Below are 110015 nucleotides of genomic sequence, written 5' to 3'. Positions count from 1 at the left end.
TTTTGTCTACGGTCTGCAGCATTCATGCTTTTTCTTAACTTCTATCTTTCACCTTTTAGCATATCGTATTTGTAAGGTACTCTTTTGAGGAGGATGACTAGCGTTGAATCGTTTAAAATTACTTATAGGAATTCCATTTATTATAATTAGTTTCTATTTCTTATTGCTTTCGATTATGAAAGTATTTCCGATATGGATTTCAGCTCCCCTCCTATTTATATCTATTGTATTAACTCTTTCACCATTATCAAGCCAAAAGCGCTTTAAAGGCTTTTAAATTTAACGCTTTCCGCAGGCGGGCGTGGAACTAACCGGCTATGCCTGTGGATTCGCAGTGGCCTTTAAGTAATGCGCGTAGCCGTTGCCCGATTTTGAAAGCCTTGAAATGAGTGAGTTTCTCATAGGAAGGCGCGCAACGAGCGGAGCCATTAATAAAGTTGGAAGATAAGCGAATGCAACTGGAAATGGTACAGTGTCATCTCCAGAAATTCACTATACAACTACAAAAACACCTTTGAGAAATGATTCTCAAAGGTGTTTTGTCTACAGTATAAGCCAGCGATCCTGACGATCGCTGGCTTATTACACTAACGAGCCTAACCTTCTGATAATAGCTGCTCCATTTCCGTTAATGTCTCCTCAAACACATCAAGTGCTTGATCAATCGGCTGAGAAGATGTCATATCAACTCCTGCATTTTTCAAAACTTCTATCGGATAATCGGAACTACCAGCCTTCAAAAATTCAATATACCTCTTAACAGCTGGCTCACCTTCCTCTAAAATTTGCTTTGATAAAGCCGCTGCTGCACTATAGCCTGTTGCGTACTGATACACATAGAAATTATAATAAAAGTGTGGAATACGAGCCCATTCAAGGGCAATTTCCTTGTCAATGGTAAGTTCGTCACCGAAATACTTCTTATTTAAACCATAATATAAATCAGACAAAAGCTCAGGTGTGAGTGCTTCTCCTTGAGCAGACTTTTCATGAATGAGTTGCTCGAACTCAGCGAACATCGTTTGACGGAAAACGGTTCCTCTAAAGCCTTCTAGAAAATGATTTAATAAATATAACTTTTTCTTTCGGTCATCTGTCTCTTTTACTAAATAATCATTCAACAAAGCCTCATTGACAGTTGAGGCCACTTCTGCAACAAAGATTGTATAATCCCCATATACATACGGTTGATTTTCTCGTGTGTAGTAACTATGCATACTATGACCAAATTCATGGGCAAGCGTAAACAAATTATTCACGTTATCCTGCCAATTCATTAAAATGTATGGCATCGTTCCATATGCACCAGAAGAATAGGCTCCACTTCGCTTCCCGACATTTTCTTCTACATCAACCCAGCGCTTTTCAAACCCTTCCTTTAAAATCGATACATACTCTTCACCAAGTGGCTCAGCCCCTTTAGCAACGAGTTCTTTTGCCTCTTCATATGAAATTTCCATCTCGACATCCGAAACGAGCGGTGTATATAAGTCATACATATGTAGCTCCTCGACACCTAACACCTTTTTCCGAAGTCGTACATAGCGATGCAGTAAATCTAATCTTTTATTAACTGACTCTACTAACTGGTCATAAACGACCTCTGGAATGTGGTTTTTGCTTAGTGCCGCTTGACGAGCGGAATCATACTTACGAACCTTCGCATAGAAGCGATTCCTTTTCACCTGACCAGATAATGTCGAAGCAAACGTATTTTTAAATTTACCATACGTTTCATAAACCGCCTTAAACGCTTCTTCACGCACACGACGATTACTGCTTTCTAGAAACGTTAAATAACGACCATGAGTGACTTCAACCTTATCTCCATTGTCATCTGTAATTTCCGGAAATTTCATATCAGCGTTATTAAGCATGCCAAATGTTTGACTTGAGCTATTAATCGCTTCACTAGCTTGTGCTAAAATGGATTCCTCCGATTCAGATAAAACATGCTCTCTCTCTTCGTTCAATTCAGCAAACATTTGCTTATATAGTTGTAAACGTTCTTCTTGTTCTAAAAAGGCATAAATCGTTTCTTCCTCAAGAGATAACAATTCAGGTACTATATATGAAGCCGTTTGTGACACCTCTGCAGCTAAGGCCATCGCTCGATCATTTAACCCTTGGTATATTGAGTTGGTCGTATCCTGATCATATCGCATGTGAGCATACGTATATAATTTACCTAATTCTTCTGTTATCTCATTACTCTTCTGAAGAACAGCTAATAATGAAGCCGGTGAATCTCCTAATGTCCCTTTTCCTTTTTGCAGTTCTGGAAGCTTTGACTTAATTGATTGAAAGGATGCTTCCCATTCTTCGCTTGACGCATAAATTGCTTCTAAATCCCACGTTTTTTCAACTGGTATCTCTTCACGCTTCTTAACGGCTTTACTCATTTCACAGCACCTCCATTTAGATTCCCTTCATCCTATTCGACTTTCTTAGTTTAATTCCTCTTTCATTTTAGAATTCAAGTATAATGGATTTTGTTCGATAACGCGAAGCATACACTTATGATCTAATTGAATAGCTTGTGAGGAGGTTTTCGGATTGATTGAATCTCGTATACGTATATATTGATCACTTGTAGAATCTAGCCTTTGTAAATAACGAACCTTAACTAACCAATCTAGATAACCATCTATACTGAAAGTCCACGGCTTAGTATCTAAAAGATTACGTTGTGAAAAAAGTCTATTTCGAATAAGCCCATGCATACATTGAATGACGATATTCTTGTTAAAGGGTTGGTTTAATGGTTGATATTGAAAGCATTCAAGTAGGAGAAAAGTTTGCCAAATGTAGGTCGGTGTTTCAAGAAGCTCACAATTTGATGTAGGCCATCCTGCTTCAATTGGAAACAGACTTGGGGATAAACGATGCTTATAAATGAGCTGACGGAAATACCGTTCGATTAGTTGAGGATAAGGGTGCGGAATTTGGTAGCGCCAATGCTTCTTAATGGTTAACCATTGTTGCAACAATTGGGATGATTTAAAATGTGGGTGCAGTGCCGTTTCAATTTTGGTGTCAATTAGAGGACCTTCATTATAGGTGGCTAATACTTTCGTTGTTGAGTATGGAGTAATATGGTGTAAATGACTAACTGCTTTTGTTTCAGGACAATAATATACGATCACTCGCTTGGACGTAAGTTGTTCAATAGAAGCGAACCACTCAAATGCTTGTAACGTAAAATGATACTGCCCTCTCCTTTTCAACCTGTTTCCCCCAAGTATCCAGACTGGTATAATCCCTTGCTGTAAGTATCCTTCCGTTCGCTTCTCAATAAGATCCAGCGGAATCGTTGAGCATTGATACTCTAAAGCATACAGCTTGTTTTGTAGACGAAATAATAAATCTGGTCGTTGCTTAATGATCGGGAGATAATATTCCATTTTAACCGGAACATTTTGCTTTTTTAACCAATTATACAAATCTCGTTTCCCTGTTAAATGATAGTTTGTTTCATGTTCTGGTAAATAGGAGCAGCCTTGCTTAGAGTGATGGGCAAAATGAGAGTGGTTTTTTCGTCCTAGCTTTAAGACGACGGGTTTTTCACAAACGGGGCAATAAAACTGATCTTTTTTACGGAGTTCTTTCAATTCTTGTAATGGCCAATCATCGACAAGCGAGATGATCGTTCCATTTGATAATGCAGCAGTAAACATTTCCCACCTCCATTCGAGTATAAAGAAATTATTTCGACGTACCTCTATGTTTCTCCTTCTTTTTTCACAAAATTACCTGCCTCTTTTCAAAATTAATGAAAAAGAGGCAGTATTTCAAGAGCAGTTTATTTGCATGGCTGTGTAAATTGTTCGGATTCTCATTTATTAAATCACTTTTGTCGAGCCTTATCATTACAACAACGGCGACAGCAGTCGAGATGTCGATTCAATCATTTTGTAAAAAATGGAACGTTGCTTGAAAGAGTGTTGATCTAACCTTGTAGAATGCTCGAAATCATAAATAAAATCGCTCACTAGCTTATTCACACTTTTTGTTCGGTATAAAAAGGCATTCACTTCAAAATTCAAATGGAAGCTTCTCATATCCATGTTAGACGTACCAATTGAGGCAATTTCATGATCAACGATGAGAATTTTACTATGTAAAAAGCCTCGTTTGTACTCATAAATATCAACTCCTGCTTCAAGTAACTCTGGAAAATACGAGCGTGAAGCATGAAAAACGATTCGCTTATCTGGACGATTGGGAACGAGAATTCTAACATCGATACCACTTAAAGCGGCAATTTTAACCGCACTTAAAATATCATCATCTGGTATAAAATAAGGACTCGCAATCCAAATGGACTTCTTCGCTGATGTAATCATTGAGAAAAAGAGTTTTTTATTAATTTCCCATCTCGAATCTGGTCCACTTGCGATCATTTGCACGCCCCCATCACCTTTTTGATAAGGTGAAATAGGAGGTAAGTAAGTAGGATTCACAATCGCTTGATTCGTGACATAATACCAATCTTGAAGGAAAATAAGCTGTAATGTTCTAACTGACTCCCCTTTTACATAAAGGTGGGTATCTCTCCACAAGCCAAAATATGAGTGTCTTCCTAAATACTCATCACCTATATTCAAACCACCAACAAAACCAATTACCCCATCAATGACAATAATTTTCCGATGATTACGGTAATTAATCTTATGGTTTAACACAGGAAATCGAACTGGTGAAAATGCCTCAACTTCAACACCACCAGCACGTAATTCTTCTATATAAGCACGTGAAAGCGCCCAACTTCCAACAGCATCATAAAGAAAACGAACCTCTACTCCTTCCTTTGCCTTTTCAATTAAAATTTCTTTAATCTCTTGACCAATTTTATCGTGTCTAACGATATAATACTCTAAATGAATATGATGCTCCGCAAGCTTTAACGATTGCAAAATATGAGTAAAAGTTTCCTTACCATCAGTCAATACCTTTGTTTCACTCGCAAACGAAACTGGGTTTTTCCCAAGTTTGTGAGCTAATTGAAACAAAAGCTGTTGGTGCTCCCCCATTTTGTCCATCTGTTCTTTATTTAATGTTCGTTCTCCCTCAATCGTTTGAAATACTTCCTCGTCCTTTACAGCCTTTCTAAAAAAGGTTCGGTTTTTTCGATGATTTTGACCAAATAATAAATAGAAGAAGAAACCAAAAATTGGAAATGCCGCTAAAACAAGAAGCCAAGTTAGTGTTTTTGTCGGATGTCGATTTTCAAAGAAGATCACCACTGCAATGAAAACAACAGATAATGTAAAAGCAACACTAATAACACCAACAATCCAACCTTCCCAATACGACCTAGTTATATATAAAGCTGATATAATAATGATAAAAAAATAAATACATTTAATCGAGTTTTCATCATACTCTCCTAAAATGGATATTTAAACTATCCTCACTTATCTTTTAAGAAAACGTTAGCATCTTTTCTTAATTGCGTCGTACTAAACTTCTACAAAGCGTGTAACGAACGAAGCCGATGTCCTTCTCTAAATCAGCTTACACCCTCATTGATCAAGCTTCTAAATTTTATTCATGCTTATCCTTTAAAATGGGATGCACTTATCCATTCTGATTCTTTTAAAAAAAGCCCCAAAAGGTCTTAGTAAACCTTTGGGACTGGGATTCTTACTTGTCAAATGATGCGCGCATCGTTAATAAAGCATCTGGTGCAGCAATCTCTTTACCGTATTCTTTAATACGATAAATAGAAACGTCAGATTCATAACCATACTCTAGCATTTGACTTAAAATATCATCCTGTTGATCTTCGTTGTAACGTTCATCATTAAAGAGTACATAAACGTAATAAGTCCCTTCAAAATAATGAAGCTCGGTGTTTAAATCTTCAACGATCACACCGTGGCTTAGAGCAATCACATCTTCAAAATCAAGGAACCCAATGACAATCTCTAATTGCTCTAGTTCATCCTCCTGTTGCTCCTCCTCTGCGAGCAAATCAAGAACGGTTTGCTCATCTGAATCCTTGTCTTGTGAAACAGGAATCTCAAGCTTCACATTTCCATCCGTCACTTGACCTCGTGTTACAACGATTTCTAGCCCTTTATCTAAAGCATGAACTTGAATCCATAACGGACCATCTAGTTCAAATTCATCGCGATCACTTGCTTCGTTCATCATTTCAAAGAAGAGCTCTTCGCCACGCTCACGATTGTACCAGATCTCATCTCGATCAAAGCCTCGAGCCTCAATATCATTATACGTAATAAAAAAACTTTATCGTCGTTTCATTCACGCGTTCAATATCCATAATTCGCTCTCCCCCCTAAAGTCGAGTAGTTCCTTACCAATAGAGTTTGCTCGTTCCTCTATCATATCAAGGATTTGAAAAGGATCAAAGGATTAAATATCGAACCCCTTCTAACTCTATTCTATGATAAATCGAGCAAAAATGGAAATCCTATCACCTATTTTTACGATAGATGGAGTTTAACCATGATTATAGCTTATAAATCCTTTCTCTTAGTTTAACAGACATAAAATTAAATATCGAGCCATACATTTAGAAAAGACAAGCTTTTAAAAAATAAACTCTTCAAACGTATATGTATCAACATTAAAATTTATGAACTGCTAAAAGGGTGAAGGATATATGGATAGTGAATTTTTGATTTCGTTATTAACCATTATTGGTATTGATATTATTCTCGGTGGTGATAATGCGATAGTAGTCGCTTTAGCGTGCCGACATTTACCACCTGCCATACGTAATCGAGCCATTATATTAGGCATCTTATTTGCCTTATTAACAAGAATGTCATTAACCGTTGTTGCTGTTCAATTATTAGAGGTGCCATTTTTACTTGCAATCGGTGGCGCTTTACTCATCTATATCGCATATAGCCTACTTACAGAGCAGGAACGAGATCATAAGATTGAAGGGGGAGCAAATCTCTGGGAGGCTATTCGTGCCATTATTATTGCCGATCTAGTTATGGGCTTTGACAACGTCATTGCCGTTGCAGGTGCAGCTCATGGCGATCACCTATTAGTGATGATTGGATTAATTATATCTGTACCAATTATCATTTGGGGAAGTAAGCTTATTTTACTTGCTTTTGATCGCTTCCCGATAATTACGTATATAGGGGCAGGAATATTAGCCTTTACCGCCTCTAGAATGATTACTCATGAGCCAATGCTTATGCCTTTATTTATCGGTCATCCTGTTTTTACAATTATGATACAGTGCTTTATCATTATCGCGGTAATTGGGATCGGTGCTTATAAAGTACACAAACAAAAAGAAAGTAGCTCACTCACGTATAAGTGAGGCTACTTTCATTTAGACATTAATTAACGAGACGTTGTGCCTCTTGTAATTGAAATGTGCGAACCTTCCGAGGCAAGAAGCGACGAATTTCAGCATCATTGTACCCAACTTGCAGACGCTTCTCATCAAAAATAATCGGTCGACGCAATAAACCTGGATGGTCACTAATAATTTGAAACAACGTTTGTAGAGGCAGCGTTTCTAAATCTACATTCAGTTCTTGAAACACTTTTGAACGTGTTGAGATTATTTCATCCGTTCCATCCTCTGTCATGCGAACGATATTTTTCACTTCCTCAACCGATAACGGTGATGTGAAAATATTTCTTTCTTCGAAGGGAATATCATGTTCTTCTAACCAAGCCTTTGCTTTTCGACATGATGTACAACTAGGTGATGTCAATAACGTAACCATCAAACGACCTCTCCTTATCTAATTTAAATTTGAGATCTACGAAGAGCTACTTTAATTCAATAGTCTCATCCTAAACCATACTTTACAACATAGCTATCTCACGAGTATTTACCCTGATGCGTGAGCTCCTAAACCTATTATAACTGATTTTCCTTTCTAAACAAATATGTTTATAAAGTTTTTGAGAATTTTTTTCATTTTAGTTAGAATGATTATTTTCATCATTTTGTCATGGGCTTTATTATTCCTTCACTTTTTCCTTTTCTTCTTCGTAAGTAAGTACTTCTTCAACAGTCTGATAAGACTCACCATACAATTCCTTATCCTTATACGTATGAATATTCTCATACGTATGTCTCATTTTCTCATAAATACTCCTCTCAGACTCATTCGTCGGAGACCAATAAAGAATTTCTAATTCATTGATTTCATTCGTTGCTAACGATCTACGTCTATATCCGATAGACTGAGCATGCTTAAAGCCTTCTCGATTATAAAACCGTTGCCTTTTCTTTGAATCAGTATCTTCGTAATCAATGGGTTCAACTTCAAGGATAATGGGCTTATTTTTCTCTTTTAATGATTGAAGTAATTGCTTACCTAACCCTTGGCCTCTTGCTTCCTTTGATACAAATAAGTAATCCACAAAAACAAAATCATCCGTTTCAACATACATCAACACATGATGGGGTCCCTCATCTTTATAATAAATGTCAGCCTTTTCCTTTAATAATAATTCCATATGTTCTTTTGATTTCATCTCTTCTATTGGAAAGTATTGATTTAATTTCTTATACCAGTTCATCGCTATGACCCCCAAAAAGCATTTATACTAGTATATTCCTCTTTCACATCATTTTTAAACAAAATTAGCCAAAAAAACTCCACTTATTCGCTCTATATAAAAGGAGCTCTAAAAGACTTCCTTTAGAGCTCCAAACAATGGTTTCTTCCTAATAGCATATGTTTATTCATTAATTTTCGTTCATGACGGGTTTAGATAATCGACACCTTCTGTATATCGATTCGAGGCATTCCAAAGCAAAAATTCGTTAATGTCTTCTTCATACAATGCACGTATTTGAGCCTCGACTTCCTCTTTTCCATACTGAATGTAATTTCCCGACCCTAACCAGCTCGCAGTAAAATCTTGAATCCATGGACGGGATACTGGTGGATCATCCAACTGGGCTAGTACTTCATTTTCCACCTCCGCATATGCCTTCGTTAACTCATATGGATATAAGTCTGGCTTATCTATCCCGAAATACGGAGTCCAGTGACTAGGATAAATCATCGATGAGATGACATCAACATTATCAGAAATTTTTGCGAAATTTTGTCCAATTCCCGGCGCTTCACTAATGGTCGCCGCATAACCGAAAATATCTACAGATACATCTACATCATATTTAGAAAGTCTTTCTCTCGCATAAGCAACAAAATCCGTTACTGCTGTTACACGCTTTTGCACATTGTCATCCTCACCATCATATTCTCCAACCTCATACTCTAAATCCTCATCTCTTCTTTCAAAGCCTTCTGGAAAACGAACATAGTCAAATTGAATTTCCTTAAAACCGAGCTGTGCTGCTTTTTCAGCAATCTCGACATTATAATCCCACACCTCTTGCAAAAATGGGTTAACAAAAGATTCACTGCGTCGGTTTTCCCAAACTTGCCCATCCTCTAAAAACGACCATTCGGGCTTCTCTTTTGCCAAAACAGAATCTTTAAAAACAACGATACGGGCAATAGGATACACGTTGTTCTCTTCTAATGTTGTCATCAAACCTTCAATATCACCAATGAAATTCTGAGAAATATCATAGTACGGAGAATCCTCATCAGGTCTAAAAGTTAAATATCCATGATCATCTTTAATATCAATCACCATTGAATTCAAATCCGTGCTATTTAAGAGTTCAAGCAACGTCTCAAATCGTTGTCCACCAGCTGAATTACCAGTCACATAAATGCCTCTCACTCCATCGTCTGGATAAGGGAAATCGTAGCCAGAATCAAGGGGAAATCGCGGCAACATTTCAGGTAATAGCAAGCTCTCTTTTCCTATTTGCTTCAATGAATGATTTTTTGCTTGTTCGTTTGTCTCTTGCTCAGCCTGTACAAAAATTGGATTTACAAAGCTCATTATCAATATTAAGAGCACAAAAACCAATTTCTTCCCCATATGTCTCACTCATTTCTTTCTGGTTTTGTGGTCATACTTTAGCTTATGTACTAATCCTCATCTTTAGCATCCCAATCATCGGGAAGTGATTCATGCTCTGTTAAAAGCTGCTTTTTTAATTGATCAAGCTGTTCTTTATGACGTTGAAAGTAATCTTGATTAACAAGCCAATTTTCCCCGTCAAAATGAGCCTTCACATTCCCTTCTTGGATTTGCTGCTCTAAATAAGCTACAGGCAAATCCAAATAATTAGCAAGCTCCTTTAATGTCACAAACATGCTTCTTCCCCCTCTATATCGTTAACCCTATGATAGTGGAAGCACATGGAACAAAATCATAAAAAAATGAAGGATTGAACCAGCAAGAACAAATAAGTGCCAAATTGCATGATGAAATTTAAAACCTCTCCAAACGTAAAAGATCGTCCCAAATGTGTAGCAAACACCACCTGCAACTAACAGGATCATACCCGTTGTTGATAAGGTCGATACAATCGTACTCATCGGGATAATCGCAAGCCATCCCATCGCAATATAAAATAATGTAGATAAAAATAAGAAACGTTTTACGAAGAATACTTTAAAAATGACACCTATTGTCGCTACTCCCCAAATAACACCAAATAGTGTCCAACCTAGCGCACCTTGAACGACAATAAATAAAACAGGAGTATACGTACCTGCTATAAACAAATAAATAGAAGCATGATCAAAAATTTCAAATAAATCCTTCACTTTCCCAGGAGGAAAAGCGTGCACTAATGTGGATGATAAATATAACAAAAGCATTGTTACACCATAAATCGTAAAACTTACAATGTGTAAGGCTGAACCATATATCGATGAAAATACAATTAATAAAACAAGCCCAGCAACACTTAACAGTGCTCCTAAACCATGTGTAATTGCATTAGCGATTTCCTCTTGTTTCGTAAACGTATGTGTGGAGGCCATTTTTGTTTCACTCCTTTCATTACTATATTAACTATAACATAAAATGTGACGGAAAGCTGCGTAACAGTCTTTTCTTAAATGACTTACGCGTAGTCTACAATGGTATTATCTTTATCTAAAAGTGGAGTGTATTTTTTCAAACAAACGTGTAACGTAAGAAAACGACGTGCTTCATAAATCCACTTTCATCCACCGAAAATGTAAAAATTTCATTTGTCAAAAAGAATGTAAATCTATATAATAGAAAAAATACACTTTTTTAATAAAACGTAAGGAGGGATATGATGAGACATGTTACGTTAATGGATGTATATGAACATCCAATTACGCAAAAATATGTAAAGCGTTCTGGCATGGCTCATGCTATCGCTTGTGCCTACCATGCGTTTAAACTTTCCCATCAATATAATGTTGACGCGGACACCGCAACAAAAGCTGCATTTTTACATGATATCGGTCATTATACGTGGTATCGTAATGGCCAATGGGATTATGAGCTATACAAAGAAAATGATATTCATGCTATCAAAGGGGCAGAGCGGGCTCATAAATTACTTATACGTCTAGGAGAGCATCCGAAAAAGGCAAAGGAGATTGCTTTAGCCATTCTTTTTCATACAGATTCCTATTTACCTGGAGGTCGCTTGCAATTAAACCCTCTCCAACACGTTGTCGCATTAGCAGATGAAGCCGACGAAGAGCCAGGCGGAAATCATCATTACCGGAAAATTAGCGATGAACAAGCGAGAAAACAGCTCCAACACTTAGATCAGCAAATTGACCAGCTGCAAGGTGTCGCCCAAGGTTACTGAAAAGATCCCTTTTCAATGGGCACTTAAAAAGTTGTTTAAACTTTTCGGTGCCCTTTTCCATGTTAACAATGTCACTGCTTAAAAATGACAGAGTTAATCATCTCTTCTGACAACATCCCATTAATCCTTTCCAAAATGATTCCGTCTTCATCTATAACAAGGGTCGTTGGTATCCCTATCACTTCATATAGTTCCATTACATCTCCCTTTTCATCCATCAACGGATCAAAGGAAGCTCGAAAATAATCAAGGAACGGCTTCACCTCAGACTTACTTTGTTCCTGGCTTGTCAAATTAACAACTACTAATTCTCTACCTGCTTTCTTCAAGCGCTCGTCTAAAGTGACAATTAAAGGCATTTCCTCTTGACAAGGTGCACACCAAGTAGCAAAAAAATGTAAGACTATTCCTTTTCCTCTATAATCGTTAAGCGATACTTTCTTACCGGATAACGTATGTAGAGAAAATTCCTTCGCTTGTTGTCCAATTTGAACACCTGGTTTGACCATGTTTGCTACAGATTCCTCTAACTGCTGAAATGTTGATTGTGATTGGCTATACATAAAACCGACCACACATAATAATACGATGAGTGTAGCACGATAAAATATCTGTTTACTTTGATAGGTCATTCTCTCACCCCTCACTTGTTTGAGCTGTTATAATGAAACGTATGTCCCAATTTTTGAAATCATGCAAATAAGTAAAGGAGATTTTGAAATGGCATTGTTACAGCTTATCCAAATGTGTGCAACCCTTCTGCTAGCTAGCTATATCATCTTTCTTTCCCTTTATTCCTTATCAGTAGACGTAATCTTCTTCGCGTTAATAAGTTTAAATTTGCTGTTATGGATTTTACGCCTTAGAGATAAGCATAAACAACAATGAAACAACCTATACAAAAGTAAGCTCTCTCTAGGCATTTGCACTCTGTTTTGGTATGATTTGTTTATGGAATTATAGAAAGGATGGACAAAATGAAAACAGTATTTTCTGGAATACAGCCGAGCGGAACATTAACATTAGGAAATTATTTAGGTGCGATGAAGCACTTTGTCGATATGCAGGAAGATTATAACTGTTATTTCTGTATCGTGGACCAACATGCGATTACCGTTCCACAAGATCGCCTACAGCTAAGAAAGAATATTAAAAGCCTAGCAGCATTATATTTAGCAGTTGGAATTGATCATCACAAATCGACTTTATTTATCCAATCTGAAGTACCTGCACACGCTCAATTAGGTTGGATTATGCAATGTGTTTCATACATAGGTGAGCTTGAACGAATGACACAATTTAAAGATAAATCTGAAGGAAAAGAAGCTGTATCTTCAGCCTTGCTAACATATCCTCCATTAATGGCCGCTGATATTTTGCTATACCAAACTGATATCGTTCCTGTTGGAGAAGACCAAAAGCAACATCTTGAGTTGACTCGTGATTTAGCTGAACGTTTTAACAAAAAGCACAATGACATTTTCACCATTCCTGAAGTGAAGATCCCTAAGGTTGGTGCCCGAATTATGTCATTAAACGACCCATACAAGAAAATGAGTAAATCAAACCCTAATCCAAAAAGCTACATCTCTATGCTAGATGACGAAGCAACGATTACGAAAAAAATAAAAAGTGCCGTAACAGATACAGAAGGCACCATACGCTTTGACAGAGAAACAAAACCAGCTGTCTCGAATTTATTAACCATTTATTCATTATGTACAGGTATCGAAATCAGCGAACTAGAAGCAACGTATCACGGAAAAGGATACGGAGAATTTAAATCCGATTTAGCTGCAGCTGTTGTTCAAGCGTTAAAGCCGATCCAAGACCGATATTATGAACTAGTTCATTCTGATGAATTAGACGATATTCTTGATCACGGAGCGGAAAAGGCGAACAAAGTTGCCACTAAAATGGTGAAAAAAGCGGAAAGAGCAATGGGGCTAGGAAGATAACTAGCATACATTCGAACAAGGCCAATGAAAAAAGTTTGCTTTTTAACTTTTTGGTGCCTTTTAAATAATAAGCGAAACCGTTGCCTGTTTTGCTCGCTTGATACGAGTGAAGCCATTACTTATCAAATGGAAGGTACTGAAAAAGTCGATTTATACTTTTTCAGTGGCCTCCATTCAAACGAAAAGGGGTACCAAAAGGCTTTTTAACCTTTGGTACCCCTTTATTAACAATTTGTTTATGATTAGTAACCTGCATTACGCTTCATTATTTTCCCTACGAAAAATGATAAACCTAATGTTCCCACTAAGATTACAACCGTTAAAATTTGCATGACTGCATAAGCAAATCCATCCATATCATAAGCTCTCCCTTCACCGATCGTCCTTCTTATTATTATAGGAGAGTTCATAAATCATGTAAATATTTTATGTCCAATAAATTTGAACGATTTCCAAACACTATTTAACCCTTTCATTCTGCTCCAATTCCCATAATTTCTCAAAAAAAGCTTGTCCCTTTACCATTGCTTCACATAATGACTCATGTTGTTTGCTCCAGCCGTCCTTAATCTCTGCATACAATTGAGTCCAAGCATCTTCTCGATTCAACATTTGAATCCTAACATAATCCTGAGGGCACCATTCTGTGTACCAATAACGTACCTCTGCATCCGTACCTGTAGAATATAATTGATCTAACGTCATATACAAAAGCTGTTTTAACTGGCGCTCTTTACGCGTTAGCCCTTTTAATTCATGAGGATGCGGTGAAAGAATATGATACTCCTTTTCTACTGCCTCTTCTAATGAAAATCGTTTGATGCTCTCCTGTTTTAATTTCTCATAAACTGCCTGCTCTTGTCTTGGTGTTAAGCGACTTTTACGAATTGGTGTTTTATAGCCCATAGTATCAATTACGATTATTCGTACACCATCAGTCGCAATAAAACAGTAATCAAGCTGGATTCGTGACATATTTTTGCGTAAGTAACTTTGATGATGGACATACGCCAACAAGTCTTCAGGTAACTCCAGTAATTGATTTTCAATGTAATCAAACAAATTACGATTTATCCATACTAATATGGCTTGATCTAATACTTCTATTCGGTCATCACTACGCCATTCATGAAACTCACACACATTATAGCCATTCTCCTCACCTTCAAACCAATTAACCCATACATCACGGATATGGACCATCATAGCCATAGCCCTCCTTACTGTAAACTTTTGTATCCACAGTATAGGCAGAGCTCAACCAGTTTATTCCACTGGATTCATAATTTCATCTCTTACCTTCGCTTCTTAACTCTTTTTCTCCATGAAATTTCATACGTAATGCTCAATAAAATGAGAATAAGTCCAATTAAAAAAACATATAACTCGACCCGACGAATGATAAATGATACGTACATTGAAAATTCGTAGCCAGTCGTTAATAAATTTAAATAGGCAACTAACGAAATTCCACCGATCACAGCGAAGACAAAACCTAAAATGAGAAAAAACAATCGAATCATTTTTTCACCTACTTTTTAATTTTTATCCGAATCCATCACCTCTCCTTTAATGACAACACCTTCATCGTACTGTTATAAAATAAAAGGAACACTTATATAAAGAAATAGCATCAACTGTTAGCATATTTTTCGTTGTTGTATATTTGCTTGCTGCAGACTCAATTAATTTAAATCCTACATAATAGCCTAACCAAAGTGGAACACCTTTGTTTGGATCACCATACAGTAAAGTGTGATATGATTTTCTTCCTTCCTTATAAAGGGACGGTTTTAAAAAATGATCAAACCACCCAATTGAAGAAGCTTCATCATAGTATCGTGTCCACACAGCACATTCCTGTTTTCCTAGCTCTTCTTTAACAGCCCATTCTGCAAGTCCCTCCATACAGATTGACTCTAATAATGTCATTTTCTCTTCATTTTCCTTTGTATATGCTAGCCGACACACATGGTGATATTCATGAATGGTTAACGCTCGTAACTGTTCTTTTGTTATTGTTGGCTTTATTAATAAAACGATGGCATGTGATAATGTGATACCTGTTTTTTCACCCAATTGCTTTAGTAATGGTGGTGGTTCATTGATAAGAGGTAATAAATATATTTTACAAGCGGGTCCATCCCATTTTTTCCGTAACCGTTCATACTCTTGTTTCACAATTGACCAAGGGTGTAGTTGTAACCACGTACTGAGATCCTCCTCACTTACCGGTTGATCTGGAGTAAACAACCCTAATTGCCATAAATAAGTTTGAAGACTATCAACATCATCGGTTTGGAACAATGAACATAACGGTTCAATGAACCACTTTTGTTGTCGATTCATCGTATCTCCAGAGCTTTTCACGTATGCTTGTAACCATTTATCCGTACGTATGACTCCCATGCAACACCCTCCCTAGTTCTACTATATGAGACAACACTTTAAATTGAACCATTAGTTAGACGAATTCTTCTTAAATGTATTGGAATATTCATAATTAATGAACGAAAAACTTCAATTGCGAATAAACTAAAGAAAGACGTTTGCTAGAAGTAGGTGAAAACATGGAAGATAACGTACAAAGAATGATCCTATTAGTCGTAATCCTATTCATTATCTTTAGTTTTTTAACAGGATTTGATGTTACAAACGATACGGAAGTTGACAACGGTGCCTTAGATCCAGCAAGCCCATTACTACTTTATGATCAACCTTAACGAACCACTGAGGAGGGGGTTTATATGTATCAGAATGGTCCACCTCATTACAACCCCTATAATGCTAATCAACAGTATTACTACAATCAGCAATCACAATCGACGCCACCGCCATTTCAACCTCAGCAGGCTTCAAATCAAAACAACAAAAAAAAGCCACAACTATCGCCGAACACGCTCGCAGTTGTAACTGCTCTGTTAACAAATGCATTAACCGTTCAATCAGTATTAATCGATAAAGATAAAACGATCCAAGTTTTATTAGAAGGCTCATTACATGCTCCAAAAAAATCAGAACTCGACATTCTCATTGATCAAGTACGTGATGTACCAGTAGGAGACTTTATTAACTCACTGCTAAATCAAGAAAAATAGAAGCTATGCGTGTTTTGTCTATTCACACGCATAGCTTTGAGTATTTAATCTTGATTACCGATTTCTTTTTTGTTCAAATGCCATCGTCCATTCATAACGCCCTTCTTCATTCTTCCACTCATATTTCAAAATCGCTGTAAACAAATTTCCTTTTTTACTTTTTAAGCCCTTCACCTTCACTTCTCCATGTTTCAAGATTGATTTAACCATCGTTTTTGTCGGCTTCTTTTTTAAAGCAGCTAAGTAACGATCGTTTTTCCAAATGACAAAGGTACAGCCGTTTTTCCAATTGCTGCATCCAAACCCCTTTTTCCCTTCAACAACTTGGTGGTTGCACCTCGGACATGCACCTAAAGTTTCATTTGCCTTCAATGTAGAAGCTTGCTTTCTAATAACCACACCCTCAGATTGCTTCATTCGATCAACCATTTGTCCAGTTAGCTTTGTAATAAACGTTAAAAAAACATCTTTATGTAAACGATTTTTCTCAATTTCCGATAATGCTTTCTCAAGTCTACCGGTAAAATGTAAATCAAATAATTCTTTAATTGGCAACGTTTCAACTAGTTTTCCACCTAACTCCGTGCACGTTATATTCTTCCCTTTAAACGTAATATAGCCGACTTTTTTTAATTTTTTGATCGTATCGGCTCTTGTTGCAGGAGTCCCGATGCTGTAACCACTTAATATGGAATCAAGCCATTCATTCTCCTCTCGGCCTTCCTCAGAACTCTCTACATGTTTCCCACATGTTTCCATTAACTTCAATAACGTCTTTTCCGTATGTGGCTTTGGTGCTTTCGTTTGTTTCTTTTCGACAACTACTTTCTGTAGGAGGACGTCTTCGTTTTCGTGAATCATCGGTAGCATGACATCCTTTGATTCATAGTCCTCGACCTCCTTCCAACCTTTTTCTAATTGAACCTTTCCTTTTGCTCGAAAATAACCATCAATCTGTTCATAAGGTTCTAGCTTAATCAACGTTTCTTCATAAATAGCTACTGGCATAAATTGCATAAGGAATCGATTTCTTATTGATTCATAAACGACCTTTTCCTCTTGTGTGAACGATTTAGGGATGACATATGTTGGAATAATTGCACTGTGACTTTCTACTTTCGCATTGTTAAAAATTCGTTTCGACTGATGAAAGTTCAATTTATATTCATAAGGCAATCCTGCTTTCAACGTTTGCAAAACTTTCGCCGTCTTTTGTTTTAAACTCTCATCCAATGCAACACTAGCAGTCCTCGGATACGTAATCCACTTCTTCTCATATAGTTGTTGGGCAACTTTTAACACTTTATCAGACGTCCACCCGCGATATTTACTCGTTATGTAACCTTGCAAATGAGTTAAATTAAATAAAGGAGGAGCGTATTCCCTTTTTTGCTTGACATCCTTCTTCACAACCTTTGCCCTTTGCCCTTGAAGCAACGCAGCTAATTGATCTAACTGTCTCCGCTCCTTAAACGTATTTGACTTCATATAATAATCCGCTTCAAAATGATCGTTGCTTGCCGTTTGACAATATGCTTTCAACTTATAATAATCTTCTGGCTGAAAATACGCTATTTCTTGATCTCGATCATAAATGATCTTTAGTGTCGGCATAAGCACGCGACCGACATTGAGAGCCCCCTTTCCCGCTCCTTTCTGATAACATAACGTTGCAACGGACGTTAAATTAATACCTAACAACCAATCTGCCCATTGTCGACTTAACCCTGCATCACGCAAAGGACTTAACTCACTGTTATCTTTTAACTTTAATAACCCTGCTCGAACTTCTTCCACTGTCCATTCATTTAATAACAGACGATACACCTTTTTTCTAATTCCTATTTTCATAAGGATTGTATCTGCAATTAATTGACCTTCTCGATCATAGTCACACGCAGAGATGACCTCTACTACATCTGTTCGGGAGAGTAAGCGTTTAATGAGCATAAATTGCTTATAAGAGCCCTGCCTTCGATCTCTTTTTACTTTATATTGAAATGTTGGTGGTATAAATGGAAAGTATTCTAACTTCCAAGATGCCTTTTCTTCGTCATAATCTTTCACATCATAGAGCTCGAGTAAATGTCCGTAGGCCCATGTAATAATATATCCATTCCCTTCATAATAACCGTCTTTACGTCCCTTTATGTGAAGCGCATCTGCTATATTTCTCGCGACAGAAGGCTTTTCTGCAATAATGACCTTCATCTTATCGCACCCTTTCAATAATCTTTCCACAGAGTCTATGTTAGAACACTTCTTTTTGAAATTCTACTTTTATTCAAAATAAACATGTGAAGCCACTGAAACAGGTAAAACCAAACTATTTCATTGCCTTTATAAAACGAATTAGTTACATTTTCACTGAAAGAAATGGTAGTATTAAATCAATTAATCATACCTACTAACATGACTAAAGGAGATTTGTATGTCAACTCTACATCAAAAAGCCCCATTGTCTACATATACCACCTTTAAAAGACAAGAATGGGCAAATTTATCAGAAGCAACGAAGGAAATCTTATCAGACGATGAAAGAACAAAAATCGGAAGTATCGATCAAACAATATCTGCTGATGAAGTGGCGGATGTTTATTTACCACTTTCCCAGCTTCTTTATTTGAATATGGAGCAAGCGTTATCATTACATAGTAAGACGAATCGTTTCCTTCAGAAGCAAACAAAAAAAACACCATATATTATTGGCATTGCTGGAAGTGTATCAGTTGGAAAAAGTACGACTGCTAGACTATTACAGGCGCTCATTAAACGGTGGCCATCAAAGCCTTCGGTTGAACTTATTACAACGGATGGATTTCTTTATCCGAATGCCATTTTGCAAGAGAAGAATTTAATGAAAAGAAAAGGATTTCCCGAAAGCTATGATATAGAGCGACTCATTCACTTTTTATATGATTTGAAATCTGGCACGTCTTGCATCAAAGCACCTTTATACTCTCATTTGACGTATGACGTATTGCCAGATACTCATCAAACGATTGAAAGCCCTGACGTCGTCATCATTGAAGGAATTAACGTGCTCCAAGTGAATAAGAAAAATCAGCATATTCCTCATGTCTTCGTGTCTGATTTCTTCGACTTTTCTATTTATGTCGATGCTGATGAGCGCGATATCCAAGCTTGGTATATTGAACGCTTCAAACTTTTACGAAATACCGCGTTTCAAAAATCCGAATCTTATTTTCATCAATATCGCGATCTAAGTGATCAAGAAGCGGAAGAAATTTCAAGAGGAATCTGGCAATCGATCAATGCCATAAATCTTGAAGAGAACATTAGACCTACCCGACACCGTGCCGATATGATTTTAAAAAAAGGCGCAGGTCACAAAGTAAAAGAAGTCCGACTGAAAAATTTATAGTGAGGTTGGGACAAAAGTGTTTTCATAAATAAGAATCCGCATAAATACATGGCAGTGAAAATAAGCCGCTCTTAAATTATACTTCGCTTTCCGCGGGAAGCTGGTGAGCCTCCTCGTGTAGCAAGATGCCACTGAAAACGTACAAATCGACTTTTACAGTACCTTTCATTTGAACAGCAATGGCCACACTCGTATCAAGCTACCCAAAATAGGTAGCGGTTTCGCTCATTGCTTAAGGGGCACCAAAAAAGTTAAAAAACTAACTTTTTTGGTGCCCTCTTCACTCTCTCTACACAGCAAATCTATATGACGATTAAGAGACCCATCCAAAATAAGATAAAATTCGATAGAAGAAGGAATTCGAATCTTCTTCACTTTCCTCTCCTTCTTCTATTATAACGTCTTCATCGCTCTTTTTTGTCTCGACTAATTCTAATATAGAAGACATTAACCGGTTATTATTCTCATCAACCACACGTAATAACCCTGAATCGTTTACATATACGTTGGACTTCTCGCCCTTTTTTTGGACGTAATGAACATCATCGTTTAATTGAAAAATCTTTTTCGTATCCGTTTTGAATTTTTCGCCGGCCTCTAACGTATGCAATTCATAAGAATCAAAACCATAATCTAATAACATAGCTGTATCCTCATATGCATGTGAAGCAGATGGAGAGTTTAACGTAACGGCTATTAATTCCATGCCATCTCGCTCAGCAGAAGTTACTAATGTATAACCAGATTTTCGAACAAATCCATTTTTTACTCCTGTTGCCCCCTCATAATCCCACAGCATTCGATGATGGTTATAGATTGTCGTTTCCCATCCTTCTCCTTTCCATTCCATTTCCTTCATAGCTACAATTTCACGAAAAAGTTCATTCTCCAACGCATATTGCGTAATCTTCGCCATATCGTATGCTGTTGTGATATGATTCTCATCAAATAACCCATGTGGGTTTGTAAAATTCGTTTGACTTACCCCAATTTCATCATGAATAAAACGATTCATTTCCAGCGCAAAGGCTTCCTCACTACCTGATATATGATGAGCAATGGCTGTTCCCGCATCATTACCTGAGTTAATAAGTAACCCTTGAATTAACGTTAATAAAGAAACCTCTTCATCTTCTACTAAATATACTCTAGTTCCAATCACTTCTGTTGCTTCTTTCGGTACCACAACTATATCATCTACATTTCCTTTTTCAATGGCTACGATCGCCGTTACGATCTTTGTAATACTAGCCGGATACATCTTCTGTTGACTATCCTGGTCATACAAAATATTACCGCTTGTCGCATCAATTAAAACAGCTGTCTCACTATGTAATGAAGCTAGTTCTTCACCATAGATAGGTAAAGGTATAAACAAATAATACATAGTTAGAAAACAAATAAACAACTTACTAAATCTCATACTTTCCTCCTATTCATCATAATCCTATTCAATATTATAAAGGATTAATGTTACAATTCGATATCATTCTAGTTACGAATAAGGGAAAATAGGTATATATAACTACTTTTATGATATTTCGAAAGTATTTCATCATTCGTTACACAAATGTAAGATATTAAGCTCAGCTTTACAGCTACTAGTAATCTAGCAACTCAAACTATGCAAATGGAAAATAACTCCTAAAGAAAAGCTACTATTTTTTTGTTAGGTTAGTAGACGAACAACTTTTAGGAGGTATTACACAATGAAAAAAATGCTTATGACAGTATGTACAACAGCCATGATCTTTATTGGCACACAAGGAGTACAAGCACAAACAACACATGAGGTCGTATCAGGAGATACTCTTTATCTATTAGGTCAAAAATATGGTGTTTCTGTTCATGATATAAAAAAAGCTAATAGTAAACAGTCTGATATCATTTATATTGGAGAACACTTACACATTCCTGATAGTATATCATCGGCCGAGAGAGACTTATTAGCGCGACTTGTTCACGCAGAAGCACAAGGGGAGCCTTATGCTGGTAAGGTCGCCGTTGCAACAGTTGTTTTAAATCGTGTGGATCATGATGATTTCCCAAATTCGATATACAATGTCATCCATGAAGTCGCGCCATCTGGACACTATGCCTTCTCTCCAGTACAAAATGGACACATTAATCGTTCTGCTGATGATGAGGCAAAACGTGCAGTCGATGAAGCTCTAGCATTTAGAGGGCAAGGGGCTGGATCACTATTTTTCTATAATCCAGATATCGCAACTAATCATTGGATTGCAACACAGACCGAAACAACTAGAATTGGAAATCACGTATTTGCAAAATAACTTTTAGTACTCAGAAATTCTTTCATGAAGGTCACTGAGAAAGTCCATTTCTTTTTCAGTGATCTTCTTCTTTTTTTGATAGTTTTCCATAAATCGGTCATCTTCATGAAAATTAAAGCCTTTCCATTGATTTTCTTCATTATTTTGTCATAATAATAGTGTAGAAAAAGTAAAGCTGAGGGGATTAGCTATGGATACAGATAAAATCGATATGAATCAATTAAAAAAGTTCAAACATGAAGTGACAAGATTTATGATGGCGTATAAGTTTGCTCTTGATAAAATGGATACAAAAATCGATATTTTAAAGCAAGAATTTGAATATATTCATGAATACAATCCAATCGAACATGTTAGCTCTCGTTTAAAATCACCAGAAAGTCTGTTAACAAAAATCCAACGCAAAAAAATTCCTCTTTCCTTAAACGGTATTAAAGAACAAGTACATGACATTGCTGGCATACGAATTACTTGTTCATTTCTATCAGATATTTATACGATCAGTGATATGATACAACGTCAAAAGGACCTTCAAGTTATAGAGATGAAAGATTATATTGCAAGTCCAAAACCAAATGGATATCGTAGCCTTCACCTCATTGTTGAAGTACCTGTATTCATGTCTGATCGGGAAATTCATGTTTACGTAGAAGTGCAAATACGTACAATCGCAATGGACTTTTGGGCTAGTTTAGAGCATAAGATTTTTTATAAATACAACAAAACGATCCCAACCCGACTAGTTAATGAATTAAAAGAAGCAGCTGAATCAGCATCAGCATTAGATTATAAAATGGAAACGATTCATAAGGAAGTAACGAATATTAAAGCAGCTCAAGATGAAGAAGAATCGTTAAGGTCTCTAAACTGGAATAATGAAACGTTTAAACTACCTTCTGGATTATTGCAATCCATTCTAGGTGGAGAGAAACCTTCATCGTAATCCAGAACATTTCTGATGTGACTTGCAAAATGAGTCGATAGTGTCACGTTACAGAATACGAAAAACTACAAGCTTGGCAGTTAAATCAATCGTTACAGTACCTTCTTCAAATGACTCCTTGCAATTTTATAGTAATCATATATCTCCTTTACATTACCTTTACATTCCTTTGATACAATCAACCTATTGTATCAAAGGGGGTATTTAGAAATGAGTAAAAAGAATCACAAAAAAGAACACTTCTTTCATTCTTTCTGGAAAAAAGTGAATTTACGTTTACGATTGCTTATTCTCTTATTTTCATTATTAACCATTTCAGTCACTTCAGTAGGTCTTGTTTCTTACATTCTCGCTGAACGAACAACTTTAGCTTCGATGGAAAATCGACTAGAAAGAGAGACTGAGCTAATTGGACATATTGCAGAAAACCTACATTTTTTGTATGTAAGTGATCAGGACTATTTTATGCAGCTTCTTAATATTAATATTAGAGAGCAGCATGAAACCTTTTTAAAGGAAGGAATCGAGGCCGACTTTCTTTATGTGTCTGAGAATAACGTGTTTCCATTTAACGTGAGTGAAACTACACTGCCGTCTATCACTCAAGATATCATTTCTAGAATAAGCGATTCGCCTAACGGACTCATCCATACCGAGTTAGATGGAATAGACTATACGATTACGTTTCGTGAGATGAGTGAAGTTAATGGTACTTATGCGATTATCATTCCAAGACATTCATATATGGCACCTGTTCATCGCATGTCTCAGCTATCTACCATTGTAGGCGTTACGATTATTATCATTGCGACACTACTAATGTTACTATTTGTACGGACGATTACTAGACCTTTAACTATTTTGCAACAGACAATGAGAACAGTAAGAGATGGGGATTTGCAACAAACACCCTTCATAAAAACAACGATTCCAGAAATCTTATCTTTACATAAAAGTTATATCGCCATGATTCAGCATATGCGTTCGATCGTAACAGACTTAAAAAGAACTACGCATGACTTAGAGTTAACAGGAACACAACTAAGCACCTCTTCGGAAAATTCCCTTACATCAAGTCAGCAATTAGTTGAATCTATTCATATAGTCAAAGAAGGCGCTGAACAAACTGCCATTAGCTCTGAGAGCAATTTAACTAATCTTAAACAAATGAAACAAAAGGTTGAAAAAATGCTCCTTAAAATGGAACAATTAGCGAATCAATCTAATGAAGTTGGAGATTCAGCTAAAAACGGAGAAAAAACCGTCGCTAGCCTCATCCAAACGTTTCATACTTTTCTAGGTGATTTCACTCAATTAACGCAAACGATTAAAGATGTGAAGCAACATTCCTCTTCGATTATGAATGTCGTTGATTTAATAAATGAAATGGCCGAACAAACGAAATTACTAGCATTAAATGCGACGATCGAAGCAGCTCGAGCTGGGGATGCTGGCAAAGGATTTGCAGTCGTAGCAACAGAAGTTCGCAAGCTTGCTGAACAATCTTCTAAGGCAACTGAACAGATTTCAGACTCCATCTCCAATATGGAAGCAAAAACACTCGAAGCGAATAATGAGTTTAATCAAATGCTAGAAAAAACAAAATCGAACTTAAAGATGGCCAACAGTTCCAAACAGTCATTAGACTCTCTTATGCAAGAGATCTCATCAGTGGGTAACAACCTTGAACAAATGAAACAGGAAGTAGAACAATTTAATCATTTACTACCAGCTTTAGAACAAACATCGCATAGTTTAACATCAATCTCGCAAGAAACATCTGCCAGTTCAGAAGAAATGATGGCTACGAGTGATGAACAAATCCAACAAGTACAGGCTACTCATCAAATTGGTTTAACATTAACAGAGTTATCGTCATCGCTTTCTAAACTAACAAAACAATTTAAAGTGAGTGATTGATAAATCTAAACTTCCGAGAAATAAACCGATACTCAAACTAAGTTTATTGAGAAAGTTTACCTTTTCAAGTGACTAGTTTTATTCCATATATCCTTCATCCCCCTTTTGTACGATAACGTATTAAGAGGGGGAATTTTTCCATGCACTGTAAAAGATTACACCCAAACTTTTACCATGATCTTTCTTTATGAAGGGGTTTATTTTAGATTTCGGGATTGCGTCTTACTTATCATCATTTTATCATTTCGGCAAATGCCTATTGACTTTTTAGTTAGTCGCCATTATGGTTAATTACATAAGTAACTAACCAATGAACGAAGGTGAGAACATGTCAAACAGCTTCGAGGACGACAAGCCCCTGTTTCAGCAAATTGCGCAAAGGATCGAGGAAAGTATTCTAGATGGGTCAATAGCAGAAGGAGAGCGTATTCCTTCTACAAATGAATTGGCGAAGTATTATCAAATTAATCCAGCAACTGCTGGAAAAGGCATTAATCAATTAGTCGATCAGTCGATTATTTTTAAAAAGCGAGGGATTGGGATGTTCGTTACAGATGGTGCACGATCGATAATTTTGCAGAAACGGAAGGATGAATTTTACGATGAGTACATTGTTCCATTAAAAGCCGAAGCGAAGAGAATTGGCATTTCTATCGAAGCTTTACTTACACTTATTGAGGAGGATGAAGAAGCATGATTACCTTTAAAAACGTATCAAAATCATATGATAACAAGGTTGCTCTTAACGAAATTCACCTTGAACTTGAGAGAAACAAAATATACGGATTGCTCGGTCGAAACGGCGCTGGGAAAACAACGATGCTCCAGCTTTTATCTGGTCATACTTTACCAGATAAAGGAACGATTTTAATTAATGGCGAAGAGCCTTTCAATAATAAGAAAGCATTAGATCAAATTTGTTTCGTTAGTGAGAGTGGGAATTTTAAACAACGCCTCAAAATTAAACATGCGCTTAAAATTGCTTCCTACTACTATCCAAAATGGTCAAATGATGTCGCGATTCGATTACTTGACGTATTTGAGCTCAACCAAAATTTAAATGTTAAAGGGTTGTCAAAAGGAATGGAATCAGCTTTAGGTATTATAATCGGTCTTGCTAGTCGATCTCCACTTACGATCTTTGATGAGCCTTACATTGGACTAGATGCTTCCTTACGCTACACATTTTATGACATCTTACTCGAAGAATATGAACTTGAGCCAAGAACGATCATTTTATCTACCCATTTAATTGATGAAGTAAGTGACTTATTCGAAGAGATTATTTTAGTAAAAGATCAGCAAATTTTATTACACGAGACGGCAGAGCAATTAAAAGCAAAAAGCTTGAAGGTTAGTGGTCCTAAAACGTTGATTCAGGCTTTTTGTAAGAATAAACATGTTTTGTACCAATCCGAAATGATGGGCAAACAGACAGCCATTTTATATGGGGATGCAACGATAACCGATGCTAAAAAAGCCGGTATTGAAGCTGAGCATTGTCACATTCAAGAATTAATGGTTCATTTGACGACAAAAAAGGAGAGAAAGCCTTATGTATCGTGATATTCGAGCAAATATTTATTTCCTTTATAATGATTTTCGTTTTTCATTCATTGTATTTTGGTCTATCTTTACAGCTAGTGTATTACTATTATTTACTTTGTCGCTTTCGTTCTCGCTTGAAACAACGATCATTATTTCACCAAGTATAGCCATTTTTTTCTTCTGCGGCTTCTCTGGTTACTTAACGGTAAAAGACAGCTTCCCATTTATGATCAAAATGGGATCAACGCGTTCTGGTTTTGTTGTTAGCGTCATGTTGTTTAATCTCATTTTGTCACTATTCATGGCAACCGTTTCGCTTATTATGACTGAATTGATATCCTTATTCAATCGTATAACGCTCAACGATCACTTCCAGCTATATACAACGATTCAATTAACAACGTTAAACGACACATGGATTTACACATTACTTCTTGACTTCTTTGTGTGCTTTTTCTTACTAACAGCTTTTCTACTAATAGGTTCTCTCTTCTATCGGTTCGGCTTAATTGGCGGTGGAAGTGTGTTAGCAATTGTTCTTATTATTAACCTAATAGCGAACGTTAGACACTGGTTAATGGGCTTCTTTCTAGAGTTTCAGGAGTACATGATCACTATTAACTTTGTGAACAGCATTCTCTTTCTAGTTATTGTCATGATCACAACCTGGCTTATCCTCCAAAAAGCTCCAACTACTTCAAAACTTATACGTTAAAGCAGATTGGTAATACGTGATATTTTTTATATGAGCATGTTCAAAAAGTACATGTTTAGAATATGAACAAGATGGGAACGAACAAATTATATGTAACCATATGGGAGGTAATAAAGATGGAACTAACTGTATATTTAGCTGGCCAAATTCATGATCATTGGCGTGAAGAGGTCATTCAAAAAGCAAAGGAACAAAATCTACCCTTAACATTTGTTGCACCGCAAACGAACCATGAGCGCTCTGACCGTGTCGGTGAGGACATATTAGGAGAGCAACCTGGGAATGTTTACCGTGATGACGCAGCATCTGATATAAATAATTTCCGAACCGAGGTCCTTATGCAAAAATCTGATATCGTCATTGCATTATTCGGAGAAACGTACAAACAATGGAATACAGCAATGGATGCTACAACAGCGATTAACATGAACAAACCAACGATCATTATTAGACCTAAATCACTAGTTCACCCCTTGAAGGAACTAGCTAACAAAGCAAATGTAACAGTAGAGACTATTGATCAAGCATTAGAAACGATCAGTTATATTTTTGAATAAAAAAAATCACGGTTGCAGTCTCATACCGTAGACAAAACGCTTCTGAGAAATGATTCTCAAAGGCATTTTTACGCAACTTCGTTTATTTTCTGTTAGTGACACTAGAGAGTGAATGTTCCTCCAGTGTCAATTGGCTAGCCTTCATTACTATTTTTTACTAATCAAAGCGGACGGGATAGGTGGGACAACTCCTGCAGGAGGAAGGGCAAGTGGAAATCCACCGGCGCAGCCGATTAATTCCACACCCTCCTGCGGAAAGCGTGCCCCCCATCCCGGTAGCGGGTTAGAAGCGATAAATTGTGGTAAATCTCTAAAAATCAAAAGCACTGAAAAAGTTAATTTGCTACTTTTTCAGTGTCCTCATATTTTTCACCTATTTTAGATAATATAACGTAAATCAGGAAACAATATGCTTGATAAAATACAAATGAAGGTGAGGTTTGTTAACATGAGTAAACATTCAAAATCGAAACGTAACATGATTGAAAGCAAGGATGCTGTTCAGCCTGCAAATAGAAAAGAACGTACAACGATCTCTAAAATGACGAGAGGAAATACTACTGCTGATAAGGAATAGAAAATGTTCCTAAGAAGGTGTCTGTTCCCTAACACGGTCAGGCACCACTTCTTTTTCACTTTGCTCCACGATACTGTCCTGTCCGCAGTTCTAACGTGTATTCTTCTAATTCAGGCATACTCATTTCTTTTGCTCGCTGAATCGCCAATTCTACATCGTATGGAACACGCATAAATTGAATGGAAAATACCCCTTCTTCTAATTGATCAGGTATTCCCTCTACGATCACATATGATGCTTGCACTTGATCAAGGGGGTTTCCGACACTCCCTACATTCATAATCGTCTGACGTTTATGATGCTCAATGTATGCATTATGAATATCTCCATAAATAATGATGTTCGGTTCTGTTTCCCCCGCAATATTTGCTGTTAATTCACTATTTCGAAACAAACTCATGCGATCATCAATCGCGTCCCAAGGTTGAATTCTCTCATAGACACTTCTTGGAGAAGCATGAAACAAACGAATCAGTTGACCACTTAACCAAAACTCATATGAATGAGGGAGGCTACGTAAATATTGAAAGTCCTCATCTGTTAATTGTTCCTGATGCCACTTAATCACTTCATAATCAGTTGGTTTAGTGATAAAGTCATCCCAGTTCCCCATGACTACATAGTCACAATGCTGTTTAATTAAGTCAACTGACTTTTTTGATTCGGGACCTTTCCCAACCAAATCACCAAGACAGATGATCTCATCTATTGATCGTATTCCTATGTCCTCTAATACAGCCTCAAGTGCTGGGATGTTTCCATGAATATCAGACACAATCGCTAAACGCTTCATTTGGACCTCCTCACTTAAACTTCTTTGTTGTATGATTAATGACTATGAATATACACTTTTCGTTATCTAACGTCAAAGTCCTGCTTTTCCTAACTATTTTTCCTCAAATAAAGGTTTCATTTCATGATATAGGGAATATATGTAGTAGAAAACCAATTCATCCAAGGAGGGATGGAAATGAGTTATAACCGTACACGTATTGAGCGCATTCGTACCAACTATGTCAATCGCCTTACCTCCTCAACAGGAGTCCAAGCTGTTGAAGAGATTGAAGCGACACGACCAATGGAAAATGGAACCAAGCACCCCGCCGATAACTTTATCCTTTCCTACGAACGTTATTACCGGGCTTTACAAGATTTAAAAGACGAATTTAAACAATTTTACCACCATGAACAAGAGCTCAAAAAAGCCATAGAACAGCTAAATGCGAATGATACCTTTATTTTTCAAACAGAGCAGCTTATTCATAAATTTAACAAAGCTATTACGGCTCTTTCTCAATATGATCGTGTTGCAGGGACTTGTCATACTGAGGCAATCCATAACATTTTACAGCAATATGATGAGCCTTTTTCAGAAATAGGGCTGCACATTAACGAAGACAATCATTTAACGCTAAACCCTATGAAGCTATTACATTATTTAACAAAATCAAAAAATACAGCGACTGATCTCATTAGCAAATTTAAATCACTCATTTTAAAAGAATACTATTCATTCCTAAAAGTGAAGCCTGCTCGAACTAAAATGGAGCATGCTTATGATCCCCCTAAACTGCAAACAAAAGGATTGATGATCGAGGAGCAACGTTGACCAACCGTTTATGAATCGCTATGCTTGTTAAAGAAAACCAATTAAGATTATATTGATGAAAGAGGTACGATTCATGGAAGTGATTGTTTCACATGTAAATTTAGATTTTGACGGACTTGCCTGTATGTTAGCCGCTAAGAAGCTTCATCCAAATGCGATCGTCGCTCTAACGGATAAGCAGCAAGCCTCCGTCAAATCATTTCTAGCTATATATCGGGATAAGCTGTCCTTTTCTGCCTATGAGCACGTTCAATGGGACGAGGTCACCACCTTTATCCTCGTCGATGTGTCATCACTTAGCAGAACAGGGGTACCAATTAATCAGCTACAAAATTACAGAACGATTATTTATGATCATCACCATCCAAAGCAAGCTGATGATACAAATGGGCATCAAATCATTAAGCCATATGGAGCTGCCATTACGATTTTTATTGAACTGATGATGAAACAACATATCCAATTATCCCCGTTCGAAGCAACTTTATTCGGACTCGGATTGTATACTGATACGGGAAACTTCACATACCCACAAACGAGAACGGAAGATTTACAAGCTGCGGTGTTTTTAATGAAAAATGGCATGGAGTTAACCTTAATTGAGAGATTTTCTGAAGCTGATCTATCACCTAAAGATAAACAATTACTTCAAACATTACTCCTATCAGGAAGCGAGATTGAAAAGGATGGATTAAGCCTTTTTATGACTAAGCACGAGCAAAGCGAGTATCAAGGAGGGTTAGCGACATTAACAAGAAAATTATTAGAAATGACTCATAGTGATGGAGTGATTGTTACTGTCAAAATGAACAAACATGTCTATATCGTTGTTCGAAGTAGTTCTGAACGAATTGATTTTCAACCTTTGCTTCATAGCTTAGGTGGCGGAGGTCACGCTCAGGCTGGATCTGCAACGATCAAAAGAAGCTCGCTGTCAGATGCGGTGAAACAAGTTCAATCTTCGTTAAACAGTATCTTTCAAGTGCCATTAACAGCAGCTGATATGATGACATCACCTGTTAAATATGTCCATCCAGATGTAACAATTCAGTCAACATTCGAGCAAATGTTTCAATACGGACATACAGGCTTTCCCGTGTTAAATGAAAAAAAACAATTAGTTGGTGTCATCTCTCGTCGTGATGTCGACAAAGCGATTCATCATGGCCTTGGTCATGCTCCCGTCAAAGGATATATGTCTACCAACATCATAACATTACCAAAGGAAGCTTCCATTGAAACGATTCAGGCGACGCTGATGAAACACAATATAGGAAGAATACCTATTACAGAAGGAGGGAAAATAGTCGGAATCATTTCAAGAACTGATTTAATTGAGCAACTACATCAATCACTCCCTAATGAAAAAGACCAGCAACTAATTAGTCAAAAATCAATGATACAAAAAATGAATCGTCAATTACCTTCTTCCATCGTGGAACTGCTAAAAGCAATTGGTCAGATGGCCGATGAAAGGCAGCATCCCATCTATTTAGTCGGTGGAATTGTTCGTGATTTATTACTTGAAAAGCGAAACGAAGATATTGATATTGTCATCGAAGGGGATGCGATTGTATTTGCTGAACGACTTGTCCAATCATTAGGGGGTACGTATAAAGCTCATAGCGACTTTGGTACAGCGACATGGATAACCGAAACAAATTACAAAATTGACTTAGTTACATGCCGTACGGAATACTATGACGCACCTGGAACTCTTCCAAGTGTGAAAGCGTCTAATATACGTGAAGATTTAAGTCGAAGAGACTTTACTATTAATGCACTTGCTCTCCAATTAAATGAAGCTAAGTTTGGAACATTACTTGATTATTTTCAAGGACAACATGACTTGCAAAATAAACAAATTCGTGTCTTACATTCATTAAGCTTTGTTGAAGATCCAACAAGGATTTTCCGGGCGATTCGCTTTGCTCTTCGACTCAACTATGATTTAGCTGAACAAACGACACAATTAGCTCTCGATGCAGCTCATATGGTTAAGCTTATTAGTCCGCATCGATTGATGAGAGAATTGAAATTATTAGCATTTGAAGATCATCTTTGTCGTGGAATCGAACAACTGGATCAACTATCCATATGGGAAGAGCTATTTAATGCCCCCTTAACAGTAAAACGAACCAAAATGCTCAACTCTTTAAAGGAGCACCGTATTCAAGATGTTTACCTGTATCTCCTCGTATTCTTAACAGACCGAAACGGAGAAATATTGCGTCAATATGCTTTATCATCTGAACACCAACGCTTACTCGATGAACTTCATGAACTAGAAGGTCAACAGGAACCATTCTATTCATTTGGCTCTGCCCATAAACAGCTACACAATATCCAGGATAAGAGTCTACTCTTTTACAGTATTCGCGAAGATGATGAATGGATATATACTTATACGTTAAGGAGAAGCCAGCTCATCCCTCTCCTTACTGGTAATGATTTAATCGAAAATGGTTTAACACCAGGTCCTTTATTTAAATTAATCCTTTTTCAACTTGCATGTATGCAACTAGATGGAGAGATTGACACGAAAGAAGAAGCAATTGAATGGTTAAATAAGCAATTGAGTGAGAAGTAATGTTTCTCATGTACATGGATCGTTCCTAAATGTTCAGATTCGCAGCTAAGCTCTTTTGCTATGTCCCTAGCCTCTTTTCTTCCCTAACTTCCTTCTGCGACATTTTTAAATTTTAATTATACTAAAAGAAGAGGTGTCACACGTGTGACACCTCTTCTTCAAAATAAAACAATATGATTAACGATTCAAAGAAAAGCGAATTACCCTTCGTATTGTTTAAATACTAACGTCGCATTATGACCACCAAATCCTAATGAGTTGCTCATAACAGCACGTACTTTTTGCTGACGCGCTTCATTTGGAACGTAGTCTAAATCACACTCTGGATCAGGTGTTTCATAATTAATCGTCGGAGGTAAGATGCCATCTTGAATGGATTTAACACATAGAATTGCCTCTACTGCTCCAGCAGCACCTAGTAAATGCCCCGTCATCGACTTAGTCGAGCTAATCGCCAATTTGTAAGCATGTTCACCAAACACCGTCTTTGCTGCTATTGTTTCAAATTTATCATTATACGGTGTACTTGTACCATGTGCATTTAAATAATCAATATCTGAAGGCTTTAATCCTGCATCTTCAATCGCTTGTTTCATTGCACGAGATCCTCCCTCGCCTTCTGGAGCCGGCGCTGTCACGTGATAAGCATCGCCCGTTGCACCATACCCTGAAATTTCTGCATAAATGCGCGCACCACGTTTTTTCGCAGACTCTAAGCTTTCCAAAATCACGATACCAGCGCCCTCACCCATAACGAAGCCGTCACGGTTCTGATCAAAAGGACGCGAAGCCGTTGCAGGATCCTCATTTGTTGAAACGGCCTTTGCTGCACAAAAGCCGGCAACAGCCATATTCGTAATTGGAGCCTCAGAACCTCCTGTAATCATAATATCGGCATCACCACGTTGAATCACTTTGAAAGCATCTCCTATTGAATTCGTTCCAGATGCACATGCTGTAACCGTACATGAATTAATGCCTTTTGCCCCTGTCATTATTGACACTTGCCCTGAAGCCATATCTGGAATCATCATCGGTACGAAGAACGGACTGACACGACGATAGCCTTTATCGAGAAATTGGTGGAAATTCTTTTCATATGTTTCCATACCACCGATTCCGGAGCCAATCCAAACCCCTACTCGAGGTGCTATGTCTTCTGTAATCGTCAAATCTGCATCCTTTAACGCCATTAACGATGATGCGACTGCAAATTGTGTAAAACGGTCCATCTTACGTGCTTCTTTCTTATCCATAAATACACTAGGGTCGAAATCATGTACTTCAGCCGACACATGAATCGGGAATTGATCTACATCCACACGGGATAGAGCCCCAATCCCAGATTTACCTGCTATTGCATGTTCCCACGTTTCATCAACATTTAATCCTAATGGGTTAACCGTTCCCATTCCTGTTATGACGACTCGATGTTTGTCCATAATTATTATCTCTCCTTTACCCTTTTACTATTTATTTTGCTACTTTCCCCACCTTAATGCTACAGCGCCCCATGTCAATCCAGCACCAAAACCTACTAATACAATAACATCTCCATCTTTAATCTTTCCAGCCTTCCATTCATCTACTAACGCCATCGGAATAGAGGCTGATGAAGTGTTCCCATATTTTTGAACCGTTAGAGCCATTTTTTCCTTATCTAAGCCTAACCGTTCACGGGCAGCTTCCATGATACGAATATTCGCTTGGTGTGGAATTAAGAAATCACAATCCTCTTTTGTCAAACCAGCTTTTTCAAGCACATGTACTGATGACTCTCCCATTTGTCGAACGGCAAATTTAAACACTTCACGGCCATTCATTTCTAAATATTTGTCTTTTTGATGAATGTGCATCGCACCTCCACCGTCTGCTCCTAATTCAAACGACAGTATCCCCTTATCCTTTGATACAGGTCCCATGACAGCTGCCCCGCTCCATCGCCAAACAAGACAGCTGTATTACGATCATTGAAATCAGTAATTTTAGAAAGCTTCTCTACACCAACAACTAGAATATGTTTAAATGCGCCTGTTTCAATAAACTGCTGTGCTGTCACTATTCCGTATATAAATCCGGCACATGCGGCACTTACGTCCATCGCAGCTGCTTTCTTTGCACCTAGTTCATGTTGGATTAACGTAGATACAGTTGGAAACGGCATATCAGGAGTAACAGTCGCCACTAATATTAAGTCTAGATCTTCTGCAGCGATTTCAGCATGCTCTAATGCTTCCTTAGCAGATGCTAATGCCATATGTGAACTATCGATCCCTTCTGTTGCAAACCGACGCTCTTGAATACCCGTTCTCGTTCGAATCCATTCATCATTCGTATCTATTTTCTTCTCTAAATCTAAATTGGTTACAACATATTCAGGAATGTAGCTTCCAATTCCGATAATGCCTGCTTTCGTCATGATTAATCCCCCTTCAACGGAGCTCCCTCTTTAGGGTTCCTATTAGTACCTGATACTAATTTTAACGCAACTATTTCTATCTGTCTAGGTTTCAAACGACATTTAGGCTATCGTCCGTAACACAAGAAGCCTATCCTACCATAAACTAACTTATAAGAACACATGATACATTTCATAATAACTAGGTATTTCATTAAGCGTTATGTCCTTTCATAAAAACTAGGTATTTCATTAAGCGTTATGTCCTTTCATAAAAACGTAACGTGAGCCACTACTCTACCTAAAAGAGTTACTTTTCTTTAACATTTATCCTTAAAAAAGGAGGTATTCCAATGGCAGATCAACAGCCACCTGAACGTGACTTCTTTTCTGATTTAATGTTCGGACGACCTCAACAACAAACAACTGATGAAGAACGAGTTGAACCCGATGAGTCAGAAAATATAGACAAACAAGAAACACAACAACAGACGAATTATCAATCATCACCTAACCAATTAGATGCCATTTTTACACTTGCTCAATCACTTGCACCATTATTTTCGTTTGTACAAGATTGGTTATCAAAAAGAAATAATGGAGATAAGAATGAGACAAAAAAAGAGAAATAACTTTTTTCGATCATCTAAGGATGCTTCAGCCAAAAAAATGGCTCTAAGTCAAATGTTGGGGTAGGCAGTTTCCGCCTGCCCCTTAACCTATATGTGCCGGTATGTGTTTCCATTGATGATGCAATAGAATTCGCATTCGGAAACGATCATATCGTTTAAAACCAAATGCATTACGTTTAAATACTTTCGTTTGGTTGTTCAATCCCTCTATAAAGCCGTTTGTATAACCAAAAGCAAAACTGTTAAAAATCTCAGGTTGCCAATTACGGAATGTCTGGATCGCTGATTTAAATGCGTCGATGTTAGATGCTTCTACCTTACGATAAAACTCGTAAAGTGTTTCTTTTACATAGCTTATGTTAGAGGAGCCTATCTCCTTTGCTTTTTCCAACCACTCACAAAATAACTCCTTCAAATCATAAGCTTCACAAAGTTCATCCGACATGGACAGGTACCTGTCCAGATACCAGCGCTGCACCTCGGAAAGATTCTCTTTCTTTTTATAAAACACATGTTTCATCCGCTTACACTTTTTACGATTGTAGTCATCAAATTCATTCTGAACACTTCGTCTGACACGTTCAAGAGCCCAGTAAATATAACGGCAGTAGTGAAAACGATCGGCAACAATGACAGGCTTCCCTAGTGCCTTTGTAACAGCGGATTTAAAGCTGTTACTCATATCCATCACAACGACTTCTACTTTGCCACCTTTTTTGTGAAGGTAATTTTTCACCGTCTCCATCTTTCGGTTTGGCAGGATATCAAGAGGTTGTCGATTAACCGGATCAGCGATGATGACCTGGAATTTCCCTTCACTCGTGTCTCCTTTATATTCATCAATGGCAATAACTGGAGGCAACTCCCTTACTTCCTTCAACTGAGGAGCGGCCATGGTATCAAACCGACGCATGATGGTAGACGAAGAAGTTCCAAAGATTTCAGCAGTCTCTTTAAACGTTTTTCCCTTAACAACCCGAAGCGCTACAGCTTGGTTCCATTCAACGGAGTGACGTTGATAACGCTCAATAAATGATGTTTTCTCAGAGAAGCGTTTCCCACATTTACATGAATAACGCCTACGACGGTAATACATAATCGTCATTCTTTCAAACACTTTAAGGTGTTTGATCTTCTGAATCCTGTAATCATGAACACGGTTGGTTCTATTACCACAACAAGGACATTTCTGACGACACTTTGGAACCTCTACAGAAAGCTTCCAGATGCCCTCAACAACTTCTGAATTTGTAATAATAACACCTTCTAATCCTGGGATAATCGTGTTATGATGCATATGCACGCAGCTCCTATCCTTTTTCTTGTTTCGGCAAATTCAAGTATAAAGGACATAAGGCACTGCGTGTTTTTTTTGCACAAAATTTTCTCCATACCCCAACATTTATAATAGAACCAAAAAAATGGACTCATAAGTAGTTAAAGGGCACCGAAAAAGTTAAAATCAAACTTTTTCGATGCCCTTGTATAATACTTTGAGTTCATACTTCATCTATATTTACAATTATCACCATACGTAATGAGGTTTTTGCTGATAACCATACGGCGAACCAAGATACGGCCCAAAGTTTGGTCCGTATGACGGACCATATTGTGGTCCTAGATTAGGGCCGAACTGTGGGCCGAAATTAGGACCGTAGCTCGGTGCATAAACATTAGGTCGCCCAAAACCCCCAAACAAAACAGGGCCTACTGCTAATCCTGCTAGAAAAGGCAAAAATGGGAATCGTTGATCTTGGCCTTGATAATACCCCGGTTGATTGCGAAACCCTTGCAAATGAGCGTGACGATACATGTGAAGCAACTCCTTCCCATAGGTTAGTATCATTCTATGAGAATATTTTAAAATTGAGCTTATCCATTATGGATGATCTTGTTCTTTCTCTAACTCGCTCATTAATGTTTCAAACAATTGGTCTAAATTACTTTTTAATCGTTCTTCTTCGTCATTCTTGGTTTTCATCTCTTTAACAGCCCCGTATGTTTCAAGAAATCCTTCCATATCTCCTGTTCGAAATTGAGCGATTCCATATGAAACAAATAAACGTATATGAGGAGCACCACCCTGCCTCATCAACTCAATAAATGGTTTAAGAGCTCTTAACGCTTCTTCATATTGACCTTCTTGTAACAAGTCAAAGCCCTTTTTCATTTCCATCGCAAATGCTTGTAGCTTCGTTGATTCCTGTGTCAACACTCCCACTCCTCACACAATTAAATCTATTAAGAAAAACTGCGCAGCAGTCTTTTCTAACTGCGCCGTGCGTAGTCATTACAAGAAATTTAGTTGATCTGAATGTGGTTTCCTTTCAGGTCAACGTGTAACGAACGAAGCCGACGCTCTTCTTTGAATCTTCCTCCTTTTTAACTTCTAAAGATTTTCACTGATCTTTTACACTAAGTTGCACTTATACATTCTGATCCTACAAATAACAAGAGAGGTACCAAAAGGGAACCCTTTTGAAATACCTCCAAACCTAATTTAATGATTCAGATAAAAATAATACGTAGCTATTCGAGACCACTGAAAATTCAACTTTTTTTCAGTACCTTTTGATTTAACTAACAATGCTTACTCATTGCTCGCCTAATAAGAATAAGAGAAATAAACGCATATCAAGTGTTTTCGCACAAAGCTTAAAGGACACTTAAAATTGCCTTATTCATCCGTTTGGGCAGCTTCTTGTTTTCCTAATTCATAGGCTTCATTCATGACATTTAAAAGCAATTCAAGCATAGGCTGTAAATCTTCCATATTGAATTCGATACCTTTTTCATCTAACATTTGTTTTCCCTCAGGTAAATATTTCATCGCAATTTGCATAAACTTCATATTCTGTTCTTGCATGTTATCCACCTCTTGTCCTCTTCTTCCTTCATAACGATACTATGTCATAATCACGAAAGCAAGAAAACTGACCAAATTAAAACGCAAAAGTTTCTGCTCAAAAGTAAAAATGAGGTACACCCACCGTTCTCAGGCATCACATTACTTAGAAAATCCAACTAGTCGGTAATTCACCTGTCTCAATAAAGTGATTAACAGCATCCTCCATTTTTTTTGCACATCTTCCGGCACCTCAGATCCAAATGGTCCGAGAGAAATAACGCCATCTGCAAAGTCATACATAAAATTCCCACCAATCAATTCGTCTTTCTGATATTGGTTTGCTATCAACTCATACAAGCCGTCTACCTTTTGAATCGTACTTGTTAAGACGGTCGTACCCCCAAGGTCTAATTGATCACTAACATATCCAATAACATAGAGCCCTTCTCTTTTCGTTTCCTCGACTACTCTAACATGAAAGCCATCACCTGTCGGATAAAAAACATCCACCCCACTAGCTACCATATCATTAAAGAAGTCAAGCGCCTTCTCTTCATTTGCCCAATCTTCTACGTAGTCAATTCGTACGGTGGTCATTTCATCAAGTGATGCTCCTTCATAAAACCCTTCTACTTCAGACTGCCAAGGAAATGCTGCAATCACTCCCACTTGGTGAGTTTCAGACATTTTTGCTGCAATTAAGCCCGCAAAAAAACCCATTGCATAACCATCAAAATGAAGACTGGTTACATTACTCCCTTCAACAGATCCATTAAAGCTAACAAAATGCAAGTCATCGTATTGTTTGCCTAGTTGAGTAAACGGTTCTGCATAAAAATGTCCATGGCCAAACACGAGTGTAACTCCTTCTGCAGCAAATTCCTCCACCGCTCGCTCCACTTTTGCTTCCGAATCAATATTTTCCTTAAACACCACGTCTACTTCAAACTTCGAATGAATATTCAAAAGTCCTTGGTAACCTTTACTATTCCAGCCTTGGTCATCGATCGTATTTTCTAACAACAAACCGATCTTTGAAGATGATGCAGATGTTTCGCTTTTTTGTGAACATCCCAAAAGAAAACAAACAAAGAAAATAAAAATAAATAGATAAAAACGGTTGTTCATCTTGTTGACACTCCCTAAACTTTCTAAAAAGATATCATTAAAAAAACAAATGCTGTTGCGACAAATCCTTCATATTATTCGATACGTATATGCCTTTTTCCTTTAATATTGAACTACATAAACAAAATGTAATATGTCTGTAATATCGGCTATAAGTCACCTGTTATTAAAACAGTCAACACCTCTTACAGTCTTATACATACTACATAGTAACATAGAATTACAAAATATTTATACATTCTTCGCCATTTTTCAACATTTGCTCAGCATTTTAATTTAGTATTATGAAATTGCCCTTCTTCACTGGTATAATGATTATGCACAAAATAGTTGAGAGAATTGAGGAATGTCAAAATGAGTTATATTGATGCGGTCCAGTCACGACGCACATTTGCAATCATTTCCCATCCAGATGCTGGGAAAACAACTTTAACCGAAAAGCTGCTGTTGTTTGGTGGAGCGATTCGTGAAGCAGGAACTGTAAAAGGTAAGAAAAATACAAAACATGCTGTAAGTGATTGGATGGAGATTGAAAAACAAAGAGGAATTTCCGTCACAAGTTCCGTGTTAGAATTCAAATATAATAGCTATCACATTAATATTTTAGATACACCAGGTCATGAGGACTTTAGTGAAGATACGTATCGTACATTAACAGCCGCTGACTCAGCAACGATGTTAATAGATACAGCTAAAGGGGTCGAGGCACAAACAAAAAAATTGTTTAAAGTATGTAAAATGCGTGGAATCCCCATTTTTACCTTTATGAATAAACTTGACCGTCAAGGCCGTGATCCATTTGAATTAATGGAGGAATTGGAAGAGCTTCTCGGCATCAGATCCTATCCAATGGGATGGCCAATTGGAATGGGACAATCATTTTCAGGTGTTTATGATCGAATAAACCAAAAGCTTGAATTATACAACCCTGACAACCCAAAAGATATTGATATTATCCAACTATCAGGTCCAGATGATCCTAAGTTAGATGAAGCGATTAATGATGAAGGTCTTGTTTCGCAATTTCGTGAAGAGTTAGAATTGTTAGATGTGGCTGGAGATCCCTACGATTTGAATCTCATTAAATCAGGTGAACTGACACCTATTTTCTTCGGAAGTGCGATTTCTAGCTTCGGTGTCCAAACCTTTTTAGAGCATTTCTTATCGCTCTCACCTTCACCTTCACCACGAAAAAGTTCAACAGGTGAAATTGATCCATTAACAAATGAAGATTTTTCTGGTTTCATTTTTAAAATTCAAGCTAATATGAACCCGGCTCACCGTGACCGAGTTGCCTTCCTCCGTATTACATCTGGAACATTCGAAAGAGGAATGGCTGTTAACCACGTACGATTAGGCAAACAGATGAAATTAACACAACCAACACAGTTTTTAGCACAAAGCCGTAACATTATCGACAAAGCGTACCCAGGTGATATTATTGGGCTATTTGATCCAGGAACATTGCGCATTGGTGACACACTTGTGCAAAACAATACGTTTGAGTTTGCTGAAATGCCACACTTTTCACCGGAATATTTTAGTACCATTACGGTAAAAGAAGCGCTCAAGCATAAATCCTTCGAAAAAGGGATTCATCAATTAACAGAAGAGGGCGCGATCCAGCTTTTTAAAACGTACAACCGTTTCGCTGAACAGCAAATTGTTGGCGTAGTAGGTGTTCTCCAATTTGAAGTGCTAGAATATCGACTAAAACACGAATACAAAGTAGATATTCAGCTCGAACGTCTTCCATTTACACTTGCTCGTTGGGTAACTGGAGATGAAGATGCATTAACAGTGTTCAAAAAGACACAACGTAATTTAGTGACAGATCGGGATCAACGCATTGTCGCCCTTTTTGAAAATGATTTCCAAATGCGAACAGCAGCTGATAAATATCCGGACATTACGTTCCACGAAAACTCTTATACACAAACTGATTCATAACCCGTTTTCTTATATATCGTTTGCGGATCCATTACACCTGGTTAAGATTGTCTGAAAGTACTCTTCTTTCAGACAATCTAGCCACCCGCATAAAACGAAGTGTAGATCTAGAGATTCAACTAAATCACTTATGTCATAACCTCTTATTAATCTTAACGCCATTTCCTACGTACAAACACTTCAACAGCAAGGCCAACAATCAGTGCAATGATAACGCTAGCTCCCTCATGCAATTGAACTAATGTCGATAATACATAAAAGCTTATCATTGTAACAAGAGCAAATATAATAATTCCGATAAAAACCTTCATTCCTTTAACCCATCCCCTTCATTTCTTAAAACCTGTTTCTGCCATTGTTCCACATGTTGCTTTTGTTTCGCAATACCTTCTTGTAGAGATGTTTTCACCTTATATCCTAAATCATCTATGGCTTTAAGGTTACTTACATGTACAGTTGGTCGTTTTTGAGCTAGCTTAGGATGATCCCTGTTAATAAGAGTGAGCCCAGAAAACCATTCACCTATTCTACCAGTAGATAGGTGATACACTTCATTATGCTTCTTTGTTGTAGCTGCTAGAAGAAGGCCATCTACACAATCCTCTACATATAACAAATCTGCTGTGGAACGATCAACATTGGCATTTTCATTACCTAATAGTAGCTGTTGGAACATCATATCACTTCGTTGCCACGGACCATATACGGTTGGTAACCGAAATATATAATATGAGATTCCCTTTTTCTTACATTCCCTCATTATTAAACGTTCACTTGCTAATTTCGTAATGCCGTAAGGTGAAGTAGGATTTGTTGATGTTTTCTCTGTAATTTTTCCAGGACGTTCCCCGTATACTTCAACAGTCGAAGCGTAAACAAATCTTGTTTCACTAGTACATGCATGAATCAGTCGTTCCGTTACTGTTACGTTTTTTTCAATGACTTCTGTTAATCTTGGCCACTTACTATCGGCATGCGTTAAAGCAGCTAAATGAAAGACAATATCAACTTTTTTCATCATCTTTTTCAAATCTATATTCTCGATCATCTCATTATGAAAGGTTAAAGATGCATTCCGTCCAATTCTCATCCATTTCTCTTCCTTCTCAACATCTATATCCTCTCTCATTGAATCGATTAGAACCACTTCATATCCCTCATGTAACAATCGCTCACATAAATGAAAACCGATAAAACCTAATCCTCCTGTGACAAGTGCTCTACCCATTATAACCTCCTCCATAACTTCACTCTATGTTCATAACGACCAAATATTATAGGAATATTGAATTGCGTTTTATTGCAAATCATTTATATAGATTTAAAGCTTTACTTCATGCTTTTTAAAGAAAGGATACGCCGCTTGTGCCGTTCGATAAAATGATTGCTCATTACCATGAATTCGCAGATTGACATACGTATTTAATTCAGCTAGTTTCTGTAAAAATGGTCGACTATGAATGTGAAGAGGAAAGCGTTTTTCATTCATATCACAATGAATGGATAATGGAGGGACATCGTCAAATGTATATGAAGGTGCAATCAATTGAATCCACTCATCTGTTATTTGTCTTTTATCTTCCTGATACACGTCAGCTAATTCCTTCTCCAATCGCTTAAAAAACCATTTATGCTCTTGCTCTTGTCGGTAAAATGCATGTAAATCTAAACATGGATTAATAAAGTAACAGGATCGTAGACACTCCTTCTCCTCAGCTATCCACCTTAATGCTAATAAAGCACCTGTTCCTTCTGCCAATATATGAATTCGCCTATTTAAAATTTCCTGCTTTAACACATGATGATACATATGAAGCACTATTCTATAATCCTCTTCACTGCCCCAATGTGATGGATGGAGTGGGGGTACAACAACGGTATAGCCACGTTGAAGTAATCCTGTTAAGAATAAAGATTTTTCAGGGTGTAGCTCCCAATCACTGTCATTTTTTCTCGTGATTATACCGTTATCACCTAAAAGAAAGACAGCAAATCCACTAGGTCTTTCAGGAAGGTAGGTCACACCCCATTTTTGAGCTATTTGTTGATAACGTGCATCCCTCATCACTAAGCTACTCCTATCTTCATTGTTCTCCTATTATCGTTACTACCATATGCAAAGAATCGTGAAAACGGAAGAGGCGTGTCACCCTTTTCTTTCATTGAAATTTCATTCCTTTTCTTTTGAATGATTAGATCCATTTGAAAAAAAGAATACTCAAAAAGCCTCAAAGGTTTAAGAACCTTTAAGGCTTTAACTACTAACATTTTCGATTAATTTCCCGATCTCCTTTTACTTTTTGGTGCCCATTTCCGGTTATGGTTTGAAGTATCAGGAAATACGTCACCTGCTTCCATTTTCAATGACTTTGGATCTTGAACCATACTACCCGTCTCACCGATCTCCACATAGATGCCGTTGTTCGGTGCTTTCTGACCTGGCTCAAATTGTTTATTTTGTCCCATGATGATCCCTCCTTCACTTGGTAGTATTCCCAAGTGACAATGAATCATGAATGAGTCATTAAAGCCACGAGAATTGACTTCTGAGCATGAAGGCGATTTTCAGCTTGATCATAAATCGCTGAATGAGGTCCATCGATCACTCCTTCTGAAACCTCTTCCCCACGATGCGCAGGTAAACAATGAAGAAAGATATAATCATCTTTCGCTAATTTTGCTAATGATTCGTTCACTTGATAGGCTAAAAATTTGTTCATTCGCTCATCCTGCTCTGCTTCATATCCCATACTAGCCCATACGTCTGTATAAATAACGTCAGCATCTCGCACAGCTTCTTTCGGGTCATGGGTTTGTGAAAGAGTCGCACCAGTTTCTTCTGCAGCTTTTTGCGCCTTCGCAAAAATAGCTTGATCAACCTCATAGCCTTTTGGAGAGGCAATCGACACGTCCATCCCAACCTTCGCTCCAACTGCAAGCAATGAATGAGCGACATTATTGCCATCGCCTATATACGTAAGCTTTAACCCTTTTAATTTTTCTTTATGCTCTAAGATCGTTAATGCATCTGCCATCGCCTGACACGGATGATAGCCATCCGTTAACGCATTAATAACCGGAACTGAGGCATGCTCTGCAAATTCCTCAACGAGCTCATGAGAATTCGTTCGAATCATAATCGCATCAACATAACGAGACAGAACATTAGCCGTATCTTTGACTGGCTCACCTCGGCCGATTTGCATATCACGTGGACTTAAAAATAAAGCATGTCCACCTAATTGAGTCATTCCAACTTCAAAAGAAACACGCGTTCTTGTCGAAGCATTTTCAAAAATCATCCCTAATGATTTTCCTTTAAGCAAATCGGATTGCTTCCCATCTTTCGTTTCTTGCTTCAGCATTAATGAATGCTGAAGCAATTGATCGATTTCTAACGGAGAAAAATCAAGTAATGTTAAAAAGTTTTTTCCACTTAATAATGATAGATCGACATTTGCCACGTAAACCACTCCTTAAGAAATCAGTTCTTTCCCTTTAACCCACCAATCCTGAATCGCACGATATTGCTGTTTGTAAACAGCCATTGCTTTAATCATCCATTCTAATGTGGTTAATTCAGAAACAACGGCACAACGTTGCTTTAACGCTTCTTGACGCTTTTGCTTTCCATTTTTCGTTCCAAGCTTCGGTAAACTAATTAACGCAATTGCATCCTCTTTTTGCACCCATTCAGTAAACCCATCTGATGTAATCGTAAAGCCTAACTGCTCTAACTGCAATCGATACGGTGCAAATGCTTCTTGATGTTCTTCCTCAACATCAACAAAAATAGAACCCTTTTGCGTAAAAAATTTAGGCTTTGCTTGTGACCATACGAAAGCTTTTAAAAATGCTTCATCTAAACGATCACTCATACTCATTAATTCGCCTGTCGATTTCATTTCAGCTTCGAGCAACGGATCGAGACCTGCAAGCTTTTGATAGGAAAAGACTGGTGCTTTTACAGTATAGAAATTCGGCTCAAACACCTGACCGTCTTGTATGCTCAATGATTGCAAGCTTTCACCTAATAATAAGCGAATTGTATGCTTAATAAATGGTTCATTTGAAATTTTACTTAATATAGGAATCGTTCGCGATGCACGAGGATTAATTTCAATAACATATAGTTTTTCTTCGTACAACACAAATTGAATATTAAAGATTCCGGTGAAATTCATACCTTGAGCAATTTTCTTCGTGTAAGAATAAACAAGCTCTTTCACATCATTTTTAATGCTAAATGGCGGGACCACGGCCATACTATCTCCGGAATGAACACCTGCACGTTCAACATGCTCGAACATACCTGCAATCGCAATATCTACACCATCTGTTAAGGCATCGATTTCTAATTCTGTTCCTGGATAATACGCATCGATTAATAACGGAAAGGAAATCGTCTGCTCTGCATCTTCTAAATACTCAACAAATTCCACTTCCGATTCAAACAACATCATTCCTTGCCCACCAATGACGTAAGATGGACGAATTAAGACAGGATAGCCAATGTCATTTGCCTTATTTAATGCATCCTTCTTTTCATAAGCAGTAACACCCGGAATATGGGGAACCTCTACTGACTGCATAAATGAATAGAATCGTCCACGATCCTCAAGCTGATCAATCGTATCTTGGTTCGTCCCATACAGCTTCACACCCGCTTCCTCAAGCCCTTCCACTAATGAAATAGCCGTTTGACCACCAAGCTGAACAATAACCCCTTCTACTTGTTCAAGCTCAACAACGTGCAGGACATCCTCTACTGTTAGTGGTTCAAAATATAATCGATCGGCTGTAGCATAATCGGTACTAACCGTCTCAGGATTGTTGTTCATCATAATCGCTTCATAGCCTAACTGATGTAAGCTTTGAATTCCTTGTACAGAACAATAATCAAATTCAATCCCTTGACCAATCCGGATTGGACCAGAACCAAGCAGGAGAATTTTTTTCTTATTTGAAACAGGACGTACATCTGATTCACCTTGCCAGCTTGAATAGAAATAAGCGGTTGACGCTAGAAACTCACCTGCACACGTATCAACCATCTTATAGGATGGCGATATTGAAAACTCTTTACGCTTCGTACGTATATCAGCTTCTTTCACTTCCCAAACGTTTGCTAGCCATTGATCAGCAAACCCTAATTCTTTAATCTTCTTAAGGAAGCTCGGATCTAATTCAGTAAAGGATTTTGCCTTAATCTCATTTTCAATCGTAATGAGTCGTTCAAACGCATGTAGGAAAAATAAGTTGATTTTCGTTTCTGTATGCAGTTGTTCACTACTAACTCCTCGTCTTAACAGTTCGAGCAAAACGAAAAACCGTCGATCATCAGGCTGCTTAGCTAGCTCCCACAATACCTCAGTCGATTTTTGTTGTAGCATCGGGACGTTTAGACCTTCTACGTTTAACTCTAATGAACGAACTGCCTTTTGAATGGCGGCTTCCAAGTTACGTTCAATCGCCATGACTTCGCCTGTTGCCTTCATTTGTGTACCAAGTTGACGCTCAGCATGAACAAACTTATCAAACGGCCATCGAGGAAACTTCACAACAACGTAATCAAGAGCTGGTTCAAAGCTCGCATACGTATGCCCCGTTACAGGGTTAATTAACTCATGCAAATGATATCCCATACTAACCTTTGCTGCCATACGTGCAATCGGATAGCCTGTTGCTTTCGAAGCAAGTGCAGATGAACGACTCACCCGAGGATTGACCTCAATTAAATAATATTGCTTGCTATAAGGATCCAATGCAAATTGGATGTTACAACCACCAACGATACCTAGTGCACGAATAATTTTAATCGATACGGTTCGTAACATTTGATATTCCACATCAGACAATGTTTGCGATGGTGCTACGACGATCGAATCTCCCGTGTGCACACCAACTGGATCAATATTCTCCATATTACAAACGGTGATACAAGTATCATTACTATCACGCATCACTTCATATTCAATTTCTTTAAAGCCAGCAATGCTCTTTTCGACTAAGCATTGACTAATCGGACTAAGCGATAGACCCGCTTTAATAATTCGTTTTAGTTCTTTCTCCGAATCAGCAATACCGCCACCTGCTCCTCCTAATGTATAAGCAGGTCGAACGATAATCGGGTAACCTACTTCCTTTGCAAAGCTTAAAGCCGCCTCCTCAGTCGTCACGATATCACTATCTGGAACAGGCTCATTTAGCTCTTGCATTAACGCCCGGAATGCTTCTCGGTCTTCACCTTTTCGTATCGAATCAATCGGTGTACCAAGTAACTCAACGTCATATTTTTCTAGCAAGCCATGATCATATAAATCCATCGCAAGATTCAAGCCCGTTTGTCCACCTAACGTTGCTAGGATGCCATCAGGCTTTTCCTTCTGTAAAATGGCCTCAACACTGTCAACAGTTAACGGTTCAAAGTAAACTCTATCCGCACAAGATTCATCTGTCATCACAGTAGCTGGGTTGTTATTAATAAGAACAACTTTGACTCCTTCTTCCTTTAACGCTAGACAAGCTTGAGTTCCTGCATAATCAAATTCGGCTGCTTGCCCAATGACTATCGGGCCTGAACCAATGACGAGTACTTTTTTAATATGTGTATATTTAGGCATAAACTTTCTCTCTCCCTTTATGTTGAAGCATTCCGATAAATACTTGAAAGAGCTGGTCACTATCAGACGGACCAGGATGTGCTTCTGGATGGAATTGCACCGTAAAAATCGGATAAACGGTATGACTTAGCCCTTCAATCGAGCGATCATTGATGTTCATGTAACGCGCTTTGAAGCCCGTATTGACTAACGAATCCTCCTGTACGACGTAACTATGGTTTTGTGAAGTCAAATAAACTTGCTTCGTTTCTATATCAATAACAGGCTGATTCGCACCACGATGACCAAATGTTAATTTTTCCGTATTAGCACCAAACGCTAGTGCAAGCAACTGATGTCCTAAACAAATCCCCATCGTTGGATACGTTTTTGCAACTTGTTTAATCGATGAGAGTAGCTCTTGTAGACGCTTGGGATTTCCAGGGCCATTGGAATATAGTACGCCATCTGGTTTGAGCTGATCAATTTCTTTAGATGTCGTATCGAAAGGGACAACTGTAACTCGACAACCATGGGCAACAAGGGCATCAACTATCGATTTTTTATAGCCAAAATCGACAACGACAATGTGATGCTTCCCACTTCCATATGTTTCATGTTCTTTAATCGACACATCGGGAATGACATCCATATGCTCTAAAGAAATGTAATCATCAAATTGTACAGACTCTGGTTTAGTCGTCAAAATTGCTCGCATATCTCCATGCTCTCGAATTTGTTTCACAATCGCTCTCGTATCAACATCGGACATTAACGGAATAGAATGAGCTTGACAATATTCAGTTAACGATTTCTCTGATTCATAATGATAACCCGCATTTGACAACGTCCGAACAATAACCGCCTCAACTTGTGGACAACCACTTTCAAAATCGTTGGCATTGATCCCATAATTCCCAATTAACGGATAAGTAAATACAACCATCTGTCCCTTGAAGGAAGGATCTGTCATTACCTCTTGATATCCTGTCATTCCAGTAAAGAATACTATTTCTGCATGCACATCTTCTTGTTGACCTTGAAGGGTGCCTTCAAATATCGCTCCGTTTTCTAATACAATATACCCTTTCATTTCTCCACCCCACAAACGAATACTTATACTGTCATATTGATTTTTATACATTGAAACTTTTAGATCAGAGGCTGGAACAAAGTGTTTTAATAAATGGGAATCCGATCGAATACACAGCCATGCAAGTAAACCGCTCTGAAATATACTTACATTCTTACAATATTCGAGTTTAAATCTTAACACTTTCGTTATGTCCCAACCTCTTATTGCAATCTATACGTTCACGCTTTGTTTTTCATCCGCTTCTTTTAAAACGGCTGCTAACATTGATACCGCTTGATTAATTTGCTCATTCGTTATGACAAACGGTGGCAGCAAACGAATGACTTTTGCTCCTGCTGGTAAAACGAGTAGACCTTGCTTCCGACAAGCATACAATAAATCAGCCACTTCAATCGTACATTCAATTCCAATCATTAAGCCTTTACCACGAATGTCCTTAACAATTCCTAAAGGACTTAACTGTTCTTTTAATTGATTTTGCAACAGCTCACCTTTATCCTGTACGTGAGCAAGCGTTTCATCTAAGAACACCTCTTGAAGTACGGCTTCTGCTGCTGCCATAGCAAGTGGGTTGCCTCCAAAGGTTGAGCCATGACTCCCAGTACCAAAAGCCTCCTTTAATGAAGCTTTGCCGACCATAGCACCAACAGGGAAACCATTTCCTAATCCTTTAGCAAGAGTGAAAATATCAGGAGATAAATTCCATTGCTCATAGCCAAATGCCGTCCCTGTTCGTCCTATACCCGTCTGAACCTCATCAACAATAAGCAGACAGCCTTTTTCATGACAAATAGCTTTAAGTTGTTCACTAAAGGACTCATCCATTAAGTGAACACCACCTTCACCTTGAATCACTTCAACCATAATAGCCGCTGTATCCTCCGTTACCTCTTGTTGCAAAGCTTTTTCGTCATTTAATTCAACATATGAAAAAGAGGAAAGTAATGGACCAAAGCCTTCTTGTACTTTTTCTTGTCCCGTAGCTGCTAATGTCCCAAGCGTGCGCCCATGAAACGATTGCTTCAATGTAACAATATGATGCTTACCAGTTGCTTTACGTGCAAGCTTAATTGCTGCTTCATTTGCTTCTGCCCCACTATTCGTAAAGAAGACATAATCACCGACACTATGTTCAACAAGCAGTTGCGCTACTTTTTCTTGGGCTTCAATATGAAACAAGTTGGAAACGTGCCATACTTTATCCAGTTGCTTCTTAACAGCCTCATTCACCCGTGGATGACAGTGTCCTAAGTTACAAACAGCAATTCCTGCCATGAAATCTAAATATTCTTTATGATTTTGATCTTTTAAAATTGCACCATTACCTGAATTCGCTTGAATTTCCCATTTTGCATACGTTGGAAAAAGGGCGCTCATTTTGTCATTCCTCCTTTATTTAAACATGTGTTTGTACGTGTGATTTCGTAATCACTGTACCTTTAATCGATCCGTCCTCTTGAATTGTCGTATCTTTTCCATTCATAATCATAACAGATTCGACATCTGCTAAAGTCGCTAATGCTGCTTTTACCTTCGGAATCATTCCGCCATAAATCGTCCCATCGATAACCATCTCTTCAATCTCCTGAGCAACGACTGTTTGTAAGCAATCTCCGTCTTTCAAAATACCATCAACATCAGTGACAAATACGAGTTGATCCGCTTGAAGTGCCTTAGCAATCGCTCCAGCAGCACTATCAGCATTCACATTATAATGCGTACCTAACTCGTTGATTCCGATAGGAGCAATAATCGGAATCATATCCTGTTCTAATAACGAGTTTAATAGACTTGTATTAACGGCAACCGGCTCTCCAACAAAGCCTAGCATTCCTTCGTTAATCGGCGTCACCTCTAATAACTTAGCGTCACAGCCAGATAGTCCTATTGCAAGCCCTCCTGCTAATTGAATATTCGTTACAAGCTGCTTGTTTACTCTACCACAAAGAACCATCTCAGCCGTTTCTAAAACATCTTCAGTTGTTTTACGTAGACCGTCAACAAACTCAGACTTTATTTCAAGTTTCTGTAGCAATTGATTAATCATCGGACCGCCACCATGTACGACAATTGGATACTTTCCAGACCGCTTCATTTGTACGACGCTTTTAAAAAAAGCATCTGATAGCTCAGAGATTGTACTGCCACCACACTTTATAACTACTATATCCTTCACTTTTATGTCATCTCCTCCGTTCATTCGCTTATGTTCGGTAACCTGCATTAATTCGTACATAATCATAAGAAAGGTCACAGCCCCAAGCCTTGCCTTTCCCTTCTCCTACATGCAAATGAACTTCAATCATGATCGTATCGTTCTCTTCCATATAAGCCTTTGCCTCTTCCTCCGAAAACGTAACAGGCTGACTCTTCTCTAATGTTTGAATAGGCCCAATGGCAATATCAATTGTATTAGGATCAATTTCACAGCCACTGTAGCCGATCGCACAAATAATTCGTCCCCAATTTGCATCTGTACCGTAAATCGCTGATTTCACAAGATCCGAACCAACAATTTTTTTTGCTACTTTACTCGCATCCTCATCCGTCAGCGCACCGTCCACATGTACTTCGATTAGCTTCGTCGCTCCTTCTCCATCACGAGCAATTTGCTTAGCTAGTGACTGACATGTTAGCTTAAGTGCTTGATAGAATCCTTCCCAATCTGGATGAGCAGGAGTTAATGGTTCATGCTCGGCCAAGCCTGAAGCCATGACAACAACCATGTCATTTGTCGACGTATCTCCATCAACAGTAATTTGATTAAATGTTTCGTTCGTAATCATCGCTAACGCTTGCTGAAGAACCTTTGATTCAATAACAGCATCCGTCGTGACAAATGAGAGCATCGTGGCCATTTGTGGGTTAATCATTCCAGACCCTTTCGCCACTCCACCTACGGTAATCGTCTCACCATTCACAACCGTTTTAAAACAGGCTTTCTTGTTAATCGTATCAGTTGTCAAAATAGCTTGATTAAATGCTTCTGCTCCATCATTTGATTGGACTGGCTGTAGCTGCTCAATTCCTGTTAATAACTTATCCATATCCAAAAATTCGCCAATCACACCTGTAGACGTGACAGCTACATGGTGCTCAGCTACATTAAAATGATTTGCTCCTTGCTTTCTCATTGCATATGCATCTGCAAGCCCTCTTTCTCCCGTACATGCATTAGCATTTCCACTATTGACAACAATTGCCTGGAGCTTCCCTTCCTTAGCTAAGCTCTCCTTCGTTACTTTCAGAGGAGCTGCCTGAATTCGATTTGTTGTATAAACAGCAGCAGATGAAGCTAGAACGGAACAAACAATCGCTCCAATGTCAAATCGTTTACGCTTCAATCCTGTATGAATACCAATCGCCGCAAATCCCTTGGGAGTGACAATGCTTCCTTGCTCTACTTCCACTACTGGAGTTGTTGCTATATCTTTCATGCTGCTCCACCTTTCTCTATGGATACATCGGAACGTTCATTAACGCCATTCCTTCTTCAAATCCATTCATAACATTAAAATTTTGAATTGCTTGCCCTGCGGCACCTTTGACAACATTATCGATCACTGATACAACAGTGATACGTCCTGTTCTCGCATCATAAGTTAAACCAATATCACAGAAATTGCTTCCGTACACTTCTTTTGTTGCGGGGAATTGTCCTTCTGGCCTAATTCGTACAAAAGGTTCATGAGCATAAGCTGCCTTATACATCTCCCTTAATTCTTTCTCACTCATTTCTCGTTTGGCCGTCATATACATCGTTGCCATAATTCCTCTAACCATCGGAACAAGATGAGGTTGAAAGGTAACAGTATCTACATTTCTATCCCACTCACGTAATTGCTGTTCAATTTCTGGTACGTGTTTATGCTGATTAATTTGATAAATTTTGAAGTTTTCATTCATTTCACTATAATGAGTCATCATACTAGCTGAACGCCCTGCTCCTGATGTACCTGATTTCGCATCAACAATAATCGAATGAAGATCAACTAAGCCTTCCTTCACAAGTGGTGCTAACCCTAGTAAAGTGGCCGTCGGGTAACAGCCGGGGTTGGCAATTAACTTCGCCTTCGAAATTTGCTCACGATTCCACTCTGTTAAACCGTACACAGCTTCTTCTATTAAATCCTCTGCTGCCGCCTCACGCTTATACCACTCTGAATACGTTTTTCGACTATTCAAACGTAGATCACCCGAAAGATCAATAACTTGACAGTTCGACTGAAGAATCGCCTTCGACCATTCGGCAGACACCCCTGGTGGTGTCGCTAAAAAGACTGCATCTACTTCCTCAGTCAAACTTTCAATCGTTAATGCTTTTAACGATTTCTCATATATCGTTGCAAGATGCGGATAGGTCTCATGTATATTCATACCTTCTTTAGAAGAACTGTATAATACAACATCTGTTACGTGTGGATGATGGTTTAGTAACCGAAGCAGTTCCGCTCCACCATATCCTGTCGCTCCAATAATACCAACTCTCATCCTTATCTCTCCCCATTTCCGTTTTCTCTCTTTTTTCGTCTTGGTACTCATTATATATATGTATAAAAATTAATTCAACTGTATTTTTAAAACTTCTTTATTTTTCTGAAATAACGTATGAATCTGTTTTAAAAAAAGTGCCTGCCTCAAACAAAAGACGATACTTTGAATCTTTTACAACAAAAACAAGCACGAATGATAAGTAGTCTCTTATCATTTGTGCTTGTTAAAATAACTGCATATTGTATAGCTTCCCTGATTCATTCAAACATGCTACAAATATAATCATGCATGTCCTATTGAATAGTTTCTTTTAAATCGGCAATGATTGCACCTTGATCAGTCGTTAATCCATCGTATTTTCGGATGATTAATCCCTCAGGATCAATAAGAAAGAAGTATGTAGGATGGATAATATCATCCTCGGAGGGCTGCACAACAGATAAAAAGCTGTCTAATGCAAATTCTGAAATTTCAGCTTCATCATATCCCGTTAAGAAATGCCAAGATTCTAAATCAGCACCAATATTCCCTCCATAAGCCTGTAATGTCTCGGGAGTATCTCTTTCTGGATCGACCGTAAATGAAATAAATGTAACCGGAACATCAGCAGCAATCATTTCATCCTGCAAACTAAGCATATTCGGTGTCATTAACGGACAAACCGATGGGCAATTCGTGAATATGAAATTAGCAACCCAGTATCCTCCTGCTAATTGCTCTGCTCCAAATAGTTCTCCTGCTTCATTAATAAACTGAAATGGTTCCACTTCATTCCCTGCGTCCGACATATCTGTAATACTACCTGACTCTTCCCCATTTGCACCTATTTCATACACCCAGCCACAGCCTGAAAGAAAGCTCATAAACAACACAATTGTCATTATTCTTTTCATTAAAAATTCTCCTCACCTTTTAACTTACGGCCTTGCAGTCGGAGCATCACTAATCGTTAATTCTCCATCCTGCTGCTTTTCTTTTGCGAGCCATTGCTTAAACGCAAAGCCAATCGCAATCCCATACACGATCTCTTGGAAAACCTTCATCATTACTCCAGCTAATTGCTGATCTGTTCTCGCCTCTAAGAATGCAAAAGAGGCAGGGCCAGCAAATATTTCTGTCGGAACACTAGCACCACTCGGTAAGCAATAGGCCATCACATTCGCCCAAACGAGCGGATCTGTATACGTACTGTACATCGCTGATCCGGCAAATATAATTAAAGCACAGGCAGGTGTAATTAATAGACCATTCCCAAAAATATAGCCAATTCTCTTTAAATGCGGTAACTGCGTTAACACCGGTAATGGCGCTAGCATATGCCACCACATTAAAAAGGACGCAAATAACAGCACATATTCATACAAGCTATGCAAAACAGGCGCTTGCATTAATGAATCAAACATGAGCGGTACATGATAAAAAGAAAATAAGCCATTAAACAAAAACAAAGCAATGATCGGACTCCATATGACACGAAAGACCCTAACTGTAAATCGGTTACTTGCTTTCTGAATGATAGCTTCAAGAAACCACTTCGGTAATCCTAATAAAAAGAGCGGTGTTGCGATAAAATAAGCAAACACCATCTGGAGCATGTGAAAGCTGATCATCAAATGTCCAGTAATATATAGCGGACTTCCCCACCCTAAGTACAAAGCAAAAAGACCAAGAAAGAAATACACTTTCTGACTCGTTCGAACAGGCTTTGCGCCTGCAAAATGGCCTCGCCATTTCGTAACGAGGAGCATATATAGTAAACCAACAATAGCAAGTAGAATGATTAATTCTGGCGTCCACAATGCGCGAAAGCCAAACGTATCAAATAATAAAGACACACGATCTCCTCCTCAAGTAGGAACATCATCAAACTATAGTTATGTCCATACACGTATCATATCATAACTTGTCTCATAAGAATTTGAACGAATTCGGACAAAAATTTCGATAACTCGATCGCGCTCTTTAAATACGTATCTATTCACTCTTGTATGTTAAAATAAGGTGTCGTTACATAAACTTCCTATTAAGTGAGTGAGTGTTCAAAAAGTCGTTTAAATAAGAAACAACCTCTACACCAAATTCAGAAAGGGAGATTCTATGAACTCAAATCAACATTTAATCGTTCTTGACCTAGATGGCACATTGTTAAAAGATGATAAAACGATATCACCGTACACGAAACAAATAATAACAAAAGCGCGGCAAAAGGGACACCTTGTGATGATTGCAACAGGTAGACCTTATCGTGCAAGTGCCGCCTACTATCAAGAACTTCAATTAGATACAGCGATCGTCAATTTTAACGGGGCCTTTGTCCATCACCCACGCGATAAAAAATTTGGCACATTTCATCATCCGTTAAATTTAGAAACGGCAAAGACGATTATTCAAACATGTGAAGCCTTTAAAGTGAGTAATATTATGGTTGAGGTCATCGATGATTTTTACTTGCATTCGTTTGATGAAGTAATTATAAAAGAATTTCTAGCTGGTCAAAATCCAGTTGAACACGGAAATCTCCTGCAGCAATTAAAAGATGCCCCAACGAGTATTCTCGTTCATCCCCAAGAGCATCATGTCGATGAACTTCGTCAATTGTTAAAGGATGCTCACGCTGAAGTCATTGACCAACGAATGTGGGGCGCACCTTGGCATATCATTGAAATCATTCGTGCCGGTATGAACAAAGCAATCGGGATTAAGAAAGCCGCCGATTATTATAACATTCCTAAAGAACGAATTATTGCTTTTGGTGATGAGGATAATGATTTTGAAATGATTGAATACGCAGGGCAAGGAGTTGCGATGTCCAATGCCATCAATCCCCTTAAATCGATCGCAAATGCAGTTACAAGTTCGAATGAAGAGGATGGGATTGGTCGTTACTTAGAAGAAGCTCTTCTCTTATCATAAGATTCAATTACAACATTATACATAAGGATACTGTGCGTAAGATTGCGTATGATTAAAGAGGCTGGAACAAAACAAAAGTGTTTAGCTGAGAATCCGAACATGTAGATAACGTAGCGGATGAAATATACGTAGACTCCTACGGGATGAAAAGGAGGCCACTGAAAAAGGACAAATCGACTTTTTCAGTAGCTTTCATTTGATTAGCAATGGCTTCACGCGGAAAGCGAAGTATATTTCAGGAGCGGTGAATGTGCCCCACTCTAGATTTGTTCGGTATCTCACTTATGAAAATACTTTTGTCCCAGCCTCACTTAACGGCAAGGCTGAAAACATTCTTTTATTAAACTATAAATAGCTCTTCCTTCGGCTTGTTTATTCCTCATTAAACAAACACCGTCACTCCCCCACCTACTTAAATAACCGATAATTTTTCCTCACCCAAATTCCATAGAAAGTAGGCATTTCGCTTCTTTTTTTCACCTATTCTTCATAAGATATAGCAATCCAACTGAATAGGATGTTAAGGCGTTAAAGGAGCGTGTATATCATGAGAAATTCTTTTATCGATGTAGAATTCTCGGATATTTATATCAAACTATCCAAGGCTTCCCTACATCAGTTTATTAAAAGAATGATGAATCAACACTATTCTCTTTATTGGCGTTATGACGCCAAAACGATTTATCTCATGATCGAACGTGATGAATCCGTTCACGAACTCCCATTCTTACGCAACACGGAATTCCTTACGCTGTCTGCAGAATCCATTTATATTTATGATGAGGGATTAGCAAGCGCCTTGGAAAGCCTGCTACAACATGAAAAGGGAAATGGAATTGTCAAACGTTCGACTGATGGGCCTCTTTATATTACTTCATATCAGTCAGGTGATATTGAATCGATGATTGAAATTGATGGGAGTGAAAAGGTGATGATGAATCAAAATGGCTCGATGATCCAGTATAAAGGAAACGATAAGTCATTAAATGCCAAGACGATTTACAATGTCATGAACCTTGAAATTGATTATGTCTTAATGGAGCTACACGAAGCATTAGAATCTTCGGATGAATCAATGGTCGAGACACATAAACGTAAATTACGACGATTACTATCTAGACGTGAACAAGTGGAGCAACTCCTCTAATTAGACAGACTACACGCGTTAACCTTCAACTTGATAGGTCTAACCGCAAGCACAAGCTGTGCTTGCATTTTTTCGGAAACCACTTCCCATTTACCCCTTACAATCTTCTCACCTTTCTTTCTGACACAAGAAGCGATACAATATAAGAATGGACTCATTGAAGAGGTGACAGACATTGATTCATTCTTACGTACTGAATGATAGAGATTCAGCACAACTCAATTCATCTATTTATCGCTTATATAATAAGCTAACAGCAACTCGCTATGTGACGAATCGTTCCTTAGAGGTGCTCACACAAGAGGCGATACAAGCCATTGATTCAGCTAACTTCCAACCAAAATGGTTTCTAACCATACATTATATTGATCAATTAGCTAAATATTCTCAAGCAGAAAAGACCTATGATTTATACGACAGACGGTTTCTTTTTATTTTTGATGCTCTTTATCGATATTCCTTTAATGAAGAAACCTACCTAACAGAAGAAGCAATAGCTACGTTCACAAAACTTCTAGCAGAGCAGTCCGCTGTTTCAGATTCTCCTTGGCCACGTTTGTTTCAAATACACACGAAACATTTAGAGCCTAGGCAGGTTGAGAATATATATGACGCTTTTTCAAATGTGGAGGGTGAAATATCGTATTCATTCGCTCTTCTTTATTCTTATATTTCTTTACTAAATGGAAAAGAGGCACAAGCTCTTTCCTTGTTATCAGTTCAAAGACATCAATTAATTGAACTTGAAATTTACCCACATTTTCATCTATTGAAGGAGCGACAACGTTGGATCACGATCAAACAATGGTTTGATACGTTATTTATAAAACAAAGACAGACATTCGGATCTCTTCAACCAATTTGGGAGGAATATAAGGCAGTACACGCCAAAACGGCTGAAGACCAGGATGGAGTTTGGAAACGTTGGCTCGTTACTCCTAATTTCCAACGTTTCCTTCAATTAAGTCAGCACCTAACAAAAGAAGAGAAGCAGTTACGGATAACCCATTTATTAAATACATTAGAGAATCGACTTTACCAAACAGAATCAGTTAGAGCCTATGAACAATTACTGTTATATGCACAAGAATATGAACAAGCACAGGAGCATTTTCTTTTAAACGAATTTGACCCAGTGAAAATACGCCCAGAAAAAAAAGCCTTATTAGAAGCAATGAAAAAAGAAAGACCTGATTTAGCTATTCCTATTTACCATCAATTAATCATTCGATTAGTAGAAAGAAAATCAAGGGTGCATTATCAGCATGCTGCATTAGCCGTTTCACAATTAAAGCATTTATATACGACATTAGATGCCGTGGAGAAATTCGAACCATTTCTCATTCGGTTAAAAAAGCAATATCGAACGTACAAAGCGTTCATTGAGGAGTTGAAGTCATTTGAACTCTAACTGTTTTGTCCATGGAGGTTGGATCGAGAATTCCTTCTTTATATGGGGAGAATGCTCTCCAAGCTCTCGTTTTGAGCAAAAAGGGAACTTCCAATATCCATTTTTATATTCACCATTTGAACTAAAGCTACGTCTTTTTCGGGGTGATCCGATCTCCTATTACGGAACGTTTATCGAAGAAGGAAAAGCTGTTATTAAAGTACCCATTAAGGAAAGACAGTATCAATCATTTGCTGGAGAGACAACGATCTATCAGGCTACCTCTGCAATGAAGGAGTACCCCTTTCCCATTGAAGGGATACTCTTATCATTTGAATCGATATATCTCTATCTTTCGCTTTTTAAGCGTTGGCAGCACGATCATGCCATTACATTAACACCTGATATTCAAAAATGGCTGCAATTATTTTCTTATGTCCAACAAATGATTGAAGATGGCCATTTTGAACCGGCCCCAGATGGGAAATGGCAACTCATGCAATTTCCATTTGAAGAATGGTATGAAGCTTTACCTAGTGCCGCTAAATCCGTTCGACCAACTAGCCTTCATATTCATTCCAATCATGAAGGACTTACATATGTCGATTTTCATAAGCTCATTCGACAGCTTGGTGATACGTGGATTCGTTCGATTATCCAGAGAACGTCGATTTCTCCTTATTTTCAGCAATGGCTTGATAGCGTAGATCCATCGATTCAACAATCGGTTAAGCAGCTACAAACAACTAGCGAAAAACCGTCAGCGATCACCGTGCAGGATTTTAATGTAAAAGCAGGAATCACAGCGGCTAAACCGTTTCGTTCTGGACTCGTACTTGAACAACCTAAGACAGAGGATGGTGAGTGGATCGTCTCCCTTTGTATGATCGACCGGAAGCATCCTACTCGGATGGTGAAGATGCAGCAACTCGAATTAGGTGAACATCCATGGCATGAGAACCCAATTGCCCAGCTGAAGCAAGATGTAAACAACCTTAGAGAGCGTATTCCATTACTTCATTCTCTACGTCTTTCATCTCCGTCACTCGCACTTTCAGCAGAAGAGGCTTTTTACCTCTTTACAAATGAAGACGAGATGTTACAAGAGCTAGGCTTTCACTTAATTATTCCAAAGTGGATGAGCGAGCGACCAAAACCAAAAATATCGATTTCTTTAGACCATGACTTTATCGAAAAGTCTTCCGCAGAGCCTCTCCTTAATTGGCAAAGCGTTGCGTCCTTTACGTATCAAGTAGCGATCGGTAATGAACAAATAGATGAGCAGCAATTTAAACAAATTGTTGAAGAACAAAAGCCGTTTGTCTATATAAATGGAGAATGGATTGCATGGGATCGCTCACTTGCCGAAACCCTTAAATCGAATTTGGAGGAAATGAAGCAACGTACGTCCTATTTGGAAGCATGGAAGCTCGACCAAACGAATGAATTAAATGACCAATTTGATCATGTCGACGTTCAAATTGATTGGCAGGATGAACTTGAAAAAGCGTTAAATCAACTATACACAAACTCTCCTCCAGCGGTTTCACTTCCAAATGGATTACATGGGGAACTGCGTCCGTATCAACATGATGGTGTATCATGGCTTGTCCATTTACGACATATCGGATTCGGGGGATGTTTAGCCGATGACATGGGGTTAGGAAAATCAATTCAAACGATTGCTTATTTTCTTCATGTTATTGATCAACAGGAGCAACAATCATTGAATCGAACTCCTTTTTTATTAATATGTCCAACATCGCTTCTGCAAAATTGGATTGAGGAATGCCAACGATTTGCGCCCTCTCTAACCATTCTCATTCATCACGGCTCCACTCGTATATCAGATATTGAGAATTTAGAGAAATGGGATTTGATCATATCCACATACCAATTAATGGTGAAGGATGAAGATTTATTTGCGAGCATCTGTTGGAATGGTCTCGTGTTGGATGAAGCCCAGCATATAAAAAATATTGAAACCAAACAAAGAAGAGCAATCAAAAAGATCGATGCGATTCATCGCATCGCTTTAACAGGAACACCGATCGAAAATCGCTTGCGAGAGCTATGGTCATTATTAGACGTCCTAAATCCGTCCTTTTTAGGATCGTATTCGTCTTTTCAAGCGAACTTTATGAAACCCATTGAGCAAGAACACAATCAAGAGCAGCTCCATAAATTACAAGCTTTAATTCGTCCCTTTCTGTTAAGAAGGACAAAGGCAGATAAGAGCCTTGCTTTGCATCTTCCAGCTAAAAATGAAATCGTTCACCCTGTCTATTTAAGCGTAGAGCAAGCTAGTCTCTATCAAGCTGTGGTCGAGGAGATGGTAACACGATTAAACGAAGGTAGTGCTTTGGAAAGACGAGCTCATATTTTGCAAACCTTAACAAAGCTTAAGCAAATTTGCAATCACCCTGCTCACTTTCTAAAGGAACCCACGAAGGATCATCAATCTGGAAAATGGGATCATTTGCTTTCACTCGTGGAAGAAATGTATGACCAAAACGAGAAGGTGCTTATTTTTACGCAATATAAAGAAATGGGTCGTTTGATCGTGGAGGAGCTAGAGAAACGTTACACGAAAGAGGTACCTTTTTTACATGGGAGCTTAACACGTACGAAGCGAACAGAGGCAATTGAATTATTTCAGCAAGATGCGCAAACCCCATTTTTTGTTTTATCTTTGAAAGCTGGTGGAGTTGGCTTAAATTTAACAGCTGCTTCTCATGTCATCCATTATGACCGATGGTGGAACCCAGCGGTTGAGAACCAAGCAACAGATCGCGCATATCGAATTGGCCAAACAAAAGATGTGACCGTTCATAAATTAATGACAACAGGAACATTAGAGGAGCGAATTGACCGATTGTTATCACAAAAGCAAGAGCTTGCCAATCATATCCTTGCCGCTGGTGAGCAACGAATCACTGAGCTTACGAATGAAGAAATACTTGAGCTTGTTAAACTTTCGTAATCCATTTAAACAAATAAGGAGTGATATTTTTGACAAAGCTCGAAGAACCTTTCAATACCTTTTGGACAGGAAAAGACATTGATATTGGAAAGCCTAAAAAAAAGAATGCCTCCACACAAAAGAATCATCCTTTTTATACGTTAAAAAAAGCCATCCAAGACGAGGTGAAAAAGACCAACCTTGATCGTTAATTTTTTTAACTGTCCTCAATTGGAGGTCCGTTCCTTTCTAAAAAGATTGGATAGCAAAAGGAATGCCTACATATGTTAGCCACGTAGGCATTTCCTCAATTAGAATAAAAGCCAATCCCACTGCATTTAACCAGATGCCTGCTTGAATCATCCACCTTCGTTTCATTTGATTGTTCCCAACCTCTTCTAAATTTTCTACATCGAAAATACTTCTTGCAGTCCTTTCGCTAAATCATCATCTGATAACGGATTACGATGCGTATTTTCTAAATAAATATGCTTCTCTGAATCTGGCATCATAAATTCTTTATACCAATTGAAAAAATGTGGACTATCACCATGCATGCGTAAATAACGTCTTAACGACTGTAAGCTCTCAATGGTCCACTGTACATTCGTTAACCAGTCGGCTTTGTAGAAGTTTGCCCACTTCCCATGCTCAGACTGTCTCAGCGCTTGTACCCCCTCTTCATAATACCAAATGGCTTGTGAAGCTGACACAAATGCTTTTGGAAATTCGTCTTTTCTAGCAAACTCATACGCTTCACATAATTTAATAAACCCAGCATTTCCAGAGCAATGGAGAATGACTTGAATGTGGAACTGGTCAAAAAAGCGAGTACGATCCTCATGAGAAAGTTCATTAAAAATAACTTGAGATGTCTCATTTAACACAGTCCAATTCCTATAACCAATTTGGCACCTCTCCTTAAACCAACATACTTGTTCATCGAACGACCTTTCACCTGTTGCCCAATATAGTGCTTCAATACTTTGAGTAGCCTTTCCTTGCATCCAATGACCGATTATTCTTCGTGCAGGGTGATGATAGAACTGTTCTCCTGCTCGATTATCAACATGCTCTCCAAATGGTACAGAGCATTGAAAATAGCTTTTATACAATTGGGCGATTTCATGATGATGAGAGCTGTAAAGACGCTGAACAAAACGTTGCAAATGTTCATTAACCTCTACATTCCCTACATTCCACATGTCACTTACAATATCTAACGGATACAAGTGCATGCGTATATTCCCTGAATTGACAAGTAAGTAATCATCTCCACCTGTCGCAAATACCTCTTCTAATTCTTGAACAATTAAAGTCGGTTCGTTCGGAAACATCGTTAAATGATTAGAGGCTTGTAAATCATGAAACGTCACATGATAATAGATTCCTTGTTCACCATATTCCTTGCCTTCAGGCATAGACGAAATTCTAAAATCTTCATTACCATTTCTCCTAGAAACCATCTTACCATAGCCATTGTCTGCCCATACTTTAATGACGCCCTGAGGAAGATCAATATACCCCCCACGATAAAGCTCAGATATTTCACCGTATAAGGCGACACAACATTGTGGAGAATCAACATGCTCCTGAATCATTTCTAACTGTTTCTTTATGACGCGTGAGATCATTTCTCCTCTTTTACTAGGTGTATCAAAAGTTGGATCTTGTGTCCAAAAAGGGGTATCTCCCTGTCCTCTAAAGGACAATACCCAAACAACCTTTTTCTCCTTTTGCTTTTCGATCGCTTCCTCCCAAAGCTGTTCATATAGCAAATGGTTCGTTGCATAGCTTGCTTGCTCATCTGGATATACTCGTTTAAACATTTCAGCACCTAGTGGCTCCGCATGATGATGGGTAATCCATAACCCCATTTCTGACGCTAACTCAAAATGAATTCCCTCTTTGGGCAAATCCGTTCCAGGAATGACCATATTTCCTCCACTACGAAGCAATGCCTCAAATACTGGATGCCATACTTCTTTTGTCGGTGGATAAGGCTCTTTCCAACCGATTAGGCAAACTTCATCATTGACAAACCACCCTCTAAATCTAACTTTTCTTTTCGGAGAGCGGATTTCTCCTAACGGAATATGGACACTTTCTCGCTTTTTTATACGCTGATCGATCCAGTACCAAAACGGGTCAATTCCTAAATACGTCTTACTAATGTGTAATAGTCCATAAATAAGACCTAAATCATCACTCCCTATAATCCTTAGTCCATCTTCTTTCACTGTAATGATATAAGCTTCTTCATCACACATTTGCTTATCATGATGTAATTCAATCAACGATACCTCGTCTTTGATGTCCGTTTTCATTTTTTGTTTATTAAACACTTTATCCATATCCCGCTGAAACATATGAAGTGCATGTTCAACAGCCTTTGATAACGCAACAGGTCCATTAACGACTGTTGATGAATCAATTTCATAATAAGGATTGTCCGTTTTCATTTTATTATCCCCTCATCAAAATAGATCGTTTTATGTTAACGTTTACATTTTAGCGCAGTTATAGCTTTTTTACATTTTCCTCAGTTATCTTCATTACTAATCAAATAACTTTATTGCTTTTCAAAAGAAAGAGAGCATTGAAAAAGTTAGTAAACATTCTCCATGCTCTTTCATATATTATTCGATTTCAACCTTTAGAACTTCTTTAAACATGTCACGATCTTCAAGCTCTTCCCCATCAATCGCGATAATAAGTAATTCAGCCTCTAACTCATATTCTCCTACCTCTAACCCTTCTAATGAAACCTTTTCTGTAAATGACAATGATTCTCCTGGAGAAACTGTTTCAATGACGAGCGCCATTGTAAACATTTTCCCTTCTGAATAACGATAAACCTCTTCTCCACTCTCATCTCTTAAAATGATTTCATACTTTTGTCCGGATGAAAAGTCAAGATTACTTTCATTATCCTGATGATTTGTCACCGTCATTGTCACATCCATTTCATTTTCCACTTGATCAATCTTCACATCATATGACCAATCACTCACTTCTTCTTCACCTCCGCTACCTGTCGTTGGCGAATTCGATCCTTGTCCACACGCTGACAGAATAAGCAATAATGCTATTCCTATCCAAGTATAGCTCTTTTTCATTTGAATCTCCTCTCCTCTTAATCTTTTCGAAATAACCCAAATATTCCTGAGGTTTGCATCACATTGGTAAACGCTTCTGGGTCCACTCCTTGAATCACTTCCCTCAATTCATACAGTTCATAACGGGTAAGGACAATCATAAGTACTTCTTTATCTTCTGAAGAATAACCACCTTTTGCTGGAATTCGAGTAATTCCTCTTACCATAGAATCATATATCGCTTTAGAGACATCATCAGCTTTTTTCGTGACAATCATCGCTGTCACCTTCACGTGACGCGTATATATGGCATCAATTACACGTGATGAAACATAGAGAGTAACGAGTGTATAGAGCGCTTTTTCAGGATCAAATAGAAACCCTGACGTAATGACAATGATACTGTTTAAAAGAAAGAAGTAAACACCAACAGGTCGATCACTCACTCTCGATAAAATCAGAGCAATGATATCAAGTCCTCCAGAAGAAGCTCCCCATTTTAACGTAATACCAGCACCAATCGCTAATAATACACCACCAAACACAGCATTCAATAGAATATCCGGTGAAAAATGCCTAATTGGCACGACTTCTAAAAAGAATGTTGTAAGAGCTACGTTTAAAAAACTATACAAAGTGAAGCTCTTCCCTACCTTTAACCACCCAAGAATAGCAACAGGAATATTTAATACGAAAAGGATTATTCCCGTTGATAATGGGAGCACAACAGCAATAAGCTGCGCCACTCCTGTAAAGCCACTCGCAAACACATTGGCTGGTATTAAAAAGAAATTTAACGCAATGGCTATAATAAATGCCCCGAGAATAATAACGACCGTTTTTTCTGCCTCTTTTCTAATCGACATTATGAAATTTGATCCTTTAACAAGTGTTGTTCAAACCATTCGACAGATGATAAGACGGCTTGTCTAGATACTTTATGGTCGACACGATCCTCTGCAACAAATTTTAAACGATGAGGGTGCTCCTCATAATACTTCTCTAATTCACCATATAGCTTTTCTGAAAAAGGATACGGTACAACTTGATCTTCCTTCCCATGCCAAATCATCAGTGGTCGTCCATTTAGGCGCTCAAGCTGTACAGTCAAATCATACGGTTTAATTTGATGAAGCACTTGATGACGAAGGTCGTGTAAATCAACTCCCTTTGTCTCAAGCATCTTAAGTTGTTCCTCCAAAAAAACTTGATAATAGGCCGTTCCCATAAACGACACAGCTGATGTAATCCAAGGATAGCGAGCTAATGCTCCATACATCGTAATGGCTCCCATAGACGTTCCAATCACACCAATTTGGTCATTTCCTAATTCATTCGTGACCATATATTCCTTCAATAATTCTAGTTCATGAATAGAAGTTAAAACAATTTCCCAAAATTTCAAATCACGATTCTGTTCCGTTTTTTGACGTTCTCCATGATAAATAGCATCTGGTAACAGGACCCTGAAGCCTTTTGTTGCTAACATATAAGCAATATGCAAATTATGCTCCTTTGCGCTCGTAAATCCATGTAAGAAAAAAATCGTTGGGAGCTTCGCTTGTTCTTTTTCTCTATCTACTACATGTAACGTAGGAACTCCCCCAATCGTTTCATTATTAATAAAAATCATTCAAATCACTTCCTATCCATCCATTTTTCCTAATTATAGCATTTCCCAATCTGATTAAGAAAAATGATAAATTTTTTCATTTATTTATAGGAAAAAACGGTTATCTGTCTCTTATTTGAAGAGAAGGTCATTCCTTTTTTTCCACTAATCAAAGCGGATGGGTTCGACGCACTAGTTTGTGGCAAATCTCTAAACAAGAAAAGCCTATTGACAGGCTGAAAGGACCACCTACTGGTGATCCTTTTGCTGTGCTTTGTTATAGTAGTTAATACTTGTCATAGCCCCTTCTTCGACCATATTATGATCATCATAATCATGTGGATCGGAATGACCGATGCGTCGATCCTTCACTTTATTCGTAACAGAGCTGTCTTTGAAATAGCTTCTTAGCTGTCCGTAGCTTCTTCTTACCTTCGAACGAAATTCATCATTTCTCATCAACAATGTTGTCGTTCCAGCTGCTCCAGCTAACAGTAGCCATGCTTTTCTTCGTTTCATTTCTATCACCCCATATATTGTGGTTAGTTTTTACTTTCCCTCTCTGTTTGCTTTTTAAACATCGTAAAGAGAGTGTTCATAATTCAATGACAATTGGTTACGCTAAAATATGCACAACTTACTCTTACCGTAATGAGGTGAACATTATGTCACAAACAGGTGATAACAACAAAAAGAAAAAAGACAACAATGCAAGAAATCAACAAAAAAACCGCCAAGAATTAAAGAACAAGCGCGCAGGAGAGCATTCCTATTCAAAAGAAACGGATCACCTATAGGATAAGGTGATCCGTTTCTTCACTTATTACTTCTCTAGCTCCTTCACATCTTTGACAATCCACTCTAGTCCTGTTTCAACTTCTTTATCCCACGTAAGCATGCCACCAGCAAAGTTCTTTACATGATCAAAGCCTTGTTCCTTTAAATAAAGAGCGACATTTTGACTTCTTGCTCCACTTCGGCAAATAAATACATAAGAAAGATCTTTATCAAGCTTATCTGTATATTGCGGAATCGTCTGCATCGGAATAAGAGGAACACCGGGAATATGCCCCTGTTCATATTCGTCATATTCACGAACATCAATAACAAGTGTATCCGTCTCTTCCTTTAACAATGACGCTAATTCTTCTACATCAATCTGATCAATCCCATCAACTACATAACTCAACTAACAAGCACCTCTTTCATCACAGTTCATACAAGCTAACGATACGATACCTGTTTACACATCAATTGTCAATCAACAGGCTTACTTCTTAAACGCCACAAGCGATACGTATGAGAAACGATGACCTTACCAACCGCATAAGTCGGTACAGCTAATAATAACCCAAAGAATCCAGCAAATCTTGCTGCAACTAATAATAATAATATGATCGTTAATGGGTGAATATCTAATTTTCTCCCCATTACTTGCGGTGAAATGAGATTACTTTCAATTTGCTGTACAACGACAACAACGATAATAACAAGCAATGCCATAAATGGCGATTCAATTAATCCAACAATCACAGCTGGAATTGTGCCGATCCACGGTCCAACGAACGGAATGACATTCGTAAACATCGCCACGAGCGCTAACACAAGTGAGTACTCGACGCCGATAATTAAGTAACCAATGTACATAAGAACGCCAACACAAACACTAACAATAATTTGCCCTTGAATATAGGAGCTTAATGCAAAGTCCATATCCTTTAGAATACGGCGTCCTTCCTGCTGTTGCTTACTAGGTAATAACCGTAACACTTGCTTCGGTGCTTTCTCCCCTTCTTTTAACATATAAAAAAGGATAAACGGAATAACAACTAATATAATCACGACATTAGCAATGAATCCGAGAAAGCTAGCAATGTTAGAGCCTAAAGCTGTGACAAAATTATTTAAATATTCACCAAAATCAGCAATGATATTTTCAAATGAAAATTCATTTCCTTGTTGGAAACGAGCTATGTATTCATTCTCTTGCAGAGCATTATACATGCCTTGTACTTCGCGCGTAAATGCCGGAAGTGTTTCAACTAAGCTATAAAACTGCTTCTGTAATTCCGGACCTATTAGTAAAAAGAGCAACGTGATTAGTGATACCCCGGTTAAATATAAAATAAGAATGGACAAGCCACGCGGAATTTTCTTCGATAAGAGATTCACAAATGGTCGCAATAAATAGAACAAAACCCCTGCTAAAGCGATAGGTGCAAATAAGGTTTGGACAAGAACAACAATAGGTCTAAAAATCCAATCAACTAATGTTCCTAAATAAATGATTAATAGAATTAAAATGAACGCATACATAATGCGAAATGACTTGCTTTGCGGCATTTATGCACCCCTCTCTGACATTATATACCTATATTATAGCATTTTCTGCTAAGCAAAACTGTACTTTTTAGAGGTTTCATTGAACTTCTTAACAATTATCAAACTTTTTACATACAAATCGATTATTATGAAGTATAATCTTCAAATGATTATTCGTGAGGTGAGAAAATGGACATCCAACAGAAAAACAAAAAGAAGATTCAACAGCTTTCCCTTTTCGCCTTGACGTGGCCAATTTTTATTGAAATTATGCTCCATATGATTATGGGGAATGCTGATACATTAATGCTTAGTCAATATTCAGATGATGCGGTTGCAGCCGTTGGAGTGGCCAATCAAATCTTTATGTTTGTGATCGTCATGTTCGGATTTATCGCAACAGGAACGAGCGTCCTTGTTGCACAGCACTTAGGTGCGAAGCAACAAAGAGAAGCTGGCCAAGTTGCTGTCGTATCAATCGGGGCGAACCTAGCAATCGGGCTGATTCTTAGTATTGGGTTGATCCTCTTTGGCGCACCTTTACTCACGATGATGGGTTTACCTGAAGAACTGCTACAAGAAGCAACGATGTATATGGTGATTGTCGGGGGTTTTTCATTTGTACAAGCATTGTTGATGACCGTTAGTGCGATTTTAAGAAGTTATCAATTCACGAAGGACGTTATGTACGTCACAATCGGAATGAATATTTTAAATATAATCGGAAACTATTTGTTCATATTCGGAGCTTTCGGAATGCCTGTTCTAGGTGTAACTGGTGTGGCCATTTCAACAGCGGTCAGTCGTTGTATTGGACTTGCGATAGTTGCTTACTTACTATACCGTAGAATCCCTAACGATTTACCTTTTCCTTATCTACTAAAAGGTGTTCCAAAGGTTGAGCTGCGCAATTTATTAAAGATTGGCATTCCAACTGCTGGTGAACATATGTTTTATAACGGTTCTCAGCTTGTCATTATGTATTTTATTCTCATGTTTGGGGCTGAAGAACTAACGACACGAGTATACGTGCAAAATGTGACGATGTTTGCTCTCCTGTTCGGATTAGCGGTTGGACAGGGAACACAAATTATTGTTGGCTATCAGGTCGGAGCCAAACAGCTCGATGCAGCATATAAACGTTGTATTCGTAGCTTGAAGCTAGCCATTTTGATTTCGCTTGGAATGTCAGCGATCTTTTATTTCTTAAGCAATCCCATTTTAAGCATCTTCACAGACAACCCTGATATTATTGCGTTAGGAAGTATTCTCTTGTTACTTCATGTCATTATGGAGCCTGGCCGTTCCTTTAATCTCGTTGTCATTAACTGTTTACGAGCGGCTGGCGATGTAAAGTTCCCTGTCTACTTAGGCGTTATTTCGATGTGGGGTGTGAGCATTCCTGTCGCCTACTTTTTCGGTATTTACTTAGATATGGGCTTAGTCGGCATTTGGCTTGGTATGGTTGCTGATGAATGGTTACGTGGATTTTTAATGTATATCCGTTGGCGCGGTGGAAAATGGCGAGAAATGGCCTTTGTTGGAAAGAGAAAAGAACAAGATGTTGCCGTTTCTTAAATGCATCGTGTAAACTCTCTATAAATGATTTGCTAAACCGCTAGTAGAGGTCCTTTCAAACTAAAGAGGCCGGGACATAACAAAAGTGTTTAACTAAGAACCTGACGAAGGATATTTTCAATGTATTTGTACGAATTCTCATTAATTCGTACACGTTTGTCCCAGCCTCTTCCTTAAGCTTAGTAATTTCTACTTTTCTACCGCTAGTATGAAAAACATCGGCCTCCTTAGCTCGTGTTTCATATTCGGATCACGCTCTATCCATTCAGCTGTAGGCATAGGCTCCTTAATAGCACGAATCCGAAAACCAGCTTGAATTAAATCATTCACATAAGTTGAGACAGTGCGGTGATATTTAATGACATTATCAGCTAAAAAATTCGTTTGACGTAACCCCTCTAGTTGATAGTTATCAATTGGCCAATGAAGGATAGTACCTTCCTCATTATAAATCCAATCCTGCTCTTCCCTTGCAGTGAATATCGGATGTTCAACTGAAAAAACAAAATGCCCACCCTTTTTCATGCAATCGTAAATCTTTTGCGAAAGCTTATAAAAATCCTTAATATAATGAAAAGCCAACGAACTAATCACAACATCAAAGGAATGATTGTCAAAATTGATCTCCTCAATAGCCTCCTGAATATAAATAATACTCGAATCATCGGTCAGCTCGGCGGCTTTTTTTAACATTTGTTTTGATAAGTCAACACCGACCACTTTACTTGCTCGATTCTTGTGTGCATAGCGACAATGCCACCCATACCCACAACCTAAATCAAGAACCGCTTTATTTTCTAAGCTAGGCAACATGCTTTCTAGCACGTGCCATTCACCTGCTCCTTCTAATCCAAGAATTGAACGTGGCATTTTAGCATATTCATCAAAAAATCGTTGATCGTCATATTTATTTTGCTTCATCATTTAATCTCCTATTTACATTAATCTTATCTTTCTATTTTTTCATTTACGATAAACTCACCACTCTTTCTTATCTTCTCCACCACCTCTGTAGCCGTAACATCATTAGTATGATAATAATAGCGTTCACTGATTTGCTTACTTTTGAATTCTTTTACTAGATCTAGGCAACGTTGTCCCATTTGATATTGTTTATCGCGCAATTGATCTCTCCTTAACAATTCATCATGATCGACCCAAAGGACAACGTAGAAAATCTTAGCTTGACACCTTTCACTTCGAACCTTTTGTATGACTTTTTCCACATCTTCCGGATAAGCAATATAATCTATTACGACGTCTTTATTAGCTCGTAAAAAATTCGTTGCTAAGCTAGCAATATTTTCCCACGTTAACGTAAGTAACTCTTCACTTTCCCAAGGTGGAAGGTAACCACCAACAATCATATGATTAATCAAATCACCTTCTATATATGCGCTCTGAGTAAACTGTTCTACTAACCTTTTTGATATCGTTGACTTGCCAACACCAGCTGGCCCTGTAATGATGTAAATCCTTCTCACTGTTCCACCTACTTTCTACTCTTACAACTATTCATTATCTTCTACTTTCCATTTCGACAAAAATGACGACTTTCCTCCCTTCCCTATGTCTATGTGAGAAACAGAAAAACAGCCATCGAAGCCATTTGCTATATTCTTTTCACGATACTTCTTGGACAACCTTTTTTATAAACACTGTTCTATGGTATGATCACTAGGAGCAAACATGAATAGAATTGAGGGATTGAATCATGAAAACCGTCGTCACGACGTTAAATGCGAAATACATTCACACTTGTCTAGCACTTAGATGTTTAAAGGCTTATGCAGAGCCTGATTTTCCTATTGAAATGGTAGAATATACGATTAAAGATCCGACGATGAACATCGTCTCTGATTTATATGCACGTAAGCCAGATGTCATTGGCTTTAGCTGTTACATTTGGAACATTGAAGAAACAATCAAAGTGATCAATATGCTAAGAAAGGTTTTACCACAAACGAAAATCATCTTAGGTGGTCCAGAAGTTTCTTATGATACGAAAGAATGGATGGAGAAGCTTTCTACCGTTGACTTTATTATTATTGGAGAAGGTGAAGAAACCTTTAAGCATTTGCTTGAAGAAATAACGACAACTCAAAAGTACCATATGGTTTTTGGAATTGCTTATCGCAAAGAGGGCGACATCCTCGTGAACGCATCTCGACCGAAATTAAACTTAGATGACCTCCCTTCTCCCTATCGTTTTCCAGAGGATGTCGATGGGCTCTCTAAACGGGTCACCTATTTTGAAACGAGTCGCGGCTGTCCTTATAGCTGTCAATTTTGTCTTTCCTCTATTGAAGTCGGCGTCCGTTATGTGAATATTGAGCGAGTTAAAAGCGATTTACTCTATTTGATTGATAACGGAGCAAAGCTAATTAAATTTGTCGATCGAACGTTTAATATTAAACGTGACTATGCACTAGAGATTTTTCAATTTCTCATCGAAAATCATAAGCAATGTGTCTTCCAGTTTGAAATAACAGCAGATATTATGCGCCCAGAGGTTCTTGAGTATTTAAATGAACATGCACCTCCTGGCATTTTCCGTTTCGAAATTGGTGTACAGTCAACAAACGATGCAACGAACGAGCTTGTTCAACGTCGACAAAACTTCAAGAAACTTTCTCGAACGGTCACAATGGTGAAAGAAGGAGGAAAAATCGATCAGCACCTTGACTTAATTGCCGGATTACCTGAGGAAGATTACAACTCTTTCAGACGAACCTTTAATGATGTATTTGCAATGCGCCCAGAGGAATTGCAGCTCGGCTTCTTGAAAATGCTACGTGGAACCGGCTTACGTATTCGTGCTAAAGATCATAATTATGTCTATATGGATCATGCTCCGTACGAAATTCTAGAAAATAATGTACTGACCTTTGATGAAATCATTCGCATAAAACGAGTGGAAGATGTATTAGAAAAATATTGGAACGATCATCGAATGGATCGTACAATTGAATACCTTGTCACACATGAATTTGACTCACCATTTGATTTCTTCCAACTTTTCGGTGATTACTGGGATGCGAAGGGCTGGGCTAAGATCGGTCACCAGCTTGAAGACTTATTCAAGCGTTTATATGAATTTCTTAAACAGTATGGAACAAAGGCCGAGCTCACTTATATTCAGAGCCTGATGATTGTTGATTTCTTTGAGAATCAAAAGCACAAACCACGAAAAACATGGTGGACGTTCTCCTTAACGAAGAGAGAACAGTCACATTATTTATCGCTACTCGCTGATCAGCCTGCAATTGTATCTTCTGAATTCGAAGCTTTACAGCTACACGAAAAGGATTTACACAAGCATACGATGATTGAAGTGATCCCTTTTGATTTAAGGCAGAATAGTTCAACAGATCGCTCTTCACTACTCATTGCTTACTTCTCACCAAAAGAGCACAGATCATTCCTATTTTCCGTTCCACTTGACCAGCTCTCTACTGCTGTATCATAAGAAAAACGCGAATGTGTCTTTTCTCTTAGCTTTAAAGAAAAACCGCGGTAAAGGCCTTTTCTTTAAGCGGCGTGCGGAGCCGTTACAACGGTTTACGTTTTTCTGAAAGTGGGGTTCTTTCAGAAAACGTGTAACGTGCAAAGCCGTCGCTCTCCTTTGAGTTTGCCAACACCCTCTATACTTTTCCCACACGCCTTCCTCGAATTTTATACTTTCTTAATTGCGTCGTGCTGAACGTTACAATTGTTTTAAGATTAGATTGATCATGCTCTTTTTTCATCCGACCATGTAACCCATGGAGCCTTAAATTACTAGACTTCTTATTTATTCCCTTATCCTTTTTTGTAGGCAACTCCCTTTTTCACACTGACTTGTTCATTTAATTTGTGAATCACCTCTAATACCGCTTCTATCACAACTGTACCTGGATGAAAAATTGATGTTACCCCTAATTTGTTCAAATATGGAACATCATCATCAGGTATAACTCCACCAACGATCATAAGCAAATCCTTTTTCCCTATCTTATTTAAGTGCTGAACGAATTGCTGTATTAACTCCCGATGGCCACCAGCTAGTGTACTCACACCAACACAATCAACATTCTCCTTCACACATAGTTGTGCTGCCTCTTGAGGTGTTTGAAACAATTGCCCCATACGAACATCGAAACCAAAATCAGCAAATCCAGCTGCAATCACTTTGATACCTCGATCATGGCCATCCTGACCAAGCTTTGTTAACAAAATCGATGGCTTTTTCCCCACCCATTCTTTATAATTCTTGATCTCAGTCTCAACCTGTTCCCGTTCATGCTTATACATCCATTCCTTTTTATAGATGCCTCTCACATACGAAAGAGTGTCTGTGTGCCTGCCCACAACTTGTTCAAGAGCATTGGAAATCTCCCCTAGAGTCGCACGAACTCTAGCCGCTTCAATCGCCAGCTCAAGTAAGTTGTTCTTTTTTTGTTTCATTTCGTTCTTAATCGCCGCTAACTTTTCTTGAACGACCTGCTCATCTCGTCCCTTTTTTACAGCTGTAAGCCTCATCATTTGCCGCTCACGAATCTGCTTATTACCTAAATATAGCAAATTCTCGTCTGTTCTCTTTCCACCATGACTCTTATGTTTATTTAATCCAATGATGGCCTCTTGCTTCGTATCAATCGCTGCTTGACGCTCGGTAGCAGCTAAGGCAATCTTCTGTTGTGGAATTCCTGTCAAAATTGCTTTAACCATCCCACCGTTTCTCTCTATTTCTGAAATATGCTTCCTCGCTTTGTCATATAGCTGTGTAGTCAATGATTCAACGTAATAAGAACCACCAAATGGATCGATCACATCGGTTAACCCTGTTTCATCACGTAAGAATTGCTGCGTTTGCCGAGCAAGTTTAGCCGAATAACGACTAGGCAAAGCTAACGCCTCATCATATGCATTCGTATGAAGTGATTGTGTATGTCCTATGACAGCAGCCATCGCCTCTATTGTTGTTCGGACTAAATTATTATAAGGAGCTTGAGCCGTTAAGCTCCAACCAGATGTTTGTGAATGAGCACGCAACCGAAATGAATGCTCATTTGTCGGTTGGAACCGCTCCATTACGTTTGACCATAACAATCGCGCTGCTCTGAGCTTCGCAATTTCTTCAAAAAAATTCATTCCAATGCCCCAGAAGAACGATAGACGTGGTGCAAGTTGATCAACATCTAATCCTGCTTCCATTCCCGCTTTCACATATTCCATCCCATTACAAATCGTATAAGCAAGCTCAAGCTCTGCAGGGGCACCAGCTTCTTGCAAGTGATAACCTGACACACTTACACTATTGAAGGAAGGGACGTGATGAGCTAAATAGGACATAATACTAGTTGAGATATCCATCGATGCTTTGGGTGGATAAATATACGTATTACGCACAAGGTATTCTTTCAGTATATCGTTTTGAATGGTCCCTTTTAACTGCTTTTTATCCACACCATACTCTTCAGCTGCAACGATAAAAAACGCCATAATCGGCAATACTGCACCATTCATTGTCATCGATACACTTATTTGATCAAGTGGAATATCCGTAAAGAGCTCGATCATATCTTCAACGGTATCGATCGCTACTCCAGCCTTGCCGACATCACTTACAACAGCAGGGTGGTCAGAATCATATCCACGGTGTGTAGCTAAATCAAATGCGATTGATAATCCCGTTTGACCAGCTTGTAAGCATTCACGATAGAAGCGATTGCTATCTGTTACTGTCGAGAAACCACCATATTGCCTAATCGTCCACGGCTTCTTTTTATACATCGTTGGATAAGGCCCTCGTACAAATGGGCGATTTCCAGGATAAGATTCAACGTGTGGGCAAGACTCACTTTCGCGATAAAAAAAAGAGGTTTCCTCCTGCTGAAGTTCCTGCTTATACAATCGTTCAATTGTCGAAAATGGTGTGCGTTGAAACGCCTTTCTTATCACCTCTTACCCCTCCCGTCGCTTCTTTCTTTTAACCTTGTCATATCATCACATATGTTTTCAACCAACCATTCCTCCTCGCTCGCTCTATCCCACCTTGCTGCTCGATTCCAATAAATCTTTTCCAAGCCTTTTCCGCTATTTGCTCTGTTAATGATTCAATGTAGTAGGAGCCACCAATACTATCAATAGGAAAATGGAGGAACGCTTCATCTCGCAAGATCATCGTAGCGTGACGAGCAAGTCTGTCATTTAAACGACTATTCGATCGATTCTCTTCAAATGGACGAACCGATAATTGATGTACTCCTGATAAAATCGCTGCTAAAGCACTTACCGTTGCTTTTACAATTGACAGATGTGGGTCATCTTTTACTTGTAACGAAGGATCTGCTCTTGCTTCAATCCATGCCTTTTGCGCAGTTGGCTCCGCACAATACTCCTTCATAACGACCGCCCATAAGGCACGAAATGCCCGGATTTTAGCTATTTCTATGCTTAAATAGCTACCCATTGAGAAAGAAAATACCATCGATTTTCCGATCACACTTGGGTGAATGTGTTTCTTAGCAATTCCTTCAATGTATTCAACTCCAATTGCTAGTGCTAGCGCAACCTCAGTTATCACATTTGCACCTAATTGACGATAACCACCCGTATGAATGCCAATCAGACGTATATTCGTAAAAGGAGTATCACGAATAAGCTTAGCTATGGTTTCATACTGTTGACTCTGTTGTTCATTCGCAAGCTCCTCCTTTATGAATTGCCAAAACGGATCTGCTGTTACTGCACCTTGAATATGTTTTTTTTCATCTTCAGTTGTAAGGTTATCTAATAAATCTATGAAAACCTGCTGTAATTCTCCTGATTTTATATGCAACCCTGTTTTTGTAAGTGGAAATGCCTGTAGCAATCCTTCTAGCTCACATAAGCCATCTTTCCCCCGTGCTTGTGATTCAGGAAATGATAACAAGAATTCAATGCCATCAACATCTTCGTCAATCGCTTCCTTCATACGAGCTTCCGTTACTCGTTTTTCTTTTAATGGAATTGTTTGGATGATAAGTGGCTTTGTCAAGTTTGCTGTATCTCCCTCATAAAGGGAAATTGTCCTGGTTCATGGTAAGGGATCACTGGATTGATATTCGATGCCTTGTGATATAAAAGGTCAAGAACAATGTCCTCATCGATCATTGTCTTTTGCTCTTTTGGCGTCAAAATTTGATCCACAGCTCGTTTCCACTTATTATACTCCTCCATAAAGGACCCTCCATTTTTTATTACCTTATTATCAATAGACGCACGTTATTCGTCTTTTCTTAAAGCGATCTAACCTAGTTCAGGCATTTTTGAAAACGGCTGTCTCCCTCCTCCGAATTCGCCAAATTTCCATTTAATGGAATAAAAAGCAACCGAAAAAGGATTACCCTTTTCGGTTGCTTCTAAACTCCTATAGCTTCTATGCGAATGTTTCAATGCACGATTTACTACTCTTCAAATGGTAAGTATACTTGAAACCCATCCTCACTAATTGTTTTTCCTTCTACATGCGCAGCAAGCAACTCTTTATATTCTTTTGAGAAACGTTGAAAGCTGTCTTCATCTCGCTCTGCTAATGATTGATCTATAGCTGCTTCTAATTGCTCTTTTTTATAATGATACATAGAATATTCAAGGATCGCTTGTGCGTAGAGAGAATGAACAGTCCTTTGCGAACGACTTTGTAATGTACTAATTAGCTTCAATTGTTTAATTACCTTTTTATCTAATGCATATTGTTTGTCCATTTTCCTTTCCCTCCCTCGCGTTTCTATTCTACTAATACCCTCTATGCCCTCATTTAAACCTTTTTGACATGCCGACATACTCATTTTTGAAACTGCAAATGAATTAGCTCATAACCGTTTCAGTTGAGAAGCGACTACTAGATACTGAAAACGTATCACACGAACTATCTCAATTAAAATATTTATTTAAAAGAAATGAATGACAACTAATGTCAGCATCCAGTCATAATGACGTCTTGAAGGATATAATAAGCCTTTAAGACACTTTTTATTTTTAAAAGAGGTTCATTGTATTTACAGTAAAATCGGAGTATAATAAGAACATAAGTTCCCTTAAGAGGTGAGAATATTGAAGCTAACAACAGAAGACCAACGCATGATTCGGCTATTCATTCTCCTATCTATATCGCGGAAAGCACTGGAAAATGATTGGGCACAGCTAGAAAAAGCTTCTTTACGTTTACAAGCTCCCTATTTAGAATTAACCCGCTCCACGTTAGATCAAATTAGTAAAGAAATGGCGATCGTTAAACAATATATGTTTCGCCACCATCTAAAAGTAGAAACATACAAAAATGATGGACTATTTACCGAATACCGTTACACGTGTCGTGGATATGAAGGTAGCATGAAAATCTTAAATTCCCACTTAAAAAGCCAAGTGTTTGATTACATTACTTCAAGCTTCCTAACAATCAAACATCCTTCTTAGCGCATCGTTACAATCGAGTGGAGGCCATCCTTGTCAATCCCCCTATCATAGAGGAGGACACCGAAAAAGTTAAAAACCAAACTTTTCAGTGCCCTTTCATAGACGGATTTTATAAATTCTAACCATAAGAAAAGCTGATTGATAAAGCACGAACACTTTATCAATCAGCTTTCTTTTCGTATTCTTATCCCAACACTTTATTAATTGCATCAAGTACTCGATCTGCTTGAAACGGCTTAACGATAAAGTCTTTTGCGCCTGACTGAATCGCATCAATAACCATTGATTGTTGTCCCATCGCCGAACACATAATAACCTTGGCACCTGAATCGATTTCTCTAATGGCCTTGAGCGCTTGAATACCATCCATTTCAGGCATTGTAATGTCCATTGTTACCAAATCAGGGCTTAATTCCTTAAACTTCTCAACTGCTTCCGCCCCATTTGCTGCTTCACCAGCAATATCAAACCCATTTTTTGATAATATATCTTTAATCATCATTCGCATAAATGCTGCATCATCTACGATAAGAACAGATGCCATTACCATCACCTCATTAATCTTTAACAATTATGTTCCTTCAATAACTTTTTCTAAATTTAACAATGTAAATAAACGATTTTCGATTTTTACAACTCCACGTAAATAATCAGCTTCTACACCACCGACGACTTCTGGAGTTGGTTCAATTTTCTCAAATGGAATGTCAATGACATCATTTGCCCCATCGACAATAAAGCCCATTTCCATCTCATCCTTTTGAATGACGAGAATTCGAGTAGATTCATCATATTCCTTCTCATCCAAATCAAAACGAGCTCGTAAATTTATAATCGGTGTAATCACACCACGTAAATTCATAACACCTGTTACAAATGGAAATGTACGTGGGATCCTCGTGACAGGCTGCATGCGTTCGATTGATTGAATATAATCAACCTCAATCGCATATTCCTCATCTCCTAATTGAAATACAATTAATTTCAAATCTGCTTTAATCGCCGCTTCATTCGACAAAAGGATCACCTCCCCTTTCGTTTCTTATTTAATTAACGCATTCGTATCAACGATCAGTGCGACTTGACCATTCCCTAAAATCGTTGCACCCGAAATAGCAAATACATCTTTCAGATAATTTCCTAGTGATTTCAATACGATATCGTGCTGACCAATTAACGAATCAACAACTAAACCTGCCACCTTCTCGCCTTTATGTACAATGACAAGTGAGCAAAGATCATCTTCAATTGTTTCACCAGGTACTTCAAATACGTCCTTCAAATAAACGAGTGGTACAACTTTACCTCTAAAGTCAATGACCTTTTGTCCATGTGCACTATAAACATCAGATTTATTCACAATTGCTGTTTCAACGATCGAGGATAACGGAACTGCGTATGTTTCTTTTCGCACTTCAACAAGCATCACATCAATAATTGAAAGTGTAAGTGGTAATTGAATAGAGAACACAGACCCTTTCCCTAACTCCGAGTTCACTGTTACAACTCCACCTAATGACTCAAACGTGCTTCTTACGACGTCTAAGCCCACACCTCGGCCTGAAATATCCGTGATTTTTTCCGCTGTGCTAAAACCAGAAGAGAACAGCAATCCATAGATTTGTTGATCTGTCATCTTCTCAATATCGTCTTCTTTAATCACACCATTTGCGAGTGCACGTTTGATCACTTTTTCTCGATCAATTCCGGCTCCATCGTCCTCAATTTCGATAAAGACATTATTACCTGAGTGATAGGCTTTTAAAACAACCGTACCTTCTTCCGATTTGCCATTAGAAACACGAACATCAGGGGTTTCAATTCCATGATCAATCGAATTACGTAATAAATGGACAAGCGGGTCACCAATTTCATCGATAATCGTTCGATCTAGCTCCGTTTCCGCACCAATAATTTCTAAATTGACCTTTTTATTAAGGTCCTTCGAAAGACTACGAATCATTCGAGGGAAACGATTAAACACTTGCTCAACTGGCATCATTCTCATGTTCAAGATAATTTCTTGAAGGTCACCAGAAATTCGTGACATACGTTCAACGGTTTCATTAAGCTCTGAATTTCGCAAGTCTGAAGCGATTTGCTCTAGACGACCTCGATCAATAACGAGCTCTTCAAATAAGTTCATTAATACATCTAAACGTTCAATGTTTACACGAATCGTTTTACTTGCTTCTGCACGCTTCGGTGTATCTGCTGACTTTTCTTGTTTCGAATTATTCGCTACTTCACCTTTAGTTGCAACCGCAGAAGCTGCTACTTGTTCGGCAGCCTGCTGTTGCTCTTTCATAGCAGCTGACGAAGCTTTTAAGTCAATTTTCTGAATATCGACATCTTCAATTTCCGAAACTTTAAGAATACGATTTTTGACATCCTCTTCCGTTGACTTCGAAACAACGATTAATGTGAACGACTGATCGAATTTCTCTTCCTCCAAATCCTCAGCAGCAGGATTCGTTTTGATCACTTCACCTATTTGTTCGACGACATCTAACACCATAAATACGCGAGCAGCCTTCAACATCGCCTTTTCATCTAATGTTACTCTTAACTGATAAGCTTCAAACCCTTGTTCCGCAGACTGTTCAAGAACTGTTCGTTCAAATTCATCAAAAACTTCGATTTCCAAATCAGTAGTGTTTGAATGAGTAGTCTTTGGCGATGATTCTTGACTTGGTTCTTCACCTTTTTCAATTTGTTCCAATTGTGAAACAACTTCGCGAACATCCCGCTTTCCATCGCCACCACTAGCAATATCTTGAACCATTGCTTCTAAATCATCGACAGCTAAGAACACAACATCCAGCACACCTGAAGTTGCATCTAGCTTTGATTGACGAATCTTATCCAACACATTTTCCATATTATGAGTCAAGTGGGCAAGATCTTCAAAGCCCATTGTTGCTGCCATACCTTTTAAAGTATGGGCAGAACGAAATACTTCTCCTACAATAGATAGATCTTCAGGTGCTTGCTCTAGCTTTAATAAATTGTCGTTAATCGCTTGGAGATGCTCCTGACTTTCATCTAAAAAGACATCTAAGTACTCTGAATTTACCAAGACTTTATCACCTCGATGTGTTCTAAATAACCGATGAGGTTCACTTAAGAAATGTAAACGACATACGGAGCTTTTGTATCATCATAGCATATTTTAAAGCAAAAAAAGTAGATTATAACTAGTAAAATAGAAATAGTTTTTAAATGAGACCATCCCATATTTAGCAAAAATGATGGCTACAAAGCGATTTTTGCTGAAATATCATTCTCGTAACACGGAAATAGACCTATAAAAAAATAAAAGTACTGAATCATTTCCATTTCTATTTCAACTAGGTATGTAGTCATATACTAGTATACCATTTTCTATCACGCATACAACATAACAAATAAAAGAAATAAGTAATTTTTCCTACTCTATTTGAAATACTCGTAACGCAAGTTAAAAATTCTCAATCACTCACCCATCAATTATTAACTCCTTGTAAGTTATGTAAACACCTCGTTAATATTTTGTAAAAAATCCCAATTTTCGTTGATTTGAGACATGCTATCATGCAAAATCACAAATGTACGACACATACTTACATAAAATCAAAGAGGGGTTGAATGAATTGAAAAAATTATTACCTTGGTTACTCGTTCTAATGCTAGCCGTTGTCTTGGTCGCTTGCGGAACAGAAGACGCAAATGAAGATGCTGATGACAATTCAGGGTCAGAAGAGACTGAAGAAACAAACAATAACGAAGGAAATGACACTGAGGCTGATGAAACTGAAGCAGATGCGACAGAAGATCTTCCAAATGAAATCGTAATGGGTTTTGTTCCTTCACAAGATTCAGCAAATATTGCGAATACAGTTGAACCACTTGCTGAACGCCTGACAGAAGAGCTTGGTGTTACAGTACGCGGCGAGGTTATGACAAACTACACAGCGCTCGTTGAAGCTATGGGAAATGACCAAGTACACATTGGATTCATCCCTGCATTCGGTTACGTTCTTGCTACTGATCGTTATGATAATATTGAAGCCATTTTGAAATCAGTTCGTCACGGAAGCTCAACCTATAAAGCACAATACACAGTACGTGCGGACTCTGATATTGAATCAATTGAAGATTTAGAAGGAAAGATTTGGGCATTCCCAGATCTTGCATCAACGAGTGGTTACTTATATCCAGCAGCACAATTAATGGATGACTACGGTGTGGAGCGTGCCGAGGAATTTTTCTCTGACATGATTCAAGCTGGTTCACATGATAATGCGCTTATTACCGTTCTTGAAGGCGATGCAGATGTAGCTACAACATTTGATGATGCTCGTACGGCCATTGAAGAAGATTATCCAGAAGCAATGGATGATTTAAGAGTTCTAGGTTATACAGACGAAATTCCAAATGACACGATCTCAATTAATACGACTCTTCCTCAAAGCTTTATTGATCAAGTGATTTCTGTATTCATGTCATTTAACGATGATGATGAAATGATCACCATTATGGATGAAGTGTATAACTGGACTGGGATTGACAATGCAAGTGATAGTGATTATGACGTTGTACGTAGTGTTGCTGAGAAGTTTTCAGATGAAGTGACGTTAGATTAAGAAGCGCGCTTTGGAGGGAGAAAGTTCTTTCTCCCTCCTCTTATGTTTTTTGACACTAAAAAGCATAAGAGGGGGATGAAACCTTTCTACATTTATATTAAAGAGAAATGAGGGGACTAGCATGATTGAATTTAAGGATGTATCACTAACATACCCAAACGGAACGAAAGGGTTAAAGAACGTTAGCCTTACAATAAATAAAGGGGAATTTGTTGTTATTGTCGGTTTATCTGGAGCAGGAAAATCAACCTTAATACGCAGTATGAATCGACTTGTGTCTCCTACAGGCGGACAACTTCTTATCAATGATGAAAATATATTAACGTATAATCAACGTAAACTCCGACATTTACGTACAAAAATCGGAATGATCTTTCAAAATTATAATCTTGTCAAGCGTTCCACCGTCATGAAAAATGTTTTGTCAGGTCGATTAGGACATACCGGAACAATTGCAAGTATTTTAAACCTTTTTCCAAAAGAAACGGTTTCACTCGCTTATCGTAGCTTACAGCGTGTGAACATTGCAGAAAAGGTGCATCAAAGAGCTGATCAATTAAGCGGAGGTCAACAGCAACGTGTTGCGATTGCTCGTGTGTTAACGCAACAGCCCGACATCATTTTAGCTGATGAGCCTGTAGCTAGCTTAGATCCTCCAACATCTCATCAAGTTATGACCTATTTACGTAAGATTAATAAGGAAGATCATATTACAACAGTCGTTAATCTGCACTTCATCGATATGGCGATGGAATATGCCGATCGTATTATCGGCATGCGTGCAGGTGAGGTTGTCTTTGATGGCCCTGCAACTGATGTGTCAAAGGAAACATTTGAAGAAATTTACGGTCGAAAAATTCGAGAGGATGACCTTGTAGGAGGTCAAGAAGATGAGTAATACACCAGATAGCATCACAATCATTCCTTCGAAAACTAAGCTGAAAATAACACTTATTTTTCTATTGATTGTTGGAATTTATGCTTATACATCATGGGCAACCCGCTCCACGCCACTTGACATCATTCGTGGTTGGGGTGGTATTCAAAATATTGCCGTTCATTTATTTCCACCCAATTGGAGCTACGCGCCTCAAGTATGGGATAAGTTAATCGAAACAATTCAAATGGCTATTATTGCGACAACATTTGCAGCTATTGTCAGTGTTCCAATCTTTATATTATCAGCAGCAAACTTATTTCCGCAGCCTTGGATTCATCAACCTGTCCGCTTTTTTATGAACGTATTACGAACCATTCCGGACATTTTGTTAGCGATCATTTTTGTCGGAATCTTTGGAGTTGGAGTATTTCCTGGGATCATGGCTTTATTTATTTTTTCATTAGGTATATTAGCGAAATTAATGTATGAAACGATCGAATCCATCGATATGAACCCGCTTGAAGCGATTCGTTCATCAGGAGGTAATACGATTCAAGTCATTTGGTATGCAGTCTTACCACAAGTACTACCACAATTTGTATCATTTGGCTTATATGTATTTGAAGTAAATGTCCGTGCTTCAACCGTACTAGGCTTTGTTGGAGCAGGGGGAATTGGATTACTCTTGCAACAGCAAATTAGCTTCTTTAATTATCCACGAGTCATGACCATTATTATTATTATCTTTATTGCTGTTGTCTTAATCGATTATGCAAGCAATAAAATAAGGGAGAGAATTGTGTGATGGAATTAATAATGCCACCAAAAAGAGAACGATCCACCCTTATCTTAATAAGAAATATCATCATTATTGTTGCACTAATTGCACTATACGTTTGGACTTTTACAACAATTGATGTAAAGTGGGAACGCATTTTTAGTGAACGAACCGTCGCAAATTTTGGACGTGTGATCCCCCAACTTTTTTCTCCTGATTGGCTAGCCTTTCAAAATGTTATGTCATTAATGTGGCAAACGTTACAAATGGCTTATACAGGGACATTATTAGCGTCCATTTTAGCGATACCATTTGGCTTTGTTGCTGCTAGTAATATGGTTAGAAATAAATGGTTAAATACATTATCAAAGTGGATTCTCGATGCGATTCGTGCTTTTCCAGAGCTTGTATTAGCACTCATGTTCGTAGCAGCAATCGGCCCCCGACCTTTTGCTGGTGTGTTAGCAATCGCTATTGGATCAATCGGAATGCTTGGCAAATTGTATTGTGAAGTCATTGAATCGATTGATATGCATGTCGTTGAATCGTTGGAAGCAAATGGAGCCAACAAAATCCAAATCTTATTTTACGGCATTATCCCACAAATCATTCCTGAATTTCTTTCTTACGCGATTTATCGTTTCGAAATTGACGTTCGAGCATCAACCATTCTTGGGATTATCGGAGCAGGTGGAATTGGGACTTTAATTACGATCTCAATCCAGAATCGTAATTGGGACGAAGTAGGAATGATTCTTCTCGTGATCATTGTCGTTGTCACAATCATCGACATATTAAGTGCCCAAATCAGAAAAAGGATTGTATAAGAAAAACGCGATAGCGTTTTTTCTTAATTACAACGAGTGAAGCCATTGCTAGTCAAATCAAAGGCACTGAAAAAGTTGATTTTTACTTTTTCAGTGGCCTAGAAAGCGAGTGGCTGGAGCGCAATGGAACGAACCTGTGGTCCCCAAAATCATGAAAGCCTGTGAAATTTCAGAGGAGGGTTTTGTCCCAGCCTCCTTCTACTATTTCAGCTTACTGAACTGAGCATACTCTTTTCGACCAGCACCATTTTGTCTCAGATCAATTAAACACTTTAGTGCTGCGAATACCTTTTCCTTCTCCTTTTCATGCAGAGTCAACGTATGAATCGGCTCTACTTCATCTTTAAAAATATACAGTGAGGCTGTAGCAACCTGTTTGTTCGTTTCCTTTTCATACGCATACCGATACAAATACAGTTGAGGCTTATAGTAGTCGAGCCACTCCGAACTCGTTCGAGTAGAAACTTGATTCGTTTTAAAATCATACAAATGTATTTGACCATTTTTCTCAACGACTTTATCAATTTCACCGATTAGTTCTACACCATCAAAATATGTCACAAAAGACCACTCGTTGGCTACTGGTGTTCCTAAAGATTGGCGAACCTTTTCAGAATATCGATCCATAATTTTCTCAATTTCGTTTTTATATATAAACACATCCTCCAGATCAACTTCCTCAAGTATCAGTTCAACAGCTCGCATTGGTGATAAACCATAATCTCGTAATTCACATGCGCGGTGAACAAGCGTCCCTAGTAATGAAGGATTAACGTCATTTCCTCTCCTACTCGATTTACCTTCGTTCACTTCTTCACTAAATGGAACTCCTATGACAAATTGCTGATAATACTTGAGTGGATCGTGAATAAATGCCATAACCTCTGAGACTGTTAATGATAATGGTAATTTCCTTCTCTCCTTGAGTACAGGTATAGAATATGTGCTTGACTCTGTTTTTTTCCAATAACGAGGTTCATATGCGGCTGATATCACAACTTCGTGATTCAACTCATGATCTTCAAACACTTTGTTAAGGTAAGACAGCCAAGTATGACGTCCATTTGACTCTTCACCAATTAGATAAAGATAATCACGAGCACGTGTCGTCGCGACGTAAAACAAGCGCTTTGATTCTTCAATGGCTTCCGCATCGACCATTGACTTAACGATCTCAAAACCAGGGGTGTCAATTACTTCCGGCTTTTGCCCCAATTCCTTCTGTTCCTTTTGCAAATTTAGAACAAAACCATATTTAGAATGGAAACGAATTCGCCCACTATCTTTTCTTAATGAACGCTCAATCTGAGGTAAAAATACAATCGGAAATTCTAGCCCTTTTGATGCGTGAATCGTCATAATTTGAACAACATCTCCATGTATGCGTTCAACCTCAGAATCACCTTCCTTCTCACTCATTTCAATTCGAATATCTAATTCAGTTAAAATTGCTTCTAAATTTACTTCATGGCGATCAACCATCCATTGAATAACCTTTTCCACATTTTTTACTTTTTGCAACCCATACTCTTGAAGCAATAGAGACGCTCGTAAGTCCGTGTCAACAAATAGCTCCATGAATGAATCGACTAACGATTTTCCTTCTTTAAACGGAATCCATTTATCCATCCAACTCTGAATACGCAAACATGCTGTCTGCACCTCATTAGACAGTGAAGACCATTGAGGCGATTGTTCATACACAAGCTCATATAACGCTTGTCCCTCTTCTAAACAGTCATTCATTTGAAAAAAATCTTGAACCGTTAACCCGAGTATTGGACTACGTAATAGAGCTAACAAATGAATATCTTCAAAAGGACGTGTTAACCAGCGAATGAGCGTTAAGTAATCCATCACTTCTTGTCGTTCAAAGAATCCGATCCCACCACTAATCACATAAGGAATGTTCTTCTTCGTTAACGCTTGCTCTAGCAAGAGCAAGTTCGTACGTGATGGAATTAAAATCGCCATATCTCCCCAGGTAGGCTCTCGCCATTCGTCCTCTCCCCTTCCCACTATCGGCTCCTTAGCCTCGACCATCGCAACCATTCGATTGGCAAGCTGATCAAACTGCGTCTCCTCTTGCCCATCTCCTTTTGGCCATTTCATCCATTCTACACGCTTTTCATTTGTTTGCGGTTGATGCCTGTGAGCAATAAGTGGAGCATACACCGTCTGGAAATCTTCCGTTCGCTCCTGAACCATCACATCTGAAAACAGTTTATTTACAACATGAATAATAGAGGAGAGCGTACGATAGTTTTCATTCATTAAGATAGCTTCAGCATTCTCCTCCTTTTTCGCCTTTTCCTCCATTTCATTCATTAAGCGAACATTCGCTCCACGAAAACGATAAATCGACTGCTTTTGATCGCCCACAATAAATTGATAATGGGGCTTTATTCTATTTAATACCTCTAGCTGGAGACGATTCGTATCTTGAAATTCATCAATCATCATATGACGAAATTGACGCTGGCAATATAACTGAATGTGAGGGTCCTGTAATAAGCGAACGGCTTTTTGTTGAAGATCAGTGAAATCTAATAAAGCCGCTCGCCTCTTTTCACGCTATAGGCCATATGAAATTCTTTCACTAATGAAGTGATCAACTCTACAAACATGATCGCTTCCTCTTTTAATTCAACAGGTCCACCTAGCTTTTTCCACATTTCCTTCAACGGTTTCCAATGTTCCTCGTACAATTCATACAAAGCAGGAGCCTGCTCTAGCCAAGCCTTATTTGTTCGACTCGGCATCGCCTCTGTCAAAATCTCCATATAAGCTTCTGGCTCCTCTGTTGATGCAGAAGAAATGGCCTTTTCGATATTTATCGTATGTTTTTTAACAGTCGCTGAGAGATCATCATAGACTGGAAATCGTTCAATACAACTAAGGGCATTACGATGAAAAGAATGAACAACTTTTTGCCTTTCTTCCACTTTAGCTTCCGACTGAGCCCGTAACATCTCCTCAACTTGTAGCTGTTCAATCGTCTCCTCACCAATGGTTAATTCAGTAATTTCATTATGAAGTTGTTCAATCGTTTCAACTAACTGCTGCTTACTCATCACTTGAAACAATGGATACACTCGTTGGAATCGTTCCTTTTCTTCAAGAAGCTTCAATAGAATATCTCTTTTCTTCACTGCCCCTTCAACTTCGTCCAATATTCTCATGCGTGGAGGAAGGTCAGCTTGTAAGGCATATTGTGACAACAACCTTTGACAGAAGCTATGAAAAGTCGAGATCATCGCCCTTTCAAGTAACGCTTTCTGTTCCCGCCAAAACGATACGGCCTCAGCAGAAATCGCTTCTTGTTCCTTTTCATTCATTCGTTTTCGAATACGATCCTTCATTTCGCGAGCCGCTTTCTCAGTAAAAGTAATCGCCACAATTTCATCAACCGAGGCACCTAACGAATGATCTGGTTTCAGGTAACGAACCTCACATAAGTAGACAAATCTCTCCGTTAAGACACGTGTTTTCCCCGATCCTGCACCAGCTGAAATTAACAACAAAGGCTTCTCACTAAAAATGGACTTCCTTTGCGCTTCATTAAAATTCATCTTAATCCCCCTCTTAGCGTGTTCCCTCTCGTTGTTCTGGTGTTGCACGACAAATAGATAAGTAAGGACAAAATGGTGAGCATTCTAGAGGAGCGACATCATAGGCTTGAGACAGCCCCTTCCACAATAAACGAATCTGCTCAATGACCTGATACTTGTCTAAAAAGGACTTCGTTCCAAAGTGATCTTCACGGTTTTTACAATGTGACGTTACTTGATACGGCGAGTGCTTCCCGATAAATTCAGAGCGCCAGATTCCATTATTCGTTCTCTTACTAGGCTCCTTTAAAGAAATATAGGAGGCTCCATCTACGATCATCTCTTTGTTTTCTTTTAACGCAAGCTGTTCCCGAATCGCATACGCATATAAAGGAAGTTGTAGCTTTAAGCCTGATTGGACCTCGTCCATTTTAATCGTGGCAGCCCCAGTCTTGTAGTCATAGATTACGATTGATTGACCTTTCTGATCAACACGATCAACTTTGCCAACTAATATAAGTGATTCTTCTTCTGATATTGGGAGCTCCAAACGAACTGGATATTCAAATGCCATTATCTTCATCTCCGTGAGAGCTTGATTTTGCCAAAAATGTTTCAATTCTGCTTGCCACCAGTGATGTAAATGTTGTTGCCACTGTTCTTTCTTTAACATTAAATCTAATCGAGAAAGCTCATGATTTTGCCGCTCAACGTCTACCCATTTTTCTTCAAATCGTTCCTTTAAACGAACTGGAACTTGCTGTAGCTCAATGTCAGTAGCAGATCCAAACGGACGGTTCACTAATTGACAGTCTTTATAAACACCTTCAATCAAATCATGGACAATTTGACCAATTGAAAGGGGTGATACTTGTTCTTGCTTTGATTGTAGCTCCCCAACGTTTAGACCTTTCTCCATAGCAAATCGAAAAGAGCAACGAGCATAGCTTTCTAGCTCTGTTACTGCTACAACATGTTTTTTTTTCTTTGCCGCATACTCAGACGTGAATCGCTCTTTCGCTTCAGTTAATCGAGCTTGTCGTTCTTGTACGTTTAATAGCGAAATAGGGGTTGGATCGACCTTATAACCTTCCCCTATTTTCGATGCCACTTGCTCCACAAATGATTGCTTCGTCAAGCTGACAGCTTTTTGCATCCTCTTCTGCCATGACCACACTTCATCTGTATGAAGATCCATTAAATAAGGAGAGGGCAAAAGAGGATGCTCAGGGTCAACACCTCGCACATATGTAAAGATAATGATGTTGATTTGTAAAAGAGCAAGCTGATCCATATACGCTTGTTGCTTCAATTGAAAATGCTCTTGTGTCGGTGCACTATATCGAATAGGTAAGCTGGATAAGTCTCTTTCCTGAACGTACCCACTTAAACGGTGAGGAGCTGGGAATCGGCCTTCATTCATCCCTACAACGTATAATCGTTCTCCTGAAAAAGAACGAATGTCACGCCACGTATGAATTGCAACCCCTCTCTTGCGTCCACGTGCTTTAAATATGCTAGCAGACGAGCCTATTGCACGAAACCATTCGACAAATAACTCAAATGTCACTTTCACATCAAAGCGTTTCTCCTTTAACTCTGTTAGCTCAGCTTCTACTTTACTTGCGATTAAATTTAGTGCCTTGAATTCATCTGCTATTTCCTGTTGCACAGAAAGCTGATCCTTCTCCATCAGCTTCTCTTGCCAATATGATAATAAAGGCAACCTCTTCAACCAATCGAGTAAATTCGTTAAATAATGAATAAATAAGTCTTCGTCAGATCGCTCCCATTCAAACACCATATCGTAGAGCTGCTTATATCTTTCATCAAGCCACTCTCCATTTTCTAGAAAACCTTTCTTTTGCTTAGCAAAATCAAGTCCCTTCACATCATGTAGCTTCAAAATCTGCTCCACTATCGGCAACTGCTCCCATTTCGTTAATGGCCTTTGCTCCCATTCAATTACTTGTTTAATAAAGGAGAAAATAGCAGTCGTTTCTATTGTTCGTTTAACTGGAATTTGTAAAGGAATATGATACATGTCTGCATATCGTTGTAATTGTTGTAGCCCGTCCTGTTCATCAACGAGCAATATTCCTACCCGCTCTTCAGGTAATGAGGATAAAGAGATTTCCTCCATTACGCCTCTCCACTGTTCCTCTACTGTAGTTGATGCAATCACTTGTTTCTCATTCTCTTTCTTTGATCGTCTACTAGGTTGCAAGTGATTGGCAAAGCCCATTTGCTCTAATTCTCTAACGGTCTGTTCGACAATTTCAAAAGGTTCATTCGGTAGAATCACTTCGACCTTGGCACCTATATCTTTTAACGCTTCGATAAACAGTGATTGCAAAGGGCTAAAATCAAAAAATCCGTCAATGACAACATGAGAGAGACGAACACCTTTCCCCTCCGATAATGATTGAATAGCTGATAAAATTCGATTCTCTGGATCAAGCAGTTTTTTTTCATAAATAATCACTTGTTCATATTTCATAAAAAGCGGAATTAATGGCTTTAAAGACCCTTCAAGTTCCTGTACGTCAACCCCTAAACGCTTTATTTGTCCATAAGTGTCAGCGTAGCCCCGAGCTTTGGCCATATTCATCTCACCATCAAACATGCTTTCATCTCTAACGAACTGTTGGAAGAATAGTGTACGTTCTTCTTCTGTTAACGATAAATACGACATTTCCTTTTGATCAAGAATGTAGGCTGCCAAATCATCAAACGTACAAATGATTAACCCTGGTTGCTTGTCTCTTGCTTGCTTCAACCAAGAGGAAGATGGCAACAAATAGAAGGCTTGCTTATTTGTTTCTTGCTGGCGTTTATACACAGCTTCTAACCTCGATTTATGAGCTACATCATGTAATTCAGCTCCATAAATTACCTGTGTCATTCTATTCACTCCCTCCAACGTAAATCGCTCCTTCAAGTTTACCATCTTTCATTGAACACGAGAAACGACAACTCCATTAATTCTGTACAAAAAAATGCTTCAATAGGCTAAATACCTAATGAAGCATCTACAGTATTAGAAACTAATAAGAAAAACCGCGTTAGCGGTCTTTTCTTTAAAGCGGCGTGCGGACCCGTTACAGCGATTTTTCAGTTTTTCTGAAAGTGGGGTTCTTTCAGAAAAACGTGTAACGTGTGAAACTGTCGCTCTCCTTTGAATTTGCCAAAACCTTTATGCTTCCCCACATGTCTTCCTCGAATTTTATGCTTTCTTATTCTTTTAAAATCGAATTACACCAAATCCCATTAAAATAACGATAAGGCTTATAACAACAAGTGCAATCCAATAGACTCCAGCCTTATCTCCTAGCGTATTTTTCTTCGTACGGACTAGGATCATTTCCATCACATAAATGAGCACAAGTGCGAGAATACCTTTCACTATAAGCACAACTGGAAATTGATACCCAATTAATGTACCAATACCTGATACGAGCATAATCAAATAGAACAATCGGGTAATCATATGTACGACTGTTGCACCTTTGTTCTTCTGTGCTTTATACAAGAAAAAAGCAACAATGAACAAAATAATCAAGATGGTCCATGAGCCTCGATGTGACTCATAGAAGATATTTATCAAAGTCTGTGACATTTCTACTCCCCCTTTCCTTATTTTCTTCCTTTAAGTATAAGCGACATAAGGAGGATTCTCAAAGTGTAAACTATATATTTTTGAACGTGATGGACTAAGTTCAATGAAACGTCATTCAATTGTTGCGAAATTGTACCACTTTTATTTAAAAAAACCGTATTAAGTTAATAAACTCAATTCGGTCTTCATTTGACTAGTGAATACAGTTTCTTACTCATCAATTCAAATCGAAATGTTTCCCGTTAACTTCATAGATAACCCATTCAGCAATATTTGTTGCATAATCCGCAATCCGTTCAATAAATCGACCAATAAAAGCAAGCTGAGTAATTTGATTAATTTCAATCGTACCATCTTGTCTTGAAAACAACTCACGAATAAACTGCCCATACATTTGATCGACCCGATCATCCATATTAGCAATCTTTTGTGCAGCTAATATATTCGTGTTTTCATATGACTCTAAAGCAATCAGTAGCATTTCCTGAGCTTTCATCCCTATTTCAAGGATTTGATTTTGAAATGGGGTAGCATGAGTCATTCTTTTTGACTGTTTAGACAAATCAACAGCTAGATCAGCCACCCTTTCTAAATCGCTCGATATTTTTAGTGCGACAATTAATTTTCGTAAATCACTAGCAACTGGCTGCTGCTTAGATATAAGTAAAATAATCTCATCATGCATACTCAATTCTAATTGGTTGATTTTATAATCTTCGTTAATAATCTTATCCATCAAAGCTTGATCAGCGGAATCGAACGCCTTTAACGCATCATTCAAGATCGTATCAACGTCTCTCCCCATTTTAAGTACATTCATTTTCACTATATCAAGCTGACTATCAAACTGTGATCTTATTGACATAAATCAACCTCACCTTACCCAAATCGTCCTGTAATATAATCTTCTGTACGAGAATCATTAGGATTTGAAAAAATAAGATCGGTATGATCGAATTCGACAACTTCCCCATTTAAAAAGAATGCTGTTTTATCTGAGATACGTGCCGCCTGCTGCATATTATGAGTCACGATAATAATGGAATATGATTCTTTTAACTTTTGAATTAACTCTTCAACTTTTAATGTTGATTTAGGATCAAGGGCAGAAGTAGGTTCATCCATTAAAATGACATCCGGTTCAATCGCTAAGCATCTAGCAATACACAAACGTTGCTGTTGTCCACCAGATAATCCATAAGCATTTTCATTTAACCGATCCTTCACTTCATCCCAAATATAAGCTCCTTGCAAGCTTTTCTCAACAATTTCATCTAGAATTTTTTTATTACGGATTCCATGAATACGTGGGCCATATGCAATATTGTCATAAATCGATTTCGGAAAAGGATTAGGCTTTTGAAACACCATTCCAACACGCGTTCTTAAATCCTCTACTTTATAAGAGCGATGGAGAATACTTTTTCCGCGATACATAATATCACCTGAAATCTTAACAATTGGAATGAGTTCCACCATACGATTTAATGTCTTAATATATGTCGATTTGCCACAACCAGAAGGACCAATAATGGCTGTTACTTCCTTCTCATGAATGGCTAGGTTAATATTTTTCAGGGCATGATCCTTGCCATACCATAAGTTTAATGATTTCGTATCATATACGACACTCTTATCAACCTTCACTTGTGTAGATTGCCTATTGTCTGTATGATTGATCATTTTGTTTTCTTTCGCTGAAGCAAGTACCATCATAATTCCTCCTTTAAATTAATACCTTTTTTGATACTTATTACGAATAACAATCGCAGCTGAGTTCATAACAAAGAGTACTAACAGTAATACGACTATGGTCGCTGCAGCTAAATTCGCATACTCTGCAACAAGAGCTGCATCAATCGTCCAATAATAAATTTGCATCGGCAATACAGTAAAACGATCCATAATACCACCAGGAAACGGAATAAGTAAAGCTGGAATTCCAATAACGACCAGTGGTGCAGTTTCTCCAATTGCACGTGATAGCGATAAAATAGCACCCGTTAATATTCCAGGTAATGCAGCTGGTAAAATAATATTTTTGATCGTTTGCCACTTCGTTGCCCCCATTCCGTAAGAGGCCTCACTTAAAAATCCAGGAACCGCTCTTATTGCCTCTTGACTAGCAACAACAATAATAGGTAATACAAGCAATGACATCGTTAAACCACCGGCTAAAATAACATTCCCAAGACCCAATAAGCGAACAAAAATAGTCAAACCTAATATCCCAAATACAATTGAAGGAACACCAGCTAAATTAGAAATGTTCGTTTGTATAAACGAATGGAATTTTCCTCTTTTCGCATAGCACTCCAAATAAATTGCTGTCCCGACTCCCAAAAACATTGTCACTGGCCCTACTATGAGCATAAGCCAAAGCGTCCCTAAAATAGCTCCCATAATACCAGCCATATCAGCATTAGTGGATAATCTTCCTGTCAAAAAATTCAAATCAATCCATCCCACACTCTCCGAAACAACTCTCGCAATTAGAACAGCTAACACTGCTAAACCAAACAAGGTTGATAGAAAAAAAATCATTTTACAAACTTTATTAAAAAGGAGTCTCGTATTCATTCTTTTTGCGACTTGTACATGATCTACGTATTTCATTATTAATATTCCTCCCTATACTTACGAGAAATATATTGCGCTAGCAAGTTCATGACAAGTGTAAATACAAACAATGTCATCGCCACCGCATATAGGCTATAATATATCGTCGAACCAGCAGGAGCATCTCCGCTAGAGACTTCAACAATGTATGCAGTCATCGTCTGCATAGATTGAGTAATATCGAAAGTAAAGTTTTTGGAGCTTCCACTTGCAATAGTCACGATCATCGTTTCACCAATCGCACGAGAAATACCCAAAACAAAAGATGCAATAATACCAGATGTTGCTGCTGGGATAATGACTCGACTCGTTACTTCTAGCTTAGTCGCTCCTAATGCAAGTGCCCCTTCTCGCATTGAATTCGGTACAGAACTCATTGCATCTTCGGATAAGGACGCTACCATCGGGATAATCATAATTCCCATGACAATACCTGGACTCAATATATTCGTCAACTCTAAACCAGGTATAAACGAACGTAAAATGGGTGTTACAAATGTAAAAGCAAAGAATCCATAAACAATCGTCGGAATACCTGCTAATACTTCAAGCAAAGGTTTTAATGTTTTTCTTATTTTTTCTGACGCGTATTCACTCAAATAGACTGCTGTCATTAATCCAATTGGAATAGCGACGAGCATAGCAATAAAAGAAGACAATAACGTTCCCATTATGAGTGGCAGCACACCAAATTGTGGCTCCTGACTTAATGGTCTTAACACCGTTCCTGTAAAGAATTCTAAAAAAGGAACTCTTCGGAAAAATTCAAACGTTTCAGTTAGTAAAGTAAATAAAATGCCAATTGTCGTTAAAATTGAAACAGTTGCAATGAGTAATAACAATTTTGGAATCAGTTTTTCAAAAATACTTAAAAAATTTCTTGAACTTTTTTTTTCAGCAATCAATTGTTGTACATTCACAGTTTTCCCATTTTCATTTCCACTTCAGGATTTCCCCCTTCACCCAGTTCCTTTAAAAACGACTAACGATTTGAAAGCAGAGAAGATGAGTGCAATCATGCCTCATCTTCTACTACTTTTATTGGCTTATTTTAATCCATCAAGGACTTCAATATAAGATTGGATTTCTTCTTCTGGAAGTGGTGCAAAGCCTGTTTCACCTGCAAAATTATTTACATTGTTGACAACATAGTAAGCAAAATCAAGTACTTGCGGCTTTTCTTTTGCCATATCAACATTTAGATAAGTAAATACTGGACGTGTGAATGGAGCATAATCACCAGATTCATCAATTGTATCTAAGCTTGGGGCAACCGGACCGCTACCAAAATCAACATTTACTGCTTGCAGTTGATCTTGATTGTTTACATAATAACCAAAACCAAAGAATGCAATTCCGTTTACATCTTCTGATACTAGATTAACAAGCGTAGAATACTCTTGTTGAAGGTTAACACTATCCACTAAATCTTCTTTTTCCAAAATGACTTCATAGAAAAACTCGTATGTTCCGTGGTTTTCATTCGGTCCCATTGGCTTAATTTCATCATCTGGGAAACTTGGGTCAAGATCAGACCATTTTGTTACGCCACCATCATGCTTAAAAATATTAATAAGCTGCTCATCTGTTAATTCAGTCGCCCAATCATTATCAGGGTGAATAACAAATGTTAATCCATCTAAGGCAACTTTAAATTCTTGAACTTCAATCCCTAGTTCCTCAGCAATCTCTAATTCTTCCTCTTTAATTTCACGTGACGCATCGTTAAAATCAGTTCCATCCTCTGCTAAGAAACGTTGAAACCCAGCACTTGTTCCTGCACGGCTCACTTCAACAGATACACCTTGCTGACCATTTAACATGTAATCTTCAGCAATAACTGACATTAACGGATAAACCGTACCAGAACCGTCTACAACAACGCTTCCGCTTAATTCTTCAGCTGTACCTTCTGATGAATCTCCATCTTCTGTATCGTCAGTTGTCTCTTCTGTTTCCGTACCACCTGTGTTTTCCTCAGGAGCATCTGTTTCATCTGCAGATCCGCATGCTACTGCAACAAGCATTAGAACTGCCATCATTAATAGCATTACTAGTTTCTTCATTTCATTGTCCTCCCTTTTTCTTTAACGAGAATGTGTGTAATAGGTTTCCCTCTCACATTTGCTAGTATAGTCTCGCATTATTAAGAGAGTATGGTTACAATGTAAAGGTTTTGTAAATAACTGTTGAAATCTATCTATATTGGGCTTTTGACCTATCAAATTATGTCTAAATATGAATAAAAACGAGATTGATATTGATCGATTATCATGTAAGAAAAGTTGGAACAGATTTACTCCATTTACCTTTTGCAATCGGTCGATGCACCAATTCAATGCCACAGCAAAAAAATAGATAATTAATGTAAAGAGCCTTTGAGAAAAAACTCTCAAAGGCTCTTTGTCCAAGCGCTCTAACTATATAACTTATTTTACTATTAAAACCGGTTTATCAACTCGCTTAGCAACCTTATGACTAACACTTCCTAATACAAAGGTTTGAAATTTGTTTAATCCTCGACTACCTACCACGACACAATCAAAGTCACCATCGTTGGCAAACTTTACAATCGCCGTTCCTGGTTCTCCATGAATGATATGTACGTCATATTCAATCTGTTTTTCATCAAGCAATTCAATAATTGGGGCTAGCTTCTCCTTACGCATACGGGCGACTTCGTACTTACTTGAATGGGCTAAGATGTCTGCCTTTGAGGTTGCACTATCAACCACATAGACGATATCTACCTTTCCATTATTTGCTATGACAAGCTGAACAGCCTTTTCTGCTGAACGAACAGAATGCTCAGAACCATCCGCTGCTAATAAAACACGTTTAAACATTACAACCCCTCCCTCTTTCTATTGTAAACGGCTTCACTTGGAAAATGAATGTTAAATGTTTTTTTAGGATATTTCCACTTATATAAGATTTTCCAATCACTTATTCCCATCATCCTTACACTCCAAACATCCCAATCTGAAGTCATTCATATTACTCATATCGAAAATGAATTCCTAACTAAAAAAGACAAGCTATTGTAAATGAATCGCTCACAATAGCTTGTCTGATAATCATTAGTGTCCAGATGCCTTCGACAATCCGCCAATTTTATCTTTTAATTTTTCACTTTCTCTATTTAAACCAACATAGGTGACCTTAATACTACTCTGTTCAAACTTACTTTCTATTTTATCAAGTGCTCCTATTGCAGAATCATCCAAAGATGTGCATTCGTTAAATCGATCTCTACTTGACTTACTGGAAGCTTAAAGTCAAATTGATTGACAAAGTCGGTTACAGATGCGAAAAACACTTGACCAGAAACGCGGTAAACCTGCTTGTCTACTTCATTAACCATTACTTTCTCAACGTCTACTTTTGAAATCTTAGCTGCAAAGAAAATCATGCTTAAAAGCACACCAGCAAACACACCAATCGCTAAGTTATGCGTAACAACAACTGTTACGACTGTTACAACCATTACAAATGCATCCGTACGCGGGAGCTTGTGAATATTGCGTACAGTTCCCCAATCAAATGTACTAATCGATACCATAATCATGACACCGACTAATGCAGCCATCGGAATTTGGACAACAAGATTACCTAATACTAATATTAAGAACATTAAAACTACACCCGCAACTAATGCAGACAAGCGTCCTCGCCCACCAGACTTGACATTGATGACCGATTGACCGATCATCGCACAGCCGGCCATACCACCGAAGAAACCTGAGACAATGTTGGCGATCCCTTGGCCACGACTCTCTTTGTTCTTGTCACTTTCTGTATCTGTCATATCATCGACAATGTTTGCTGTTAGCAATGATTCAAGTAAACCAACAATGGCTAACGCTAATGAATATGGAAATATAATCATTAATGTTTCAAACGTTAATGGAATACTAGGAATTAAGAAAACTGGCAATGCTTGTGTTAAATTCCCCATATCTCCGACTGTTGATACATTCATTCCACCAAAGATCACAATAGCCGTAATAACAACAATCGCTGCAAGAGCTGACGGAACAGCCTTCGTAATACGTGGCAAACCATAAATGATAAATAACGTTGCCGCAACTAACACATACATTAACCACGTAGCACCTGCAAATTGGTCTAGCTGTGCCATGAAAATTAAAATCGCAAGCGCATTAACAAAACCAACCATAACCGAACGTGGGACAAATTTCATCATTCGTGCTAATTTAAACACGCCAAATAAAATTTGCAAAACTCCTGTTAAAATCGTTGCTGCCAACAAATATTGCAAGCCATGATCAGCTACTAATGTAACCATTAAGAGCGCCATCGCACCCGTTGCAGCGGAAATCATCCCAGGCCGTCCACCTACAAAGGCAATGACGACAGCAATACAAAAAGAAGCATACAACCCTACCATCGGATCGACACCTGCAATAATGGAAAAGGCAATCGCTTCTGGAATCAACGCAAGCGCCACAACAAGACCTGCGAGCACATCTCCCCTAACATTACTAAACCATTCCTGTTTAATTGTTTGTAAATTCAAATCTACACCTCTCTTATTCTATTGTTGTAAAGTGACTTTTGACTCTCACAAAAGTCGGGTCCGTTGTTCACAAAGTGAATCATAACATCCTTCACAAAAATATCAAACTACGATGTAAGCGTATATCATTAATAAAATACTCTTATATACTCATCTTTTCATGAATTTCCAAGTAAAATCATAAAATTGTCACATTTGCTACGTAATAAACAAAGGGAATCCTCCTGCCCTTAAATCAGGAAAACCTACTTTCTTAGAAGAAATGGGAATCCTCATTCCGCTATTTGAACTAAACAAGGTCAAATAGTGGAATAAAACCCTAAATAGAGGCATGAGGAGGCCGTAATGACAGTAACAAGGGACATACAGAGTGAATAGAGGAACGAGGATCACATGACCGAGGTTACTGCCTACTCTGTTCTTTCACCTCTCGAATCCTGAGCTCACATTAGTAGAGATTTCCTGGTCCTAATTGAAGAAAACAACGTAGCATAAGGTAGAAAAAAATCCCCCTGCCGCTATTCCAGCAAAAACACGAGAAATGAAGTGTTCATGTCGAAAGAAAGGCATGAGGGAACCCGCCCTTCTATGAGAACACCGCTCATAGAAGGGCTTTAAAACATGAACAGCTCGACTCATTGATTCGGGGCTGTTCAAAAGAGGAAAAACCACCCCTTTTTGAACAGCCTCTTATAAGTTCTGATTACACAAAGAAAAATGCCACAGCTAGTTAGGCTATGGCATTACATCATTTTACTAATATTTTTATTTACCATCCTCAGCAAAGCGTTTAATTCGTTCTCCAATCTCATCACGAACACGTTGGAAAAAAGCCCATTTTTCTTCATCAGTTCCTTCTGCTTGTGCAGGGTCATCAAAGCCCCAATGTACGCGCTCTTTATTTGGTGGTGTTGCTGGACAAACATCATTTGCATGCCCACAAAGTGTCACCACAAGATCAGCTTTCTCTAATAAGTCTCGATCAATTGTATCAGACGTTTGATCCGAAATATCAATATCAACTTCTTTCATTGCCTTCACCGCATTTGGATTCACGCCATGGGCTTCAATTCCTGCTGAGTAAACTTCATACTCATTACCTAGATAATGCTTTCCCCAACCTTCAGCCATTTGACTTCTGCATGAATTTCCTGTACATAAAAAGTAAATAATTTTCTTAGACATGTTCGATCCACCCCTGTTTTCTATAATAGGATATTTAACCATAAATAAAGGCCAACTAATGTAATAAACAAAGTAGGAATTGTCAAAATGATTCCAACCTTAAAATAATAACCCCATGTAATTTTCATCCCTTTTTGCTTAAGAACGTGTAGCCATAAAAGAGTCGCTAATGAGCCAATCGGTGTTATTTTCGGTCCGAGATCAGAGCCAATAATATTCGCATAAATGAGAGCTTCTCGCATCACACCGACTGTATTCGTATCAGCGATAGCTAGTGCATTAATCATAACAGTTGGCATATTATTCATCACCGAGGACAGGATTGCCGCAATAAAGCCCATCGAAATCGTCCCAACAAATAATCCTTCATCTGCTGTTAATTCTATTAATGAAGCAAGAGCATCTGTAAGCCCCACATTTCTTAATCCATATACGACGACATACATCCCAATGGAGAATACGACAATTTCCCATGGAGCTCCTTTAATTATCCCTGCTGAGCTAAGGTTTTCATTCTTTGCACTCCCATTACGGAAGATGAAATAAAAGATAAGAGCAACCGGCATCGCAATAAATGAAACAGGAATTTCAAGAAACTCACTCGTAAAGTAACCAACTAATAGAACAGCTAGAATGATCCATGAAAGATTGAATAGTCTCTTGTCTTTAATCGCTTCAACAGGCTGTCTCAACTGGGACATGTCATATTGCTTTGGAATGTCTTTTCGAAAGTATAAATATAGAACAAGAATACTTGCCCCTAATGCAAAGAAGTTCGGTACAACCATCCGTGAAGCATATTCAACAAAGCCTATCTCAAAGAAGTCAGCTGAAACAATATTCACTAAGTTACTAACAAGCAATGGTAATGACGTCGTATCAGCGATAAACCCACTTGCCATAATGAATGGTAATACCATCACATCTTTGAAGCGTAATGCTCTTACCATCGCTAATACAATCGGCGTTAAAATAAGAGCTGCACCATCATTAGCAAATAAAGCCGCAACAATTGCCCCTAAAATAGAAACATAGATAAACATTTTCAATCCGTTTCCTTTTGCAAAGCGAGCCATATGTAAGGCAGACCATTCAAAAAATCCAATTTCATCTAAAATTAATGAAATAATAATGATCGCGACAAAAGTCAATGTTGCATTCCATACAATTTCCGTAACAGCTAATACATCAGCAAAGCTAACGATTCCAGCGATTAACGCTAAAATCGCCCCAATCGTTGCCGACCAACCAATTGACAAGTTTTTCGGTTGCCAAATAACGAGCACTAGCGTCACTAAAAAAATCGCGGATGCTAAAATGATGTCCATCTCTCTCCCACTCCTATCCGCTACTCACAGCAAACACGTAAGCCGCGTTTCTCTAAATCTATTAATCTATCTCTTTGATTAGGCAAATGAGCCAATAATGATTGAATAAGTGGATATCCATCGTGTGATGCGTTAATTCGATAGAAAATCCATTGTCCCCTACGCTCTTCCTCCACTAATCCAACATCACGTAATTTGCGTAAATGCTGACTGACAGATGGCTGACTCATATTAAACAGCTCAACAAATTCACAGACACAGCACTCATCTTCATGAAGCATAGCCATCATCGATAAGCGTGTTTTATCACCTAATAGCTTTAACCATTTAGCAGCCGTCTCAATTTCGACTTCTGTAAAAACATTTTCCATACTCTCTCCTCCTGTTTTTCATTATATAATTATATGCTTATATATGCAATTGTTTTATTTATTATTTTCTTTTATTCTTTTTCGTTCCATTTCTAAAATCAATTCCGTTAATAGTCTTCTCTGTTCTCGATCATTTGCATAGCATAGTTGATTTCGTAAATCCTGAATGCGATCTTTTTCCTTTTGCTTCAACATAAACTCCCCTTCACACCAATCGATAACTTCATACATGGGTTAGTATTGACGAAATTACCTATACTAAACAAAAGGATTACTTTCCGGCTTATCGAAGCTCCGAGCAATTTTAAACTTAGCGTTCTTTCATACGAAATGGCTCTTCTCTCCATTAACCCTTTTCCCCGCCACACGAAAAAAGCTAACAAAAGGTCTCCCCTTTGTTAGCTTTTCATTCCTTATTGAGCAGCTGGATACACACTTACTTGCTTACGGTCACGACCGACACGCTCGAATTTCACGACGCCGTCTACCTTTGCAAACAAAGTATCGTCTCCGCCTTTTCCTACGTTCACTCCAGGATAAATACGTGTACCGCGTTGACGAACTAAAATCGAACCACCTGTTACAGCTTGACCGTCTGCACGCTTAGTACCAAGTCGCTTAGATTCAGAGTCACGTCCATTCTTTGTACTACCTACCCCTTTTTTCGATGCGAAAAATTGAAGATTCATTTTCAACATGGAATTCACCTCCCAAGGTTATCGTTTATTTTAATAAATGCATGGTATTCCTCAGCAATCGATTGTAAAGAGACAAGCATCCCCTCTAAAAGAAGCTGAATCTTCTCAAATGTTGCTTCATCTACATCAGATGGTACACAACAGCGGAGAAATCCACCATCTTCTTTCGATTCTACATCTAATTCAACCTCACACAAAATAGCAATGGCATTAAGTGTACCAATTGAGACTGCTGAAGCTCCTGCACAAACGAGATCTTGACCATATGGACCAGATTCGGCATGACCACTCATCGCAAAGCTTTCAATCTTCAAGTCATGACTACGCCTGACGTCAACGATAATCATTTTACGCGTTAATCTTTTCGATTACGACTTTCGTGTATGGTTGACGATGACCTTGCTTACGACGATAGTTTTTCTTCGCCTTCATTTTCCAAACGATGATTTTCTTTTGACGACCGTGCTTTTCAACCTTAGCTGTTACAGAAGCACCTTCCACGTATGGAGCGCCAACTTTGACATCATCTCCACCTACGAATAAGATGTTATCGAAGCTCACTGTTTCACCAGCTTCTGCATCTAACTTCTCAATGTAGATTTCTTGTCCTTCTTCAACTTTAACTTGTTTACCACCAGTTTCAATAATTGCGTACATTCTCTGCACCTCCTCATAGACTCAGACTCGCCATCCTAGGTAGGGTAATCCCTTTGAAAAACCTATTCTGTGCGGTTGTAGTTGTTTGGGTGCGACCAAATAACTAACAAGCGAAATTGTATCATAATGAATAGACTTATGTCAATTCGTTTTTAAATGTTCCAACCGCTTACCTGCCTCTTCTAACGTCCCTAAAAAACGGATAAGAGCTCCCTTTACTAGACGTTTATTCGGATACAAAAGGATCCTTACACCTAATGCACTTTCTAAGCGCTTTAAATGTTTACCGTTCGAACCAGAGAAAACAGATAAGATCGATGCAGGAAGTTCAACAACGATTGCTTCATGCTCTGTTCCTTTGTATTCCCAGAGCTGCCGTTCTAACTCAAAAGCCTGAGCTTCATTAGAGAGAACAACACCTTTACCTTGGCATGTTGGGCATGGTTTGGACAAAGTATCCTGTAGGTTTTGTCTCACTTTTTTTCGAGTCATCTCCACTAATCCTAAACCGGTAATACCGACGACATTGGTTTTAGTGCGATCTTTCTTTAACTCATTTCTTAGCAATCGTACGATCAAATCTCGATCTTCTTCACGACGCATGTCGATAAAATCAATGATTATCATACCGGCAATATCTCGTAAGCGCAATTGCCTAACAATTTCCTTTGCCGCCTCTTTATTCGTTTGCCAGATCGTTTCATTAAAGTCATTCTTCCCTGTGAATTTCCCAGTGTTTACATCGATTACTGTTAAAGCCTCTGTTTGATCAATCGTAATATAGGCTCCACTTTTCAGCCACACTTGCCTTTTTAACGCTTTTTGAAGTTCTTTTTCAATGTGATAGGCTGTGAAAATCGCTTCTTTCTTTTTATAGAGCGTTATTTGACTTTCACTATTTGAATAAGAGGACAACCATTCCTTCATTCGCTTGTATTCATCAAAATCATCAAGAACAATCTCTTGAAGACCTTCAAACATATGGTCACGTACAATACGTTCCGTTAATGTAACATCCTGATAAAGAAGACGCTCAGACGACTTTTCCTCGATTCTTTTCTGTAATTGTGCCCATTTCCGTCGTTGATAATGTAATTCTTCCGTAACTTCAGTAGCTGAACGTCCCTCACACGATGTACGAATAATTAAGCCTTCTTGATCAATCGTTAGCTCTTCTCCAAACGTACGCCACCTTTCGCGCTCCGCTTCTGATGAAAAACGTCTTGAAACACCTATGTAATTGCCATTCGGCATATAAATCATATAGTGTCCTGGAAAGGACAAAATCCCGGTTAATCGTGGACCTTTAGAGCCGAATGCTTCTTTTGTCACTTGAACGACTAACTCTTCTCCTTCACGAACAAATTTAGAAACAGGTCGCTGCTTTTTCTTCTCTTCATCTTCAGTATCTAAATGAAAGGAAAGAAGGTCGTCTCGGTATAAAAAACCATGCTTGTCACGTCCAATATCAACAAATGCCGCTTGCATACCAGGTAACACTTTTACGACTCGGCCTAGATACACATTATGAACAATTCGCTCCTCACCTGTTCGCTCAATCATTAGCTCAGTCACACGACCGTCTTCAATCAATGCTGCCCGCTTTTCCCTTGTGGCTAAATTAAATACAATCTTTTTCACGATCAAACAAGCCCCTTTTCTATTTCCTTACCTTATTGTACACGATTGTTGGACAAAGAGGGAGCTATAGTCAAAATTGGGCGGGAGTAAGGTCACAAATTCGATGATGAATTCGTTTCCGATCTAAATATGCTACTCTAATGATCTCTTCATGTAGTTGAACATGCTTTCCAACCGTAGGATCAAAATAGTTAAATGTAAGCGAAGAGCCTCGCTTACAAAGTTTAACCGCTTCTTTAACCGTTATCAAATTCGATACGTGCACATTCGCTTGCTTCGTAAATATAGAACTCGACTGTTTCCCTAAGATAAATTTCATAAATGTGTAATAACGCTGCTTCCATTCTAAATAATGAATAATAAGAAGGAAAATAAGAATCATCCATAAATGAAGTGATAGGTAGATAACGGATGCAATGAAGCAAAGAACTAGTAAAAAAAACAGTGATACATTTCTCATAACCGTTATCGCTTGTGCATATGGAAAACGATACATGAACAATAACTGCAAGAGCCTTCCTCCATCGAGAGGTAATATAGGTAAAACGTTAAAGAGCAATATCATCATATTATGCCAAATAAATAACTGATGATCATACGTTGACCAAAAGGGCAAGGCGATACAGTAATATGACAGGACCATCATCCAGAGATGCTGAACCGGCCCCGCCAATATAACGATCAATTCTTCATGAAACGGTTTATTCGACGTATCCTCAACTTCTGCCACTCCACCAAAAGGAAGCAATTCAATTTTATAAATCGTCCATTTGAAAAAACGGGCAGTCACAGCATGGCCAAGCTCATGAATAAATACAATCGTAAATATCATAATCATCTCTTTAAAGTAACCAGTAATGAAGGCTGAGGCGATAACGATCCAAAAGAAAGGGTTAATTTTCACCTTTGTTAATAATTCCGTTGCAGCCCTAATCAAATGTGAGCACTTCACTTGGATCAATATATCCATTCTCATTTTTTAATGCAAAATAAAAAATTCCTTTCTCCGCCCCATCGATTGATTGCGCCGTACCAATTTTCGTCCCTGATTGGACATGGTCATATAATTGAACTTCAATTCCATCAAGCATACCATAAATTGCTTCAGTTCCATCGTAATGTTCAATGACTACTGCTTTTTCTATTGAGCTATCTTCAGTTTGTCCAATCGAGCGTACTACCCCACTTTTAACCGACTCGATTCTAGCATGAACATCGGTTTCAATTAAAATACCTTGTCCGCTCTCATCAAAATCTTCACGAATCGTTCCACTAGCAGGTAATGCATAGACGAACTCCACCTCTTCATCAGGATCTCCTTGAGCAACATTTGCATCAATTGGAAGCAATGCTAAAGGTCGGCCAAACTGGTTCTCATACCAGCTAGCAATCGCAGCAAATTGAAATTCATTTTCAAAAGTATGGCGAACAAAATATTCCACTCTTTCTGATTGGGGAAGCTTAGATTGAAAAGCAATTCCAATTAGTAGAAAGAGAAGACCCGCGACTAAACATCGAAAAATAAAAAAATGAACCATGTTTGTAGAGGATTGGGTTTCATTTGGTCGTTCAGACGATACAACGTCAACACTTTCATGACCAAAATCATCATGCTTAGGACTAGTCATGAACGTTTTTTCACGTCGTCGTACTGTATCATCGATTACTCTTCTTCTTGACTCAATTTGTCTACGTACTTTGTTCAGGTTCTTCGCCATTTCCACCCCGTCCTTTTAGCACATTCTATATTGAACTATATGACTTGTCCTCTTAAGATATTCTCGAAATCACGAAAAGAAACCATTATTGCCATCAAGACGACTTTCATTTTGCAAAGGAAACCGTTCGCTACTCGTTCAATACTCTGATAAGATAGAGAAATAAAGATCAAGTAAGAGACCACTAAAAAGTTATTAACTTTTTTGGTGCCCTTTCAGCAATGAGCGAAACCGTTTCCTATTTAGAAAGTAGGTTGCTCGTATCAAACAAGTAACGAGTGAAGCCATTGCTATTCAAATGAAAGGCACTGAAAAAGTCAATTTGTACTTTTCAGTGGCTTCATCAAGTAATGGAGGGGTTTCATGAAAAAGCGTAGACTCGGCCAATCCGATTTAATGGTTAGTGAGGTTGGTTTAGGCTGTATGAGCATTGGTACTAACATCCCTACAGCAAAGAAAGTAATTGAAGAGGCAATAGATCTAGGAATCAATTACCTTGACACAGCTGACCTATATGATCAAGGTGTCAATGAAGAGATTATCGGTGAATTAATAATGGATAAACGACAAGATCTGATTCTTGCCACAAAAGCAGGCAATCGTTTTGAAAAAGGGAAGGATGGCTGGACGTGGGATCCTTCAAAGTCACACATAAAAAAGGCGATCAAAGACAGTCTTCAACGTTTAAAGACAGACTATATTGATTTGTATCAGTTACATGGAGGAACAATTGATGATCCTATCGATGAAACGATCGAAGCTTTTGAGGAGCTGAAACAAGAAGGTCTTATAAGAGAATACGGCCTATCATCCATACGTCCAAATGTAATCAAGGAATATGTGAAACGTTCGTCTATTGTAAGTATTATGATGCAATACAGCTTACTTGACCGACGACCAGAGGAATGGTTTCCATTACTGGGGCAACATGATGTCAGCGTAGTCGTTCGGGGTGCCGTAGCAAAAGGAATATTGACATCACGACCATTTTCGACATTGGCTTCTAAAATACAAGCAAACGGTTATTTGTCCTACACAGCCAATGAGCTAAAGCAAGTACGTGAACAGTTAGCCGATTATCACACTTTATCAATAAATGAGTTAGCCTTAAACTACGTACTTTCCTCAAACGTAATCGCTTCCGTTGTTACAGGTGCTAGCCGTAAGGAGCAAGTAAAAGAAAATGTACAAGCCATTCGTGCAGATCTCTTACCTGCCCACATACTAGACGAATTAAAGCAGATCACGAAAAAAGACATATACGAGCAACACCGATAACAATAATAGCTCAGAGCAAGGGCACTGCAAAAGTTAATTTGTACTTTTTTCAGCTCCCTTTAAGCAAGTGTGCGAAAACGTTGCTTATTTTACAAAACGCTTCGCAGAACTGAAAAGAGGCTGCGACAAAACAAAAGTGTTTAGCTGAGAATCCAAACATTTAGATAACGTAGCGGATGAAAAGCAAAGGTGAGACCCCGCAGTGCGTAGC

At 38.3% G+C, this 110015-nt stretch carries 105 protein-coding genes, 4 pseudogenes and 1 other annotated feature; of the genes and pseudogenes, 34 read left to right on the top strand and 75 right to left on the bottom strand.

Annotated features, from left to right (window positions below; translation table 11 throughout):
* Positions 1 to 103: 103 nt before the first annotated feature.
* Positions 104 to 277 carry a hypothetical protein gene (locus JCM9152_RS22840; protein ID WP_162831725.1) on the top strand — a complete coding sequence of 58 codons (174 nt, stop codon included), beginning with the start codon at positions 104 to 106 and terminating at the stop codon, positions 275 to 277.
* 319 nt (positions 278 to 596) lie between these two features.
* Here the strand turns inward: JCM9152_RS22840 and pepF are convergent, their stop codons facing one another.
* The 4 genes and pseudogenes from pepF to mecA all read right to left on the bottom strand — a co-directional run bounded on the left by pepF (position 597) and on the right by mecA (position 6289).
* Positions 597 to 2402: an oligoendopeptidase F gene (pepF, locus tag JCM9152_RS12250; protein ID WP_035344603.1), complete on the bottom strand. Its 1806-nt coding sequence runs from the start codon at positions 2400 to 2402 to the stop codon at positions 597 to 599.
* Positions 2403 to 2447: 45 nt separating this feature from the next.
* Positions 2448 to 3677 carry a competence protein CoiA gene (locus tag JCM9152_RS12245; RefSeq protein WP_052015903.1) on the bottom strand — a complete coding sequence of 410 codons (1230 nt, stop codon included), beginning with the start codon at positions 3675 to 3677 and terminating at the stop codon, positions 2448 to 2450.
* A 192-nt stretch (positions 3678 to 3869) separates the two neighbouring features.
* Positions 3870 to 5243, bottom strand: a complete 1374-nt coding sequence (cls, locus tag JCM9152_RS12240; protein ID WP_439644206.1) for a cardiolipin synthase — start codon at positions 5241 to 5243, stop codon at positions 3870 to 3872.
* A gap of 403 nt (positions 5244 to 5646) precedes the next feature.
* Positions 5647 to 6289: pseudogene (gene mecA, locus JCM9152_RS12235) on the bottom strand (adaptor protein MecA).
* A gap of 342 nt (positions 6290 to 6631) precedes the next feature.
* Here mecA and JCM9152_RS12230 point away from each other — a divergent pair.
* Positions 6632 to 7312 carry a TerC family protein gene (locus tag JCM9152_RS12230; protein WP_035344601.1) on the top strand — a complete coding sequence of 227 codons (681 nt, stop codon included), beginning with the start codon at positions 6632 to 6634 and terminating at the stop codon, positions 7310 to 7312.
* 19 nt (positions 7313 to 7331) lie between these two features.
* Here the strand turns inward: JCM9152_RS12230 and spxA are convergent, their stop codons facing one another.
* The 5 genes from spxA to trhA all read right to left on the bottom strand — a co-directional run bounded on the left by spxA (position 7332) and on the right by trhA (position 10871).
* Positions 7332 to 7727, bottom strand: coding sequence for a transcriptional regulator SpxA (spxA, locus tag JCM9152_RS12225; protein ID WP_035344599.1), 396 nt, complete (start codon positions 7725 to 7727; stop codon positions 7332 to 7334).
* A gap of 241 nt (positions 7728 to 7968) precedes the next feature.
* Positions 7969 to 8532 (bottom strand): GNAT family N-acetyltransferase, encoded by a 564-nt coding sequence (locus tag JCM9152_RS12220; protein ID WP_035344597.1) that lies wholly within the window; start codon positions 8530 to 8532, stop codon positions 7969 to 7971.
* 180 nt (positions 8533 to 8712) lie between these two features.
* Complete coding sequence (locus JCM9152_RS12215; protein WP_035344595.1) at positions 8713 to 9918, bottom strand: putative glycoside hydrolase; 1206 nt, start codon at positions 9916 to 9918, stop codon at positions 8713 to 8715.
* Between the two features lie 50 nt (positions 9919 to 9968).
* Entirely contained in the window at positions 9969 to 10196 is a 228-nt protein-coding gene (locus JCM9152_RS12210; RefSeq protein ID WP_035344593.1) for an excisionase family DNA-binding protein, read from the bottom strand.
* A 27-nt stretch (positions 10197 to 10223) separates the two neighbouring features.
* Entirely contained in the window at positions 10224 to 10871 is a 648-nt protein-coding gene (gene trhA / locus JCM9152_RS12205) for a PAQR family membrane homeostasis protein TrhA (RefSeq protein ID WP_035344591.1), read from the bottom strand.
* A gap of 284 nt (positions 10872 to 11155) precedes the next feature.
* On the opposite strand from trhA, the gene JCM9152_RS12200 reads away from it, so the two are divergent.
* Complete coding sequence (locus JCM9152_RS12200; protein WP_035344589.1) at positions 11156 to 11683, top strand: HD domain-containing protein; 528 nt, start codon at positions 11156 to 11158, stop codon at positions 11681 to 11683.
* A 71-nt stretch (positions 11684 to 11754) separates the two neighbouring features.
* On the opposite strand, the gene JCM9152_RS12195 is transcribed toward JCM9152_RS12200, so the two are convergent.
* Positions 11755 to 12315, bottom strand: a complete 561-nt coding sequence (locus tag JCM9152_RS12195) for a TlpA disulfide reductase family protein (protein WP_035344587.1) — start codon at positions 12313 to 12315, stop codon at positions 11755 to 11757.
* Between the two features lie 88 nt (positions 12316 to 12403).
* On the opposite strand from JCM9152_RS12195, the gene JCM9152_RS22655 reads away from it, so the two are divergent.
* Positions 12404 to 12571: a hypothetical protein gene (locus tag JCM9152_RS22655; protein WP_156314994.1), complete on the top strand. Its 168-nt coding sequence runs from the start codon at positions 12404 to 12406 to the stop codon at positions 12569 to 12571.
* Between the two features lie 89 nt (positions 12572 to 12660).
* Complete coding sequence (gene trpS / locus JCM9152_RS12190) at positions 12661 to 13641, top strand: tryptophan--tRNA ligase (protein WP_035344585.1); 981 nt, start codon at positions 12661 to 12663, stop codon at positions 13639 to 13641.
* Positions 13642 to 14100: 459 nt separating this feature from the next.
* Here trpS and JCM9152_RS12185 read toward each other — a convergent pair whose 3' ends face one another.
* From JCM9152_RS12185 to JCM9152_RS12175, 3 genes are all read right to left on the bottom strand, one after another.
* Positions 14101 to 14844 carry a YjbA family protein gene (locus JCM9152_RS12185; protein ID WP_035344619.1) on the bottom strand — a complete coding sequence of 248 codons (744 nt, stop codon included), beginning with the start codon at positions 14842 to 14844 and terminating at the stop codon, positions 14101 to 14103.
* Between the two features lie 92 nt (positions 14845 to 14936).
* Entirely contained in the window at positions 14937 to 15164 is a 228-nt protein-coding gene (locus tag JCM9152_RS12180; protein ID WP_035344583.1) for a YuzI family membrane protein, read from the bottom strand.
* Positions 15165 to 15225: 61 nt separating this feature from the next.
* Entirely contained in the window at positions 15226 to 16050 is an 825-nt protein-coding gene (locus tag JCM9152_RS12175; protein WP_035344581.1) for a DUF2268 domain-containing putative Zn-dependent protease, read from the bottom strand.
* A gap of 161 nt (positions 16051 to 16211) precedes the next feature.
* Here JCM9152_RS12175 and JCM9152_RS22650 point away from each other — a divergent pair, with 161 nt between their 5' ends.
* Positions 16212 to 16364 (top strand): hypothetical protein, encoded by a 153-nt coding sequence (locus JCM9152_RS22650; protein ID WP_156314993.1) that lies wholly within the window; start codon positions 16212 to 16214, stop codon positions 16362 to 16364.
* Positions 16365 to 16388: 24 nt separating this feature from the next.
* On the top strand, positions 16389 to 16739 hold the full coding sequence (locus JCM9152_RS12170) for a hypothetical protein (protein WP_052015901.1): 351 nt from the start codon (positions 16389 to 16391) through the stop codon (positions 16737 to 16739).
* Between the two features lie 54 nt (positions 16740 to 16793).
* Here JCM9152_RS12170 and JCM9152_RS12165 read toward each other — a convergent pair whose 3' ends face one another.
* Complete coding sequence (locus JCM9152_RS12165; protein ID WP_035344579.1) at positions 16794 to 18950, bottom strand: type IA DNA topoisomerase; 2157 nt, start codon at positions 18948 to 18950, stop codon at positions 16794 to 16796.
* Between the two features lie 220 nt (positions 18951 to 19170).
* Here JCM9152_RS12165 and coaA point away from each other — a divergent pair, with 220 nt between their 5' ends.
* The gene (gene coaA, locus JCM9152_RS12160; RefSeq protein ID WP_035344577.1) at positions 19171 to 20124 is read left to right on the top strand and encodes a type I pantothenate kinase; all 954 of its coding nucleotides are present in this window, start codon (positions 19171 to 19173) and stop codon (positions 20122 to 20124) included.
* Positions 20125 to 20437: 313 nt separating this feature from the next.
* On the opposite strand, the gene JCM9152_RS12155 is transcribed toward coaA, so the two are convergent.
* The gene (locus JCM9152_RS12155) at positions 20438 to 21547 is read right to left on the bottom strand and encodes a D-alanyl-D-alanine carboxypeptidase family protein (RefSeq protein WP_052015899.1); all 1110 of its coding nucleotides are present in this window, start codon (positions 21545 to 21547) and stop codon (positions 20438 to 20440) included.
* A gap of 286 nt (positions 21548 to 21833) precedes the next feature.
* Between JCM9152_RS12155 and JCM9152_RS12150 the strand changes: the two genes are divergently transcribed.
* From JCM9152_RS12150 to JCM9152_RS23725, 8 genes are all read left to right on the top strand, one after another.
* Positions 21834 to 22418, top strand: a complete 585-nt coding sequence (locus JCM9152_RS12150) for a cell wall hydrolase (RefSeq protein ID WP_035344575.1) — start codon at positions 21834 to 21836, stop codon at positions 22416 to 22418.
* A 190-nt stretch (positions 22419 to 22608) separates the two neighbouring features.
* Positions 22609 to 23361 (top strand): GTP pyrophosphokinase, encoded by a 753-nt coding sequence (locus JCM9152_RS12145; RefSeq protein ID WP_035344573.1) that lies wholly within the window; start codon positions 22609 to 22611, stop codon positions 23359 to 23361.
* A 210-nt stretch (positions 23362 to 23571) separates the two neighbouring features.
* Positions 23572 to 25281 (top strand): methyl-accepting chemotaxis protein, encoded by a 1710-nt coding sequence (locus tag JCM9152_RS12140; RefSeq protein ID WP_035344571.1) that lies wholly within the window; start codon positions 23572 to 23574, stop codon positions 25279 to 25281.
* Positions 25282 to 25609: 328 nt separating this feature from the next.
* Complete coding sequence (locus JCM9152_RS12135; RefSeq protein ID WP_035344569.1) at positions 25610 to 25978, top strand: GntR family transcriptional regulator; 369 nt, start codon at positions 25610 to 25612, stop codon at positions 25976 to 25978.
* Positions 25975 to 26847 (top strand): ABC transporter ATP-binding protein, encoded by an 873-nt coding sequence (locus JCM9152_RS12130; RefSeq protein WP_035344567.1) that lies wholly within the window; start codon positions 25975 to 25977, stop codon positions 26845 to 26847. Before JCM9152_RS12135 ends, JCM9152_RS12130 begins: the two co-directional genes overlap by 4 nt.
* The gene (locus JCM9152_RS12125) at positions 26837 to 27544 is read left to right on the top strand and encodes a hypothetical protein (protein WP_035344565.1); all 708 of its coding nucleotides are present in this window, start codon (positions 26837 to 26839) and stop codon (positions 27542 to 27544) included. The genes JCM9152_RS12130 and JCM9152_RS12125 overlap by 11 nt, the downstream gene beginning before the upstream one ends.
* 116 nt (positions 27545 to 27660) lie before the next feature.
* Positions 27661 to 28101 (top strand): YtoQ family protein, encoded by a 441-nt coding sequence (locus JCM9152_RS12120; protein ID WP_035344563.1) that lies wholly within the window; start codon positions 27661 to 27663, stop codon positions 28099 to 28101.
* A gap of 448 nt (positions 28102 to 28549) precedes the next feature.
* Entirely contained in the window at positions 28550 to 28678 is a 129-nt protein-coding gene (locus JCM9152_RS23725; protein ID WP_268870728.1) for a hypothetical protein, read from the top strand.
* Positions 28679 to 28733: 55 nt separating this feature from the next.
* Here the strand turns inward: JCM9152_RS23725 and JCM9152_RS12110 are convergent, their stop codons facing one another.
* Positions 28734 to 29471 (bottom strand): metallophosphoesterase family protein, encoded by a 738-nt coding sequence (locus JCM9152_RS12110; protein WP_035344561.1) that lies wholly within the window; start codon positions 29469 to 29471, stop codon positions 28734 to 28736.
* A 177-nt stretch (positions 29472 to 29648) separates the two neighbouring features.
* Between JCM9152_RS12110 and JCM9152_RS12105 the strand changes: the two genes are divergently transcribed.
* Positions 29649 to 30287 carry a hypothetical protein gene (locus JCM9152_RS12105; protein ID WP_035344560.1) on the top strand — a complete coding sequence of 213 codons (639 nt, stop codon included), beginning with the start codon at positions 29649 to 29651 and terminating at the stop codon, positions 30285 to 30287.
* A gap of 73 nt (positions 30288 to 30360) precedes the next feature.
* On the top strand, positions 30361 to 32877 hold the full coding sequence (locus tag JCM9152_RS12100; RefSeq protein ID WP_035344557.1) for a CBS domain-containing protein: 2517 nt from the start codon (positions 30361 to 30363) through the stop codon (positions 32875 to 32877).
* 200 nt (positions 32878 to 33077) lie between these two features.
* Here the strand turns inward: JCM9152_RS12100 and fabF are convergent, their stop codons facing one another.
* A complete protein-coding gene (gene fabF, locus JCM9152_RS12095; RefSeq protein ID WP_173402073.1) occupies positions 33078 to 34319 on the bottom strand; it encodes a beta-ketoacyl-ACP synthase II in 1242 nt (413 codons plus the stop codon).
* Positions 34320 to 34358: 39 nt separating this feature from the next.
* A pseudogene (locus JCM9152_RS12090) lies at positions 34359 to 35296 on the bottom strand (beta-ketoacyl-ACP synthase III).
* A 332-nt stretch (positions 35297 to 35628) separates the two neighbouring features.
* Between JCM9152_RS12090 and JCM9152_RS12085 the strand changes: the two are divergent.
* Positions 35629 to 35907: a hypothetical protein gene (locus JCM9152_RS12085; protein WP_035344555.1), complete on the top strand. Its 279-nt coding sequence runs from the start codon at positions 35629 to 35631 to the stop codon at positions 35905 to 35907.
* 82 nt (positions 35908 to 35989) lie between these two features.
* Here JCM9152_RS12085 and JCM9152_RS12080 read toward each other — a convergent pair whose 3' ends face one another.
* The 5 genes from JCM9152_RS12080 to JCM9152_RS12060 form a co-directional block, all read right to left on the bottom strand.
* A complete protein-coding gene (locus JCM9152_RS12080; RefSeq protein WP_081728026.1) occupies positions 35990 to 37210 on the bottom strand; it encodes an ISL3 family transposase in 1221 nt (406 codons plus the stop codon).
* A gap of 222 nt (positions 37211 to 37432) precedes the next feature.
* The gene (locus JCM9152_RS12075; protein ID WP_035344546.1) at positions 37433 to 37720 is read right to left on the bottom strand and encodes a hypothetical protein; all 288 of its coding nucleotides are present in this window, start codon (positions 37718 to 37720) and stop codon (positions 37433 to 37435) included.
* A 66-nt stretch (positions 37721 to 37786) separates the two neighbouring features.
* Positions 37787 to 38119 (bottom strand): hypothetical protein, encoded by a 333-nt coding sequence (locus JCM9152_RS12070; RefSeq protein WP_035344544.1) that lies wholly within the window; start codon positions 38117 to 38119, stop codon positions 37787 to 37789.
* Between the two features lie 465 nt (positions 38120 to 38584).
* Positions 38585 to 38773 carry a ComZ family protein gene (locus JCM9152_RS12065; protein ID WP_035344542.1) on the bottom strand — a complete coding sequence of 63 codons (189 nt, stop codon included), beginning with the start codon at positions 38771 to 38773 and terminating at the stop codon, positions 38585 to 38587.
* Positions 38774 to 38914: 141 nt separating this feature from the next.
* Positions 38915 to 39883 (bottom strand): BMP family ABC transporter substrate-binding protein, encoded by a 969-nt coding sequence (locus JCM9152_RS12060; RefSeq protein ID WP_148296489.1) that lies wholly within the window; start codon positions 39881 to 39883, stop codon positions 38915 to 38917.
* A gap of 354 nt (positions 39884 to 40237) precedes the next feature.
* Between JCM9152_RS12060 and JCM9152_RS12055 the strand changes: the two genes are divergently transcribed.
* Entirely contained in the window at positions 40238 to 41833 is a 1596-nt protein-coding gene (locus tag JCM9152_RS12055) for a peptide chain release factor 3 (protein ID WP_035344540.1), read from the top strand.
* 152 nt (positions 41834 to 41985) lie between these two features.
* Here the strand turns inward: JCM9152_RS12055 and JCM9152_RS22645 are convergent, their stop codons facing one another.
* The 13 genes from JCM9152_RS22645 to ctaG form a co-directional block, all read right to left on the bottom strand.
* The gene (locus JCM9152_RS22645; RefSeq protein ID WP_156314992.1) at positions 41986 to 42144 is read right to left on the bottom strand and encodes a hypothetical protein; all 159 of its coding nucleotides are present in this window, start codon (positions 42142 to 42144) and stop codon (positions 41986 to 41988) included.
* Positions 42141 to 43061, bottom strand: coding sequence for an NAD-dependent epimerase/dehydratase family protein (locus JCM9152_RS12050; RefSeq protein WP_035344538.1), 921 nt, complete (start codon positions 43059 to 43061; stop codon positions 42141 to 42143). The genes JCM9152_RS22645 and JCM9152_RS12050 overlap by 4 nt, the downstream gene beginning before the upstream one ends.
* A gap of 93 nt (positions 43062 to 43154) precedes the next feature.
* Positions 43155 to 43901 carry a ubiquitin family protein gene (locus tag JCM9152_RS12045; protein WP_148296488.1) on the bottom strand — a complete coding sequence of 249 codons (747 nt, stop codon included), beginning with the start codon at positions 43899 to 43901 and terminating at the stop codon, positions 43155 to 43157.
* A gap of 206 nt (positions 43902 to 44107) precedes the next feature.
* Positions 44108 to 44299, bottom strand: a complete 192-nt coding sequence (locus JCM9152_RS12035; protein ID WP_035344533.1) for a YjzC family protein — start codon at positions 44297 to 44299, stop codon at positions 44108 to 44110.
* A 44-nt stretch (positions 44300 to 44343) separates the two neighbouring features.
* Positions 44344 to 45297 carry an ornithine carbamoyltransferase gene (gene argF / locus JCM9152_RS12030; protein WP_035344531.1) on the bottom strand — a complete coding sequence of 318 codons (954 nt, stop codon included), beginning with the start codon at positions 45295 to 45297 and terminating at the stop codon, positions 44344 to 44346.
* 12 nt (positions 45298 to 45309) lie between these two features.
* Positions 45310 to 48456: a carbamoyl-phosphate synthase (glutamine-hydrolyzing) large subunit gene (carB, locus tag JCM9152_RS12025; protein ID WP_035344528.1), complete on the bottom strand. Its 3147-nt coding sequence runs from the start codon at positions 48454 to 48456 to the stop codon at positions 45310 to 45312.
* Positions 48449 to 49528, bottom strand: a complete 1080-nt coding sequence (locus JCM9152_RS12020) for a carbamoyl phosphate synthase small subunit (RefSeq protein WP_035344527.1) — start codon at positions 49526 to 49528, stop codon at positions 48449 to 48451. The genes carB and JCM9152_RS12020 overlap by 8 nt, the downstream gene beginning before the upstream one ends.
* Positions 49529 to 49741: 213 nt before the next feature.
* Positions 49742 to 50908, bottom strand: a complete 1167-nt coding sequence (argD, locus tag JCM9152_RS12015; protein ID WP_035344526.1) for an acetylornithine transaminase — start codon at positions 50906 to 50908, stop codon at positions 49742 to 49744.
* Between the two features lie 19 nt (positions 50909 to 50927).
* A complete protein-coding gene (gene argB / locus JCM9152_RS12010; protein WP_035344615.1) occupies positions 50928 to 51698 on the bottom strand; it encodes an acetylglutamate kinase in 771 nt (256 codons plus the stop codon).
* Between the two features lie 37 nt (positions 51699 to 51735).
* On the bottom strand, positions 51736 to 52968 hold the full coding sequence (gene argJ / locus JCM9152_RS12005; RefSeq protein WP_035344525.1) for a bifunctional glutamate N-acetyltransferase/amino-acid acetyltransferase ArgJ: 1233 nt from the start codon (positions 52966 to 52968) through the stop codon (positions 51736 to 51738).
* Positions 52969 to 52984: 16 nt separating this feature from the next.
* Positions 52985 to 54022: an N-acetyl-gamma-glutamyl-phosphate reductase gene (gene argC, locus JCM9152_RS12000; RefSeq protein WP_035344520.1), complete on the bottom strand. Its 1038-nt coding sequence runs from the start codon at positions 54020 to 54022 to the stop codon at positions 52985 to 52987.
* 296 nt (positions 54023 to 54318) lie between these two features.
* Positions 54319 to 54918, bottom strand: coding sequence for an SCO family protein (locus JCM9152_RS11995; protein ID WP_035344518.1), 600 nt, complete (start codon positions 54916 to 54918; stop codon positions 54319 to 54321).
* Positions 54919 to 54942: 24 nt separating this feature from the next.
* A complete protein-coding gene (gene ctaG, locus JCM9152_RS11990; protein WP_035344516.1) occupies positions 54943 to 55860 on the bottom strand; it encodes a cytochrome c oxidase assembly factor CtaG in 918 nt (305 codons plus the stop codon).
* A gap of 262 nt (positions 55861 to 56122) precedes the next feature.
* Between ctaG and JCM9152_RS11985 the strand changes: the two genes are divergently transcribed.
* The 5 genes from JCM9152_RS11985 (at position 56123) to JCM9152_RS22640 (ending at position 62649) form a co-directional block, all read left to right on the top strand.
* Positions 56123 to 56938 (top strand): Cof-type HAD-IIB family hydrolase, encoded by an 816-nt coding sequence (locus JCM9152_RS11985; RefSeq protein WP_035344515.1) that lies wholly within the window; start codon positions 56123 to 56125, stop codon positions 56936 to 56938.
* 547 nt (positions 56939 to 57485) lie between these two features.
* The gene (locus JCM9152_RS11980; RefSeq protein ID WP_035344514.1) at positions 57486 to 58085 is read left to right on the top strand and encodes a YkzI domain-containing protein; all 600 of its coding nucleotides are present in this window, start codon (positions 57486 to 57488) and stop codon (positions 58083 to 58085) included.
* 175 nt (positions 58086 to 58260) lie between these two features.
* The gene (locus JCM9152_RS11970) at positions 58261 to 59496 is read left to right on the top strand and encodes a hypothetical protein (RefSeq protein ID WP_035344511.1); all 1236 of its coding nucleotides are present in this window, start codon (positions 58261 to 58263) and stop codon (positions 59494 to 59496) included.
* The gene (locus JCM9152_RS11965; protein WP_035344510.1) at positions 59486 to 62458 is read left to right on the top strand and encodes a DEAD/DEAH box helicase; all 2973 of its coding nucleotides are present in this window, start codon (positions 59486 to 59488) and stop codon (positions 62456 to 62458) included. Before JCM9152_RS11970 ends, JCM9152_RS11965 begins: the two co-directional genes overlap by 11 nt.
* A 29-nt stretch (positions 62459 to 62487) precedes the next feature.
* Positions 62488 to 62649, top strand: coding sequence for a hypothetical protein (locus JCM9152_RS22640; protein ID WP_156314991.1), 162 nt, complete (start codon positions 62488 to 62490; stop codon positions 62647 to 62649).
* A 37-nt stretch (positions 62650 to 62686) separates the two neighbouring features.
* Here JCM9152_RS22640 and JCM9152_RS23720 read toward each other — a convergent pair whose 3' ends face one another.
* From JCM9152_RS23720 to JCM9152_RS11940, 6 genes are all read right to left on the bottom strand, one after another.
* On the bottom strand, positions 62687 to 62815 hold the full coding sequence (locus JCM9152_RS23720) for a hypothetical protein (RefSeq protein ID WP_268870726.1): 129 nt from the start codon (positions 62813 to 62815) through the stop codon (positions 62687 to 62689).
* 29 nt (positions 62816 to 62844) lie between these two features.
* Positions 62845 to 64899 carry a glycosyl hydrolase 115 family protein gene (locus tag JCM9152_RS11960; protein WP_035344509.1) on the bottom strand — a complete coding sequence of 685 codons (2055 nt, stop codon included), beginning with the start codon at positions 64897 to 64899 and terminating at the stop codon, positions 62845 to 62847.
* A gap of 177 nt (positions 64900 to 65076) precedes the next feature.
* Positions 65077 to 65556: a BsuPI-related putative proteinase inhibitor gene (locus JCM9152_RS11955; protein ID WP_052015897.1), complete on the bottom strand. Its 480-nt coding sequence runs from the start codon at positions 65554 to 65556 to the stop codon at positions 65077 to 65079.
* Between the two features lie 17 nt (positions 65557 to 65573).
* Complete coding sequence (locus tag JCM9152_RS11950; RefSeq protein ID WP_035344508.1) at positions 65574 to 66401, bottom strand: YitT family protein; 828 nt, start codon at positions 66399 to 66401, stop codon at positions 65574 to 65576.
* Positions 66401 to 67168: an esterase gene (gene yjfP, locus JCM9152_RS11945; protein ID WP_035344507.1), complete on the bottom strand. Its 768-nt coding sequence runs from the start codon at positions 67166 to 67168 to the stop codon at positions 66401 to 66403. The genes JCM9152_RS11950 and yjfP overlap by 1 nt, the downstream gene beginning before the upstream one ends.
* A 228-nt stretch (positions 67169 to 67396) precedes the next feature.
* The gene (locus JCM9152_RS11940) at positions 67397 to 67666 is read right to left on the bottom strand and encodes a YbyB family protein (RefSeq protein WP_052015895.1); all 270 of its coding nucleotides are present in this window, start codon (positions 67664 to 67666) and stop codon (positions 67397 to 67399) included.
* Positions 67667 to 67812: 146 nt separating this feature from the next.
* Between JCM9152_RS11940 and JCM9152_RS22355 the strand changes: the two genes are divergently transcribed.
* Positions 67813 to 67944: a DUF3941 domain-containing protein gene (locus tag JCM9152_RS22355; RefSeq protein WP_148296487.1), complete on the top strand. Its 132-nt coding sequence runs from the start codon at positions 67813 to 67815 to the stop codon at positions 67942 to 67944.
* Between the two features lie 26 nt (positions 67945 to 67970).
* On the opposite strand, the gene JCM9152_RS11935 is transcribed toward JCM9152_RS22355, so the two are convergent.
* Together JCM9152_RS11935 and JCM9152_RS11930 are read right to left on the bottom strand one after the other, a co-directional pair.
* Positions 67971 to 68336, bottom strand: a complete 366-nt coding sequence (locus JCM9152_RS11935; protein ID WP_035344506.1) for a rhodanese-like domain-containing protein — start codon at positions 68334 to 68336, stop codon at positions 67971 to 67973.
* A 68-nt stretch (positions 68337 to 68404) separates the two neighbouring features.
* Positions 68405 to 69490, bottom strand: coding sequence for an AI-2E family transporter (locus tag JCM9152_RS11930; protein ID WP_035344504.1), 1086 nt, complete (start codon positions 69488 to 69490; stop codon positions 68405 to 68407).
* Positions 69491 to 69658: 168 nt separating this feature from the next.
* On the opposite strand from JCM9152_RS11930, the gene JCM9152_RS11925 reads away from it, so the two are divergent.
* Positions 69659 to 71047, top strand: coding sequence for an MATE family efflux transporter (locus JCM9152_RS11925; RefSeq protein ID WP_035344503.1), 1389 nt, complete (start codon positions 69659 to 69661; stop codon positions 71045 to 71047).
* A 189-nt stretch (positions 71048 to 71236) separates the two neighbouring features.
* Here the strand turns inward: JCM9152_RS11925 and JCM9152_RS11920 are convergent, their stop codons facing one another.
* Both JCM9152_RS11920 and JCM9152_RS11915 read right to left on the bottom strand, forming a co-directional pair.
* Entirely contained in the window at positions 71237 to 71968 is a 732-nt protein-coding gene (locus tag JCM9152_RS11920) for a class I SAM-dependent methyltransferase (protein WP_035344501.1), read from the bottom strand.
* Between the two features lie 26 nt (positions 71969 to 71994).
* Positions 71995 to 72531 carry an AAA family ATPase gene (locus JCM9152_RS11915; protein WP_035344500.1) on the bottom strand — a complete coding sequence of 179 codons (537 nt, stop codon included), beginning with the start codon at positions 72529 to 72531 and terminating at the stop codon, positions 71995 to 71997.
* A gap of 230 nt (positions 72532 to 72761) precedes the next feature.
* Between JCM9152_RS11915 and JCM9152_RS11910 the strand changes: the two genes are divergently transcribed.
* Positions 72762 to 74516 carry a B12-binding domain-containing radical SAM protein gene (locus JCM9152_RS11910; RefSeq protein WP_035344497.1) on the top strand — a complete coding sequence of 585 codons (1755 nt, stop codon included), beginning with the start codon at positions 72762 to 72764 and terminating at the stop codon, positions 74514 to 74516.
* Positions 74517 to 74848: 332 nt separating this feature from the next.
* On the opposite strand, the gene scpA is transcribed toward JCM9152_RS11910, so the two are convergent.
* The 4 genes from scpA to JCM9152_RS11890 form a co-directional block, all read right to left on the bottom strand.
* Positions 74849 to 76990, bottom strand: coding sequence for a methylmalonyl-CoA mutase (gene scpA / locus JCM9152_RS11905; protein WP_052015892.1), 2142 nt, complete (start codon positions 76988 to 76990; stop codon positions 74849 to 74851).
* A 37-nt stretch (positions 76991 to 77027) separates the two neighbouring features.
* A complete protein-coding gene (locus JCM9152_RS11900) occupies positions 77028 to 78068 on the bottom strand; it encodes a methylmalonyl-CoA mutase family protein (RefSeq protein ID WP_035344496.1) in 1041 nt (346 codons plus the stop codon).
* Positions 78065 to 78250 (bottom strand): hypothetical protein, encoded by a 186-nt coding sequence (locus tag JCM9152_RS11895; RefSeq protein ID WP_035344494.1) that lies wholly within the window; start codon positions 78248 to 78250, stop codon positions 78065 to 78067. The genes JCM9152_RS11900 and JCM9152_RS11895 overlap by 4 nt, the downstream gene beginning before the upstream one ends.
* 227 nt (positions 78251 to 78477) lie before the next feature.
* The gene (locus JCM9152_RS11890; RefSeq protein WP_035344492.1) at positions 78478 to 78777 is read right to left on the bottom strand and encodes an IDEAL domain-containing protein; all 300 of its coding nucleotides are present in this window, start codon (positions 78775 to 78777) and stop codon (positions 78478 to 78480) included.
* A 349-nt stretch (positions 78778 to 79126) separates the two neighbouring features.
* Here JCM9152_RS11890 and JCM9152_RS11885 point away from each other — a divergent pair, with 349 nt between their 5' ends.
* A complete protein-coding gene (locus tag JCM9152_RS11885) occupies positions 79127 to 79489 on the top strand; it encodes a YhjD family protein (protein ID WP_035344490.1) in 363 nt (120 codons plus the stop codon).
* Between the two features lie 184 nt (positions 79490 to 79673).
* On the opposite strand, the gene JCM9152_RS11880 is transcribed toward JCM9152_RS11885, so the two are convergent.
* Genes JCM9152_RS11880 through JCM9152_RS11870 form a run of 3 tightly spaced genes read right to left on the bottom strand, consistent with a single transcriptional unit; the run spans position 79674 to position 82568 of the window.
* A complete protein-coding gene (locus JCM9152_RS11880; RefSeq protein WP_035344610.1) occupies positions 79674 to 80033 on the bottom strand; it encodes a response regulator in 360 nt (119 codons plus the stop codon).
* A gap of 27 nt (positions 80034 to 80060) precedes the next feature.
* Complete coding sequence (locus tag JCM9152_RS11875) at positions 80061 to 80507, bottom strand: chemotaxis protein CheW (RefSeq protein WP_035344488.1); 447 nt, start codon at positions 80505 to 80507, stop codon at positions 80061 to 80063.
* Positions 80508 to 80531: 24 nt separating this feature from the next.
* On the bottom strand, positions 80532 to 82568 hold the full coding sequence (locus tag JCM9152_RS11870) for a chemotaxis protein CheA (RefSeq protein WP_035344486.1): 2037 nt from the start codon (positions 82566 to 82568) through the stop codon (positions 80532 to 80534).
* A gap of 553 nt (positions 82569 to 83121) precedes the next feature.
* On the opposite strand from JCM9152_RS11870, the gene JCM9152_RS11865 reads away from it, so the two are divergent.
* The 4 genes from JCM9152_RS11865 (at position 83122) to phnE (JCM9152_RS11850) (ending at position 86599) form a co-directional block, all read left to right on the top strand.
* Positions 83122 to 84114 carry a phosphate/phosphite/phosphonate ABC transporter substrate-binding protein gene (locus JCM9152_RS11865; protein ID WP_035344484.1) on the top strand — a complete coding sequence of 331 codons (993 nt, stop codon included), beginning with the start codon at positions 83122 to 83124 and terminating at the stop codon, positions 84112 to 84114.
* A 121-nt stretch (positions 84115 to 84235) separates the two neighbouring features.
* Positions 84236 to 85012 carry a phosphonate ABC transporter ATP-binding protein gene (phnC, locus tag JCM9152_RS11860; RefSeq protein WP_035344482.1) on the top strand — a complete coding sequence of 259 codons (777 nt, stop codon included), beginning with the start codon at positions 84236 to 84238 and terminating at the stop codon, positions 85010 to 85012.
* Positions 85005 to 85799, top strand: coding sequence for a phosphonate ABC transporter, permease protein PhnE (gene phnE / locus JCM9152_RS11855; RefSeq protein ID WP_035344481.1), 795 nt, complete (start codon positions 85005 to 85007; stop codon positions 85797 to 85799). The genes phnC and phnE (JCM9152_RS11855) overlap by 8 nt, the downstream gene beginning before the upstream one ends.
* A complete protein-coding gene (gene phnE, locus JCM9152_RS11850) occupies positions 85799 to 86599 on the top strand; it encodes a phosphonate ABC transporter, permease protein PhnE (protein ID WP_035344479.1) in 801 nt (266 codons plus the stop codon). Before phnE (JCM9152_RS11855) ends, phnE (JCM9152_RS11850) begins: the two co-directional genes overlap by 1 nt.
* A 201-nt stretch (positions 86600 to 86800) precedes the next feature.
* On the opposite strand, the gene JCM9152_RS23715 is transcribed toward phnE (JCM9152_RS11850), so the two are convergent.
* The 22 genes and pseudogenes from JCM9152_RS23715 to JCM9152_RS11750 form a co-directional block, all read right to left on the bottom strand.
* Positions 86801 to 88873 carry a UvrD-helicase domain-containing protein gene (locus JCM9152_RS23715; RefSeq protein WP_268870729.1) on the bottom strand — a complete coding sequence of 691 codons (2073 nt, stop codon included), beginning with the start codon at positions 88871 to 88873 and terminating at the stop codon, positions 86801 to 86803.
* 90 nt (positions 88874 to 88963) lie between these two features.
* A pseudogene (locus tag JCM9152_RS23710) lies at positions 88964 to 89110 on the bottom strand (UvrD-helicase domain-containing protein); the annotation flags it as partial.
* A gap of 35 nt (positions 89111 to 89145) precedes the next feature.
* Positions 89146 to 90171, bottom strand: a complete 1026-nt coding sequence (locus tag JCM9152_RS11840) for a UvrD-helicase domain-containing protein (protein ID WP_035344475.1) — start codon at positions 90169 to 90171, stop codon at positions 89146 to 89148.
* A gap of 13 nt (positions 90172 to 90184) precedes the next feature.
* Positions 90185 to 93055, bottom strand: coding sequence for a PD-(D/E)XK nuclease family protein (locus JCM9152_RS11835; protein ID WP_035344473.1), 2871 nt, complete (start codon positions 93053 to 93055; stop codon positions 90185 to 90187).
* Between the two features lie 339 nt (positions 93056 to 93394).
* Entirely contained in the window at positions 93395 to 93769 is a 375-nt protein-coding gene (locus tag JCM9152_RS11830; protein WP_052015890.1) for a DUF1516 family protein, read from the bottom strand.
* A gap of 217 nt (positions 93770 to 93986) precedes the next feature.
* Positions 93987 to 94634, bottom strand: a complete 648-nt coding sequence (gene phoU, locus JCM9152_RS11825; RefSeq protein ID WP_035344472.1) for a phosphate signaling complex protein PhoU — start codon at positions 94632 to 94634, stop codon at positions 93987 to 93989.
* Positions 94635 to 94648: 14 nt separating this feature from the next.
* Entirely contained in the window at positions 94649 to 95452 is an 804-nt protein-coding gene (gene pstB, locus JCM9152_RS11820) for a phosphate ABC transporter ATP-binding protein PstB (RefSeq protein ID WP_173402075.1), read from the bottom strand.
* Positions 95453 to 95500: 48 nt separating this feature from the next.
* On the bottom strand, positions 95501 to 96385 hold the full coding sequence (gene pstA / locus JCM9152_RS11815) for a phosphate ABC transporter permease PstA (protein ID WP_035344468.1): 885 nt from the start codon (positions 96383 to 96385) through the stop codon (positions 95501 to 95503).
* Between the two features lie 2 nt (positions 96386 to 96387).
* A complete protein-coding gene (gene pstC / locus JCM9152_RS11810; RefSeq protein WP_035344466.1) occupies positions 96388 to 97308 on the bottom strand; it encodes a phosphate ABC transporter permease subunit PstC in 921 nt (306 codons plus the stop codon).
* 126 nt (positions 97309 to 97434) lie between these two features.
* Positions 97435 to 98454 (bottom strand): PstS family phosphate ABC transporter substrate-binding protein, encoded by a 1020-nt coding sequence (locus JCM9152_RS11805; RefSeq protein WP_035344464.1) that lies wholly within the window; start codon positions 98452 to 98454, stop codon positions 97435 to 97437.
* Between the two features lie 363 nt (positions 98455 to 98817).
* A complete protein-coding gene (locus JCM9152_RS11800) occupies positions 98818 to 99234 on the bottom strand; it encodes a universal stress protein (protein ID WP_035344463.1) in 417 nt (138 codons plus the stop codon).
* Positions 99235 to 99468: 234 nt separating this feature from the next.
* Positions 99469 to 100928, bottom strand: a pseudogene (locus JCM9152_RS11795) (SulP family inorganic anion transporter).
* 765 nt (positions 100929 to 101693) lie between these two features.
* Positions 101694 to 102113: an arsenate reductase (thioredoxin) gene (arsC, locus tag JCM9152_RS11790; RefSeq protein ID WP_035344461.1), complete on the bottom strand. Its 420-nt coding sequence runs from the start codon at positions 102111 to 102113 to the stop codon at positions 101694 to 101696.
* Between the two features lie 20 nt (positions 102114 to 102133).
* Positions 102134 to 103441 (bottom strand): arsenic transporter, encoded by a 1308-nt coding sequence (locus JCM9152_RS11785; RefSeq protein WP_035344459.1) that lies wholly within the window; start codon positions 103439 to 103441, stop codon positions 102134 to 102136.
* A 20-nt stretch (positions 103442 to 103461) separates the two neighbouring features.
* Positions 103462 to 103812 carry an ArsR/SmtB family transcription factor gene (locus JCM9152_RS11780; protein ID WP_035344457.1) on the bottom strand — a complete coding sequence of 117 codons (351 nt, stop codon included), beginning with the start codon at positions 103810 to 103812 and terminating at the stop codon, positions 103462 to 103464.
* A 54-nt stretch (positions 103813 to 103866) separates the two neighbouring features.
* Positions 103867 to 104004 (bottom strand): hypothetical protein, encoded by a 138-nt coding sequence (locus JCM9152_RS22635; RefSeq protein ID WP_156314990.1) that lies wholly within the window; start codon positions 104002 to 104004, stop codon positions 103867 to 103869.
* A 221-nt stretch (positions 104005 to 104225) separates the two neighbouring features.
* Positions 104226 to 104510: a 50S ribosomal protein L27 gene (gene rpmA / locus JCM9152_RS11775; RefSeq protein WP_035344455.1), complete on the bottom strand. Its 285-nt coding sequence runs from the start codon at positions 104508 to 104510 to the stop codon at positions 104226 to 104228.
* 5 nt (positions 104511 to 104515) lie between these two features.
* Positions 104516 to 104857 (bottom strand): ribosomal-processing cysteine protease Prp, encoded by a 342-nt coding sequence (locus JCM9152_RS11770; RefSeq protein ID WP_035344453.1) that lies wholly within the window; start codon positions 104855 to 104857, stop codon positions 104516 to 104518.
* 1 nt (position 104858) lies between these two features.
* Positions 104859 to 105167: a 50S ribosomal protein L21 gene (rplU, locus tag JCM9152_RS11765; RefSeq protein ID WP_035344451.1), complete on the bottom strand. Its 309-nt coding sequence runs from the start codon at positions 105165 to 105167 to the stop codon at positions 104859 to 104861.
* 13 nt (positions 105168 to 105180) lie between these two features.
* Positions 105181 to 105254, bottom strand: a sequence feature (ribosomal protein L21 leader region).
* A gap of 54 nt (positions 105255 to 105308) precedes the next feature.
* Positions 105309 to 106808 (bottom strand): Rne/Rng family ribonuclease, encoded by a 1500-nt coding sequence (locus JCM9152_RS11760; protein ID WP_035344606.1) that lies wholly within the window; start codon positions 106806 to 106808, stop codon positions 105309 to 105311.
* Positions 106809 to 106878: 70 nt separating this feature from the next.
* On the bottom strand, positions 106879 to 107760 hold the full coding sequence (locus JCM9152_RS11755; RefSeq protein WP_235715698.1) for a M50 family metallopeptidase: 882 nt from the start codon (positions 107758 to 107760) through the stop codon (positions 106879 to 106881).
* Entirely contained in the window at positions 107738 to 108526 is a 789-nt protein-coding gene (locus tag JCM9152_RS11750) for a M23 family metallopeptidase (RefSeq protein WP_035344449.1), read from the bottom strand. Before JCM9152_RS11750 ends, JCM9152_RS11755 begins: the two co-directional genes overlap by 23 nt.
* A gap of 363 nt (positions 108527 to 108889) precedes the next feature.
* Between JCM9152_RS11750 and JCM9152_RS11745 the strand changes: the two genes are divergently transcribed.
* Entirely contained in the window at positions 108890 to 109804 is a 915-nt protein-coding gene (locus JCM9152_RS11745; RefSeq protein ID WP_035344447.1) for an aldo/keto reductase, read from the top strand.
* The last annotated feature ends 211 nt before the right edge of the window (positions 109805 to 110015 follow it).

The sequence above is a fragment of the Halalkalibacter hemicellulosilyticusJCM 9152 genome, assembly GCF_000513115.1.
Classification (GTDB): Bacteria; Bacillota; Bacilli; order Bacillales; family Bacillaceae_D; genus Halalkalibacter; species Halalkalibacter hemicellulosilyticus.
Note: the sequence above shows the minus strand (reverse complement) of the source record. Positions and strands in the feature narration are given on the sequence as shown.

Excerpts from the sequence above, each read along its gene's own strand:
- pepF (WP_035344603.1), bottom strand. The coding sequence starts at position 2,402 with ATGAGTAAAGCCGTTAAGAAGCGTGAAGAGATACCAGTTGAAAAAACG.
- JCM9152_RS12245 (WP_052015903.1), bottom strand. The coding sequence starts at position 3,677 with ATGTTTACTGCTGCATTATCAAATGGAACGATCATCTCGCTTGTCGAT.
- JCM9152_RS12230 (WP_035344601.1), top strand. The coding sequence starts at position 6,632 with ATGGATAGTGAATTTTTGATTTCGTTATTAACCATTATTGGTATTGAT.
- spxA (WP_035344599.1), bottom strand. The coding sequence starts at position 7,727 with ATGGTTACGTTATTGACATCACCTAGTTGTACATCATGTCGAAAAGCA.
- JCM9152_RS12220 (WP_035344597.1), bottom strand. The coding sequence starts at position 8,532 with ATGAACTGGTATAAGAAATTAAATCAATACTTTCCAATAGAAGAGATG.
- JCM9152_RS12215 (WP_035344595.1), bottom strand. The coding sequence starts at position 9,918 with ATGGGGAAGAAATTGGTTTTTGTGCTCTTAATATTGATAATGAGCTTT.
- JCM9152_RS12210 (WP_035344593.1), bottom strand. The coding sequence starts at position 10,196 with ATGTTTGTGACATTAAAGGAGCTTGCTAATTATTTGGATTTGCCTGTA.
- trhA (WP_035344591.1), bottom strand. The coding sequence starts at position 10,871 with ATGGCCTCCACACATACGTTTACGAAACAAGAGGAAATCGCTAATGCA.
- JCM9152_RS12200 (WP_035344589.1), top strand. The coding sequence starts at position 11,156 with ATGAGACATGTTACGTTAATGGATGTATATGAACATCCAATTACGCAA.
- JCM9152_RS12195 (WP_035344587.1), bottom strand. The coding sequence starts at position 12,315 with ATGACCTATCAAAGTAAACAGATATTTTATCGTGCTACACTCATCGTA.
- JCM9152_RS22655 (WP_156314994.1), top strand. The coding sequence starts at position 12,404 with ATGGCATTGTTACAGCTTATCCAAATGTGTGCAACCCTTCTGCTAGCT.
- trpS (WP_035344585.1), top strand. The coding sequence starts at position 12,661 with ATGAAAACAGTATTTTCTGGAATACAGCCGAGCGGAACATTAACATTA.
- JCM9152_RS12185 (WP_035344619.1), bottom strand. The coding sequence starts at position 14,844 with ATGGTCCATATCCGTGATGTATGGGTTAATTGGTTTGAAGGTGAGGAG.
- JCM9152_RS12180 (WP_035344583.1), bottom strand. The coding sequence starts at position 15,164 with ATGATTCGATTGTTTTTTCTCATTTTAGGTTTTGTCTTCGCTGTGATC.
- JCM9152_RS12175 (WP_035344581.1), bottom strand. The coding sequence starts at position 16,050 with ATGGGAGTCATACGTACGGATAAATGGTTACAAGCATACGTGAAAAGC.
- JCM9152_RS22650 (WP_156314993.1), top strand. The coding sequence starts at position 16,212 with ATGGAAGATAACGTACAAAGAATGATCCTATTAGTCGTAATCCTATTC.
- JCM9152_RS12170 (WP_052015901.1), top strand. The coding sequence starts at position 16,389 with ATGTATCAGAATGGTCCACCTCATTACAACCCCTATAATGCTAATCAA.
- JCM9152_RS12165 (WP_035344579.1), bottom strand. The coding sequence starts at position 18,950 with ATGAAGGTCATTATTGCAGAAAAGCCTTCTGTCGCGAGAAATATAGCA.
- coaA (WP_035344577.1), top strand. The coding sequence starts at position 19,171 with ATGTCAACTCTACATCAAAAAGCCCCATTGTCTACATATACCACCTTT.
- JCM9152_RS12155 (WP_052015899.1), bottom strand. The coding sequence starts at position 21,547 with ATGAGATTTAGTAAGTTGTTTATTTGTTTTCTAACTATGTATTATTTG.
- JCM9152_RS12150 (WP_035344575.1), top strand. The coding sequence starts at position 21,834 with ATGAAAAAAATGCTTATGACAGTATGTACAACAGCCATGATCTTTATT.
- JCM9152_RS12145 (WP_035344573.1), top strand. The coding sequence starts at position 22,609 with ATGGATACAGATAAAATCGATATGAATCAATTAAAAAAGTTCAAACAT.
- JCM9152_RS12140 (WP_035344571.1), top strand. The coding sequence starts at position 23,572 with ATGAGTAAAAAGAATCACAAAAAAGAACACTTCTTTCATTCTTTCTGG.
- JCM9152_RS12135 (WP_035344569.1), top strand. The coding sequence starts at position 25,610 with ATGTCAAACAGCTTCGAGGACGACAAGCCCCTGTTTCAGCAAATTGCG.
- JCM9152_RS12130 (WP_035344567.1), top strand. The coding sequence starts at position 25,975 with ATGATTACCTTTAAAAACGTATCAAAATCATATGATAACAAGGTTGCT.
- JCM9152_RS12125 (WP_035344565.1), top strand. The coding sequence starts at position 26,837 with ATGTATCGTGATATTCGAGCAAATATTTATTTCCTTTATAATGATTTT.
- JCM9152_RS12120 (WP_035344563.1), top strand. The coding sequence starts at position 27,661 with ATGGAACTAACTGTATATTTAGCTGGCCAAATTCATGATCATTGGCGT.
- JCM9152_RS23725 (WP_268870728.1), top strand. The coding sequence starts at position 28,550 with ATGAGTAAACATTCAAAATCGAAACGTAACATGATTGAAAGCAAGGAT.
- JCM9152_RS12110 (WP_035344561.1), bottom strand. The coding sequence starts at position 29,471 with ATGAAGCGTTTAGCGATTGTGTCTGATATTCATGGAAACATCCCAGCA.
- JCM9152_RS12105 (WP_035344560.1), top strand. The coding sequence starts at position 29,649 with ATGAGTTATAACCGTACACGTATTGAGCGCATTCGTACCAACTATGTC.
- JCM9152_RS12100 (WP_035344557.1), top strand. The coding sequence starts at position 30,361 with ATGGAAGTGATTGTTTCACATGTAAATTTAGATTTTGACGGACTTGCC.
- fabF (WP_173402073.1), bottom strand. The coding sequence starts at position 34,319 with ATGGACAAACATCGAGTCGTCATAACAGGAATGGGAACGGTTAACCCA.
- JCM9152_RS12085 (WP_035344555.1), top strand. The coding sequence starts at position 35,629 with ATGGCAGATCAACAGCCACCTGAACGTGACTTCTTTTCTGATTTAATG.
- JCM9152_RS12075 (WP_035344546.1), bottom strand. The coding sequence starts at position 37,720 with ATGTATCGTCACGCTCATTTGCAAGGGTTTCGCAATCAACCGGGGTAT.
- JCM9152_RS12065 (WP_035344542.1), bottom strand. The coding sequence starts at position 38,773 with ATGCAAGAACAGAATATGAAGTTTATGCAAATTGCGATGAAATATTTA.
- JCM9152_RS12060 (WP_148296489.1), bottom strand. The coding sequence starts at position 39,883 with ATGAACAACCGTTTTTATCTATTTATTTTTATTTTCTTTGTTTGTTTT.
- JCM9152_RS12055 (WP_035344540.1), top strand. The coding sequence starts at position 40,238 with ATGAGTTATATTGATGCGGTCCAGTCACGACGCACATTTGCAATCATT.
- JCM9152_RS22645 (WP_156314992.1), bottom strand. The coding sequence starts at position 42,144 with ATGAAGGTTTTTATCGGAATTATTATATTTGCTCTTGTTACAATGATA.
- JCM9152_RS12050 (WP_035344538.1), bottom strand. The coding sequence starts at position 43,061 with ATGGGTAGAGCACTTGTCACAGGAGGATTAGGTTTTATCGGTTTTCAT.
- JCM9152_RS12035 (WP_035344533.1), bottom strand. The coding sequence starts at position 44,299 with ATGGGACAAAATAAACAATTTGAGCCAGGTCAGAAAGCACCGAACAAC.
- carB (WP_035344528.1), bottom strand. The coding sequence starts at position 48,456 with ATGCCTAAATATACACATATTAAAAAAGTACTCGTCATTGGTTCAGGC.
- JCM9152_RS12020 (WP_035344527.1), bottom strand. The coding sequence starts at position 49,528 with ATGAAAGGGTATATTGTATTAGAAAACGGAGCGATATTTGAAGGCACC.
- argD (WP_035344526.1), bottom strand. The coding sequence starts at position 50,908 with ATGAGCGCCCTTTTTCCAACGTATGCAAAATGGGAAATTCAAGCGAAT.
- argJ (WP_035344525.1), bottom strand. The coding sequence starts at position 52,968 with ATGAAAGATATAGCAACAACTCCAGTAGTGGAAGTAGAGCAAGGAAGC.
- argC (WP_035344520.1), bottom strand. The coding sequence starts at position 54,022 with ATGAGAGTTGGTATTATTGGAGCGACAGGATATGGTGGAGCGGAACTG.
- JCM9152_RS11995 (WP_035344518.1), bottom strand. The coding sequence starts at position 54,918 with ATGAAAAGAATAATGACAATTGTGTTGTTTATGAGCTTTCTTTCAGGC.
- JCM9152_RS11985 (WP_035344515.1), top strand. The coding sequence starts at position 56,123 with ATGAACTCAAATCAACATTTAATCGTTCTTGACCTAGATGGCACATTG.
- JCM9152_RS11980 (WP_035344514.1), top strand. The coding sequence starts at position 57,486 with ATGAGAAATTCTTTTATCGATGTAGAATTCTCGGATATTTATATCAAA.
- JCM9152_RS23720 (WP_268870726.1), bottom strand. The coding sequence starts at position 62,815 with ATGAAACGAAGGTGGATGATTCAAGCAGGCATCTGGTTAAATGCAGTG.
- JCM9152_RS11960 (WP_035344509.1), bottom strand. The coding sequence starts at position 64,899 with ATGAAAACGGACAATCCTTATTATGAAATTGATTCATCAACAGTCGTT.
- JCM9152_RS11955 (WP_052015897.1), bottom strand. The coding sequence starts at position 65,556 with ATGAAAAAGAGCTATACTTGGATAGGAATAGCATTATTGCTTATTCTG.
- JCM9152_RS11950 (WP_035344508.1), bottom strand. The coding sequence starts at position 66,401 with ATGTCGATTAGAAAAGAGGCAGAAAAAACGGTCGTTATTATTCTCGGG.
- yjfP (WP_035344507.1), bottom strand. The coding sequence starts at position 67,168 with ATGATTTTTATTAATAATGAAACGATTGGGGGAGTTCCTACGTTACAT.
- JCM9152_RS11940 (WP_052015895.1), bottom strand. The coding sequence starts at position 67,666 with ATGAAACGAAGAAAAGCATGGCTACTGTTAGCTGGAGCAGCTGGAACG.
- JCM9152_RS22355 (WP_148296487.1), top strand. The coding sequence starts at position 67,813 with ATGTCACAAACAGGTGATAACAACAAAAAGAAAAAAGACAACAATGCA.
- JCM9152_RS11930 (WP_035344504.1), bottom strand. The coding sequence starts at position 69,490 with ATGCCGCAAAGCAAGTCATTTCGCATTATGTATGCGTTCATTTTAATT.
- JCM9152_RS11925 (WP_035344503.1), top strand. The coding sequence starts at position 69,659 with ATGGACATCCAACAGAAAAACAAAAAGAAGATTCAACAGCTTTCCCTT.
- JCM9152_RS11920 (WP_035344501.1), bottom strand. The coding sequence starts at position 71,968 with ATGAAGCAAAATAAATATGACGATCAACGATTTTTTGATGAATATGCT.
- JCM9152_RS11910 (WP_035344497.1), top strand. The coding sequence starts at position 72,762 with ATGAAAACCGTCGTCACGACGTTAAATGCGAAATACATTCACACTTGT.
- JCM9152_RS11895 (WP_035344494.1), bottom strand. The coding sequence starts at position 78,250 with ATGGAGGAGTATAATAAGTGGAAACGAGCTGTGGATCAAATTTTGACG.
- JCM9152_RS11890 (WP_035344492.1), bottom strand. The coding sequence starts at position 78,777 with ATGGACAAACAATATGCATTAGATAAAAAGGTAATTAAACAATTGAAG.
- JCM9152_RS11880 (WP_035344610.1), bottom strand. The coding sequence starts at position 80,033 with ATGGCATCTGTTCTTATCGTAGATGATGCAGCATTTATGCGAATGATG.
- phnC (WP_035344482.1), top strand. The coding sequence starts at position 84,236 with ATGATTGAATTTAAGGATGTATCACTAACATACCCAAACGGAACGAAA.
- phnE (WP_035344481.1), top strand. The coding sequence starts at position 85,005 with ATGAGTAATACACCAGATAGCATCACAATCATTCCTTCGAAAACTAAG.
- phnE (WP_035344479.1), top strand. The coding sequence starts at position 85,799 with ATGGAATTAATAATGCCACCAAAAAGAGAACGATCCACCCTTATCTTA.
- JCM9152_RS23715 (WP_268870729.1), bottom strand. The coding sequence starts at position 88,873 with ATGAATGAAAACTATCGTACGCTCTCCTCTATTATTCATGTTGTAAAT.
- JCM9152_RS11840 (WP_035344475.1), bottom strand. The coding sequence starts at position 90,171 with ATGAATTTTAATGAAGCGCAAAGGAAGTCCATTTTTAGTGAGAAGCCT.
- JCM9152_RS11835 (WP_035344473.1), bottom strand. The coding sequence starts at position 93,055 with ATGACACAGGTAATTTATGGAGCTGAATTACATGATGTAGCTCATAAA.
- JCM9152_RS11830 (WP_052015890.1), bottom strand. The coding sequence starts at position 93,769 with ATGTCACAGACTTTGATAAATATCTTCTATGAGTCACATCGAGGCTCA.
- phoU (WP_035344472.1), bottom strand. The coding sequence starts at position 94,634 with ATGTCAATAAGATCACAGTTTGATAGTCAGCTTGATATAGTGAAAATG.
- pstB (WP_173402075.1), bottom strand. The coding sequence starts at position 95,452 with ATGATCAATCATACAGACAATAGGCAATCTACACAAGTGAAGGTTGAT.
- pstA (WP_035344468.1), bottom strand. The coding sequence starts at position 96,385 with ATGAAATACGTAGATCATGTACAAGTCGCAAAAAGAATGAATACGAGA.
- JCM9152_RS11805 (WP_035344464.1), bottom strand. The coding sequence starts at position 98,454 with ATGAAGAAACTAGTAATGCTATTAATGATGGCAGTTCTAATGCTTGTT.
- JCM9152_RS11800 (WP_035344463.1), bottom strand. The coding sequence starts at position 99,234 with ATGTTTAAACGTGTTTTATTAGCAGCGGATGGTTCTGAGCATTCTGTT.
- arsC (WP_035344461.1), bottom strand. The coding sequence starts at position 102,113 with ATGTCTAAGAAAATTATTTACTTTTTATGTACAGGAAATTCATGCAGA.
- JCM9152_RS11785 (WP_035344459.1), bottom strand. The coding sequence starts at position 103,441 with ATGGACATCATTTTAGCATCCGCGATTTTTTTAGTGACGCTAGTGCTC.
- JCM9152_RS11780 (WP_035344457.1), bottom strand. The coding sequence starts at position 103,812 with ATGGAAAATGTTTTTACAGAAGTCGAAATTGAGACGGCTGCTAAATGG.
- rpmA (WP_035344455.1), bottom strand. The coding sequence starts at position 104,510 with ATGTTGAAAATGAATCTTCAATTTTTCGCATCGAAAAAAGGGGTAGGT.
- JCM9152_RS11770 (WP_035344453.1), bottom strand. The coding sequence starts at position 104,857 with ATGATTATCGTTGACGTCAGGCGTAGTCATGACTTGAAGATTGAAAGC.
- rplU (WP_035344451.1), bottom strand. The coding sequence starts at position 105,167 with ATGTACGCAATTATTGAAACTGGTGGTAAACAAGTTAAAGTTGAAGAA.
- JCM9152_RS11750 (WP_035344449.1), bottom strand. The coding sequence starts at position 108,526 with ATGGCGAAGAACCTGAACAAAGTACGTAGACAAATTGAGTCAAGAAGA.
- JCM9152_RS11745 (WP_035344447.1), top strand. The coding sequence starts at position 108,890 with ATGAAAAAGCGTAGACTCGGCCAATCCGATTTAATGGTTAGTGAGGTT.